Source organism: Shewanella sp. S1-58-MNA-CIBAN-0166 (assembly GCF_040310085.1).
In the GTDB taxonomy this organism is placed as follows: domain Bacteria; phylum Pseudomonadota; class Gammaproteobacteria; order Enterobacterales; family Shewanellaceae; genus Shewanella.
On the sequence record NZ_JBEOPN010000005.1, the window covers coordinates 57,672 to 162,975 of the forward strand.

Here is a 105,304-nt window from a genome sequence, read left to right on the forward strand (position 1 = left end):
AGTATATTGAAGAGGGTTAACTCCCCAATTTATGTTTCCTTCAAGTAATACCACTTCAGTATCGGTAATAACCACATCCCACCCGACAGTATGAACATCTGCACATAAACTGTGAGCAAGTGTTATTTCATCAACTACAGACGGCCAAAATGGTATTGTCACCCGGGTAGTTAAATCAACTCTCATGACTTTGGCACAATAGTCTTGGTCCAATATCACACTGCCATTTAATACATCAATTGCAAACACATTAAACCGTCGATGAGAATCATCATTTAGCTCAAGATTACCGATGACTAAGTGACATTTACCCTGTTCTAGGCAACTTACAACCCTCAACGTGATGGTTTTATCACTATCCTGCCAAGTACTCATTTCAGAATGATGACTCAATAAAGGTTGAACTATATATTTGCATGCTGGCAATAATGCTTTAACAGCATTAAGCCCTTCATCTCCGTAATACTGTTTGCCTAAATAATCAAATTGCCAATCGGTATCATGTCTCGTTAGGCTAACGCAGCCTATACTTCTGGATGCTGATTCCGGTTTAATAAAAACGTTATCAGACAACTTTAACCACGCTTCTATAGCCCAATTATCGTGTAGGTTAACACTATCAAGGGTAGCAACGGTTTGACCGCCAGCTTTAGACAAGCGCTGAGCAAAGGTTAATTTATTACTCAAAAAAGTCTGTGAGGTTGGACTAATAGCATTAAATTGATATGTGGAATGAAAAAAAGGTAATTGAAAATCAAATACGTATTGCCACCATAGCATTGAAGAAGTCTGATAAAGTTTAAAGCGATAATAGTCAAAACCAGAAATACCTTGACCTAATCCTGCCCTCAACAAACCGAATATTTGTAAAGGTATGGATACTCCATCATCAATGGCTTGCTGATTAAATTGAAGAAACGATCGATACGCAGCGACCCAAAACCAACAAATATACCAGCTAATCAATGAGTAAATAAAACTAACCAACAAAAATGGTTTTTTTTGTAAAGACCGCAACATTACCCATCGGTGTAATTTAATATAGTCGTCACACGGTAAACCATATCGCCAACTTAATCGGAATAATGGACGCTTCCTTAATAATAAAGCCCTAATTTTGTTTTTAATCGACATTGGCATTTAAGCACTAACCTTAGTTGCAAAATCACATTGTGAACAACAATAACAACCAACCACTGAGTGATGTTTAAAACCATTATCACCCGTGATAAACAGCTGATTACAGCACACCCATGCATGCGCTTTCAAACTGGTATTTTCACGCCGTAAACCAAAATACAAACGATAGGGTAAACCAAACATCCCAAGTAAAACACGCGCAACAATTGCTTGCGCAAAACAGTTTGCATGCCAAGGACAATATCGAGCAGTATTAACCACTAAACGAGAAATTTGACGAGCACGCTTCAGTTGTAGTTCACTTAGCTTTGTGATGACTAGAGGCTGGGTATCCAAACCAGCAACTGACACACCTAAATAGGGGGCGACACGTGCAAATGGGAAAATTAGCACTATTGCTCTGGCAATTCCAAGTGATGTCCAGGCAAAAATAAAACCAATTTTAAAAAACAATTCATGCTTTTTAAAAGCTCGTAATTTTTGATATAAGAATTTCATTGTTAGTTACTTCATCGCTCATTGATAAGTCTTAACCATTTATTTTTCGTGTAACGAAACATTTTTATAAAAGGTAACAGTAGCTTAATATATCGACCATCACTTTTTGCATAATGATCTATAAATGCTTTATCGCTATCGTTTGGACAAAACAACAAAAAGTTAAAAGCTTTGCATCTATGCTCAAATTTGCTGTTAATAAGCACCGGATATATAACCCGTTTAATTGAAGCGATAGAGCGATATTCACACAGCCATGAATCACTAATCCAACTACAATAACTTTTTAAGCCAACAAAACCTTTAGGTGTAACAGCAATATCAAGATACTTTGCCATTAAGTATTCACACGCAATAACCTGACGAGTAATCCCAAACTTATGTGCTTCCGCCCACTTTACCTTATCCCAACCAGGAATATGCTGATTAAGTTTTTCATAATAAAATGCTAAATCAATTAGCCATTTAATTCGATGGCAATTTGACTTCATAGCATGAACACACAAGTAAAGGTATTCAATAATCGACACGCCTACCAACCCATCTAATAAGGATGAAGTAACCGCCTTAGAAAACTGCGTATCCTCATTATTTACTCGAGTATGAAGCTCAATGACTGGTAAGCCGAAAGCTTGATATCCTTTGTCCTTGCTAAAAGCCCCACGAATAACACTGCCTGGCGCAATATCAGTAAAGGCATCATTGATGGGCTTATAACCATATTTTAGTAATACTTGCTCTGCTTTTATAGCGTCTTGTTCTGAAATCAATAAATCAATATCTCTAGAGAAACGACAATTAAGATCACCATAAAGACGTAAACTTAAATCTATGCCCTTAAAAAACTGATAATTAACCTCAACGTCATTCAACTGCTTAGATAACTCTGACTGCACTTTAAATTGTTGTAATGTTTTTTGCTTACAATCAGCTGCAGCAGCACTTAACCATAGACGGAAGTTTAGTGAAAAATTGTCTGCATCAAGCTTTTTTACCGCAGCAGCAGCAGCAGCCAAGTTCCACACTCTATGGCGCTCAATAAGCCACTTGAGTTGTTCTTCATTAGAAAAGTCTAACAAAGCCAGCTTGAGTACCGAAACTGGAGTTTTTGAATTGCACAAGCACAAAAATGTTTTTAATAACGACTCATCTGACGGGGTCATAGATTTCTTTTTAGTTTAAAACTTATTGTTAACACAGAATACACAATACTTTCACCAAAGTCCTTCCCACCTCCAACTTGCGCTGAAAAAAATGCCACTCATTAAAAATGAATGGCATTTTTTAAATGTTAAAACGTAAGCGGTCAATTAATGCCAATAGCGGGATCATTCCAGCCAATACTCACTTCAGATTCAGGGCAATAGTAATCAGTACATTTATAAATAAATTCCGCCTGATCGCTTGTGACATAAAAACCATGCGCAAAGCCTTCAGGGATCCACAATTGACGTTTGTTGTCGGCAGACAAATAAACACCGATCCATTGACCAAAGGTAGGTGAGCCTTTACGAATATCGACACTCACATCAAACACTTCACCGCTCACGACACGTACCAGCTTTGCTTGAGTGTGTTTTGTTTGGTAATGTAAACCGCGTAATATTCCCTTGTTTGACTTTGAATGTTTATCCTGAACAAAAATGGTAGGCTTGCCTGTCACGAGTGCTTCAAACTGTTGCTAATTCCAAGTCTCCATAAAAAAACCACGATCATCACCAAACACGGTTGGCTCTATTATCTTCACATCAGGAATTTTCGTAGCGATGACTTTCATCGTGAATACTCTTCAATTCTGACTAACGCTGCTTGCCAATCACTTTGAACGATACCAAATTCTTGCTTAATTTTATGACAATTCAATCGTGAATTTGCTGGACGCTTTGCGGGAGTTGGATAATCTGGAGTTGTTATCGGGTTAACTTGAATTGATTGCTTCAACACACCTTGCGCTAACGCCAGTTCGAATATCTTTTCAGCAAAAGCATGCCAGCTTACATAAGGAAAACCTGAATAATGATATAGCCCATAAGCTTGATTACCATCAGCCAGCTGTTTCGTGATAATCATAATAGCGTTGGCAATATCCCCCGCATAGGTAGGGCCGCCAAACTGATCAGCAACAACATCTAAGGTATCTCTGGTTTTACTAAGGCGCAGCATGGTGTTGACAAAATTATGCCCATGCTCAGCAAATGCCCACCCGGTCCTTAATATAATATGCTGCAAACACGCTCGTTTAACGGCTTGTTCACCAGCGAGTTTACTACGGCCATACTCACTTTGAGGTTCGGTGTTATCAGACTCTACATACGCGGCAAGACTGTCACCAGCAAAAACGTAATCGGTCGAAATATGAATAATAGTGGCATTGATATTATTCGCGGCAACGGCAAGGTTAAATGGTCCATCACGGTTAACTGCATAAGCCAATTCGCGCTCTTGTTCGGCTTTATCAACCGCAGTATAGGCTGCAGCATTGATAATGATATCCGGAATGAACTCAGCAACAACGTTATTGACATTAATAAGGTCTGTAATATCAAGCTGAACACGATCTAATGCCAACAAGGTGACATCAGGCATAGTGCTAAGTTGCTTAACTAAGCACCTACCCACTTGGCCATTTTTACCTGTGACCAATATTTTCATATTTAAGCCTCGTTAATTAAACGATCTAAATATTGACCATAATGATTATTCATAATCATTATCTTTATAGGTAAAAGTAACGCTATTTCAGTAGGTTGATCTTAATTTAACCAAGCATTACGGTTAAATTAAGATCAACAAGATAAATTTAGGTTCGCCACTTTTTAGAAAGTGGCGAACAAGCTAGTCTTCAGGTTTTTACCTAAATGTTATGCACGAACCGCTTTAGCTATATGCTCTGCTTGTGCTTGTGACATTTCAGGATCTGTTGATTCAACCATTACGCGGATTAGCGGTTCAGTACCGGATTTGCGTAATAACACACGACCTTTATCACCTAGAACCGCTTCTGCTTCAAACACTGCTTTTTTTACAGCAGCAGAGGCTAGGATCTCATTAGCATTGTTAGCGATTAAACGCACATTAAGCAGTACTTGAGGTAACTTTTTCATACCCGATACTATTTCAGCTAATGACTCGCCAGATTGTAATACCGCTTGTAATACTAATAGTGAGGCCACAACAGCATCGCCAGTAGAGGCATGGTCAAGGTGTAAAATATGGCCAGAACCTTCGCCGCCTATGCGCCAGCCAGTCTGTTTTAATTGTTCAACCACATAACGGTCGCCCACTTTGGCGCGTTTAAACGGAATATCCATTTCTTTTAACGCCATCTCAAGGCCGAGGTTAGACATTAACGTGCCGACTACACCGCCTGTCATTGTACCTTGCTGTTTGGCCGACTTAGCTAAAATATACAAAATTTGATCGCCGTCTACTACATGGCCATTATGGTCAACAAACATCACCCGATCTGCATCACCGTCCATCGCAATGCCTAAATCAGCTTCATGTACCATAACTGCTGTTTGCAAACTGTCTAAATGGGTCGCACCGCAATGGTCATTAATATTGGTACCATTAGGTTTATCATTAATGCTAATAACCTCAGCACCTAGCTCACGGTACACATTGGGCGCAATATGATACGCCGCACCGTTAGCACTATCGACGACAATTTTAAGGCCTGCTAAGGTTAAATCTTTAGCAAATACGCCTTTACAGAACTCAATGTAACGACCAGCAGCATCAGTAATACGACGGACTTTTCCTAACAATTCAGATGAAACACATTCCATCGCATTATGATTTAACGCCTGGTCAAGTAACGCTTCAATTTCAAGCTCTTGCTGATCATTAAGCTTAGTGCCCGAATTTGAGAAAAACTTAATGCCGTTATCATAAAAAGGATTATGTGACGCACTAATCACTACACCTGCATCGGCACGGAATGTAGAGGCTAAATAGGCCACTGCTGGAGTTGGCATAGGGCCAATTAATGCTACGTTCACACCAGCAGCAGATAAACCTGCTTCAATAGCTGATTCGAGCATATAACCGCTACTACGAGTATCTTTACCAATCAACACTTCCTGGGTACCGGTTGAGGCTAATACTTTGCCCGCAGCCCAACCTAACTTCATAGCAAAATCAGGCGTAATAGGAAACGTCCCCACCTTCCCACGCACACCATCGGTGCCAAAATACTTACGAGACATAAAAATACTCCAATATAAAAAAAGGTTCTAGGCCCCCGTCCCTAAACGCTTTTATTGGGGAGCCAGGTATTGCCGTAGATTTTAGGTTCTAGGTACTCGCCCGTCATCCTCAAATGCTTGTATTGGGGATTTAGGTGTGCCCTTGAGTTTGGCTTTGTTGATACCTTAAAGCGTAAAGCAAACACCTGGATTCCGGCTTAAAAAGCTTCACCGGAATGACAGAGGCTTTCGTCATCCCCTAATGCTTGTATTGGGGATCCGGGTGTAGCCCTTGATTTTGGCTTTATTGATACCTTAAAGCGTAAAAACAAACACCTGGATTCCGGCTTTAAAAGCCTCACCGGAATGACAGAGGCTTTCGCTATCCCCAAATGCTTTTATTGGGGATTCAAGAGTTGCCTTAAATGTTAGCTTTAGGTTCTATCCGCTTAGTATCCTAGCAGCGAAGCTGCTCTAGGCTTTTGGCTAATTCCAAAAAACAAAAAACAAAAAACCAACTACGTAGAGTTGGTTTTGGTATTAACAATAAATCAATGTTTACTGTTCAAGCATAATTTTTTCAATACTTTTTTTGAAATCTGCGCCTAACTTAGCATCACGTAAACCATATTCAACAAAAGCATTCATGTAGCCTAACTTGTCACCACAATCATGCGACTTACCGGTCATGTTAAATGCTTCAACAGTATCTTGTTCAATCAACATATCAATAGCATCGGTTAACTGAATTTCATCACCTGCACCTGCTGGTGTTTTTGCAAGCAATCGCCATATCTTTTCAGATAACACATAACGACCTACTACAGCTAGATTAGACGGGGCTTCACCCACTTCAGGTTTCTCAACCATTGCGTTAATTTTAGCAGAATCACCTGGTGTTATCTCAACACCATTACAATCGGCAATTCCGTATTTATTGACGTCACTGTCTGGCACTGGTGCAACCATAATTTGGCTAGCAAATGTCGCTTTGTAACGCGCGATCATCGCAGCTAAGTTTTCTGTTTTTTGATTAGCTGTATATTCATCTAGAATAACGTCCGGTAATACCACTGCAAACGGGTTATTGCCAATACACGGATAAGCACACAATACCGCATGACCTAAACCTTTAGCTTCGCCTTGACGGACATGCATGATGGTAACATCTTTAGGACAAATCGCTTGGACTTCTTCAAGTAGCTGACGTTTTACACGTTTTTCTAATGTGGATTCAAGCTCGTAGGATTTATCGAAGTGGTTTTCAATCGCATTTTTACTGGCATGAGTGACTAAGACAATTTCTTTAACACCGGCAGCCACACACTCATTAACAATGTATTGAATTAACGGTTTATCAACTAAAGGCAACATCTCTTTAGGAATCGCTTTGGTTGCAGGCAACATGCGTGTACCAAGACCCGCCACGGGGATAACAACTTTCATCTTAAATCCTTTTTATAATTAATCAGAACCAAATAAATCACGTGTATAGACTTTATCAGCTACATCAAGGATCTCATCAACCATACGGTTAGATACAATCACGTCAGAGAGAGACTTAAATTCATTAAGATCTTTAATCACTTTAGAGTGAAAAAACTCATACTCGTTCAACACTGGTTCATAAACAACCACTTCAACGCCTTTTGCTTTAATACGCTTCATAATCCCTTGAATACTTGAAGCTCTAAAGTTATCAGAACCAGCCTTCATAATTAAACGGTAAATCCCCACACGTTTAGGATTGTGTTTTAAAATTGATTCAGCAATAAAGTCTTTGCGAGTAGAGTTAGAGTCAACAATAGCACCAATTATACTGTTAGGTACATCTGCATAGTTCGCTCTTAGTTGCTTGGTATCTTTAGGTAGACAGTAACCACCATAACCGAATGAGGGGTTATTATAATGATTACCTATACGAGGATCTAAACACACGCCTTCAATAATTTGCTTTGCATCTAAACCATGGGACTCAGCATAGGTATCAAGCTCATTAAAGTATGCTACACGCATTGCAAGATAGGTGTTTGAGAATAATTTCACTGCTTCAGCTTCGGTAGAATCAGTAAATAACACTTCGATATCTTTTTTTACTGCACCTTGCACCAACAAATCAGCAAATACTTTAGCACGCTCACTTCGTTCTCCCACAATAATGCGCGACGGATATAAGTTGTCATGTAATGCTTTGCCTTCACGTAAAAACTCAGGCGAAAACAAGATATTATTGGTGTTAAATTTCTCGCGTACGCTTTTGGTATAACCCACAGGAACTGTAGACTTAATAACTATGACAGCACTAGGATTAATTGCTAAAACATCACGAATGACGGCTTCAACTGAATTTGTATTAAAATAATTAGTTTGCGGATCATAATCAGTTGGTGTCGCAATAATAACAAAATCTGCATTTGTATAAGCTAACTCTTTATTTAAAGTTGCAGTAAAGTTTAATAATTTATTTGATAGAAAATCGGATATTTCAGTATCTACAATAGGAGATTGCCCTTTGTTGAGTAACTCAACTTTATCCTCAACAATATCAACCGCAATAACTTCATTATGCTGAGCGAGTAACATCGCATTAGATAGGCCAACGTAACCAGTCCCTGCTATAGTAATTTTCATATATGAACCTAATTTATTTTAAAATGCGTTTTAAAAATTTACTTGGAACACCACCATAAATACCTTCTTCAGTATGTTGCCCCGTGAAACAAGAATTTGCCGCAACCAACGAGCAAGACGGGACATTTGCCCCAGCAACGACTGTACAATTTGCTCCAATCCATGAACCTGAACCGATCATAATAGGCGAAGATATAGAAGTTCCAAACCTAAAAGAATTATCAAGGAAAGAATGATTACCAGACACAATAACTGAATTAAACCCAACCATAACCTCGTGAGAAAAAAACACATCTGTAACAGCATTAACAATAACATTAGGTGCTAAATAGACATTATTTCCAACGCTAATTTTCTCTAAATTTCTAAGAATAACAGAAGATGAAACTTGAAAATTCCTTCCACACTTTTTCATGCCGAAAGAGTAAAAAAAACCTCGGATTCTCATAATTATTGGTTGGTCAGGAAAAAAAATAAAACATAATCTAACAAACCATGTATAAATCAATAAAAATTTATGCTTCATTTAACATCCTATTAATTCGATTTAACTATATTCAATAATAATTTTATCCAATAGTCTTGATTTGATATATTTGCCATATTTTGTACGTTAATATGAACATTAGATAGCAAACTAGGTGATGAAACAAAAGATGCAAGCTGTCTAGATAAAGCATTAACATCACCTGGGGGAAAGATAAACCCATTCTCGCCATGACGAACAAAAGCGTTAATGCCTCCAACATCAGAAACAATTACAGGTTTATGGTGTGACCAAGCCTCCATTATCACTCGCGGAAAGCCTTCATAGTTATTGTTTGACGGTACAACCACAATATCGGCACCAGCATACAATTGATTCAATTCAGAATGGGGTAACTGACCAGTAAAAGAAATTAGTTCATGCAACTGTTTGTCATTTACTACTTTTTTTGCATCAACTAAATCGGGTCCATCACCAACAAAGATAGCCATAACACGTTTATTTTGGCGTGAAATAGCCTCAATCAAATCAAAAACACCTTTATCAGCAACGATTCGGCCAACAAACAATATATTAATAGTATTGCCATTCAAATGTTTAATATTAACCTGTTCTGATATAACACAAGAAGGTTTTATCATCAGGTCAACAAACTGGTATGTATTCTTTGAGTATTTTTTACTAAAATTCTCAAGAACATCTCCAGTGCAAAGATTAATTGAGTTTTTGTGGCTACATATGTTTTTTAGCTTAAATCTAATCAGCTTAGAAAAACAAAAAGCCATAACTTTGTTAAAACCAGAATATTTTTTATCCTTCCACGTGTTTGATGCATCAGCACACATGTGATGTAATACTTTTTGATTTAAGCGCAAAGCCGTTAAACCAAAAATAATGCTACCAATTGAGGGGGTTCTTATCCAAAAAAAATCACCAGAATGTTGATTAATAATATGTTCTGATCGCTGAACATACCCCCGATAAAACCCTCTTTTAAACAACGACTTAACAACAAAATCCTTTGTTGACTGATAACGAGGAAAGGGATAAAAATGATCAGCAACAACGGTAGTGCTTGTCCCTGTGGGTTTATTACCACTAGAAGGAATAGCGGAAGATGCTACATAAACATTTTCACAACCGATCGCATCCTGTATAAAAACTGCAGAGGTTGGTTTTGCATAATAATAACCTTCAAACTCTTCGTAGGTTTCACCAACAAAAGCAATAATTTTCATAACTTACAATTACCTTTTGAAAACTTATAATTTAAAAATACGGCTAAATCAATAATAAAACACGTTGCTACTGCAAATGTATGAGTTAAAGTTAAAAGTGGATGAGCACCCGCTGTACCAAAAATAATAAAACTTAAAACAATTACAAATGTGAACAAAAATCTACCAGAAACACAAATAGCTAATAAAATAAAACAATATAAACCTTTTAAAATAATACCAAAAGAACCGAACGCTCCATAAAACCAACTCCACCATGGATACAATACATTAGCCAAAAAAGGGCGTCCAGTGACTTCACTATGTCCTAAAACATGCAGATATGAAACAAAATCCGAATCAATTGGATTACTTAGTGGGGATAATAAACGACTAAAATATTCCGCTATGTAACCGAAAAATGGAAATAAAACCTTTTCTCCTCCTACAGAAGCATCAATAGAATACTCTGCTAGATAATAAGAGTAAGCACGATATTGAAAAACAGTTCTTAACATATCAGAAAATGCACCGAAACCGTCTGTTATTGGCCTATTTTGCAAAAAAACAGTAGATAGAATTGCAATAAAGATCATTAGGATAGTTAAAAACAATAGCCAAAAAACTTTCTTATAACTCTTACTAAAAATTAGTAAAATCAAATAAAAACCAATTACATACATTAACTCCGATCTAGAAGCTGTTAAAACGATAGTAAACAACAGTCCAATAGTAGCAATTAATTTCAAATAAAGATTTGAATTAAAGAAAAAAACGAACGGAAAAAGCATTTTAAAAAAACCACTGATAAGCATGTAAGAAATACCACCAGTACCGTATTCTTGTAAAAGCTCATGCCTTGGGATACCTAACAAAATTAATTGAAAGGATTGACTAGCCAAGTACCCTGTATAAATAAGAACCAAAAGAAAAACAATTCTATACTTATTAAAAAAACTTACATAGTCATTTTGAAAATGAGAGTTTGCATTCATAAAAAAAGAAGGAAATCTTATTTTTATAAAAAAAACAACAAGAATACTAACGAATAAATCTAAAGTACTATTTATAATAACAAATTCAGGAATTTCGACAGTAAACCCACCAACCGTCGAGTAATATATAGATAATACGTGATAAAGAATGGCAACAGAAACTATAGTTAACATAATTATTTGATGCTCTTATTACGTAATACCCTAATCAAAAAATTAGGCAATATATATTTCAGCAACCTTAAAATCAAAATAGTAAAGAATTCTCTTAAAATACTGTTTATGAATGAGTACTTTAAACTCAAGAGTAAATGTTTGTGAGCTATCATAGAACGAATTATAACTAATGATTTAAAATTTAAAATGGCTGTTGAAGACAAATAACCGTTATACAAAACCAACCAATTTATTGAAAAATCATAATCATTTAATTTAGGTATTTGGATAAAGTCATAAGTGATATCATGAAGCAAAATAAACTTAACACCAACAGACTCAAGAGATAAACAATACTGATAATCCTGATGACGTTTTAAATCATCGAACTGAACTAACTTCGCAGTATCTCGATGCAAAAATATTCCACTGGTTTGAATAATCTCTTTTTCTATAAATAAGTAATCACCAACACGCTCATTAGGTTTAATTTCTCTTCGCGGTCGAATAAACGTTGAATCACCTTCAATAATTTTACATCTTGAATAAATTACAGGATGAGAAACAGTGTGACGAGAATCTTCATATAAAGAAAGTTGTTTAATCAGCTTATCTTTATACCATACATCGTCATAATCTAAAAAGGCAATAAAATTACCTAATGACGCATCTACGCCAGTATTTCGAGCTATACCACCGTTGCTGTTTTTAGAATGTCTAATAATTTTTATTCGAGGATCATTCAATGAAGACAATTCAGATGAAGCACTCAATGGGGAGCAATCATCGACAACAATAATCTCAATATTTACGTTTATTTGCTCTAGAGCACTTTTCACAGACGTTATTAGTAGACCAGATTTATTTGAATAAAAAGGAATGACAACTGAAACTAAGTTATGAACACGCATATATATCATCGTTTATTTTTATAATGTTTGCCTGTCACAAAGGCTAAACAAACATATTGGAATTGATAGGTACGTTTCCGACTAATGATTAACTTTAAAATATCTTTAATCACAAATGAAAAAAGCTTAATTATGGCGTTTAAAAATGGGTAATAATGACGTAATTGCAGTCCTATATCATAGGATCTTTCTTTCAACTTAAATGTAGAGTACCCATTCGACTCAAGCCTAGACAATGAATGACTAAATCCATTTAAAATACAAAGAGGTGTTTCAACCTTAAGATTACATAATCTAAAGAAAAAAGATGTGTCAACGCCATACAGATAAAATCGCTCGTCAAAAACAGAGTTGAATTGACCTCTGAAGCGGTTAACTACACTCCGCCCAACGACCAAACCACTTGCTATGCCCATTACAGAACTATAATTATTAATTATGATATTTGGAGTTAAATCCAAATTATCGATTGTCGGACTAACAATATAATTGTATGTTTTTATTATTGGCACTCCAACACTTTTTGAATCAACATATTTTAAAGATTCAAAATAGTCAACAGACAAATCGCTATCATCATCTAAGAAAATATATTTATCAGCATTATTAAAGTTAATTGCATGATTATATATTACGGAAAGTGCTGAATTGTCTAAAGTTTCAAAAAATTCAACTTCACAATCAGATTTAAATTCAAAACATTCTTTATTAAAATCAATACTACAAGGACCATTATTCCAAACAATTATCTTAGAACCTGAGAAATCAAAACCTGACTTCAATAAAGCATTAAGAGTTTTTGATTCCGATAATATTTTATTATAAACAACGACTAATATTACGTAATTATACATTTAAACGTCACCGTCTTTATCTGAATAAAAAAAAGACAGACACTCTTTGACAAACAAACGCACGTTATCTTCTGATTTCGCATGTTCATTATGTACATGTTCAAAAACTTTATTTTTAGTTTCAGCAGCCCAAGATAGTTCGCTTTTTGATATTCCGTAAGCAATACCATATCTATCTTTTTCATCTGGATACCATTGGTTTTTAGTTACACCATAACCAGGAATTACTATTGATTCACAGCCGGATAGGATTGCGAAAATAGAATAAGCAGTATAATCATCATATGACAAAAACCGTTTAGACTGTCTAAATATATCACCGATTTCTTTATGGGACTTACCATCCAATAAAATAGAGCTATCTTCGTGACAAAAAGACTTACATTTACCTTTACGAATTATATGACAATCAGTACTTTTATTTATATTGGGATCTTCATAATAATAATCTAAAGGATAATAAATCACTTTAAGTTCCAAAGATGAAACTTTCGAATAGCAATAATCAAAGTCCTTTATTGCTGTATTAAACTTAAAATATAATTCATTCTTACCAAAACAAAATTCATTATTAAAGTGCCCCGGTTGATGTAGAAACCACCTGACTACATTTTTTGCTCTGAGTGGATTACCGTGTGTAACTTCAGGATAAACAGTAATTGCCGATGTATCACACCTAACATCATTTAAGATACCAATTGGAGTATTCCAATTATTGTTTGTATTAAACAAAGTGAACCTGTTAATTAAAGCGTATTTAACACTAACTAAAAAAGACCTTAATGAATAAACATTTAATCTCTCTAAAACCCTAGGGATTAAAAAAGCCTCAACACCATCAATTTCATTTAATAAATGACATAATCTATGAAGAACAACAGAACCACCACTATTTTCATTATAACTTGGAGCATAAACATAAAATTTTGTATTTTTCATCATAATTTAACCAATATTTCTATAACTAATTCTCAGCCTACCTTGGAAGATATTTGGAATAAACTTAAAACACCACAAGTAAAGTACCAAAACACATAAGACTGAAGTACCTAACGCTAAATAAACATCTAAGTACAACCTTTTAAATCTAAAAAAATTTGCAACATAAAAAAACAAATATGAGATTAATATTGAAGGTATTAACTTATAAAAAAATACTATGTGAAAGCGGTTAAAGTATTTAAAGAAATTAAGGTTAGCCCAAAACAAAAACAAAAATAGACAACTAAAAAAATAAAAAACAACTATACCATTTGCTTTGTACTCTTTAGCAATATAAATATTAAAAACAATAACAATAATACTAAAAAAAGTATAAAAAATAGTATGCCATTTTAATCTCCCATGGCTAAACAAAAGCAAAAAGCAAAAGTTTGATAACACAGTTAATACAGCTCCAGTGAATAACAATGGAACATAAGACATAACAACATCTGCCTTATGCTCACTCCCAAGCCATATAGAGATAAAATTATTACCAAAATAAAACACGATAAAACATGCTGGTATTAAAAAGATTGATAGATATAAAAAAGAATTTTCAAAAACCCTTGTATAACCTGAAAAATCCTTAGCAGCATAAAGGGATGTTAATCTAGGTTGAAGAAATTGATTTATTGGAGAAGAGAATATATTTACAACTGACACAACAGAAATAGCAAGAGTATAAAATGCATAATCAGATAAAGGCATAACACTTGTTAAAGTTAATTTGTCAGTTTGAGTCACTAAAACCCATAAAATAGATATAAAAGATAACTGAAAGCCAAATTTTATAATACTAGAAAAATCAGACTTTACTACATCAACAACATTTCTAGTGTTATTTAGTAAGAATTTCCTCGTATTAACCAATAAGAAAGATGAAAAACAACCTAAAACAACTAATCGAAAAGCCGATGAAACTGTTTGAAATAAAAAATATGAAATAATTTTATCATCGGCATAATATACATAAACAAGAGCAAGAGGGTTACTTATTGTTACAAATACAATGTCGATGACTGAAAGGAGTATATGCTTCTCATTTGCTAAAAGTATACTCCTAAACGGGCCTTGTAAATATCTGAATGAAAATATAACAAACATTAACGCAATACAATTTGATGTTAAACTCATATCTAATGTAGTATCAAGCCAATTAACGGCTAGATAATCAGAAAATAAATAACCAAAAATACTTATTAAAAAACCAACTAAAAAGAATATTAAAAATAATTTCTTAAACAATTCTGAAAAACCATCAAATGATTCGGCATCATTTTTTGTCAAAATACATTGACGCGTCATTACCCCACCAATACCAGCATCTAAAACTTGCAAACATGCTTGTAAAACAACAAAAACGCCTATAAGCCCATATGCTTCAGTACCTAATGTATTTAAGAAAAATGGTACAAGAATTATTGATACAATAGCCATATAAAATCGGCTAATATATATCAATATTAAATTTAACTTAGTTTTCATTAAAAAACAATTTAATTAAATTTATTACTACTTTTTGCTCTTCATTTGTAATACCGTAATAAATAGGTAATCTTAATAATCTTTCGCTCTCACAAGTTGTATTTAAGTCATCACCAACAAACTCGCTGAATTTCTCTCCAGCCAATGATGAATGCAAAGGTATGTAATGAAAAACAGCCATGACATTATTGTCTTTTAAAAAATTAATCAATTCAGTTCTTAATTTAATACTTTTCACTTTTATATAAAACATATGACCATTATGAATGCAATCTTTAGGAACTATTGGTAAATCTATAGCTTCGATGCAAGATAACTCATCAGAATAATAATTCCACGCATTTAACCTTTCAGATAAAATATTTTCGGCGTGTTCTAATTGCGCGAAAAGATAAGCCGCTTGAATATCAGAAGGTAAATAAGAGCTTCCTAAATCAACCCAACTATATTTATCAACCATTCCTCTAAAGAAAAGACTTCTATTAGTACCTTTTTCTCTTATTATTTCAGCCCTTTTCACATAATAAGGATCATTAATAATTAATAAACCACCTTCTCCACCACTAGTATAGTTTTTAGTTTCATGGAAGCTATATGTTCCAAAATGCCCAATAGTACCAAGATGCTTACCTTTATATGAAGACATCATACCTTGTGCAGCATCTTCAATAACAAACAAATTATGTTTTTTTGCAATAGCCATTATTGAGTCCATTTCACATGGCACGCCAGCATAATGTACAGGTACTATAGCTTTTGTTTTTGATGTTATAGCTTTTTCAATTAAAGTCTCGTCAATATTCATAGTATCCTTACGAATATCAACAAACTTAATTTTTGCTCCTCTAATTACAAATGCATTTGCAGTACTTACAAATGTATAACTAGGCATAATAACTTCATCGCCAGGTTTAATATCTATCAGAATAGCGGCCATTTCTAGTGCTTGAGTACAATTTGGTGTAAGCAATGATTTTGAACCAATAAATTTATGATCAAACCAATTATGACATTTTATAGTAAATGGTCCATCACCAGAGATCTTTCCACTCTTAAGCGATTCATGGATATACTTTTCTTCATAGCCTGTAAAAGGTGGTTTATTAAAATTTATCACTTAAAGTATCCTTAATAAAAACATTTTCTAGTTCTAACATTTTTTTGCTGCGTTCTTTAATTCTCTTACATGGGCTACCAACATATATTCCCCATGCTGCCGTTGACTTATTGATTAAAGTCATAGCACCGAATGAGCAGCCCTCACCGATTTCAACTCCCGGCATAACTACAGAGTTTGTACCCACAATAACTTGTCGATTCATTTTTACAGATGAAAATGTTTCATTTTTAAAATTTTTAGGTATAAGTGAGCCAACCATTGTATTTCCACTATAGTCATCTGACTGAGCAAAAATTTTAACGCCATAAGCTAAAGTACAAAAGTCAGAAATAATGACTCCAGGGATACCGCCTGCAATTAAACACATTGGCGTTATATGTACAAACCTACCGATTGATACTTCACCTGATACTATGCAAAAGTCATCTATCCTAGAATAATCACCAATAGATATTTTTTCACAATCATAAAAACTAGCTTTATTACTAATTTTAACGTCAGTACCAAGACTTCTAAAATTAAGTTCTTTTAACTCATCAGAGGAATAGTAAGCCACATTGACTCCATTATTTTTTATTGTTAAACAAATCGATTTTAGTTATAAATTCTTTAAAGCTATGTCCATGAGAATCTTTATTAGAAAGTAATGGTGAACTACATATAGGCCAATCAATGTTTACGGATTTGTCATCCCATGCCAAAGTAAGCTCACTTTGAGGGTGATAGTAATCAGTGCATTTATAAACAAATTCTGCACTTTCACTACATACATAAAAACCATGAGCAAAACCTTCTGGTATCCATAATTGTCTTTTGTTTTCGGCAGATAAATATATACCAACCCATTGACCAAACGTTTCAGATTCAGTCCTGATATCAACCGCCACGTCAAAAACTTCACCAGATATTACTCTTACTAATTTCCCCTGAGTATTTAGAGCTTGATAATGAAGCCCTCTTAATATTCCTTTTTTTGACTTTGAATGATTATCTTGCACGAATTGAGTTGACTTAAGAGTTACTAAATCTTCAAACTGTTTTTGATTCCAAGTTTCCATAAAAAAACCACGTTGATCACCAAAAGTAGCAGGCTCGATGATTTTAACGTCCGCAATGGTTGTATCAATGACTTTCATTTATGAATACTCTTTAATTCGCATCAACGCAGCTTGCCAGTCACTCTGTTTAATACCAAATACTTTAAGTATCTTGTCACAACTTAACCGTGAGTTGGCCGGTCGCTTAGCTGGGGTTGGATAGTCTAGCGTTGTTATTGGATTAACTCGAATAGGCTGGATAAGTACGTCTTGGTCCAATGCTTTTTCAAATATTTTGATTGCAAAACTATGCCAACTTACATAAGGAAAGCCAGAAAAATGATAGACGCCATAAGCATGATTACCAAGCGCAATCTGCTTAGAGATTGTAAGTATGGCCTTTGCTATATCGCCCGCATACGTAGGACCACCAAATTGATCAGCAACGACACCTACCGACTCTCTAGTTTTAGCAAGGTGAAGCATAGTTTTAACGAAGTTATTACCATGCTCACCAAAGACCCATGCAGTTCTTAATATAATATGTTTACAACAAGCCTGAACAACAGCTTGTTCGCCTGCTAACTTACTACGACCATATTCACCTTGAGGAGCGGTCACCTCTGACTCAGTATAGCTCTCAGGGCTATCGCCATCAAAAACATAATCGGTCGAAATATGAATAATAGCGGCATTGACTTTGTTTGCTGCATGCGCAAGATTTTGTGGCCCCTCTTTATTGATAGCGTGGGCTAACTCAGATTCTTGTTCTGCTTTATCTACAGCAGTATAAGCGGCTGCATTAATTATTATATTAGGCTGAAACACGCTAACTATTTTATCAACTTGTATTGGGTCTGTTATATCAAGCTCTTCACGGTCTAATGCTAAAAATGTTAGCTCAGTGTGTGCTTCTAGCAGATCCACTAAACATCTACCCACTTGACCATTTTTACCCGCTATTAATATTTTCATACTTAAGCTCCGCGAGCTAAGCGCTCCAAGTATTGGCCATAATGATTTTTCATCATCGGTTTGGCTAATTCGGATAGCTGTTCAGAACTCAACCAACCATTACGCCAAGCAATCTCTTCTAAGCACGCCACTTTTAACCCTTGAACATGCTCTATCGTTTGCACAAAAGAAGATGCTTCATGTAAACTTTCGTGTGTACCTGTATCTAGCCAAGCAAATCCTCGCCCTAGCAATTCCACATTTAAATTGCCTTTATTTAAATACATTTCATTTAACGTGGTAATTTCTAACTCGCCGCGATGTGACGGTCTAACTTGCTTTGCCATTTCGACGACACTGTTATCGTAGAAATATAAACCCGTTACAGCGTAATTTGATTTAGCCTTGCTTGGTTTTTCTTCTATTGATACTGCTTTCATATTTTTGTCGAATTCAACCACACCAAATCGTTCTGGGTCTTTTACTTGATAACCAAATACAGTAGCACCTTCTTCTCTATTAGCTGCACTTTTCAAGGTTTTACTAAACGATTGACCATAAAAAATATTATCACCCAGAACTAAGCACACACTATCTTTACCAATAAATTCTTCACCAATTAAAAATGCTTGCGCTAGACCATCAGGTGAAGGTTGTACTGCGTAAGTTATATTGATCCCAAAATCAGAACCATCAGCTAATAAACGTTTAAAACCTTCTTTGTCTTCTGGCGTAGTAATAATCAATATATCTCTAATGCCTGCAAGCATTAATGTTGATAGCGGATAGTAGATCATAGGTTTGTCATATACTGGCAATAACTGTTTAGATACACCTCTTGTGAGTGGATATAAACGAGTTCCTGAACCGCCGGCTAAAATGATGCCTTTCATAATTAAAAAAGTTCCTAGGTAAAAATTGGGCCCTAGGAAAAACTAGGACACGATAACAAAATACTAAATCCCTAAACGCTCTCGTTGGTAGCTACCATCTTGTACATGCTGACACCAGGTTTGATTAGCCAGATACCATTCGATGGTTTTGCGAAGGCCCGTTTCAAATGTTTCCTGTGGTTGCCAGTTTAACTCTTGGCTCATTTTACTTGAGTCAATAGCATAACGACGGTCGTGACCAGGGCGGTCGGTCACATAAGTGATTTGATCTGCGTATAATGTATCTTTAGGCACTAAGGCATCTAAAATATTGCAAATGGTTTTGACCACTTCAATATTTTGTTTCTCGTTATGGCCGCCGATATTATAAGTTTCACCAACCTCACCTTGGGTAACAACTTTGTAAAGTGCTAGAGCATGATCTTCTACATATAACCAATCTCTGATTTGGTCACCCTTTCCGTATATAGGCAATGGCTTTCCTTCCAATGCATTGAGTATCACTAAAGGTATTAATTTTTCAGGAAAATGATAAGGACCATAATTATTAGAACAATTTGTCACTATTGTCGGTAAACCATACGTGCGAAGCCAAGAACGGACTAAATGGTCACTTGAAGCTTTTGATGCCGAATAAGGACTACTTGGTGCATATGACGTTGTTTCAGTAAAGAGCGTTAGTTCCTCCGAACTACTCACTTCGTCTGGGTGAGGTAAATCACCGTAAACTTCATCGGTCGATATATGATGAAAGCGGAATGAACTTTTATCTTTATCGTCAAGTTTATTCCAATAAGCACGAGCAGCTTCAAGTAACGTATATGTACCAACGATATTAGTTTGTATGAAATCAGATGGCCCAGTAATTGAACGATCTACATGAGATTCTGCAGCAAGATGCATAACAGCATCAGGCTGATGAGTGTTAAATACTCTATCTAGCTCTGTTCGGTCACAAATATCGACTTGTTCAAAAATGTATCTATCGTTTGAGTCAACACTTAATAACGATTCCAAATTACCTGCATAAGTCAGCTTATCTAGGTTAACAACATTGTCATTTGTACTATTGATTATATGACGGATGACTGCTGAGCCGATAAAACCAGCACCGCCTGTGACTAAAATTTTCATAAACATACTCTTTTAAATACGGCTTTTAATAAAACCTTTATATGCATAGATAACAAAACACTTAATACATTGTAAAAGATTTAATCCTACAACATCACGGTAAAAAGCCCATTGCCATTTCAATACATTGAACTTATTTTGAGTCATACCAGAATCAACTCGATATTTAGCTAAAACTTGAGGAATACCGACAGCTTTATCGACATTCTTTAAAATATTTAACCATAACCCCATATCCTGGCGCTTACGAATTAGAGGCATGTAACGTTTACCAAGCTTTTCCACGTCATAAATTGCCGTTAAACAACCAATCACATTGCTATACAATAATTCTCGATAACTTACCGTTAATTGCGATTTAACGACCCCCCCATCACCTGCATCACTAAACTTTTGATACCAGGAGTACGACAAACTCACGTTGTTTGCTAACATAAAGTTAATTTGAATATCTAACTTGTTGCTATACCAAAGATCATCAGAATCTAAAAATGCAATGTACCTTCCGCGCGCTTCTTTTATCGATCTATTTCTTGAACCGCCAGCACCGAGGTTCACATCATTTTGAAAAAATTTTATCCTTCGATCTTTAGCAGCGAATTGGACAATAATATCTACTGAGCCATCTGTTGACTTATCATCTGTAATCAGTAATTCCCAATTCTTGTATGTTTGAGACAATATAGTGTCTATGCTTTCAGCTATTGTTCTAGCAGAATTATAGCTTGGCATAATAATAGAGACTAAGGGTTGCATTTATCTTCCCATGCCAAACAGGACTACTTTAATTGTTTTAAATAATATTTTGATATCGAGTAAAGTACTGTGGTGTTTAATATAATAAATATCATATTTGTGCTTCCAGACAGCATCTTCCACTGATGCTCCATATGGATAACATACTTGTGCTAATCCTGTTACACCAGGCTTAACAGCATGTCTGAAACGATAATAAGCTATTTCTTTTTCTAGCTCTTCAATAAACACTTCACGCTCTGGTCTTGGACCTACTATTGACATTTCACCTTTAAATATATTTATTATCTGTGGCAACTCATCAATTCGTGTTCTACGAATAAAGTTACCAATTTTGGTTACACGGGCATCATTTTTAGACGCCCACTGAGCTCCTGACTTTTCAGCATCATTTCTCATTGATCTAAATTTGATGACTTCGAATACTTCGTTGTATTGACCGGTTCGCTTTTGTCTGTAGAAAACATCACCGGATGATTCTAATTTAATTGCGAGAGCAGTAAATAAACCAACAGGTAAAGCAATAACAGATAATAATAAAGCTGCAAAAATATCTAATGCTCGTTTTGCATACTGAGTACGCTTTGTAGATAAAATTGAGAATGCTTTTTGATGAAGGAAGTAACTACTGTGTAATAACTTAACTTCCGTATAGCCAAGCCTAGAATCGAGATAACTTACAAGTGGCTCAACCCAGGCACCTAATTCAGTCGCTACGACTAAATAATGCCGCTGTTCCTTCGTTAAATCGCTCGCATTATAGTGGCAAATAACTTTTCTATTCAAATCGATTATTGAATAATCATTTATGACCATATCGAAAGAGTAATCATCAACAATTTGCCCTATGGTATGCTCCATACCTATAGGGCAATAAACGTAAATTATTCTTTGCTTTAATGCTTCACTTCTAGATTTAAAACGATTACTTACTTTGATCGTATTAAATTTACCATTGTTATAGAACATTTAATCTCTCATGAACAAAATTATTTTCATTTTACTGAATTTTCAGTAGTTGAAAATATAGTTATCACTAAAAATCGGATATTATCTATAATAAATAGAAAATAAAGGATTACTAATATATCTAAACTTTTTTAAATTTGTACAATTTAATATCCGCACATTAAAGCTTGCTGGAAAATAAATTACTGAATAGGTGCAAAATAACTGGACGCAACTCTAGAAATTTCAATAAAAGATATGCGTTTTAAACTATAATAAAGCCTTGTAGATAAAAGTCGGCTTTTTTATTCCTTCAGTTGTAAATATTCAAAATTTTATTAATAAACCTATTAGTTAAAATTATGAATTCTGATAACATCTAGTACTCTGTTTTATAAAAATCCTGAGACATTTTATATTCATTTTGAACAGATCCATTTTCGCTATAGCTTGTAGTATCTAGATTGTCTGCCTTTCTTTAAACCAGTCTCATAGACCTTAATAGATTAGGTCCCGGTTCAAGTTTTTGGATAAATGAGTAGAAATTAACTTTATTTTTTAATAAAAAATCTAATTAATACTAGTAAGGAACCTAATATACTGCCTAGCATTGTGCCTAAAACACAGATTAATGCTCGCTTAGGTTTTGATTTCTCTTCTGGTGTTAATGCTGGGTCGATGGTTTTAAATACGTACTCGTCGCGAACTTCCGCAAACATAATTGTTTTCGCTTGCTCTTCGATTAACTTGTATAAAATTGAGCGAATATCGGCTACGTTGGTTTGATCAATTTGAGATTCTAAAAAAGCAATACTTCGTTTGGCTTCTGTGACATCGCGGTCTTTCATCACTTTATTGATGTCTTGTACTAACCAGTTAACCCATTGCTGTGCGATGCTTGGTGATAAATGTTCTACTGAAATTGTTACCATTCTGGTTTCTTTATCAGTATTAACTGCAATCACTTTGCTGAATTTTTTAAATGCTTCTTGCATTGATGGTTCTGGTTTAAAAGGGGCATTAACTTCACGCAGCCATTGGTTGTCGGCTTGGTTATATAATTCGTCATTGTAGCTGATGGTGTTGTCAGCCATATTCCATTTTTTTGCCGCCATTAAGTCAGGCAAAATATTATGCTGCTGAATAAAGTCACTGGTAAATTGCCGAGACTTCATCACCTCGATAGCCATTTTGGTTTTATCAACACCACGGCCACCGCCTAAGTTGATGCCTGCCATACTTGCCAGACCACCAAACTGTCCTGCAAGCGCTGCCAATCCACCACCACCTTGCTCTGAATCTGCAGGCGCTAACAACGCTTCTGACTTATAGATATTGGGTTGGTTGATGGCAAACATAACGGCGCCAACTGCAAACACTGCAGTAATAGCAATAATGAACCATTTACCTTGCCAGATAACAGCAAATAGCTCACGTAAATCGATCTCGTCGTTTTCAATGCTACCCATTGGTTGTAGGGATGCAAAATTTGCGTCATTCGTAGGTTGTTGGTTTTGTTTAGTCATAAGTCTTTTTGTCTTGAAAGTTGATAGCTACGCTTCTAGAGTTTAGGGCGTCAAACAGCTAGTTTGCTTCGCTGGAGTACAAGCAAAGCAAACTAACATTAATTTCAGCATTGCTTAAATTATTAGCCTTAAACGATTAGCCTTAAACTTTTAATCTTAAACGTCTTGGATTAACCGTCTAACCTTATGGCTCTAAATAGCTGTTCTGATAAAAGGTATAAAACGTCAGAAAATAAATAATACTGTTTATTTATCGGATATCATGTCGCGTTTAAATCTTAATGCTTTATAACGATGCGATTGCGGCTGCAGCAATTGCACTGTTGTAGAAGATATTGGTAACTTGTGACCAAAGCGTTAAATTATCCTTATATTCAGTATCAAGCGGTACAATAATCGTATCGCCTGCTGCAACCATGCTGCCACTGTTAAACCAATATGATTCGGTTGGCATTACTACTGAACCATCGGCTTTTATAATATAAATTCTGTCTTCATCGGCACGCTTGCGTGGTCCACCAGCAAGCAACAAATACTGGTTATAGGTAGTGCCATCTTTGAATCGATGAGTACTTGGGTGTTGCACTTGCCCCATAATGGATACTGTTTGGTTATTTTGTGGGAGATACAATATGTCTCCATCTTCTAAAGTCAAATTAGCTTCATCAATCCCTAATTCTAGAGCCGTTAAATCTATAGTTAATCGCCCAACAACTTGTATATTTTCAAGTTCTTTAAGCATTAACTGGGCATCGGCATAGCCTACTGTAGGAGTATCTTTGGTTAATGCTTTCGAGGCGATTTCACGGCGCAGCTCATCTGATAACTTTGCTAGCTCTAATTGCTCTTTCTCTTTAACTGATTGGCGCAGGAATACAGCACTTTTTAATGACGCATCAGTTGTGTAACTGCCTGCTCGAGCAATGACGTCTTTAAGTGTTTCGCCTCGTTGAATCGAGTAGGTTCCAGGGAACTTAACTTCACCTTTAATCGTAATCCAGCGGGTGTCTTGCCAAGAGGGTAACGTTCTAACAGTTAAAGTATCTCGACTTTGCAATGGGATATTTTTCGCTTCATTATTCATCACATCAGAAAGACTGAGCTGCTTATGCTCAATAGTAACACCGTCGGTTTCAGAAATATTTTGACGAGTTAATTCAGCTGATAATGTGTATGAACCTTCTTCTAACCCACCCGCTGCAATCAGTAATTCTTTCACATTGGCATTCATTGTTAAAGGATACTGTCCAGGAAAGCGAACATTACCATTAATATTAACCAGTTTGATTGCATCGCCAAAACGACTCTGATTTTTAAGCTTGGTAATGATAGGGGTTAAAAGTGCTTCTCGGTCTCCGTAATCGAATACAACAATAGTATCACGCGGTTTTAATAATAAATTATATGGTGAAAGGGGATCTGTTATTGCTTTGCCTAAGGCTAGACGTTGAATTTCAATATCACCACGTTGATTTATTTCACGGATTAATAAAGAATAATCTAGGTCTGCGGTAATGGTTAAGTTACCCCAAATTGATGGTAGCAAATCAGCAACTTTTATTTGGTTTGTCCATTGATATTTACCGGGACGAATAACCGCGCCAGCTATTGTGATGGCATTTTCTACCCTTGTTGAGGCAGATTTTACATTTAATACATCACCATTTTTAGCAAAAGTAGAAAGTCCACTTGATGCCGTTAAGTCTACGTTAACAACGGTTTTAACGGCCTTATCGCTATAGCGTTCTATCACACTGGCTTTAGGGTAAGCACCAGGATTTAAGCCGCTGGCCATTCTCAGTACATCTGCCATGGTTTCGCTATTTTTTAACTCATAAATAGCGGGACGTCTAACCTCGCCCATCACGCTTACACTGGCACCAGCCGTTGGTATAAATACCACATCACCAGACTGTAATCGTTTATCTCCTGATGAATCACCACGCATAAGCAGGTCGTATAAATCTAAGGTGCCCACAGCTTTGCCCGCACGTTTTAATTGGATATTACGTAATGAGCCGATTTCGTTTATACCACCAGATACAAATAAGGCTTGGGTAATAGTCGATAAACTTGAAACAGTATATGAGCCTGGTTGATATGCATCACCAGCAACAAAAATACGAATAGAGCGAAGCTCACCCATAGTGATACTTGAATTTATACCTATCATGCTTTGGGCGATTTTGTCTTGCAGTAGTACTCTTGCTTCTGAAAATGACAATCCTACTAATGATATTGGCCCTAAGTCTGGAAACTGTACTGCACCATCACGACCTACTATCAATTGATAATTATTATTTTCTTTACCGTATAACTGAACATTAATATTGTCGCCAGGGCCTACCATGTATTCATTTGGAACCGGTACGTCGCTTACTGGTGCAAACGTCGTCGGGGAGCCAGCAAACAGGTCGTAACCGAAACGTTTTAATTGAGATTGTTTTTGGTCATCTGTAGCTTCAGTTTTTGCTATGGTTTTAGTTGCTTGGTTAGTTTGTTCGTCTTCTGACTGATCAACAACTGGGTCGTGATTTGATTCCGATTTTGAATTTACATCACGAGGAGTAACAATTTGTGGGTTACTAACCTGGGCCTGGCCACTTGTTGAACCTGAAAGCATTGATGGATCGATACCATATTGTTTGGCAATGCGTTCTTGTTCTGATTTTGGCAACTGCTTAAATTGCTCGATCATTTGCGGAGAAGGAGTAACAGCTTGCGCTTGTGTGGTTAAAATAATAAAGGCCGATAAGCCAGCTAGTAACACGTTTTTGGTTTTATGTAGCACCAGATATCTCCAATATTATTTTTATGAATAAGTAAAAAAAAGTGACAAGCGGTGGAAAGCGATAACGAGCGATGGCCATAACGTAAAGAGTGATAACAAGTGAGTTAAGAACGATAAAAACACATAATGCGCGATTGCAATCGAACGCTTCGCTCTAGGAGCTTTAGCTTTTATGACCTTGATCGCTTTCTATCTTTTTATCGACCTTTTCCGTTTGTTATCGATTTTAAGACACGCTACCGCCCATGGATTACGGCTTCCAATATGCCCTTCGCTACGCGAATCTTTAATTTTTTATTAGCTTTAAACTGTAACAATCACTAATCGAGCGCGGAATTATACTCAAAAATCAGCTTAGATGCTTGAGTAAAATCCCCAGAACGTTTCAAAATAGTTACTAAATAGCAAAAACATCATTTAAACGTACAATATTCAACCTTTTTACGTCAAAATAGCCCTTTAACTCAGCTCCATTCAGTTTATAAATGGACAATATCCTACAAGAAGCATCGCTATAATCTGACAGATCATTTATTTAGTTATATTCGCTATTTATGTTGTTTGATCATTTTTTGGTACAGCTTGTAAATTTGTCAACTCGACTAGAATCCGTTTCTGTTGTCCCATGATGTTAAATAATACATGGCAACGTTTATCTGGATTACTCTCGTCGAATATAGCTTGGAGGTCTTTAAACGGTCCGTCGACAAATTTGACTTTATCGCCTTTGCCTAACGGTTTTACCTCTTCAGGCACATAACCTTGAACACGCCTTTTAAGCGCTGAAATTATTCTGTCGTCAATAGGGGTCATATCTTCTCGGCAGCCAACAATGCGATTAGCACCACGTGTGTTGTGAATTTTGCTGACGCTGGTGATGAGAGGATCAAAATAGATAAACAGGTAGCTTGGGAAAAGTGGTGCTGTAACCATTTTTGGTTTGTTGCGGACCATTTTTTGCTGGGTGATAACAGGTAAATAACTCTCGACTTCTTGTAAAGCCAAATTTTGCTGTGCACGTACTTCATGACGTGGTTTGCAATACAGTAAATACCAAGATTTCATTATTACTCGCTTGTTTAAATTTGCTCATCAATCTGAGCAAGTGACATCCCATTCACGGTTTACGATATTAACAAACTTACTTATCTATTTGAATGGGTTTTTAAGCCGCACTGCCTATAAATACAGCGTTTACGTTATCAACTGGTTTTATATTAAACAATAACGACAATAATTATAATCTAAACCGAGAAGTAACTAATTGATTTATCATTCGAGATTTATCTTACAACGTTAACGCACGCGAATCGGTTAATGTTATTTTAAGTACAATAAAAAGTCTTGGTAATGCCGACCTGCATATGTTGCTATTGCCAAATGAAAATACGCTGCCTCAACACGTGTCTTTATCTTCTATATCTCAAAAGGTTTAACAACAAATTGACAGTGTTTTATATCATGCTATTTCACTTCACATTACGACGATCAAAATCTGACTTTATCGATTATTCAATTGATTACTCAATCGTTACCTTACTGATAAGTTCTCCTTAAATGAGTCATTAATATCAGTTTTAGGCGATATAGGTATTGATCTCCAACAACAAAAAACCTCGATAAACGAGGCTTTCATTTTACCTTTTTTGTAGTCGTAAAGACTACTTATTTGGCTTGGGTGGATAATTCATCATTACTGAACCAATTGCTTGATTAATTGTATTAATTCGCTCTTCTGGGGTGCTTTGTTCACGTACAGTATCGGCTACTGTTCCACGCCAAATTAACTTTCCCGTTTTGTTATCCACTAAGTCGACCATTAATGTGCCAACATCGTATTCACGCACGGTGGTTTCACTATGAATACTGCCGCCTAATCCCCAACGTGGACCGTAATATGGGTTGTAGCCAAAGTTACTATTGAAGGTGTCAATATTGATTTTCTTATCGACTTTGGTGATGTAATTAACTAGTAAATCGGCATTTTGTTTTTCTGTTTTGCTAATGCCTTTTTGGCTTAATTGAGTTTCGATTGCAACACGGATACGTTGATCCATGAGGCCGTCTAAATGATAGCCCGCATCTTCATTTTTTTTCTCTACCCATGAATAGGTTTTATATTGATCAAATGATACCGATGGATCGAAGTCTGAAGTAGATTTCAAGGTACTACATGCGCTCAATGCTAACACTGCCGCAGCGATAAATAGGGTTTTCATACAGGCTCCAAAAACAAGATGTCAATTATTACTAGCTTATCGTGAGCAAAGGCGTTGTCAAGTTAACAAGATTTTATAACAAATGATAACAAGCGGAAATAGTGTTAAAGAGCGATGACATGCAAAAACGACAACGAACGGTATAAGCGGAATAACGATGGCAAGCGAGACCAGCTTGTCATCGCCTGATATCGCTTGTCATCTATTACCATCGCCTGTCACCGCTCTTTTACATTGCTTATCCATACTGTTTGATAGGGTTGCAGTTGCATGGTTTGGGTGGTGTCTTCTACTGGTTGTCCGCTTAATAGATCAACCCAGTGTTCTGCAATAATAAGATTAAGTTCATTAATGGGAAGATCGGTGATTTGGTCTGATACATTACTGATGCAAAAGATACTTTGTTTACGGTTACGGCTTTGACGCCAAAAACCAAACAGCTGTAACCCAAGGTGTAAGGTGAATTGAGTAGCATTGGGATGAAATGCTATTTGCTGAGTGCGAATATTGATTAAATTGGTTAGCTCGGTTAGCACTTGGTTATGAGCGCTGTTGGCATCATTCAGTTGCTCGGTTAATTGATTGAGATCCCAACGATGACGGTTAATGGCACGATTATGGGAAGTATTGGCCAGTTTTTCATAGTCGTTGCGGGTTCCCAGTAAACTGTGAATATAAATACCTGGAATGCCTTCGAGCGCTAACATGATGGTATGAGCACACACAAAACGTTGCATTCCCCATAAGTCTTTACCTTTAGTGGTTCCTTGTAACGCATCAAACAAGGCTATGTTCATTTCGTATGGTTTTTGCAAGCCATCTTCTGTGGTTCTTGATGAAATTTGGCCACCGAACTGCTTCATGGTGTCAACCAGAGTTTCAATCTCATCTTCATCGAGTAAGCCCTCTGCCGGGCGTAAACCAATGCCATCGTGGGAAGCAATAAAATTAAAGTAAGTTGTGCCGTCTTGTGCGGGCGGCATACTCATAAGCCAACGCTTTAAGTACAAGCAACTGCCGGTAATAAGACTGTTGATTAATAAAGGCGGCAACGAGAAGTTATATATGCAATGTGCTTCGTTAGCATTTCCAAAGTAAGTTAAATTTTGAGTGTTGGGAATGTTGGTTTCGGTAATGATGATGGCATCTTGTTGTGCGTGTTCAATTAATGTCCGTAATAAACGTACCACCCCATGAGTTTGCGGTAAGTTAATTGATTTATTGCCGACGATTTTCCATAAAAAAGCCACTGCATCGAGACGAAATATACTCACCCCCGCATCTAAATACTGACGAATGATGCGAACAAACTCGATTAATACCTGTGGATTACGAAAATCGAAATCAACTTGATCATGACTAAAGGTACACCACACATGTTGAGTGCCGTTAGGTGTCTCTGTTGGTCTTAATAGTGCTGACGTTCGCGGCCGAACCACCGCACTTAAGTCATCATCTGGCTCGGCAGTAAAGAAGTAGTCATGTCCTACGCCCTCACCTTTGCAAAAATTATCAAACCATAGGCTCCGACTAGAGCAATGATTGATCACTAAATCTGACATCAATCGCCGTTTACTGGCAATAGCACTGATATCTGCCCACGACCCAAGGCCTTCGTTAACACTTGAATAGTCGATAACCGAGAAACCATCGTCTGAACTGTAAGGGAAAAACGGTAAAATGTGCACAGCATTGATGCAACTTAAATAGCTGTCGATAAATTGTGCCAGCGTGGTGAGAGGCCGCTCACCTTGTTGGATCACACTGTCACCATAAGTGATCATAATGATGTCTTTTTCAGACCAATGATTCATAAAGGGTTCGGGCACTTGGCAATACTCGGTGATACGCATGATATCGATGAGCTGATCAGCCAATGCTGGCACACTTATACCAATGTCGACATCGTTGTAAATACAGCTAAGTTGTTGCTGCAGCTTTTGCTGTAATCCATCCATTACTGACATAGGGTGTCCTCTTGGTCGATTTTGATATTAGCTAAACTCGGCATTATCGGCTTCAACAGCAGCTTTAAGCTGTTCGAGTACGTCGGGCATGGCACTCACGACTCGGCTCCATGTTGGCATAAACGGAGTTTCCATTGGATTATCTAAAAAGCGTTGCCCTGCTGTAACAATATTTTGGGCAAACATTTCAACCGCTTTTTCTTCTAAGTGGATATCCGTAGTCAAACCATTCATTAATGCATCATTATGATAGGTTTCGACATAATCGAGGGCGACACGGTAATAAGTGGCCTTAAGTGTTCGGAATGATTCAGTACTAAAAGTATGCCCTTGAGTGGCTAATTTGCGGAAAAAGGCTTTAGTGATATCAATCGACATTTTAGACAAACCCGCGTCTTCATTATCCAATGATAAGTCTTGATGTTTATGATCGTAATTGTCGGCTATATCGACCTGGCAAATGCGATTATGGGCATAGTTACGCTGCATTTCTGATAGCACGCCAATTTCTAAGCCCCAGTCACTTGGAATGCGTAGGTCATTAAGCACGTCTCGTCTAAATGAAAACTCACCCGCTAATGGATAACGAAAACTGTCCATGTATTCTAAATATTCGTTGTAACCGACTACTTTTTTAAGCGCTTTAATCAACGGCGTAACTAAAAGACGTGACACTCGACCATTAATTTGCCCATTAGAAATACGCGCATAATACCCTTTACTAAATTCATAGTTAAACTGCGGGTTAGCGACCGGATAAAGTAGCCTAGCGAGTAATGATTTTTCATAGGTGACAATGTCACAATCATGCAGTGCAACCGATTCTGTTTTGCCTGAAGCCAGAATATAACCCATGCAGTACCAGACATTTCGACCTTTACCCAACTCTTTAGGGGCTAAGCCTAACGCTTGCAGCTTTGCATCCAGCGCTTGCAAGCGTGGGCCGTCATTCCACAAAATACGGTGATGCTGAGGTAACTCACCAAAAAAGCTTAGCGCGTGTTTGTACTGTTGTAGATCTGCTCTATCTAATCCGATCACAATTTCGGATAAATACGGCACCTGTTTTAATTTACTGACAATATCTTTAAGTGCAGTGCCTTCTAGCTCTGAATACAGAGATGGCAAAATTAATCCTAGCGGACGTGTTTTTGAAAACTTAATTAAGTCTTGCTCAAGCTCTTCATGGCTACGTCGGGTTAAATTATGCATTGTGGTGACAATGCCATTTTGATAAAAGTCGGCCATATTACGCCCCTCCAAATGGTAGTTTGTTTAGCTGTGATTCAGCCGATGAAGATAATAGAGTTTGCTTAATGCATTCAGCCCAACCTTTAGGGCCGCACTCGCTGCTTTTAATACTTTGCTTTGGGGTCGTTAAGATAGGGAATGGATGAACGGGTGACTTAATTTGTATCGCAAGATCAGCGGCTTCGAGCATGGCATTGTCATTACCACTGTCACCGAGTGCAATGGTAGTCACAGGAGCGCTGTATTGTTTGGAATAGACCTCGGCTAACCATTTCATTGCCTTGCCTTTATCGGTATCTCCGCCAACATGTAAAAAGCGTCCACCCTGCAGGATATTTGCACCAGCGCGTGTCATCAGCTCAATAAAGGCTTGTTTATTGGCTTCATTGCCTTGCCATAGTACTGGCTCTGCATAATGCCTAATCAAAGCCAACTTGGCATTATCGGGTGACAAATCGGTGATTTCACATAACGCTTCAACTGATAAAGATGAAAAACCAATAAAGTCATCGTTAAATGCTTGTGCATGTTGGTTTAACAATTCAAGCCAGTATTTTCGCGGCTGACAAAACTCTTTTACCCAATAATATCCTTCGGTAAATGTATCCTTAGGCTGTTGGTCAAAGTACCCGATTGGGATATAAACAACTGCGCCATTTTCAGATATAAACGGTGAGTTAAAACCGATGGTTTGTTGTAGTTTTTCCATTTCAGCAAAGGTTTTACTGGTATTGGCGATAATAGGAATAAGGCGTTCATTCAATGCTTCAATCACTTCAATTGCATGACTAAAGCTATAGTCAAAATGGTCCAGCAAAGTGCCATCGATGTCGGTAAAGATAAGTGGTCGTGTTGTCATATCGTATCCCTTTTCAATCATTGAATGCTGACTATCAAGAACGGTTATCTAGCGGTATAAACGATAACGAGCGGTGACGAGCTTAAAGCCTAGAAGCTAATTCGCTGCGCGGCTAGATTCTATAAAAGCTAAATGCCAACGTTCACCCGTTTCCACACCATCCGTTTGTTATCGCCCTCACTTGTTATCGCCTCTCATGGCTCTATTCGTAAGCGCAGCGTTCGCTTGTTATCGCCCGTCATAGCTCCATCAGTAAGCGCAGCGTTCGCTCGTTATCGCCTGTCATAGCTCTATCAGTAAGCGCAGCGTTCGCTTGTTATCGCCTGTCATGGCTCTATCAGTAAGCGCAACGTCCGCTAGTTATCGTCTGTCATAACTCTACCAGTAAGCGCAGCGTTCGCTTGTTATCACCCGTCATAGCTCTATCAGTAAGCGCAGCGTTTGCTTGTTATCGCCTGTCATCACTCTATCAGTAAGCGCAGCGTCCGCTAGTTATCGTCTGTCATAGTTCTATCAGTAAGCGCAACGTCCGCTAGTTATCGTCTGTCATAGTTCTATCAATAAGCGCAGTATTCGCTTGTTATCGCTCGTCATAGTTCTATCAGTAAGCGCAGCGTTCGCTTGTTATCACCTGTCATAGCTATTTCTGTTGTCGCTGTAACTCAATTAACTGATTAGGTAGATTCAGGATATGTGCCAAACGTAATAACTTTGCACCTTAATGGCACAAATAGACTTTACCCATTGATATATTTGATATTATTTTCAGAATAAAAACGATGATGTGAAAAGGTGTATTGACCAGGATAAGAAGATATGTGCAACAATGAATAAAAATTGCACCATTTTGGGGCAAAAAGAAAAGATGATGAGCGGTAAAGAGTGGTAACGAGCGGTAACAAGCGATAGAAAGAGATGGCGAGTGATGAAAAGCGATAGAGCCTAGATGCTAGAACGCTACGCTGCTAGATGCTATAAAAGCTAAAAGACCTAGTAACTCGAACGGTACTGGAATCTGGTGATTAAATCTTAGCAGCGAAGCTGTTCCTAGAAGCGCAGCGCTCTATCCGCGTGGCGGCCTAGCACTTAGCATCTAGATTAATACTGGAATCTGGTGACTAAATCTTAGCAGCGAAGCTGTCCCTAGAAGCGCAGCGCTCTATCCGCGTAGCAGCCTAGCATCTAGCATCTAGCATCTAGATTAATACTGGTTTTCGAAATAGCTTTCAATAATTAACACCGCTGACACCGCATCAATTTGACCTTTGGTTAACGCTTTAAAACCACCCAATTCAAATAAGCGGGCTTTAGCATCTGCAGTGGTTAAACGTTCGTCTTGGGTGGCAATTTTAACGCCAAAACGACCGTTAATTCGATTAGCAAATTTTCGAGCCCGTTGAGTCATCTCTTGCTCGGTGCCGTCCATATTTAACGGTAAGCCGACGACAACGAGATCTGGTTGCCATTCTTTCAATAATTTATCGATATCATCCCAATTAGGGATCCCATCAACCGCTTTAATTGATAATAAAGGTGTGGCGCTAGCTGTAATGGCTTGACCTATAGCGACACCAATACTTTTGGTGCCGTAGTCGAACCCTAAAACGGTTTGTGGTTGCATGTTTATCTCTTTAATCGAGCGAGAATAATTTAATAAGGGCAAAGAGCCTACGCTTCGTACGTAGAAAGGGCAGTGACAAACGGTATCGAGCGATATCAAGCGATATCAAGCGATTACGAGCGATTACGAGCGAAAAGCCTAAGTTCTAGAGTCATTGTGTTCGTAAGCAAGCATGCGCTTTTCATCTCGTTCGGATTTCATCGTTTTAATCGCTGTTCCTGCTGATTATCACTTATCATCGTCTGTGATCTAATAACCGCTTGTTATCGCTTGTCATCATCTGTGATCTAATAACCGCTTATTATCACTTGTCACCGTCTATGATCTAATAACCGCTTGTTATCGCTTGTCACCGTCTGTGATCTAATAACCGCTTGTTATCGCTTGTCACCGTCTGTGATCTAATAACCGCTTATTATCACTTGTCACCGTCTATGATCTAATAACCGCTTGTCATCGTCTGTGATCTTTTAACCGCTTGTTATCTCTCTACCCGCTTGTTACCTTGCTTTAAGCATGACCGACTTGGCTCGACATTTGCCAAATATCAAATCCGAGCTGTTGGGTTGCCATTAGCCACATTTGTTCAGGCTCAACGTTAAATAATAACTCTGGTGTCGCTTTAATCGTTAACCAGGTGTTGTCGGCAATTTCTTGTTCAAGCTGGTCTTTACTCCAACCGGCATAACCTAGCGCAACAATAAAATTTTCGGGTGATTTATCAGAACCAATCGAGGCTAATATATCTCGCGAGGAGGTTAACATAGTCTCTTCGCTAATTTCAGTGCTGTTAACCCAGTGCTTTTGAGGCGTGTGTAACACAAAACCACGTTCGGGGGCGACAGGGCCGCCAATGAGCACTTGACTGTCTAAGGAGAATAAAAACTCTGGCGATAGATAGAGTTCCATTTGTTCAAGCAGATCTTCAACCTCAACACCGATTGGACGGTTAACCATTAAGCCCATGGCACCTTTTTTATCATGCTCACAAATGTATATCACCGAGCGCTCGAAAAATGTGTCATCTAACGATGGCATTGCAATTAAAAAGTGGTCTTTGAAATTATCCATATGCTATCCCCAATAGTGTTTTAGCGTTTTGTATTATCCACCCGCTAATTTCACAGTGAAATTTAACTTTTCTAATATGGATTTTATTTGTTCGCGATTGTCAGTTTGTACTTCAATGCAGAAGTCTTTCACTGTACCACCGCAGCCACATTGTTTCTTCAATTTTTGCGCAAGGTCTTTTAAGGCTTTTTCATCTAATTCGAGCCCTTTGATCACACTTACACCCTTACCTTTACGCCCTTTACTGTCTTTATGGATCCGCACTATACCGTCGCCAGTGGGTACTTCAGCTTGTGGCTTTGGCTGATCAATACGACCTTTATCAGTGCTATAAACTAATGCGATATTGGGATCTATTCTCATATTATTTCTTTAGCAGTAAAACATTATTTGAGTTTAACAAATCATAAAAGCAGAGGCGAGCAGTGAAAGGCGATTAAAAGAATGATAACTGGCGGTGAAGAGCGGTGGAAAACGATAACGAGCGATATAGCGAGGTCGAAGGATAACAAGCGGTGAAGAGCGCACATTAACATTCGAGAAATAACATCGCTGCTAGATTCTAAAGATCTTAACAGCGAAGCTTGTCATCGTCTGTTCGCTTGTTATCGCCTTTATCGCTTGTTACCGCTTGTTACCCTCATTTCATCGTAGTTTCTTTTCGATGAAATTATAAGAAAGGTTTTACCAGATTTGCCATCATATTGATGTGGTCGTCGTTGTCATTTAAACATTCAATGTATCTGAAGTTTTTGCCGCCGGCATCTTCAAATACATGACGATTTTCGCCTTTAATTTCTTCTAGGGTTTCTAGGCAATCGGCGCTAAATGCTGGGCAGATGACGGCGATGTCGGTGATGCCTTTGGCTGGTAGGCTGGCTATTGTTGCGTCGGTATAAGGTTGTAACCATTTAGCCTTGCCAAAGCGAGACTGGAATGTTGCAACGTAATCGTCTTCACTTAAGCCTAATTTTTCGACCACTAAACGAGTCGTTTTCAAGCAGAAACAGTAATAGGGATCGCCTAAATGCAAATTACGCTCAGGCATACCATGGTAAGACATCACTAGTTTTTGCGGTTTACCGTGCTGATCAAAATCTTTTTGGATAGATGCTGCAAGCGCATCAATAAGATCAGGGTTGTCATGGTAGGTGTTTATAAAATGCAGTGCCGGGATATATCGCCATTTCATTAATTCTTTAGCTAAAGCATCAAATGCTGAACCTGTTGTTGGCGCAGCATACTGCGGATATAAAGGCAGAACAACTAGGTTATCTACGCCTTGTTTATGCATAGCTTGTAAGGTGCTCGACGTTGATGGCGAACCATAACGCATCGCTAAATGTACACTTGCATCGTACCCTTGCGCGTGTAGATGTTTGGCTAGTTTGGCTTGTTGACGTTGGCTGATAGCCAGTAAAGGAGAGCCCTCGTCGGTCCAGACTTGTTTGTATAAGGCTGCTGATTTAGCAGGACGAATACGTAAAATAATCCCATGAAGAATAATCATCCATATCAGCTTTGGAATTTCGACTACTCGAGGATCCGCCAAAAACTCAGCTAAATAGATGCGAACAGCTGATGCAGTAGGTGCATCTGGTGTACCTAGATTCAATAATAATACACCAGTTTTGCCACGAGCTTTGTGGCCGGTGTCTTTATCTAACCCTGAAAATCTAGCCAAAGTATCTTCTCCGTTATTGATATGGTTTTATAAATACAGCTCACTTTGGATATCTCATGAGCTTAAATCAAAATTGTATCGCATTCATTTAAAACAAAAAGAGCGCTAGGTATCGATTTTATCATCAAATTAACCCGCACTCGGCAAATATTTATTTACGCTAGTTAACTCGCTTAGGTCATTCTATTAAGCCGCTCTATTTAGTCACTGTATTTAGTCACTGTATTTAGTCGCTTTATTTAGCCGCTAAGCTAAACGGTTCTGTTTAGCTAACGATTACAAAACTGATTCAATCGCTTTTTTCAATTCTTCGCTGTCAGGTTTCACACGAGAACTGAATTGTTGTACGGTTTGGCCATCAGCGGAAACTACGTATTTATAGAAATTCCATTTAGGTTCGCCAGTTTTGTCGCCTAAGTATTTAAATACTGAGTTAGCCTCACCACCTCTAACAGGTGATGTTGCCACCATGGTAAACGTAACACCATAATTAATGAAACAAACATCGGCAGTTTTAGCTTCGTCTTTTTCTTCTTGGAAAAAATCATCTGATGGAAAGCCAATCACCACTAAACCTTTGTCGGCATATTGTTTGTGTAATGCTTCAAGTGCTTCAAACTGAGGGGTAAATCCACAATGGGATGCAGTATTAACGATTAATACGGCTTTGCCTTGGGTGAGTTCACATAAATTGACGTTTTCTGTTGAGTGTAATTTACGAGCGTCAACATTGAGATAATCAGGACAATTTGCAGCCACGGAGCCAAAACTTAATCCCAATAAGCCAATTGCCGTTAGGTATTTAATCATTGTTAGTTTGTCCTTTACTCAAAGTTTATAAGAATAGATAGAAATAGGCACCGATAAACGAATTTATCGATGCCTATTAGGTATCACAGGACTGTACGAAGTACTGCTTTTTTCAGATCATAAATGATTAGAAATAAAAACCAATATTAATATTTAAACGTGAATGCCATGATGTATCACCGTTATCGATACCAACACCTGCACCATCAACAAACCACATATTTTTACCGGCAATCCAATCTACATAAGAATAAAATTTACCTGCAGTGATGGCAACACCAGTCACATTCTGGATAGAATCATCAAGTCCTTGACCCGATGCCATTACCTGGCTGTAATCGTTGTAAAAATTTAAATTAGTGATTGGTCCCCAATCAACGTCAAACGATTTAGCAATGTTAACGGTAGCAACATCGGCTTCAGCAGCAATTTCAAATGGATATTGAAATGCACTCAACGCAATACGTTCACTGTTGTCTATATCATAGTCATAATGAATATATTGTAATTGTAATTGCCATTTTTTCCAGTCAAGTTGCCAATGCGCTGCAGCGGCAAGGCCATTGGTGTCTTCACCCACTACGGTAGCTGCATCAGCCATAAAATCTAATTGGCTGTATTGTAATGAACCACCTAACTTATGAGTGACTTCACCAGAAGTAAATTCACGTTCAACTCGAGCGTTGATTTGTCCTGCCTCTTCATATGGTGAATCGGCTGTTGTGGCCGCATCAAATGAGTAACGATCATAATTAGAACCGTCGCCAATTTCGTCATTAACAAAATAAGCTAAATCATAGCGCCAACCATCTTGTTCATTTTTGTAATGGATACCAGCATCGTAATCATCTTCAAAACCAAGATAATAGGTTGCGCCGAACCAAAATGAATGAGCAGCATAAGGCAATAAACCAAATGGGACTTGGGTTACACCCACTTGTACTGATTGGGCGTCATCAAATTGATAACCCATGTAGGCATGATGCACTACGTCCATGTTTTCATACCAACGATACTGAGCTGAGGCGAATAAGCCATCTTTGCTCTTGTAATTAACGTCAGCACGGAACAATTCAAACTCAAGCTTGGCGTTGTCGTCGTAATCTTTCCAACCGTAGTTCACCCGAACTGCACCGCCAATATCAACTTCATCGGTGACAGGTACAGCCGATGCCGAAAGCGGGAGTAAGATTAACGAAGAAAAGACGGTGATTTTTTGCCATAACTGCATGAAACATCCTTGAAAGAACAATGTTATAAAGCGTGATAAAAATGAGTAACGTATAATGTGTTTATACGGATAAGGTTACTAAATAAAGGTTTTAATGTACTTTTGTCATCGAAATGTCCACGACAACAGGAGTAATTATAACAATGATAACGACCATGATAACAAAAAAAGGCCGTAAGATGTTACTTACGACCTCTCATAACCAATGGTTCGATTGATAATCCACTCATTTATTGGCTCAAAACATCACTAATTCACTCATTTATTGGCTCAAAACATCACTAATCCATGTCGAGAGTAATGCCTTCCATTGATCCTGAAGAAGCCGCTTCATTATTTCGCAATTTAATCATTAAACGTAAATCGTTTGGCGAGTCGGCATGATGTAATGCATCGGCGTAACTAATCTCACCCTCTACATATAAATCTAGCAATGCCTGGTCAAAAGTCTGCATGCCTTGTTCGCGTGACTTACCCATGGTTTCTTTCAGTAAATGCAACTCATTTTTAGCAATCAAACTGGCCACTCGAGGGGTATTAATTAACACCTCAATGGCGGCGCGGCGCCCGGTGCCGTCTGATTTAGGAATAAGCTGTTGCGCTACGATGCCACGTAAATTTAACGACAAATCAAACAACAGTTGATTGTGCTTACTTTCCGGTACTAAATGCATAATGCGATCGAGTGCTTGGTTAGCGTTGTTTGCATGCAAGGTTGCCATGCATAAATGACCCGTTTCAGCAAATGACAACGCAAACTCCATGGTTTCTTGAGTACGGATTTCACCAATCAGAATGACATCTGGCGCTTGACGCAAAGAGCTTTTAAGCGCGGCATCAAATGAGTCGGTATCAATACCCACTTCACGCTGAGTAATAATACTTTTACGATGGTTATGCACAAACTCAACTGGGTCTTCAATGGTCAGAATATGTCCGCGAGCATGAGCATTTCGATATCCCACTAGCGCAGCCAACGAAGTCGACTTACCAGTACCGGTACCACCCACCATAATGATAAGACCACGCTTACTCATGACCAAGTCTTTCAAAATAGGAGGGAGTTTTAGGTCATCAACTTCAGGTATTTGGGTTTCGATACGGCGCATAACACAACCGGCTGATTCGCGTTGCCAAAAGGCACTGACACGAAAACGACCTAAATCTTTGGCTGCAAATGCAAAGTTACACTCACTAGTGTCGTGAAATTCTTTCTTTTGAACGTCACTCATCAACGACTCAACAAACACTAATGATTGCTCTGGTGTTAATCGATTATCGGATAGTTGACGTAGCTCACCGTCGATTTTGGCACTGGGTGGAAAACCAGCAGTGATAAATAAATCAGACGCCTTTTTTTCCACCATCATATTTAAAAACGGACGAACATCCATGATCCCAGTTCCTTAGAAATTAGCTTGTTTATTCGAACTCTTCTGCATCGCATCTTCACGGGTAATTAACCCACGATTAACTAAGTTTTGCAGACATTGATCAAGGGTTTGCATACCGTGAGACATACCCGTTTGAATAGCTGAATACATTTGTGCGACTTTATCTTCACGAATAAGATTTCGAATCGCTGGGGTGCCCATCATGATTTCATGAGCCGCCACTCGCCCACCACCAATTTTCTTGATCAATGTTTGTGAAATAACCGCCTGAAGTGACTCTGACAACATGGTACGAACCATGCTCTTTTCACCTTCAGGGAATACATCGACTATACGGTCAATAGTTTTGGCAGCTGAAGTGGTATGCAAAGTACCAAATACTAAGTGACCCGTTTCAGCGGCGGTCATAGCTAAGCGAATGGTTTCGAGGTCGCGCATTTCTCCCACAAGAATAACATCCGGATCTTCACGTAATGCACTTCTTAGGGCTGCATTAAAGCTATGTGTGTGTTTGTGTACTTCACGCTGGTTGATTAGGCATTGCTTGTTTTGGTGTACGAATTCTATCGGGTCTTCAATGGTTAAAATATGGTCATGTCGGTTTTCATTTACATAATCGACCATCGCAGCCAATGTGGTTGATTTACCCGAACCAGTAGGCCCGGTTACTAATACTAAGCCACGTGGGAAACTGGCGATTTTCTTAAAAATTTCTGGCGCGCCCAATTGCTCAAGCGACAAAATGTCAGACGGAATGGTACGGAATACCGCGCCAGCGCCACGCGACTGATTAAATGCGTTCACACGAAAACGCGCTAGATTAGGCACTTCGAATGAAAAATCGATTTCTAGATGTTCTTCATAGTCTTTACGTTGTTTATCATTCATGATGTCATAGACAAGACTATGAACGCCTTGATGATCTAACGCAGGTAAATTAATTTTTCTTACCTCACCGTCAACGCGGATCATAGGAGAAACGCCTGCTGAAAGATGTAGATCTGATGCTTTGTGTTTTACACTAAAGGCGAGTAATTCAGTGATTTCCATTGTAGAGACATCCATTTAACCAACATTATGACAACAATAGCAGACAGAATATCAATCGCCCAGAGTAGAATTAGTCAAGCGGCGCAAAAGTGTTCACGTTCATCGGCCGAAATAAGCCTATTAGCAGTGAGTAAAACCAAACCGATCAGCGACATCATTGCCGCTTATCAAGCGGGGCAACGTCTATTTGGTGAAAACTATGTCCAAGAAGGCGAAACTAAAATTACTGCCTTGCAGGCTGATTACCCTGATATCGAGTGGCATTTTATTGGCCCGTTGCAATCGAATAAAAGCAAAATTGTTGCCGAAAATTTTGATTGGATGCATACCTTAAGTCGCGCCAAAATTGCTCAACGTTTGCATGAGCAACGTCCAAATAACAAGCCGCCATTAAACGTGTGCATTCAAGTCAATATAAGCCAGGAACAATCAAAGTCGGGCGTTAATCCTGAGGATGTCGCCACGTTAGCACTTACTATCGCCTCCTTAAGCAATCTTAAGCTGCGCGGATTAATGGCTATCCCAACCGCGACTGATGACGTACAACTTCAACAACAAGAATTTAGCCAATTAAAACAACTTTTTGACCAACTTAAGCAGCAATATCCTAGCGTCGACACCTTATCAATGGGTATGAGCGGCGACATGGACATCGCCATCGCCAACGGATCAACCATGGTACGCATTGGCAGTGCGATCTTTGGTGAAAGATAATCAAAAGAACGATGATGATCGGTGACAAGCGGTAGCAAGCGGTAGCAAGCGATAGCAAGCGGTAGCAAGCGATAGCAAGCGGTAGCAAGCGATAGCAAGCGGTAGCAAGCGATAGCAAGCGGTGACAAGCAAAAAGCGCAGCGTTATCTCGTTATCGCCCTATATCGTTGGTCATCGCTTGTTATCATCTTTATCCCTCTTCACCGCTTGTTATCGCTTGTCGTCTGTTTTACCGACCGTAGCGTCCTAGGGCTGAATTAGGTAACATACACTGCAGTTGGACATAAATTCACTCTTTAATTGGATACAGACTTAATGACTCAAGCAAAAGTATGTTTTATCGGTGCGGGCAATATGACTCGTAGCATTATTAGTGGCTTAGTTAAGCATGGCTATCCTAGTGACCTTATTCATGCAACCAATCCAAGCAAGGGTAAATTGGATGCGTTGCAGCACGATTTTGCGATTCAAGTTTCCCACGATAATCATGCAGCGGCACAAACTGCCGATGTCATCGTGTTAAGCGTAAAACCTCAATTAATGGCAACGGTTTGTGAAGACTTAAGTTCACTGGATTTAACCAATAAGTTAATCATCACTATCGCTGCAGGTATTCCAGCGTCTCGTTATCAAGTCTACTTTAAACAACCTATTAAACTTATTCGCACCATGCCTAATACTCCGACTCAAATTGGCTATGGTATGACAGGTATTTATGCCGATGACAGTATTTCTGCCGAGCACAAAGGGATTTGTGAAACTTTAATGCAAAGCGGCGGTAAAGTGGTTTGGGTTGATAAAGAAGCGGAATTAGATCAAGTGATAGCCCTTGCAGGCAGCTCTCCGGCTTATTTCTTCTTGTTTATCGAGTCAATGATCGCCTCTGGCGTCAACATGGGCATGGCTGAAGACAAAGCAAGACTCCTTGCCGAGCAAGCCGCTTTGGGGGCCGCGCAGATGGTGATACAAAACCAACAGTTATCGGTAACCGAACTGCGTCAAAATGTTATGTCAAAAGGCGGTACTACGGCTAGAGCTGTAGAAACATTCCAACAAGGCGGTTTAGTCGAATTGGTCGATAAAGCCATGACAAACTGCGTTGCTAGAGCCCAAGAAATGGCTAAAACATTCTAACGTTATGAGATGAACGATTATTTAACTTACGGTTAACCTCTTTGGTGTAAAATAGTTGCGTAAAACTAAGCTTATAAACACCAAATCTGAGTGATAATCCGTTATATTGTTAACTCAGTTAGTCGTACAGTTAAATATTGACGCAGTTAATTTCAGTGCTAATTCACACTCTAATCTGCGATCTAATGTAATTACAAGATTAAGCACTAAATCACATCAACGTAAGGCAACATACATGAATGCAATGAGTTTTTTAGTCAACACTCTGTTTGACTTATACCTAATGATCGTCATTCTTCGTTTTTGGCTACAGCTTGCAAGAGCGGATTTTTATAATCCATTTAGCCAATTTGTGGTTAAAGCGACACAACCGATTATCGCACCAATGCGTCGACTATTACCGTCTGTAGGACGTTTTGATACTTCATCAATGGTACTGGCACTGATTGTCGTGTTGGTCAAAATGTTAGTGCTTACTTTCATTGCAGGGGCAACTGTAGATATTGTTACCTTGTTATTATTCTCAGTGATCTCTGTCGTAAAACAAGCTGGCGTGTTACTTTTTTGGATGTTACTTATCCGCGCAGTATTGAGTTGGTTCAACCAAGGTTATAACCCAATTGTGATGGTGATGACCCAATTAACAGAACCTATTTTAGCGCCAGTACGCAAAGTGCTACCCGCTATTGGTGGCTTAGATCTATCTGTATTAGTGGTATTTATTGCGATGAATTTCATTAATATGTTGTGCGCGCAATATATCCCGTTTTGGTCAATTATTTAGATGTCGAACAAATCTAACTAATGAATCCAGTCAGCTATATTAACGATGAGCAGCAAGGTGACTTGCTGCTTTTTGTGTATGTACAACCCAAAGCCAGCCGCGATCAAATTGTCGGTTTGCACGGTAACGAATTAAAAATAGCTATCACAGCGCCACCGATTGACGGTAAAGCAAATGCTTATCTGTCTAAATACCTTGCAAAAGCCTGTAAAGTGGCTAAAAGTCAGGTTCATATCCTTAAGGGTGAACAAGGTCGTCATAAGCAAATTAAAATATGCCAACCGCAGATTATTCCGCCTGAAATAGCCGCCCTTTTGTGACTGTTTCTCCTATAATAACGTTATAGCTCATGCCCGCTAAGGACTAAATTATGTTCCAATCATTGCGTTTATGTCGCCCATTATTACAAATATTATTGTTGTCACTGATAACGATGACCAGTATCGGCTACGCTCAAGCAGAACAAAAACAACAAGTTGGTAATTTTGATATTCATTACATGGCGCTTAGTAGCACCTTTATTACCCCAGAAATAGCAAAAACCTACGGAATAGAACGGAGTAGTTACAATGGATTGGTGAACATTACCGTGCTCAATACGAATCTAGAAGGACACCCAGCTGTCCCAGTTGAAATTTCAGGAATCGCCAATAACTTAATTGATGCCCGCGTAACTCTGGATTTTAAAGAAATTCGCGAAGGGAAATCCATCTATTACATCGCAGAAGTGCCTTATCGTGATGATCAAGATGTTAATTTTACCATTGCCATTAAGCACGGCAACCAGCTAAACACCTCATTGAAATTCAAACAAAAATTCTATGTAGATTAAATCATCGATAAAAAGCCTAGAGCGCTGCGCTGCTAGGACGCTTCGCGGCGAGATCCTATAAAATCAACAGCCTAGTCGCCCAGCGACTCAATCTTAGCAGTGACGAAGTCACGTCCTAGAAGCGAAGCGCACTATCCGCGTAGCGGCCTAGGATCTTAGCACCAAAGCTGTCCTTAGCAGTGACGAAGTCACGTACTAGAAGCGCAGCGCACTATCCGCGTAGCGGCCTAGGATCTTAGCAGCGAAGCTGTCCTTAGCAGTGACGAAGTCATGCTCTAGAAGCGAAGCGCACTATCCGCGTAGCGGCCTAGGATCTTAGCAGCGAAGCTATCCTTAGCAGTGACGAAGTCACGTCCTAGAAGCGAAGCGCACTATCCGCGTAGCGGCCTAGGGGGTAGTTAGAGTATAATGACGGCAAATTTACCCTCATCTAAAAACTTATGCATACCTTAGTTAAACAACAAATTGTTCTTGCCAGTGGCAACAAAGGCAAACTTGCCGAATTTGATCAAATGCTGACAGCATTTAATATTGAAGTATTACCACAGAATCAATTTAACGTGACAGAGGTTGCAGAGACAGGCACTACATTTGTAGAGAACGCCATTATTAAAGCTCGTCATGCCGCTGAAATAACAGGTAAAGCTGCAATTGCAGATGACTCAGGTATTGAAGTTGATGCGCTACAAGGTCAACCAGGGATTTACTCTGCCCGTTATTCTGGCGCCAATGCAACTGAAACCAGCAATTACCTCAAGCTACTTGATGCATTGCAAGGTGAAACTCTTCGAAGTGCCCGTTTCCAATGTGTACTGGTTTATATGCGTCATACAAAAGATCCTACGCCTATTATTTGCCAGGCTTCATGGGAAGGGACAATCAACCATGCTCCACAAGGCGAGCAAGGTCATGGTTATGATCCCGTATTTATTCCGCAAGGTTTTGAGTGCTCGGCAGCAGAGCTAACTCGTGAACAGAAAAATGCCCATAGCCATCGAGGCAAAGCACTTGAGTTATTAGTGAGTGCCATGAAAGCTCAAGGTATCATTTTATCGAACAGTACATCGAACAATACTTCTGGCGGCCACCAATAAATGATATTGCAATTACCCCCCCTTAGCTTGTATATCCATATTCCTTGGTGCGTGCAAAAATGCCCTTATTGCGATTTTAACTCTCATGGCCAAAACGGTGAGTTACCACAGCAACAATATGTCGACGCATTATTAGAAGATTTAAAACAAGACTTGGCGTATGTTCAAGGTCGAAAGGTGCATACCATTTTTATCGGCGGTGGCACGCCATCGTTATTTGATGCTAGTCAAATTCAACGCATACTTGAAGGCGCGCAAGCGTTAATCCCTTTTGAAGATAATATTGAAATCACCATGGAAGCCAATCCTGGCACATTAGAGCACGACGACTTTAGTGCTTACCGCGCAGCGGGTGTCACGCGCTTATCTATTGGGGTGCAAAGTTTTTCAAAAGAAAAACTTAATCTGTTGGGACGCATCCATAATGAGGATGAAGCCAAAGTGGCGGCAGAAAAAGCCAAGCAAGCAGATTATTTAAGTTTTAATCTCGACTTAATGCACGGTTTACCAAACCAAAGCTTTGACGAGGCCATGCATGATATCGACACAGCAACGGCTTTAGCTCCACCGCATCTTTCTTGGTATCAACTCACCATTGAACCCAACACCTTGTTTCATTCAAAACCGCCACAATTACCAGACGATGAAAACCTGTGGCAAATATACGAGCAAGGTCAGCAGCGCTTAGCGGCATTAGGTTATGAGCAATACGAAATATCAGCCTATGCAAAACCTGGATTCCAATGTCGCCATAATCTTAATTATTGGCAATTTGGCGATTACCTTGGCATCGGTTGCGGCGCCCACGGTAAAATCACCCTGCCCGGCTCAAATCGGATTGTACGTACGGTAAAAATAAAGCACCCTAAAGGCTACCTCGCTGCGGATAAATATACCTTTGAAACCACAGATGTCGTTGAAGAAGACCGCCCATTAGAATACTTAATGAACCGTCTAAGGTTGATGACTCCAATCCCTAAAACCGAATTTGAGCAGCGTACAGGCCAATCAGCTGAGGTAGTAAAACAAGGAATGCAAAAATCAATTGAACGGGGATTATTGACAGAAACCACAACGCATTGGCAATTGACGTCCAAAGGCCACATGTTTGTAAATGATTTGCTGTCTCAGTTTATTTAATTTACCAGTCGATTGAATAAAATAATATGACTCGCGGTTTTCTTTTTAAACCGTTAACTGTGAGTCAATAATCAAAAATCTGCTTCTAGCGCCACAATTTACTTACCTTAAATACACACTTTCTAACATTTCTATTCACACATTTAGGCAAAGCTTGATTAGGATATGCGCTTATAACTTAGGTACTTTGGGAAGATATCAATGTCTATTAAAACTAAAACAACTCTCGTTGCTGTCGCGTTATCAAGCTTATTAAGCGCATCAGCCATTGCGAACTTGCACAACATGCCGCAATTGAGCCAACAAGAAAGTACAGCGACATCAAGCCAACAAACTGAATCAGAAAAAGCCAACGTATTGTTTGAAGCCATTTTTATGGAAAATGTAATGGCAAATCCGGTTAACCAAACTTACCTGGGCATCAAACAAGATTACGGCAAGTGGAATGACTTGTCTGATGCTGCTGCAGATGCTGATTTAGCCCGCAGTAAACAGCAACTAATAAGATTAACTCGCCTTGATGCCAATAAACTAAATGAACAAGCTGCGCTCAGTTATGAACTGTTGAAGGCCAGCTTAGAGCACAGTATTAGCGACGATAAATGGCGTTATCACACCTATCCGATTAACCAAATGTATGGCGTCCATTCTGTGGTGGCTTCATTATTGATTAACCAACATCAAATAACCGATGAAAGTGATGCTAAAGCTTATATTAGCCGTTTGAACGGCATACCAACACTACTGGCACAATTAGAGACCTCATTAGAAATTCGCGCTAAAAAGCATATTATCGCGCCAAAATTTGTTTTCCCATATGTAATTTCCGATAGTAAAAACATTATCACTGGCGCCCCATTTACAGAGACGGGAAAAGACAGCGCGTTATGGGCTGACGCGAACCGTAAGATAAATAAACTCGATATAACCGATGGCAATAAACAAGCCTTATTAGTCGAAGTAAAACAAGCTCTACTGACTAAGGTAAAACCTGCATATGAGCAGTTAATCACCTATACCAAGTCACTTGAAGCTCGAGCCGATACTCAAGATGGAGCCTGGAAACTGCCTGACGGAGAAGCGTTTTACAATAACGCCCTCGCCCGCACCACTACAACCGATATGACCGCAGACACTATCCATGATCTTGGCTTATCTGAAGTTAAGCGTATTCATGATGAAATGCGGGTCATTATGAAAAAGGTACACTTTGCCGGCAGCTTACAAGAGTTTTTTGTGTTCATGCGCGATGATAAGCAATTTTATTACCCAGAAACTGATGAAGGCAAAACGGCATATCTCGCCCAAGCAAAATCGCTGATCGATACTATGGAGTCTCGTTTAGACGAAGTGTTCACGATTAAGCCTAAAGCCGAATTAGTGGTACGAAAGGTAGAAGCGTTTAGAGAAAAATCAGCAGGTAAAGCATTTTACGATCAACCTGCACCAGATGGCTCTCGCCCTGGAAGCTATTACGCTAATTTATACAAAATGGAAGCGATGCCAAAGTATCAGATGGAAGCGCTTGCTTACCATGAAGGGATCCCAGGACATCACATGCAAATTGCTATTGCCCAAGAACTGCAAGGCATTCCAAAATTCCGTAAATTTGGCGGTTACACTGCTTATATTGAAGGTTGGGGACTTTACTCAGAATATTTCCCGAAGGAAATGGGCTTATATGCCGACCCATACTCTGACTTTGGTCGTTTATCGATGGAGCTATGGCGCGCATGCCGTTTAGTGGTTGATACTGGGATACACGCTAAAAAGTGGACTCGTGAGCAGGCTATTGCCTATTACGTTGAGAATACTCCAAACGCTGAGTCTGATGCGATAAAAATGGTCGAACGCCATATTGTTATGCCATCACAAGCTACTGCGTATAAAGTAGGTATGATTAAAATATTACAACTACGTGAGCAGGCTAAAAAGGCGCTAGGAGCCAAGTTTGATATTCGCGAATTTCATACTGTAATCCTTAAAAATGGACCATTGCCATTAGACATACTTGAAGAGCAAGTAAATAAGTGGATTAAGCAGGTTCAATCGCTGTAATTTTTAATCATTAATCCACTCGAAACATAAAACGGCAACCTGAGGTTGCCGTTTTGCTTTATCAATTTCCACAAAAAAATAACCCCAGAACAAAGTCTGGGGTAAACCAAATAAATTAGGATGATGGTTTTAAGGTTGGCATTATTTTAGTTCGAAAACCATTGCCAACACTGACTCAAAATTTGCTACCTTGCCGATTTGTACATCTCACTGAAAAGGGGTCATTTCTCAGAAAAACGTAGGGTTCAAATCATTTCGAATCAACTGAGTACTATTGTATTGATATCAGAACAGAGTTCAACTAGTTAACAAATGTAAATTGCTAAACCCTTGATTAGCAACTTACTAATAAACTAATCAATCAACACCTTAAGCACTTTAAAATCATCCACTTAATACAAAGCCGCAAGGTGAGTTGCGGCTTTGTTCTAAATTTGAAATAATGTTTCCACTTTTACTTACGAAGTTTATACAAATGATCGAACTTAGCATCCCAATAAGGTGGGCTGCTGATGTGCGTTTTAATAAAATCAATGAACGCACTGACTTTTGGAGCTAGATGTTTACGACGAGGATACACAGCTTGTAATGGAAGATTGTGAGTCAACTGCCAATCAGGTAACAAAGGAATCAATGTTCCTTGAGCGATTTCATCTTCCATTAAGTAACTGGCTAAATAGACAATGCCTAAACCACTTACTGCGGCCGATTTCAATGCTGGCGCATTATCGACACGAAAATTGCCTGATACACCTATTTCGCAATAATCTTCACCCTTTTTAAATTGCCACATGCTGTGCTCATGCCACTCGCCTTGATACACCAAACAATTGTGTTCAACCAATTGTTCTGGGCGGCTAATGTTACCATGTTGAGCAATATAACCCGGTGATGCGACTAACAAGAACTGACATTTCATTAACGGTCTTGCCACCATACCCAGCGGCAATTGCTCAGACATGGTTAACAATAGGTCTAAGCCTTCACTAACAACATCGACTTTATGATCAAGTAAGCTCACTTGCAGTTCAAGCTCTGGATGCCTTGCCATAAATGCTGGTAAAGCTGGAATAATGTGCATGGTGCCAAATGATTGTGATATCCCAACTTTTAATACACCACGAGTTGCATCATTTAAGTTGTGAACACTTGAAACGGCCTGCTCTGCATCACGAAGAAGTTCTTCGCCTTGTAGATACAATAAATTGCCGGCTTCAGTAAGGCTTAAACTGCGGGTTGTACGCTGAATAAGTTGCACACCAAGTTTATGTTCAAGATCTGCAACTTGAGTACTTACTTTAGATTTAGAAATGCCAAGACGTCTGGCTGCAGCACTAAAACTTCCTGCACGTGCAACATGAGTAAAAATTGCGATAGGTTCTAACAGTTCTAACATGAAAGTCGCCTTAAGCTGGTTACGACATTAATAAAAATTTCAGATATCTGTTAGCCATTGCTGGTAACTAAACCTTGCTTAGCATCAATATCGACACTCAGATATTATGATTGTTGCTGCCAAATGAGCATCAAAACAAACTAATATCTTTAATCAACACTAACAAATGAAGATTCTGAAATATAACCACATCTAAAGTAGAGTGTAATTTTGTAATAATTCTCAAGAGTATAACAAAAAAAGCCTCTATGGCTCTATATTTATAATTGACAATTTTTTTATCAGAACAAAGCAACACGAGCTATAGCGGTAAAACAGCTAGAATTGGCCCCAAAAAAAAGCCCCTGTGTCTTCAAAAAGAGCACAGGGGAAGGTCAGGTGTCCGGGAAGACAGGTTGAACAAAATAAATTTACTCTTTTAGCTCGCCTAGCTTGGCCAATGTATAAGGTGCAAGTTCTGGTATGGATTTACGCACTTGGCTTTCTAACACTAATAATCCTTCAAAATTATCACAAATTTTATCGGCTCGTTGTTCAAGGCCTTGTGATTGCGACTCAAGTTGTTGCTCGATGTCTTTACCGACATTGTCCATTTTTTGTGAAAAGGTATTCATTTTTTCTTCAAATGAACCGCCTTCAGAAGACATGATCTGGCTACCTAATGTCATCATTAATGATCCCATTGAGTTGGTGACCATTTGTTCTATCTCTTGTTCAAACTCTTCATTAAATGCATGTTCAATTGAAGACTCTGTTGAACCTAAATAAAATTTATCGCCTTGCTGATACGCCATGGTGTCAATGCGTGTTTGAATCCCTGTCATTAGCTTATCAATTTGGCTACCAGTGGCGTCGCCAAATATTGGGGTTAATGCCATATTGACTGCTTGAGATGCCATTACGACAACATCACCAACCAAATCAATTACCTCAGGTACTTGACGAGATAGCTCATCAGAATATTGAGTGAGTAACGTTTGTTGTTTAGCGGTTAAGGTGACTTTTTTACCGTCTACATATAGTTGATCGAGTTCAACGCGATATTTCTCGGATCCATTATCACTAATCTGCAATTTTTTTGGTTCAACAGTAACGTCATAGTTTAATGTCACATTGCACTTTTCATCATTAATGGACATTTTTGCCATGGCGGGAGTTAGCGCCCCTACTGTGAATAACATGCTGGTTAACGCTACACTACAAATCAACTTCTGTTTGGTCATGATAAAAATCCTTTTGCTATACATATATCAATAATTAGCTCGTATATGAGCTTTATAAAGCACAAGCTATGCCAACAACTATAACTACATGACTTTTAATAGGTTAATGATAAAATAAGGCAATATATAAGCTAATGAATAAACAATAGCGGAAGTGTATTCGTAAAATAAACCAATAAATAGTCTATTTTACCAATCTCAATAATAATTAATCTATCTAGGGCCTGCTGAGCTTCAGGATGAATTTTACTGCAGTTTGTATTTTGCTAGACAAGTAAGCGTATGCGACGTGTGGTTGTTCTAGATAAGTAAGCAATAACCTAGGCGAAAAGAAGCCACTAAAACTGCCCAAGTGGGCAGTAAAATGACTTTTAAAAGTTTTGAGTCAATATTATAGATTCAGATTTGATATACAAAGAGTGAGTACGTTAAGGTCGAACAACGTTAACCGCGAAAGATTAGCCCTTGTATAAACTAAAAAATTGAACGGCCTAACTGTTGGCTTAAATGTTCTAACATGGCTGTGCCCGCAAGCGAGTTACCATTATTGTCTAGCTCAGGTGACCACACACAAATAGACATATCACCAGGAATAACCGCAATAATGCCGCCCCCCACGCCACTTTTACCGGGCATACCTACTCGATAAGCAAACTCTCCTGCGCCATCGTATAATCCAGATGTCGCCAGTAATGCATTGAGTTGCCGAGTTTGCACCGGCGAAACTAAGCTGTCACCATCGAGTGTCTTACCGCGATTGGCCAAATAGAACATCGCGCGGGACAAATCAGCGCAATTCATTCTTAATGCACAATAATGAAAATAGCTTTTAAGTACGGTATTGACGTCGCCTTCAAAATTACCAAATGACTTCATTAAATAGGCAATAGATGCATTACGTGCACTAAACTGGAACTCAGAATCCGCCACAACTTTATCGTAGGCTAACGTCGGGTTCTGGCTCAATTGACGCACAACCTCAAGCATACGATGCTTAGGCGCCCCTAAACGGGCTTGCAACAAGTCAGCAATAACTAGCGCACCGGCATTAATAAAAGGGTTGCGAGGTTTACCGCGTTCTAATTCGACCTGTACCAGCGAGTTAAATGAATGCCCTGAGGGTTCTTTACCCACACGACTCCAAATTTCATCTTCAGTATATAAATTAAGTGCCTGAGTAAGGCTAAAGACTTTAGAAATACTTTGAATTGAAAAAGGCTCAAGGTAATCACCGGCACCAATTGTTTGGCCATCAAGGGTAGTAACGGCAATCCCTATTTTGTTAGGGTCAACGCAGGCAAGCGCAGGAATATATCCTGCAACCTTGCCTTTACCCAATAGCGATCTTACTTTATCGACGGCTTGTTGAAGTAATAATTGCTCAGGCAATTTAGCTTAACCCCACCAGATATCGTATAAATCACTCACTTCGAGGTTAGAAACTGGCTTGTCTTTCCAGAACGCATTCACTGCTGCGGTATCTTCATCAGTACATTTACCGATAGCTTGGGTAGCAATAATACCTTCCCATTGCTTGTGTCCACCACCGTGGAAACCTAATTGACGAGGTTCAATGACTTCAACAAGAAACTGATCAACTAAGTTATCAATATCTTCTTCAGATACCGACTCATCAAAAGTCCAGTTGATTTCAAAGCCTAATTCTTGAAACTCATCAACTCGTAATTTTTTACGTAAACGACGACTACGATTTTGCGCCATGGTGTATTCTCCGATTGCTGAAAGTGTAGTTGTGATTAAGCAGTACGCTCAAACATGATATCCCATACGCCGTGACCGAGTCTGTGGCCTCTTGCTTCAAACTTGGTAAGCGGACGATGCTCTGGACGTTCGACAACTGTACCAGTTGTTGATTGATTTTTATAACCTTCTGCTGCATTCATTATTTCTAACATATGCTCGCTGTAATTTTCCCAATCGGTTGCCATATGAAATACACCACCGATTTTAAGCTTACGGCGGATAAGTTGTACAAATTCAGCTTGTACAATCCGGCGCTTATGATGACGTTTTTTATGCCATGGGTCAGGGAAAAACAATTGTACGCGCTCGAGTGAACCATCAACAATGCTGTGCTCTAGCACTTCCATTGCATCATGATGATATACACGTAAGTTAGTCACTTCAGCTGCACCGGCATCAGAAAGACACGTACCAATACCAGGTTTATGAACTTCTATGCCAATAAAGTTTTGCTCTGGGGCAGCTTTTGCCATTTGGACTAATGATGCCCCCATACCAAAACCGATTTCTAACACGGTATCAGCATCGCGACCAAACACTTGAGTTAACTCCAATGCGTGTGGAGTATAATCAAGTCCCATTGCTGGCCAATGTGCTTCAATTGCTTGAGATTGGCCTTTGGTTAAACGGCCTTCGCGTAAAACAAAACTTCTGATTTTACGAATATACTTACCGTCTTCGTTAAATTCAGCTGTGGTAACGTCGCTCATCTTTGCCTCATTGTCTGCGTACTTTGTTGTGCTGTGTTACTAAATGTCTAACCGTTAAGCAGCCACTCTTTATCAACACATTACGCATTTGCTATCTGTGATAGATCAATTTTAAAATCAGTTGGGCATTATACCTAAACTCATTGCACATGTTTACGCTAATTTAGTGCAAACGTGTGATTTAAAATAGCAGTGCCACTTGTGTAATAAAATGGCTATGGCTACACTGCGCCCATGAAAAATCTGACTCCATTTTCTGAGCGTATCATCGCTTGGTATGACCTACATGGTCGTAAATCACTGCCTTGGCAGATCAATAAAACGCCTTACCGTGTTTGGGTGTCGGAGATCATGCTCCAGCAAACCCAAGTCGCGACGGTTATTCCCTATTATGAAAAATTTATGGCGCGTTTCCCCAGCGTGGTAGATCTTGCTAATGCTCATCAAGATGAGGTGCTGCATTTGTGGACTGGCCTAGGTTATTACGCCAGAGCACGCAATTTACATAAAGCAGCCCAACATATTCGTGATGCTTTTAATGGCGAGTTTCCTACTCAGTTTGATGATGTGCTCGCGTTATCTGGAATCGGTAAATCAACTGCTGGCGCAGTATTATCCTTGTCGCTCGGTCAACACCACCCTATTTTAGACGGTAATGTAAAACGAGTATTGGCCCGACATGGTGCTATTGAAGGTTGGCCAGGGCAAAAAAACGTTGAACAACAATTGTGGCAATTAACCGATACGTTCACACCTGCCAAAAACGTTGAAAAGTTTAACCAGGCAATGATGGATATTGGTTCAAGTGTTTGTACTCGCAGTAAACCTAATTGTGCAGCCTGCCCTGTAGCAATTGATTGTGTGGCTCAACAGACGGGTCATCAAAGTCTATATCCCGGTAAAAAACCTAAAAAAGTGACGCCAGAAAAATCAGCTTTTATGCTGGTATTAGTCGACAACAGCGGAGATTCTGTAAAAGTTCAGCTTATCCAACGCCCACCTGCAGGTATTTGGGGGGGGTTATGGTGTTTTCCGCAATTTGAACAGCAAGCAGAATTAGAAGATTATTTAACGCTGCATAATTTGACAGAGTCAGAACAAGGGCTTGCTGGGTTTAGGCATACATTCAGTCATTTCCATCTTGATATTCAACCAGTATTAGTTGAACTATCTGTCGATCAAGCAACAGGCATCATGGAACAAACCTCGGCTCTCTGGTATAACATAGAGCAACCTGCGAAAGTCGGGTTGGCAGCCGCCACAGAACGTATTTTGGCTAATTTAGCCGTACTTTTCGCGACATATTAGTTTTTAGTGTAATTAAAGTTAGTAAGGAATCATCATGGCTCGCACAGTTCACTGTCAACACCTAAACAAATCAGCTGACGGCTTAGATTTTCAGCTTTACCCAGGCGAATTAGGTAAGCGTATTTTTGACAATATCAGTAAAGAAGCTTGGGGCTTATGGCAAAAGAAACAAACCATGCTCATTAATGAGAAAAAGCTCAATATGATGAATGTTGATGACCGCAAATTTCTTGAAGAGCAAATGACTCACTTTTTATTTGAAGGTAAAGACGTTGAAATTGAAGGCTATGTTCCACCTGCTGAAGATGAATAACCTAGTAATATAATAGATAACTATATTAAACAACAAAGCCGCTTAACTTAGCGGCTTTGTTTTTGGTTATCAATGACTAAATCCGATAGATTATTGTTTAACGCCTTCCACTACCAATGCTAATTCAACGTTAGCAGAAGCTGGACCTAAATCCATTTTGACCCCAAAATCTTTCATCGCAAAAGTGGTTGTGCCGCTAAAACCAGCACGATATCCACCCCATGGATCTTTACCTTCACCAATAGCAACGGCATCAATGGTTAACGGCTTTGTCACACCATTTAAGGTAAAGTCACCATTAATCACAAACTGGTTATTGCCTTTATCAACAATCGAGGTTGATGAAAAAGAGGCTTCAGGGAATTTACTGGTATTTAAAAAGTCTTCGCTGCGTAAATGCTTGTCACGCTCGGCATGATTAGAATCAACACTGTTAGTATTAATTTTAACATTCACTTTGCCATCTGCGACTTTGTCAGCATCGAAACTGAAGTCGCCAGAAAACTCATTAAAGCGCCCAACCACAAAGCTATAACCCAAATGGCTTACACTAAATTGAATTGATGCATGCGCACCTTGAGTGTCGATAACATAGTCGGCAGCATTAACAGCAACAGGTAACATAAACGTTGCACTGATAAGTGCTGCTATAAGGTGTTTTTTCATGGTTTTTTATTCCTTTAAGTTAATAACAAGTAGATATATAAAGAGGTATTGATATATTCATCAAACATAACGGTTAATATATTCAACGGTTAAACAATTCAACGGTTAAACAATTCGATTATTTGCTAATACGATTTGGCATCAGCATTCTTTTAAGGGTGTTATCTTTATCAATAAAATGATGCTTAATCGCACCAGCTGCATGCAACACAACCAAGCCAATTAAGCTATAGGCAAGGTATTGATGTATTAACCCCGCTATATCAGCTTGATCATCAATAAAAGCATTAGGAAATGGCACGGCAAACCAGTCAAAAATCCAAATATCTCGACCATCGGCTGTCGAAATCATAATTCCTGAACTCATAATGAGTAACATTAGCGTATAAAGAACAGTATGAGCCCACTTTGCCAAGCGTTTTTCCCAAGGCTGATGATTCGATAATGGGCTCGGAGTGTGTGATATCCCTCGCCAAACTAACCTTAATAGCGTTAACCCAAGTAAAAGCAAACCGACACTTTTATGCAGATGCGGCGCAGTTTGGTACCAACTACTGTAGTAGGTAAGATCTACCATCCAATAACCAGCACTAAATAGACCAATAACTGCGATGGCGGACAACCAATGGAAAAAAATGGTTACTAAGCCATAGCCAGCTGAAGTGTTTTTTAACATATCTTACTTTCCTCTAAAAAAGTCACAACATTTTAACGTTAATTTTAGGAAAGAAAATCAGTAAAAATAGCCGAAATCGTTCTATAAAATAGAAGTAACAGGTATTAAAATAGCGAACAACCAAATAATTAAGCAACTACTTATTAAACATGTCTCAATTGTAGTCACTAATTATCAAATAGCATCTAGGATGTATTGATCTTTCTTGGCTAAATATTTTCAAGATAAACGGCTTAGTTTTTTATATTAAAAGACAGCGCAGTGTTAGACATTAAGTCTCTAACTACGCTTATGCACTGTAACAAACATATTCTATAAAGATTAAACTGAACTCTTCGGGCAGCGTTTGTGGCTTCTTTCTACTGCGTTATCGCTTACTGTTTACTGCTTAATGCTTACTGCTTACTGAATAACGAATAACGAATAACGACATACCATAGCTCTGTCTGGTATCAATAGTCACCACAGTTAACGGTAAAATTGAGCTTGAAAGATCGTATGGCCTTAAATAACCATATCCGAAGCACCTCTATCCCGTTGAGTAAATGCCCTAGCATTTCAGCTCACATAAATTAAGATAAACGACGCTACAAAAAGTTCACTCATTTACATGTAAATAAGTTATTCATCAGCCTAACAACTCAAACTTACCGTTCTTGAACTTGCAATTAAAGCGAGGACACTAACCATAAGTTAAAAATCAAACGGGTCTAGTGCTGAGCAAAAAACAAATGACGAATTCAATTTTCTGGTTTCTCTTTCGTTATTTTATTTAATCGTCAGCAAACTTCTACGACTTTATTCTTACCGATTAACACTTACAAACTACTTTTAGCGTTAAAAATCGATAAAAAACCACCAGTTTGCACATTAACTAGCCGAACGAGTAAAAACATTTGAAAAACCACTTGCACGATAAAAACCATCACTATACTATGTGCGCACTCCAGACGAGACGGGCATTGATTACCAAGTTAATACCTAGTCTGCAGTGATTAACTAACGCTTAGTTAGTTGCCCGAATAGCTCAGTCGGTAGAGCAGAGGATTGAAAATCCTCGTGTCCCTGGTTCGATTCCGGGTTCGGGCACCATATTTAGCCGGCATAGCTCAGTTGGTAGAGCAACTGACTTGTAATCAGTAGGTCCCGAGTTCGACTCTTGGTGCCGGCACCATAAAAACAAAAAAGCCACTCAATGAGTGGCTTTTTTGCATCTGCTATTTAGTCAAATCTAAACATCTTAATTCAGATATTGTATTTAACTTCCCCCAAACAAAACAGGCACTCAATTGAGTGCCTGTTTTGTTTGGGGAGGCCCGAAGATTATCTACCGAGTACTTCAACACGGGCTAAACGATTAACTTGGTTTAAAGAACCCAAATGACCATAAATTGGGCCTAGTAGACCGCGCTTTTTAAGCTCGATAAACTCTTCGTCGCTTAGTGCATTTAATTTAGCTTCATCAATAAGGTATAAACCATTGATATTACGCTTCTCACCCGCTACATCAACAGTGAGAGTCTGATTAATCAACAGCCCTTTTTCATCTAGAAACCCTAAAATACCGCGAGTAGCTTGATCTTGTTCATAGTGGCTAATCAAAGCTTGCTTACGCGCTTCTAAAAATGGAGTTTCTTTACCATCTTCAAATAATGCTTGGCCGTCTGTTTTAGTCACTTCTTTGGCATCTTCACGTATACCAATCCATACTTTATCTTTAACGTCTGGATTAACCACTAAACCAAGGGGATAGTCACGAACAACAGCTGGAATATACAAACCTTGCCACTTACCATCTTTCACACTTAGATTTTGACCTGGTTTTAGGCCTAACATCGCAACTGACTGAAATTCGTTAGTGTCACTGTTTTTAACAAATACGATTGGATACTCAGTGGCAGCACGGTTAATTTCATGCAAGGTAACCGGCACGATGTGCTGCTCCGCCACGTGAGAAAAATCACTTGGAGTCAGTTTTAAATCACCATGCTTGGTTTGTTCTAATAATGTAATCTGGTTAGGCATCTTGGCTCCTTGAAGCACTGATTATCTTTTATGGTATAAGTACAACATCATTGTCATACGTTGTGTTAACAAATAATTAATAACTGAAACTACCAAGTTAAATCTTAAATTCAAGTAGATTTAAGTTAAATTGCGTCAATAAACGTCAAATGGCCAATTCTTGTGCAAAATAGGCTTTGTGTTTAACAAAGCCTATTCGTTTATATTGATAGTAGCTCAACTCTCTATGTGATTACTCGCCTAGTGTAACTTGAGCTTAGGACGTTGCCAGCGCAGTAGCTTTTGGGCAATACGATATACAGAAGCCGAGAACCAGCCATACAAGCTGGCTAAATGACGCTGATACAGAGAGATGTACATCAAACGAGCAATGTGTCCTTCAACAAAAAAATCTCCTGAGCGGAGGCTTCCCATTAAGTTCCCAACCGCCGAAAAACGACTCAGTGATACTAGTGATCCATAGTCTTTATAAACGAAAGGCTTTTCTGGCTGCTGTTTCATCTTCAAACAAATATTGGCATAGAGACGATCTGCCATTTGAGCCGCTGCTTGGGCTCTTGGTGGTACCGGCTTACCTGATGGTAAGATTAATTGAGCACAGTCGCCTAAAGCATAAATATCATCAATGCCTTTTACACGCATGCAATCATCTACATCAATTTGATTACGTGGAGTGACGGGAAGTTGAGTGAAATTTTCAAATACTTTGGGACCTTTTACACCTGCCGCCCACACTTTGATATTGGCTTTTATCGTCTCCCCTGTCGCAGTAACAAAGCCTTCTTTGGTTACTTCTTTAACCTGCACACCTAAATGCAATTTAACCCCTAATTTTGACAGTACAGTTTGCGCTCTGGTACTGACTTGCTCTGGCAATTGAGGGAGTATTTTTGGGGATGCTTCTATTAAATTTATATCTAAATGATCTTTGGAGATGTTTTGATAACCGTACTCTCTTACTGATTCAATAACATGATGGAGCTCAGCGGCAAGCTCGACACCTGTAGCACCCGCACCAACAATGCCGATACCTAATTGATCTTGGGTTTCATTAAGCTGTAACAGTGCATCCATCAGCTTATGATGAAACAGATTAGCACTGTCTAGACTGTCTAAAAAAATACAGTGTTTTTCGGCTCCTGGTGTATTAAAGCTATTTGATACGCCCCCTAAAGCTAGAACAAGAGTATCGTATTCAATATTACGCGCGGCAATGATCATCTCGCCTTCATCGTTATACACAGGAGCAAGTTGAATTTTCTTAGTAGTCGGATCGCATTGCTCAATGGCACCTCGAATATAACGGTAACCATTCTTTAATCCGTGATCTCGATATTGTAGGCCTTCGATTGATTGATCAATTACACCAACAGCGACTTCATGTAATTTAGGTTTCCATATGTGGACGGTATTTTTATCAATCAAACTAATATCGATTAACGGATTTTTACCAAATTTCCGGCCCAATTTTGAAGCCAATGCTAGCCCTGCAGCCCCACCACCCACGATAACAATTCGTTGCACCATACACTACCTCGGAATTACCTTATACCAACAACATAATCACACAATATTTACAGTTATAAAAAAAGGCCCTTATGGGCCTTATACTGCTTCTTCATTTTCTTCGCCAGTGCGAATACGAATCACGCGTTCGATATCAGTTACAAATATTTTACCGTCACCAATTTTACCTGTTCTGGCTATATCAACGATAACATCAATCGCACGTTCCAGAATGTCATCTTGGATCACTAATTCAATTTTTACCTTAGGTAAAAAATCAACCATATATTCTGCACCACGATAAAGCTCTGTGTGGCCTTTCTGACGCCCAAAGCCTTTAACCTCTGATACCGTCATACCCGTAATGCCAATTTCAGCAAGTGCCTCACGCACGTCATCAAGTTTAAACGGTTTAATAATCGCTTCGACTTTTTTCATTAAATACTCCTGTCATCGGCTAAGTTTTTGATTAACCTCAACTCGGGATAAGAGATGGGATAAATCGATAAGAAAATGGTTTATTTCAAATCTGCAATATCGAATTTGCCATTTGTTTTACTAACAAGTCACATTTGCACGTCAATATGGTGCCTATTGCAAGTCAATCCACGACAATAAACAGGACAAAAGCAATTTAATAACCATTGATAACCCCATACTGAAGTTGATTAAGCACATGTCCTCATTGCAATTTATATACTCGCTAACATCGTCCAAATATCTTACTTGAAAGCGAAGCTAATTGTCGCGGCTATTTTACGTATTTATGAAAAGATATTTCTCAGCAAAGCTGCTGGTTATTTTCTATACTAATTTAATCTTACTGCAGGACGCAGCTAACGACGTTTAAGGATGAACAACAGTGAAATTTCCTATCCAAGCAAAAGGCTTTAGCCTGATTGAAGTTATAGTCACCACATTGATTGCCGCAATAATGTCACTCATCGCAATCCCCTCTTTTTCTGGAGTAATTGAACAAGTACGAGCAAAGAGTAATATTCAAGTTATCCAACAGACGATACAGTTAGGTCGAAACATGGCCATAAGTTATGGCTCTAGGGTAACGGTTTGCCCTTTAATCGATAATCTGTGTTCAGCAGATTGGAGTATTGGATTAAGCGTATTTATTGATCATGGGCAAAAAAATCAACTTGATGCCAACGATCGCTTACTTCAACAAACGGCTCCTTTTCATGAAAATGACTATATTGATTACAATCGTGCAGCGATTAGATTCCAACCCGATGGATTAGCTTCTGGTACTAATGGCACATTAACGTACTGCCCAGGAAAATTTGACAGTAAATACTCAAAAGCCGTCATTGTAAATCAAGCAGGAAGGGTAAGAATGTCGAAAAAGAAAAATATTAAATGTAAGCTTTAACAAAGTAGGAATTAAATAGGGTATTTGAATAAATATCAAATCAGTAGTTCGGTCAAAATGGTCAATAAAACACTGTAATTCATGCTGCGCTTAGTTATACTCTGCTTTATATAGCAGAGGATTTATGCATGAAAAAATTAACGTTTGGGTTTACTTTAATAGAGGTGATGGTCACTGTTGTGATAGCAGCAATACTCATGACCGTTGCAGTTCCCGCATTTAAGTCGCTTTATGAAGGCATTAGAGCGAGAAGTGTGATAAGCACTATTGATTCATCGTTTGTCTTTGCCCGCAGCCAAGCGGTTAGTTACGGTAGCAGAGTTTCTATTTGCCCTATGACATCTACAACTTGTGGCAGTAATTGGGCCCAGGGTTTTAGTATATTCATCGATAATGGCGTTACTGGAACAATGGATACAACCAATGGAATTGCTGATGTGATCTTACGTAAAGTGGATGCATTTAATAGTAACGATATTATAAAGTCAGATCTAACGCGGTATACTTTTAATCCTGATGGAATGATGGCTAATGGTCTCAATGGCATTTTTCGATATTGCCCTGGCAGCGCGGACAGTAGTTCATCTGAGGCCGTAAATATAAATTCGTCAGGCAGAATGTCTAAAGTTAGCACCACCGTTACTTGCAGTTAGTAAAAAGACTTACATTGGTAATATCTTTTTATTTGATGTGTCGTGGTCAAGTTAAATTAGCCACGGTTTTAGAGCCATTCCGATATAAACATTTTGACTCATTTGGCGTTAACCCATCATTACAAAGGAGTCTAGTTTCACTGTAATATCCAGTGATGTAATTTGTGATCGTTTTGTCTGCTTCGGTAAAATCCCCATAACCACTGGCGGGTAGCCATTCATATTTCAAACTTCAAAAAGAAACGCTCCATTGATGCGTTATCCCAGCAATGCCCGCGACGGCTCATACTTTACTCAATTTGAAGACGCCATAATAATTGTCTGAATTTCAAGCTTGTGTAATGTGAACCTTAGTCGCTGTGATAGATCACATTATCAGGTTTACCCCTTAACTCAAACGCCAAATTCAAGGCTTTGCACGTCAGCTCGCTATTTGGCGATAATGACAACGCCCATCCCACAGGTTCACGATAAAATAAGTCTAGCTTTTCCGTTAGATTACGCACTCGATAACGACTGAGACCAATCCCTTTATTAGTCACTAATTGCGCTATCGTTCGAGCACCGGCAGAGCCATTACTAATACGATGCGCGGCCTTCACCTCACTGTAAAAAATGGCAAAGTCCGCATTAATATGTTCTTTCCTTTTTAGCCTATATTTATAGCTACTTAGATGCACTTTGAATGCACTTTGAATGCATTACAAATTGTGAGAATAGAGTGGCTCTGCTTGAGTGCGCTGATTAGCGAAAATTGTTCATCGAGTCTGACATCAAGAGAGCTGTAGCCTTTTTTAGGATAAGATTATGCTCCTCAAGACGAGCTATTTGTTTTTTAAGCTGACGAATTTCAATTTGTTCAGGGGTTATGGGAGAGGCTTTTGGAGTGCCACCCTGGCGTTCTAGTGTTAACTGTCTGGCCAATTATCCATGGTGGATTTACCCACGATCATCGCCTTTGCAGCTTCGATGATGCTATGTTTTTATCGAGGACTAATTGGGCTGTTTCAAGTTTGAATTCAGCACTAAATGTTTTTCTGGTTGTCGATCTTATGTGTTCACCTGAAGTCATCTACGAGGTAATAATATCACCTCTACTTAGGTGGCCAAAATAACTATGCCACTACAAAGACAACTGATAGATACAAGATTGGCAATATTTTGAGGCGAGTTCATTATTTTAGGCAATAAAAAAAGGAGGCTTATGGCCTCCCTCTTTACGGTTAAACTACTTACAAAAGTAAGCAGATGTCGAATTAACGACGTAAACCTAACTTCTGGATCATAGCAGTATAACGAGCTACGTCAGTACGCTTTAAGTAAGCAGAAAGCTTACGGCGTGCACTAACCATACGTAATAAACCACGACGAGAGTGGTGATCATGGATGTGCTCTTTAAAGTGACCTTGAAGGTGATTAATTTGAGCAGTTAACAAAGCTACTTGAACTTCAGTTGAACCAGTATCGTTTTCGCAGCGACCAAAATCAGCCAAAATTTTTGCTTTTGTTTCAGCACTTAGTGACATGTGTATCTCCAAAAAAAGTAAATGTATCTCTAGCCGATCACTAACTCAGCCAGAGTGAGCGCGATATTCTAACCAGATTGTTAGTTAACCGCAATAAAATTCGATTATTTATCTGAAAAAGCCAACGACGAAACCGACTCGACTACTCAGCAGTATCATTATCGTGGATTACAATCAAACGTTTTGGCGCTAATAAACCATCATCATTCATGATACCCATACCAACAAATCGACGTTCATCGCCAATAGTGATACGAACTAACTCATCAGGCTTAAGTCCCGCAGCTTGAATTGCTTGTCCTTGCATGACGTAATATAACATCGCCTCAGGCAAGTTAATTTCAGCAAATTTAGCCACTGCAGTGTCCATTGGTAACAATAACGGATCCATTAGGGTCTGAGGAGCAACATCTTGTCTATGAGCTTGTTCAAGTAGTGCTTCTAATTGCGCTAAGGTAACCATTTTTTCATAAGGATATTCGGCAACTTGAGTACGACGCAACATAATAACATGTGCTCCACATCCAAGCATTTCACCTAAATCATCAATAATGGTACGTATGTAAGTCCCTTTAGAACAATGAATGTCTAGGGTTAGTTCATCACCTTCAAGCTTAATAAAATTTAGCTCAAATACGGTAATTGGCCGTGACTCACGTGGAACTTCAATCCCCTCACGGGCATATTTATACAAAGGTTGACCTTGGTATTTTAATGCCGAATACATTGACGGTATTTGCTGAGTGGTTCCTCGAAAAAACGCGAGCTTTTCATCTAGTAATGCTTGAGTCACATTCACAGGGCGCGTTTGCACGACTTCCCCATCAGAGTCACTCGTATCAGTACGTTGACCCAATTTAGCGGTCACCAGGTAGCGCTTATCCGAATCTAATAGATGCTGAGAGAACTTAGTCGCTTCTCCGAGGCAAATAGGCAACATACCTGTTGCTAACGGGTCTAAAGCACCTGTATGGCCAGCTTTATTGGCATTAAAAAAACGCTTCACTCTTTGCAGGGCAAAATTAGAGCTCATGCCAGTATCTTTATCGAGTAATACGATTCCGTCGATGAAGCGACCTTTAGGGCGACGAGCCATTAATCTTGCTCCTTTTCACCATCAACAGACTCGCTGTTATCAGGTGCGTCAGGCGTAAATTGCTGCTGTTTGGCTTTATCTTTATTTATGACTTGTGTGACTAGGTTAGACATACGCATGCCTTCTACTAGCGAACTATCATAAATAAAACGTAATTCAGGCATAACACGTAATTTCATACGTCCAGCAACTAAAGTACGTACATAAGGCGCGGCTACAGTCAGCGCATCAATTTTTTGTTGAACAAGTTCAGTGTCTTCTTCAAAAAAAGTCACATAAACTTTTGCATAACTTAAATCACGAGAGACGTCGACGTCATTTACTGTGACAAAACCAATGCGAGGATCTTTCATATCGCGTTGCAACACCATTGCCAGTTCTTGCTGGAGTTGTTGTGCAATACGGCGGGTACGACTAAATTCTTTTGCCATGATGATATGCCATATCGTTAGGTCTACAATCAAAAAGGGCGGCTAAAGCCGCCCTTCCATTGGTACTTATAAGCTGCGAGCAATTTCGACTATTTCGAAGACTTCAATTTGATCGCCCACTCGGACGTCATTGTAATTCTTCACACCGATACCACATTCCATGCCATTGCGGACTTCTTGTGCATCGTCTTTAAAGCGGCGTAATGACTCAAGTTCACCTTCGAAGATAACCACGTTATCACGTAGTACACGAATTGGTGCGCTACGTTTAACAATACCTTCGGTAACCATACAACCAGCGATAGCGCCGATTTTAGGTGACTTAAACACATCACGAACTTCTGCAAGGCCGATAATTTCTTGTCTAAATTCAGGCGCTAACATACCTGTCATTGCAGCACGAACTTCATCAATTAGATTGTAGATGATGCTGTAATAACGTAAATCAACACTTTCTGAATCAATGGTCTTACGAGCCTGTGCATCAGCACGGACGTTGAAACCAACAAGAATCGCATTTGAAGCTGCTGCTAATGTTGCGTCGGTTTCGGTTAATGCACCTACACCACGAGCAATAATATTCACTTTAACTTCATCTGTAGACAGTTTAGCTAAAGATTCACAAATCGCTTCAAGAGAACCTTGAACATCAGCTTTAAGTACGATATTCAGCTCTTGTACTTCGCCTTCTTCCATGTTCGCAAACATGTTTTCTAGCTTAGACTTCTGCTGACGCGCTAACTTAATGTCACGGAATTTACCTTGGCGATACAATGCAACTTCACGAGCTTTACGTTCATCACGTACAACTGTCGCTTCATCACCAGCTAAAGGCACACCAGAAAGACCTAAAATCTCTACTGGAATAGATGGACCAGCTTCGGTAATAGCGTGACCGTTTTCGTCTTTCATCGCACGGATTTTACCGTACTCTAAACCACATAAAACGATATCACCTTGGCGTAACGTACCTTCTTGAACCAAGACAGTAGCCACTGGGCCACGACCTTTATCAAGTTTTGATTCGATAACAACACCCGCTGCCATACCATCACGTATTGCTTTAAGTTCTAATACTTCAGATTGAAGTAAGATACCTTCTAACAATTCGTCAACGCCCATACCCGTTTTGGCTGAAACGTGAACGAACATGTTATCTCCGCCCCAATCATCTGACATGATGCCATGTTGAGACAGTTCGCTCTTAACGCGCTCTGGATCAGCATCTGGCTTATCCATTTTGTTAACAGCTACGATTAACGGTACGTTACCCGCTTTAGCATGTTGAATCGCTTCAATCGTTTGTGGCATTACGCCATCATCGGCAGCAACAACCAAAATAACAATATCAGTCGCCTTAGCACCACGAGCACGCATTGACGTAAACGCCGCGTGACCAGGAGTATCAAGGAAAGTGATCATGCCGTTTTCAGTTTCAACGTGGTATGCACCAATATGCTGAGTAATACCACCGGCTTCGCCAGCAGCAACTTTCGCACGACGGATATAATCAAGTAATGACGTTTTACCATGGTCAACGTGACCCATGATAGTCACAACTGGAGCACGAGACTCTAGTTGGATATTGTCATCGCGATCTTTCAGTACTTGATGCTCAAGTTCGTTTTCACGAATAAGCACCACTTTATGACCTAATTCTTCAGCAACCATTTGGGCTGTTTCTTGGTCAAGTACTTGGTTAATCGTTACCATAGTGCCCATTTTCATCATTTGCTTGATGATAACAGTGGCTTTAATTGCCATTAAATGCGCTAATTCTGATACGGTTACGGTTTCACCGATACGCACATCACGACTAACAGCTGCAGCAGGTTTATTAAAACCGTGTGCCATAGATTCAGGTGCTGTACTGCGGTTACGCATGTGTTTTTCACGACCGTCACGAGCATCTTTTCCGCCACGTTTTTTGTTGGCGTTTTTGTTGCGCGCACGACGACCACGTTTTTCATCATCAGCATCTGAACTGTCTTCTGCTGCACGAGCAACTTTAGAGGTTGTGATGTGGTGATCGCCATTCTTTTCAGCATCTAAACGTTGGCGTTCTTCTTCAGCCCAACGCTTTGAGTTTACTTCAGCAAGGAGGCGTGCAGTTTCAGCTGCTTTAGCGGCTTCATCTTTTTGCTTTTGAGTAAGCACTGCTTCTTGAGTCGCTTTTAAACGATCTGCTTCAACTTTTGCTGCTGCAGTTTCTGGGTCAGCAACTTTAGTTACTTTAGGTTCAGACTTTACTTTTTCTGATTTCAATTTGGCTTCTGCTTCCGCTTTTTTCTTCGCTTCTGCATTAGCTTTCGCTTCTGCAGCTGCTTTTGCTTCAGCTTCCACTTTTGCTTGGGCTTCAGCTTCTGCTTTGGCTTTTGCTTGAGTTTCTAATTCAGCTTGTTTTGCTAATTCTGCATCATCGCGCTTAACAAAAGTACGTTTTTTACGTACTTCTACCTTCACGTCTTTCGACTGACCGCCAGTGCTTGCAACACTTAACGTAGACACCGTTTTACGTTGCAATGTCATTTTAGTCGGAACTGAATCTGCACCATGCTGTTTTTTTAGATAATCAAGAAGTTGTTGCTTCTCTTTTTCTGAAACAGTATCGAGTTGTTTTTTGTTCATACCAGCTTGTGAGAATTGCTCGATTAATCGGTCAACCGATTTTCCCACTTCCGCTGCTAATTTTTCTACGCTTGTATCTGCCATCAATTAGATCCCCCTGTTGATCGACTTATGCTTCTTCGCCAAACCAACAGATATTGCGGGCAGCCATGATGAGCTCGCCTGCTTTTTCTTCTGTTAATTCTTCAATATCAATTAAATCGTCAATACCTTGCTCGGCCAAGTCTTCTAAAGTCACTACGCCTTTGCTCGCAAGAACATAAGCTAAATGTCTTTCTAATCCTTCCAATGCTAGTAAATCATCACTTGGCTCTGCACCATCTAACGCTTCTTCCGACGCTAATGCTCTTGTAGAGATTGCCGCCTTTGCACGTTCACGTAATGCTTCAACGATTCCTTCGTCGAAACCTTCTACTGCTAATAGTTCAGATTCTGGGACATAAGCAATCTCTTCTAGCGAAGTGAATCCCTCATCAGCCAATACGGCTGCAAAATCTTTATCTACATCCAGATAAGCTACAAACAAATCAATCACTTTTGCACTTTCGGCTTGGTGTTTTTTGTTCATGTCTTCAACTGTCATTACGTTTAGTTCCCAACCAGTAAGTTGAGTGGCTAAACGTACGTTTTGGCCATTACGACCAATAGCCTGTGCCAAACTGTCAGCTTCTACAGCAATATCCATCGAGTGGTTGTCTTCATCCACAATGATAGATGCAACATCAGCTGGCGCCATGGCATTGATCACATATTGTGCAGGATTATCATCCCACAACACGATATCTACTCGCTCGCCACCTAATTCGTTTGATACGGCTTGTACACGTGCGCCACGCATACCAACACAAGCACCAATAGGGTCAATGCGACGATCATTTGATTTCACAGCGATTTTAGCACGAGCGCCTGGATCACGAGCGGCACCCATTACTTCGATTAATTCGTCGTAAATTTCTGGTACTTCAACCCGAAACAGTTCAATTAACATTTCAGATTTACTGCGGGTTAAAAATAACTGCGCACCACGTGCCTCTGGACGTACTGAGTACAATAATGCACGCACACGGTCACCAGGACGGAAAGATTCACGGCTGATTAAATCTTCTTTAAATAACACGCCATCAGCATTGTTACCTAAATCAACAACTACACTTTCACGGGTGCTTTTCTTAACAACACCAGTAACAATCTCACCTTCACGTTCAATAAATTGTTCAACAATTTGTGCACGTTCAGCTTCACGTACTTTTTGTACGATAACTTGTTTCGCGGTTTGTGTGGTGATACGGTCAAATGCAACTGAGTCGATTTGATCTTCAATAAACTCACCCACTTGAATCTCTGGTTCTTCATAACGAGCGGCTTCAAACGTAATTTCGCTGTATGGATTTTCCAGAGCTTCGCCTTTATCGTCAACTACCATCCAACGACGGAAAGTGTCGTAATGGCCTGTTTTACGATCAATAGCAACGCGAACTTCGATATCGCCTTCATATTTTTTCTTTGTTGCGGTAGCCAGTGCAATTTCTAGCGCTTCGAAAATTTTCTCGCGCGGAAGGCCTTTCTCATTGGAAACCGCTTCTGCGACTAGCAGGATCTCTTTATTCATTTGGTCTTGCCTCGTTCTTCACCTGAAACTATCAAAACTTAGCTATAACGTTGCCTTTACGGATATTATCCAAAGCAACAATCAAGTCTTTACCATCAACGGTGATAGTGAGCATTTGCCCATCAACACTACTGATGACGCCTTTTAAATTACGACTACCGGCAACAGGCATAGTCAATTGTACTTTTGTTTCTTCACCTATATAAGCTCTATATTGCTCGGCGGTAAATAACGGTCTATCTACGCCAGGTGAAGATACTTCTAATGTGTATTCTGTAGAAATAGGGTCTTCAACATCCATAACTGCGCTAACTTGACGACTGGCTTCTGCACAATCTTCAATATTGATGCCATTCTCGTGATCAATAAACACACGAAGAATTGAGTGACGACCAGCTTGAATATACTCAATGCCCCATAGTTTAAAGCCTAGAGCTTCAACAGGTACTGTTAACATTTCAACTAGCTTGGATTCTATTGTTGCCAAAAATGACCCCCAAAAAAACAAAAAAAGGGCTAATAGCCCCATTGCAACCCGCATCTAACACGGATATTTAAAAGTTCATATAACAAAAAACCCCGTAATCACGAGGTTATTTTATTATAAAACCTGTAAATTGTGATTTATTTTCTTACGAAATTAAATCACAAGGAGCTGGTTGCGGGGGCCGGATTTGAACCGACGACCTTCGGGTTATGAGCCCGACGAGCTACCAACTGCTCCACCCCGCGTCAACTGATGCAAGTATATTGATTTACACTATATCTTGCAATAACTAATCAAACTCAATCCATGATTTGTTAGTTTAAATCTGGTGCCGAGAGCGGGACTTGAACCCGCACGTCCGTTAAGACACAGCCACCTCAAGGCTGCGCGTCTACCAATTCCACCACCTCGGCGACACCTGGTATACTAGTCAGGAATTTTCGTTTCTGACTGTTCGGTCTGAACAGGCGCATCATCAATGATTTGCTCTGCTGCTGGACCTAAATCTTTCCACTGATCATTTTGCTCAGTGTGATTAGCACTTAAATTACCAATCACTAAACTTAATGCAAAAAAGCCAATGGCTAATACTGCAGTACTGCGAGTCAGGAAATTACCTGAACCACTTGAGCCAAATAAAGTGCCTGAGGCACCGGCTCCGAAAGATGCGCCCATATCGGCACCCTTTCCTTGTTGAATTAAAATTAAGCCAATAAGACCTAAAGCTACCACCAAGTATACAACTATCAGAACTTCGTACATATAATTACGCGCTCATTGCTATGGTACATAAACTTAAAAACTCACTTGAGTTCAAACTTGCACCGCCAATCAGACCACCATCAACATCAGGCTGGGCAAATATATCTGCCGCATTGCTTGGGGTGACGCTACCACCGTATAGAATTCTGATATTCTCACCAATAAAGGGAGATACTTCAGAGAGGCGACTGCGAATAAACGCATGTACTTCTTGTGCCTGTTCTGGTGTTGCGCTTTTACCTGTCCCTACAGCCCATAAAGGTTCGTAGGCGATAATTGCGTTATCAAAAGCCATGGTACCGTTTTTTTCAATTACTATATCAAGCTCTTCCGCAATCACCTCAAAGGTACGTCTTGCTTCACGAGCTGGCCCTGATTCACCTACGCATAAAATCGGTGTCAGACCATATTTTTGTGCTGCGGCAAACTTCTCTGCCACGATATTACTCGTCTCTCCGTACATACGGCGACGTTCGGAATGGCCGATAATAACATATCGACATCCAGAATCTTTTAGCATCTGCCCGGATATTTCGCCGGTATATGCACCAAAATCATGTTGACTAAGATTTTGTGCACCCATTCTAACAAGCGCACCATCTAAGGTTTGCTTATTGGCTTCAAGCAGCTGCCTAACACTTTCAAGATAAATTGAAGGCGGGCATAAAACCACTTCAGCGGAATCATTTTGGAGCTTTGTAGCAAACTTCTTAAATAGTTCTTCAGCTAGTGCTGAATTACCATTCATTTTCCAGTTGCCAGCGACCATAGGACGTCTGAGTGCCATTCACTGTCTCCTCTGAAAGCGGCGTGAATAATAGCGAACCACTTATCAAGTTACAAGAGCTAAAAGGGGAATATTTCACATAAAGTGTCGAAGCGTCTACTTTTTAAGCGAGCAACAACATATCTGAATATTCAAATGATTAACATGCTGCCTTTACCGCGTCAGCAATACGATTTGCATGTGCAAGCACTTGCGGATGATCATCACCTTCAACCATCACTCTGATTAACGGTTCGGTACCCGACTTTCGTAATAAAACCCGTCCGCGAGCACCTAATTGCAACTCAACATCGGCTTGCGCAGATTTCACCGCATCGGTATCTAACGGATTAGAGTCCCCTTCAAAGCGGACATTAACCAATACTTGAGGCAACATCTTCATCGGCTCTGTTAATTGTTCAAGCGACGCATTTTGACGGCGCATCGCTGCTAACACTAAAATACCAGCAACAATACCATCACCGGTAGTACCATGATCTAGGTTGAGAATATGACCAGAGTTTTCACCACCTATACGCCATTCATTCTCCCTCAGCATTTCCATGACATATCTGTCACCGACTTTAGAGCGAACAAAAGGAATATCAAGTGCTTGCAACGCTAAATCTAAACCTAAATTAGACATTAAGGTGCCGACCACTCCACCTTTTAAAATACCACGTTTTTGAGCATCTACCGCTAAAATATACAGGATCTGATCGCCATCGACTACTTCACCATGACGATTAACCATCATAATACGATCACCGTCACCATCTAATGCAATCCCTAAATCAGCTTTTTCAGCCAATACAGTCTCACAAATCTTAGCCATTGACGTTGCGCCAACTTTATCATTGATATTGAGTCCATCGGGTTTATCGCCAATAGCAATCACGTCAGCACCTAATTCACGGAATACATTAGGGGCAATATGATACGTTGCACCATGAGCACAATCGACGACAATTTTTAAGCCCTCAAGAGTTTGGTCGGCAGGAAAGTTCCCTTTACAATATTCGATGTAACGCCCTGCAGCATCTTCAATTCGACGAGCTTTGCCTAATAAGTGGGACTCTACACACACTAACGGCTTTTCAAGTTCAGCCTCAATTTCTAATTCAATTGCATCATCAAGCTTACTGCCATCGGTAGAGAAGAACTTGATACCGTTGTCATAGTAAGGATTATGCGAAGCACTAATTACCACACCAGCTTCTGCACGAAAAGTACGAGTTAAATAAGCCACTGCAGGGGTCGGCATTGGGCCAAGTAATAACACGTTTAATCCAGCAGCTGATAATCCAGCTTCTAACGCCGATTCAAATAGGTAACCTGAAATACGGGTATCCTTACCAATAATCACTTTTTGAGTGCCATTTCGAGACAATACTCGTCCAGCAGCCCAACCGAGCTTCAATGCCAGTTCAGGGGTCATTTTACCCGCCCCGACTCTGCCGCGAATACCATCGGTTCCAAAAAATTTTCTTTGTTTCACAGATCCCTACTTAAGTGATTTCACTGTACTTATAACGTTATTGTGCCGCTGCCACTACAAGTAGGCCATTGTTTCTGACATCACTTTAAGTACATCGACAGTTTCGGGTACATCATGGACACGTATAATATGCGCACCTTGCTGAGCAGCAATCAATGCCCCTGCGAGACTCCCCGCAAGACGTTGATCGGTATCACGCGCTAACAGGTCACCCATCATGCTTTTACGTGATAAGCCCACCAGTAAAGGTAAGTGAAACTCATGCAATTTTGGCAACGCAGCTAACAGGCGGTAATTATGCGCTAAAGTTTTGCCAAAGCCAAAACCTGGATCAAGAATTAAGCGTTCGCGCTCAATTCCGGCTGCTTCGCAGTAAGCTATACGCAATTCAAAAAAAGCGGCAACCTCATCAATCACATCCTGATACTCAGGTTTATCTTGCATTGTTTTTGGCTCGCCCTGCATGTGCATCAAGCAAATTGGCACATCTAACGTGGCAGCCATTGCTAAAGCCCCAGGCATTTGTAATGCGCGCACATCATTAATCAAATTAGCACCGGCATTTACCGCCAGTTCCATCACTTCAGGTTTGCTAGTGTCTATGGAAATCCATACGTCGTGTGTTTTTGCAGTATATTCAATAATAGGAATAACCCGTGCAAGCTCTTGCTCAACAGAAACCTCTGCTGCTCCAGGGCGAGTAGACTCACCGCCGACGTCTATAATTAATGCACCTTGTTCAACCATATAATCAACATGTCGACAAGCTTGTTCGAAATCGATGTATTCGCCACCATCAGAAAACGAATCTGGTGTCACGTTTACAATTCCCATTACTACAGGGGCTGACAAGTCGAGCGTTTTATTGGCATGAGTTAATTGAAACAATGGTATTTTCCTACAGTAGATTAAAAACAAGAAAACCCCTTGCGGGGTTTTCTTTATTCACTAAATTATTTATTTAGCTGGTGATTCATCCGCATCATTAGTATCAGCTTTATTATCGACTTTAGCGTCGGTTTTAGCGTCATCCACTGGCGTTTCAATTTCAGATTTAGGCGTGGTATTGCCATTATCTTTATCGTCAGATGATTCATCTTTTTGCCATTCAGCTGGCATACGCACTTCACGGCGATGCATTAAATCGTCAATTTGCAACGAATCAATCGTTTCGTACTTCATCAGTGCGTCTTTCATCGCATGTAAGATATCCATATTTTCTGTCAACATGGTTTGTGCACGTTGATAGTTTTTATCGATAAACATTTTGATTTCTGAATCAATTAATGACGCAGTATCACCTGACATAGCCTTTGATTTACCCATACTGCGACCTAAGAAAACTTCGTTTTCTTCTTCTGCATAGAGTAAAGGACCCAACTTGTCAGAGAAACCCCATTGCGTAACCATGTTACGTGCAATTGATGTCGCGTATTTAATGTCTTGCGAAGCGCCTGTAGAGACTTGTTCGCTTCCGTAAATAAGCTCTTCGGCTAAACGTCCACCGTAAGCAACTGAAATCTGTGATTCCAATTTGCGACGGCTTTGACTAACAGCATCAGCTTCAGGTAAGAAGAACGTCACACCTAATGCACGACCGCGCGGAATAATGGTTACTTTATGTACAGGATCGTGCTCTGGCACTAAGCAACCAACAATAGCATGTCCGGCTTCATGATAAGCCGTCATCTCTTTATCCGATTCAGACATCACCATAGAACGGCGCTCAGCACCCATCATGATTTTATCTTTAGCACGCTCGAACTCTTCCATACCGACTACACGACGATTACCACGAGCAGCAAACAACGCAGCTTCGTTAACAAGGTTTGCTAAGTCTGCACCAGAAAATCCTGGGGTACCACGGGCAATAACACTTGCTTTAACATCGTCTGACAAAGGTACTTTACGCATGTGTACTTTAAGGATTTGTTCACGACCACGCACGTCTGGTAAACCGACGACGACTTGGCGGTCAAATCGACCTGGACGAAGTAATGCAGAATCGAGTACGTCTGGACGGTTAGTTGCCGCAATGACAATAACGCCTTCATTACCTTCGAAACCATCCATCTCAACCAGTAACTGGTTTAATGTTTGCTCACGCTCATCGTGACCACCACCAACACCTGCGCCACGTTGGCGGCCTACAGCATCAATTTCATCGATAAAGATGATACAAGGAGAAGATTTTTTAGCTTGTTCAAACATGTCACGCACACGAGATGCACCAACACCGACAAACATTTCCACAAAATCAGAACCTGAAATAGTAAAGAATGGCACCTTAGATTCACCAGCAATAGCCTTCGCTAGCAAGGTTTTACCTGTACCTGGTTGCCCAACCATTAACACGCCCGTAGGAATACGGCCGCCTAATTTTTGGAACTTAGTTGGGTCACGCAAATAATCAACCAGTTCTTTCACTTCTTCTTTTGCTTCATCACAACCAGCGACGTCTGCAAAAGTGGTTTTAATTTGATCTTCGCTCATCAATTTGGCTTTACTCTTACCAAATGACATTGCGCCCTTACCGCCACCACCTTGCATTTGACGCATGAAGAATATCCATACTCCAATTAGCAGTAACATTGGGAACCATGAAATAAAGATTTGAGTTAAGAAACCAGATTCTTCAGCTTCTTGGCCTTTATAGTCAATACCTTTAGTTTGAAGATCATTGATTAAATCTTGATCATATATAGGCATAATTGTGGTGAACTTCTCGCCGGTACGTTTAGTCCCTTCAATAGTTCGTTGATCGCTTTTTATTTCGACCTTGTTAACTTGACCATTTCGAACATTGTCCAAAAAGGCGGAATAATCCATCTTCTGCGAATTCGAAGAAGAGGGGGAATAACCCTGGAAAACTGACATCAGCACAACAGCGATGACAACCCAGAGTATTAAATTTTTAGCCATGTCACTCAAATTACTCGACCTCTTAACAGTCCTGCGATTATTAACTTTAGACTACTACAACTTGTAACCAGTCGCCACTAGATAGACTTCTCGAGAGCGCGCTCTAGAGGAGTCTGGTTTACGGGTTTTTACTACTTTGAATGCCTGTTTGACTGTTTTTATGTAGTCGTCAAAGCCCTCCCCCTGAAAGACTTTAACAGCAAAACAGCCGTTAGGCGTCAACACTTGATGACACATATCTAGCGCCAATTCAACTAAATACATAGCTCTTGGCTGATCTACAGCACCCGAACCACTCATGTTCGGAGCCATATCTGATAGTACCACATCCACTTTATCTTGACCTACTCGCTCAAGCAATGCCTGCAGCACTTTATCCTCTCTAAAATCACCTTGAAGAAAATCAACGCCAACAATAGGATCCATCGGTAAAATGTCACAAGCAATCACTTTACCTTTGTCGCCAGTAAGTTTAACAGCCACTTGTGACCAACCACCAGGAGCAGCACCTAAGTCAACTACTGTCATACCCTGTTTTATTAAGTGATCTTTTTGTTGGATCTCTTCTAACTTGAATGCTGCTCGTGAACGTAAGCCTCGTTTTTGGGCTAATTTCACATAGTGATCATCAAAGTGTTCTTGCATCCAGCGAGTTGAGCTCGCCGTACGTTTTTTGGTTGTCATTTAAATTCCGCAACGATTCAGAGTTACATAAGCTCTATATAAGGGTAGAATACCCGTTTTTCAACAGTAACTCAGCAAAAGTTGGTACAAATGAACTTAACAACCAAACAAAAACAGCATTTAAAAGGTCTGGCGCACAGTCTAAAACCAGTGGTGCTGCTTGGTGGCAATGGACTAACTGAAGGTGTTCTGGCTGAAATTGATAGCGCTCTTACACATCATGAATTGATTAAAGTGAAAGTAGCCTCTGCAGACAGAGAGCTAAAAAATGCCATCGTTGACGCCATTGTACGTGAAACCCAGTCTACGAAAGTGCAACTTATCGGTCATGTGTTAGTTATTTTCCGTCATTCGGCTGAAATGAAAATTGCTTTGCCTAAAGCCAAATAATTTCGCACCCTTTTATAAAAAGCCGCTGAATACAGCGGCTTTTTTATTGGAGATGAATTATCGTTAATCAGGGATGATCAGGTATTGGGATAACTTGATAATGCTCTGCCTTTAAGCCTAGAAACTCAGGCAAGGTAGCACCAATTGAAATCGATGACCAAGTACCGGTTAAAATACCAATAAACATCGCGATAGAAAAACCTTCAAGCGGTGCCCCACCCAGAATCCATAAAGCCACTACCGTTATCAATGTAGTTCCTGAAGTGACCATAGTTCTGGAAAAGGTTGATTTAATTGCTAAGTTGTTAATGTCAGTTATATTCCACTGTGGTTTAGCCACTAACTGCTCCCGGATCCTGTCCGCAATAATAATTGAATCATTGAGTGAATACCCCAAAATCGCCATTATTGCAGCTAATACAGTTAAATTAAATTCCATTTGGCTTAACGCAAAAAAAGCCAACACAAATACCACATCATGTACCAAAGCAAACAGTGCACCTGACGCTAAACGCCATTCAAAGCGAAAACTTAGATACCCCATAATACATAGCATGGCGACTAATAAAGCTAAACTGCCTTGTTCAACCAACTCTTGGCCTACTTGTGGTCCGACAATACTGCTATTTAACACGTTGATGTCAGTATTTAATGGCGCCAATACTTCAGCCAGTTCTGGGCGTTGATTCTCATCAGGTATATTGGCATATCGTAATACCCAACGGCCTGGTTCACTGGCTGAAATAACACTGACCTCTTGTTGATATGCTGCAGTCATTAATGGCTGTATTTCACTGGCAGTGATGTGATGCTCCACTTGAATCTCTGTGACCACACCGCCGGTAAAATCTAAGCCCCAATTAAACCCTTTTATTCCTATCGCGGTTAACGATAACAGCATTAATACAATCGAAATCAGACTCGATGCATAACGCCACTTAGTTAAGTATTTGAGCTTGTCTGTTGAATAATTTGTTTGAGTTGAGTTCATAAAATTACACCTTAATAGCGCGACGAGTGTCACGACCATAAACTAAGTTGATTAATGCGCGTGAAGCAAAAATACCGGTAAACATACTGGTTAATAACCCCAAACCTAAGGTCAACGCAAAGCCTTGAATAGGGCCATTACCAATCGAAAATAACACCACTGCGGTGATCATCGTGGTGAAGTTAGCATCAAAAATGGTTGAAAACGCACTATCAAATCCCACATCAATCGCATTGGCAAAGCTACGACCTTCCGCAAGCTTTTCTTTTATTCGCTCAAAAATAAGTACGTTAGTATCGACTGCCATACCGACAGTAAGCACTAACCCGGCAATACCTGGTAAGGTCAATACCGCTCCAGGAATGAGCGCTAACAATCCAAATAACATCACCAAATTGGCGATTAACGCTACATTTGCAACCCAACCTAAACGGCGATACCAACAAGCCATAAACAGTAATGTAGCCGATAAACCTAAGGCTAGAGCAGCAAAACCATTAACAATATTCTCGGCCCCTAAACTAGGCCCAATAGTACGTTCTTCCACTATGGTTACAGGTGCAGTCATAGAGCCAGCTCTTAATAACAAAGCTAATTGCTGCGCCTCTTGATGGCTACCTGCTCCAGTGATTTCAAAGCGGTTACCGAGTTGACTCTGAATGGTTGCAACACTGATAATTTTAGTGGTTTGTTTGGCTTTACCTTGTTCATCACGGCTGTATTCGCTATAAGCTGTTGCCATAGGTTTACCGATATTATCTCGCGAAAAATCTGACATTAACTTGCCACCTGCCGCATCAAGACTGATATTGACTTTCGCCATACCAAAATCGCCAGTAGTGGCTCGAGCATCAATAATGTGATCACCACCAAGTACTGGTTTTTTTGACACATAGACAGGCTTATTCTGCTCATCATTCATCACAACAGCATAAAGAGAGTCAGCTTGCACCACTGGATAAAATGCCAAACTAGCGGTTGCACCGATAACATTTTTAGCGGTGGCAGGATCTTGCACTCCTGGTAACTCAATCCTAATCCGGTTCTCTCCTTGACGTTGAACTAGCGCTTCGGTAATACCAAGTTCTTCAATACGGCTGCGCATAATTTGCAAGTTTTGCTGTACAGTTAAGTTGGTTAATTTGAGCTGTTCACTTTGGGAAAGATTGATACTCAAAGTTTGTTGATGGCCTGTGACTTGCCATTGAGGGTACTGCTGACCAATAAATTGTCTTATTTGACCACGAGCATCATCACTGGCGCTGTTAACCGTCAGTTCCGCTCCAGTGCCAAAACGCACCATTACACCGCTGATATGCTGCTCTCTGACAAATTGCTTTACAGCATCACTCACTAATACTGCTTGGTTTTGAAACACTAAATCAAGATCCACATCCAGTAGAAACTGCACTCCACCGCGTAAATCTAAACCAAGTTTAATCGGTATAACGCCTAAATTTAATAACCAATCTGGGGCCGCTGGAGCTAACGCTAAGGTCACTTGAGCCTGATGTTCAAACTGTTGTGCTAAGGTCTTTTTAGCTTGGGTTTGCATATCGGGATCATCTAACACCACAAGTAAATTATCTTGTTGCTGCTCGATACGCTTACTGTTTATGCCCGCTTGTTGTAACACATGGTGGATTTGTTCCACTGTTAATGATTGGGTCGGTTTAACGGCAAGTTGTACGGCAGGATCTTCACCATACCAAGATGGCAATGCACTCATAAATAAGATGATGAGTGTGCAAATTAATAGCCAGTATTTCCACTGAGCATATTGATTTAACGGTTTGGTATTCGATTTTGATTTCATAACACTTGATCTCACTACATCGGGGTAAAACCTCGATAAAAATGTATGTGAGTGATGATAGGCATTGACCTAATTCATCTACCCACAGCAAAACTCATTAGCAAGGCTAATGACATTTTTAATCAATATAATGTAGTTAACAGGTGTGAGCGTGAACGAAAAGTAAATTAGACTCTTTCCAAGCGGAAAGTCTTGAAGGGGCTGAAGCTGTTGATAATACCCAGTCCAATTGCGGACTAAAGTTAATTTGATAACCTATGGTTAAACTCGGTATTGGCGGAGAAATAAATTCATAGGCCAATAGATAATTAGGTTTTGATTCATCCGATTGATATTGAACAATACTGAGGTAACGCGCTGAATAGGTAGGAACAAAATGAATATCGTTTGAACTAGAATTCTCAGAAACCGAACGTTCAGAGACAGATTTTTCAGAGACTGGGTTGGTTGATGAAGGTTCGCCAACGTAGCCCAACAATGTGCTATTAACATCAATAAGCGTATTGGTTAACGCAGTTAGTTGATTTGAATCTACTGGACTGTTAACTAATGTGTCTTTTGAGCTGTCTACTGATTTAACTGACGCCAAGGTGATATCAATAGGGGTTGAACTTATTGGTTGTTCACAAATTCGATCATCTGTCAGCGAATCCACATTATATGAACAAGAATAAGAAGTAGACGAAGCAAATGGCATCGATGCTAAAACTAACACACGGCTATTGAGGAGGAAGATTGAACACAACCCCACAATTACCAGCATTAGTAGTATACGAGCCCATGGAAACGTCATAATGACCTTATTTAATCAAGCTACACAATTTCTAAAATTCAAAATTCTAAAATTAACATGTCAAAAACACTATCTAATAAAATCATCTAACAACACTGTCTAATAAAATCATCTAACAAATTAGTTTTTAAACGATTTTCTAACAGATTGTTCAAAGAATATTGTTGCTCATACGGTAAAATGTAACAACAATGTAAACTTAAACGATAATATCTATTGCACCTTTAATCTGCAAATGAATTTTTTTACATGTTCTATCATATCTAGCACATGCATTAACTCTACGATGGATATAAAAAAGCACTAAACAGTATTCTATTTAGTGCTATGTCTGGCTAGTGGCCATTATATCGGTATTGGGTTGTGCATAAAAGTATGATAAATGCTTAAGCAGTTAGTTTAATACAATAACTAAAACAAATGGTTAAGAAAAAGACACACTCGATTATTCACAATACTTAAAGATATTTAACCGTTATGATTTCATAATCAGTCAATCCACCTGGAGTGGTAATCGATACTTCATCGCCTTCACTTTTACCAATTAATCCACGTGCAATAGGTGAATTAACAGAAATTAAATTTTGCTTAATATCCGCCTCGTCATCACCGACTATGCGATACGTCACTTCAGCATCAGTATCTATGTTCAAAATAGTTACTGTTGTACCAAAAATGACTCGGCCAGTATTTTCTAACTTTGTGACGTCAATAATTTGAGCGTTAGATAACTTGCCTTCGATGTCACGAATACGTGCTTCACAAATTCCTTGATCTTCACGGGCTGCATGATATTCAGCATTTTCTTTTAAATCGCCTAATTCGCGTGCTGAAGCAATTGCTTCAGTAATTTTTGGACGGCGATCGAACTTTAACAATTCAAGTTCTTTACGTAATTGATCAGCGCCAACTACAGTCATTGGGACCTTACTCATAATGTCTTTGTCTCCTTTAAAAACAAAAGCATCCCGTGCTGACGATAAGTCAACACAGTAAAAATTCAGTTGGAAGTACGCAATCGACTTAGCGTGCGTATCTAGGATGCATCTTTTCGATGATGGCAGACAGCTTACCTAAGCTTTTACAGACTTGCTAGTCATCCATCATCAAAATGTCATAAAAAAGGTCGCCAAAAGGCGACCTTAATCGTTAACGCACCATAAAATTAGCTTTTGATGCGTTTGTGTAACTCTTGTAAAGACGTCACCTTGATACGATCATCTGCAGAATGCGCTAAACACGTCGCAAAGGCAGCATTTAATGTCGTAGTGTAATTCACTTTATAGCGCAATGCTCCACGACGGATCTGACGTGAGTCTTCAATTGCTTGACGACCTTCAGTGGTGTTAACAATGTAGGTATATTCACCATTTTTAATACGATCAAGAATGTGTGGACGACCTTCATGCACTTTGTTAACTAAGCGAGGATTAATCCCTGCTTCACCTAAAATAATCGCGGTACCATGAGTGGCATCAATTTCATAACCTAGCTCAATCAGCTTAGAAGCTAAATCGGCAACGCGTTTTTTATCACTGTTACGCACAGATAATAACGCACGGCCCGATTTAGGCACTTCAGATGTAGCACCAAGCTGTGCTTTGGCATAAGCTTCAGCAAAAGTATCACCCACGCCCATGACTTCACCGGTTGAGCGCATTTCTGGGCCTAATAGCGGGTCAACACCTGGGAACTTATTAAACGGTAATACCACTTCTTTTACCGAGAAATATGGTGGAATCACTTCTTTAGTAAAGTTTTGCGAAATTAAGCTTTGGCCAGCCATCACTCGAGCTGCAATTTTAGCTAACGGCACGCCTGTCGCTTTAGACACAAATGGTACTGTACGAGCGGCACGCGGGTTAACTTCAATCATATAGATTTCGTTATCTTTTACCGCAAACTGCACGTTCATTAAACCGATCACGCCTAATTCAAAAGCCAGTTTAGACACTTGGTCACGCATTCTGGCCTGAATATCAGCACTCAAGGTGTAAGGTGGTAATGAACAACCTGAGTCACCAGAGTGAACTCCTGCTTGTTCAATATGCTCCATAATGGCGCCAACCACCACAGTTTCACCGTCACACACTGCATCGATATCCACTTCAATCGCATCATCTAAGAAGTGATCAAGTAATACTGGTGATGCATTAGATACTTTAACCGCTTCATTGAAGTAGCGTAGTAAATCTTGCTTGTCGTATACGATTTCCATCGCACGTCCACCCAACACATAAGACGGACGTACAACCAACGGATAACCTATTTTTTCCGCTTCTATCACAGCACTTTCAACTGTTGTCACTGTCGCATTTTCTGGCTGCTTCATGTTCAAACGTTGAATGGCTTGTTGGAAACGTTCGCGGTCTTCTGCACGGTCAATCGCATCTGGGCTGGTACCAATAATCGGTACGCCTGCGGCTTCTAATTCGCGCGCGAGTTTAAGCGGAGTTTGGCCACCGTATTGGACGATTACACCTTTTGGCTTTTCGATACGCACAATCTCGAGTACGTCTTCTAGCGTTACAGGTTCAAAGTATAAGCGGTCAGATGTATCGTAGTCGGTTGATACCGTTTCAGGGTTACAGTTAACCATGATGGTTTCATAACCGTCTTCACGTAATGCTAATGCAGCATGGACACAGCAATAATCGAACTCAATACCTTGGCCAATTCGGTTAGGGCCGCCACCCAAAATCATGATTTTGTCACGGTTCGATGGGTTAGATTCACATTCTTCTTCGTACGTTGAGTACATGTAAGCCGTGTCAGTTGAGAATTCAGCAGCACATGTATCTACACGCTTGTATACCGGATGAATTTCATGGCGATGACGTAGTTTACGAATTTCGCCTTCACTCACACCTAACACATCAGCTAAACGTAAATCAGAGAAACCTTTACGCTTTAATTGACGTAAGTAGTTTTGCTCTAAACCTGACATACCAAGCTCAGCGACTTTCGCTTCTTGGGTAACCAAATCTTCGATTTGAACGAGGAACCAGTGATCAACGTTAGTCAGAGTGAAGATATCATCACGACTTAAACCAGCACGGAATGCATCGGCTATATACCAAATACGGTCACAACCTGGCTCTTTTAATTCATGACGGATACGTTGCATCGCTTCTGGTGATTGTAAATCAACCAGAGAATCAAAACCGTTACGACCCACTTCAAGGCCACGTAACGCTTTTTGTAATGACTCTTGGAAAGTACGGCCAATGGCCATTACTTCACCCACAGATTTCATTTGGGTTGTTAGACGGTCATTTGCACCGGCAAACTTTTCAAAGTTAAAACGGGGGATTTTAGTCACAACGTAATCGATTGCAGGCTCGAACGACGCTGGTGTTTTACCGCCAGTAATGTCGTTGCTAAGCTCATCAAGGGTAAAACCAACCGCTAACTTAGCAGCAATTTTAGCTATCGGGAAACCGGTTGCTTTAGAGGCTAAAGCAGATGAACGTGATACACGTGGGTTCATCTCAATAATAACCATACGGCCAGTATTAGGACAAATACCAAATTGTACGTTTGAGCCACCGGTTTCAACGCCAATTTCACGCAGTACCGCTAAAGAAGCGTTACGCATTAATTGATATTCTTTATCGGTTAGCGTTTGTGCCGGTGCAACGGTAATTGAGTCACCGGTGTGAACACCCATCGCATCGAAGTTTTCGATAGTACACACGATAATACAGTTATCGTTGCGATCACGAACCACTTCCATTTCATATTCTTTCCAACCAATTAATGATTCATCGATCAATAATTCGTTAGTTGGCGACAAGTCCAAGCCTTGAGAACAAATCTCTTCAAACTCTTCTTTGTTGTAGGCAATACCACCGCCGCTGCCACCCATGGTGAAAGACGGACGAATGATACAGGGAAAGCCCACCATATCTAATACGCCATACGCTTCATCCATGTTATGAGCAATACCCGCACGCGGGCAGTCTAAACCAATGGATTTCATCGCTTTGTCGAAACGACTACGGTCTTCAGCTTTATCAATCGCATCCGCTGTCGCACCAATCATTTCAACATTAAACTCTTTTAGTACGCCTTGTGCTTCAAGCTGAAGCGCGCAGTTTAGTGCAGTTTGTCCACCCATCGTCGGTAGAATTGCATCAGGACGTTCTTTGGCGATGATGTTGCGAACCACTTCCCAATGAATAGGCTCGATATAGGTTGCATCGGCCATTTCAGGGTCGGTCATAATCGTTGCTGGATTAGAGTTGACCAGAATAACGCGATAGCCTTCTTCACGAAGTGCTTTACAAGCTTGCGCACCTGAATAATCAAACTCACACGCCTGACCAATAACAATTGGACCGGCACCTAGGATAAGAATACTTTTTATATCTGTACGTTTTGGCATTGCTTCTGTCTTCTCCCAGATAACTACTTGGCGTGCTGACGGTATTGTTCAATTAGCTCGATGAAATGATCGAACAGCGGTGCTGCATCGGTTGGCCCAGGACTCGCTTCAGGGTGTCCCTGGAAGCTAAATGCTGGCTTATCCGTTAGGTGAATACCTTGTAACGAACCATCAAATAACGACTTATGCGTCACCTTGATGTTTGCTGGCAATGTGGTTTCATCAGCAGCAAAACCGTGGTTTTGACTGGTGATCATCACGCGACCATTTTCAACATTGCTCACTGGATGGTTTGCACCATGGTGACCAAACTTCATTTTTAAGGTTTTCGCACCAGAGGCTAATGCAAGTAACTGGTGACCTAAACAAATACCAAACACTGGAATATCAGTTGTTAATATTTGCTGAATAGCAGTAATAGCATAATCACATGGCTCAGGGTCGCCAGGACCATTTGATAGGAAGACCCCATCAGGGTTCATGGCAAGGACATCTGCAGCAGATGTTTGAGCAGGCACTACCGTCACATCACAACCACGGTCAACCAACATACGTAAAATATTACGTTTCACACCGTAATCGTACGCGACAATTTTATATTTGAGTTCCGCTGCTGGTGTTTCAGACGGTAAACCACCGACTAATTTCCAGCTACCGTTACGCCATGTATAAGCTTTATCGGTGGTCACTTCTTTGGCTAAATCCATGCCTTTTAGACCTGGGAACGCTTTCGCAGCTGCCAGAGCTTTCGCTTCATCTAGGTCGCCGACCATAATACAACCGGCTTGGGCGCCTTTTTCACGCAAAATTCGAGTTAGTTTGCGGGTATCAATATCAGCAATACCAACCACATTATTCGCTTTTAAATAATCGCTTAATGATTGTTGGTTGCGGAAATTACTCGCCATAAGCGGTAAGTCACGAATAATTAAGCCACATGCATGAACCGAATCCGATTCTGTGTCTTCATCATTAGTACCTGTGTTACCGATGTGAGGATAGGTTAATGTTACTATTTGGCGTGAATATGAAGGATCTGTAAGGATCTCTTGATAACCTGTCATTGAAGTATTAAATACCACTTCACCAACAGAGATACCGGTAGCACCAATTGCGGTGCCAGAGAATACTGATCCATCTTCGAGTACGAGTAAGGCAGACTGTGTCAACGCGACCTCCAGAAAAGAGCCAAGCCACTTAAAATTATGTGTTTTTATTTTGCACTAAAATACCAATTTTCGATAAATTACGAAATTTTGACAAATTCTAGCGATTGTATAATAAATCCGTTTTTACGTCTATATTTTGTAGGATTGTTTTCAAAAAAAAACACCAACGAATGGTGTTTTTATTATCTAGTTCAATCCTAATACTTGTTGCATGTCATACAGACCTGCATTTTGATCGGAGAGCCAAAAAGCCGCCCTCATAGCCCCATTAGCAAAGGTCATTCTACTCGATGCTTTATGGGTTATTTCCAGCCGTTCGCCTATGTCAGCGAACATTGCGGTGTGTTCACCGACAATGTCACCAGCACGAACCGTTGCAAAACCTATGGTATTAGGATCACGTTCACCGGTAATACCTTCACGCCCAAATACCGCACATTGGTCTAAATCACGACCTAATGTTTGGGCAATAATTTCACCCATTTTAAGTGCAGTACCTGACGGTGCATCCTTTTTATGCCGATGATGCGCTTCGATTATTTCGATATCGGTATAATCACCCATCACCTCTGTAGCCAGTGCGAGCAACTTCCACATCACGTTGACACCGACAGACATATTAGGCGCTAATACCACTGGCACTTGTTCCGAATAGGCACCAATTTGCTCTTTTTGAGCATGATTAAAACCTGTGGTACCAATGACAATAGCTTTGTGATTTTTTGCGCACCAATCGAGATGAATAATGGAAGATTCAGGTGACGTAAAATCAATTAATACGTCAAAGTCGTCAACCACTTTATCCAGTGAATCGGTAATGGCAACATTCATCGCCCCAACACCAGCAAGTACACCAGCATCAATACCGATTAAACTTGAACCTGTACGTTCAATAGCTGCGCCAAGTATTATGACTTGTTGCTGTTTAGCAGATTCAATCAGTGTACGGCCCATACGGCCACTGGCACCAACTACAGCAATTCTCACTTTTGCAGTCATTTATTTCTCCCAGTGTTAACTAAAGGTAAACACACAAACAGCATATACAAAAACGCCTAAGTTAACTTAGGCGTTTTTAACAACTAGATAATTTCTAACAATTCAACTTCGAAGACCAAAGCTGAATAAGGCGGGATTGAAGCACCCGCGCCACGCTCACCGTAAGCCAAGTGATGCGGGACATATAATTTTAGCTTAGTGCCAACTGGCATTAACTGTAATGCTTCAGTCCAACCGGCGATAACACCAGATACTGGGAATTCAGCAGGTTGGCCACGAGCAACAGAGCTGTCGAACACATCACCACTGATGAAAGTACCATGGTAATGAGTACGTACAGTTGAATCATACGTTGGTGTTTCACCGTCGCCTTGTACAAGCACTTCGTATTGAAGACCAGACTCAGTTATCGTAATACCGTCACGCTTAGCGTTTTCAGCTAGGAATGTATCACCTTCAGCGGCAGCAGCTTCTGCAGCAGCTTCTTGTGCTTCTTGTAAACGACGACTAATTTCAGTAAATGCAACTTGAAGCTCTTCCATTGATACTGCGCTTTCTTTACCGGCAAATGCATCAGCAAGACCAGCTTGAACAGCAGGGATATCAATACCTTCAAAAGAGTTTGCTGCTAGTTGCTCGCCCATTTGACGACCTACACCGTAGCTAGCATGCTGTTCCATAGTGCTGAACAAATCTGACATAATAATTTTCTCTCAATAAACATAAAAAATTCGCACAAGAGTTTATCACAATAAACCCCGTAAATGTTGGCAAAAAACGCTATTTAACTTGAGCAATTTTACACTCAGCCAAAGACTGTTTTCTTGCCTGTGTATAAAGCGGCATCACTTGATTCTGTGCCGCTTGCAAGTCTTCAATTCGGTGACTGTGTGACGGGTGAGTCGATAGCAGTTCAGGGCCTTGGGCTCCGCCCGCTTTAGCCATGTTTTGCCACAAATTAACACTTTGAGCTGGATTAAAACCTGCTTTGGCCATTAGCTCAAGACCAACAATATCAGCTTCAGATTCCTGACTGCGGCCAAAAGGTAAAATAATGCCCACATTCGCCCCTAGCCCCAGTCCGGCCATGTACAAATCTTTATTGGCAATACCCGATGCTCCTAATGCGGCATCCGCAGCTTGCATGCCAAGACCCGTTATCTGCGCTCGAGATACTTGCTCGTTTCCATGTTGTGCTAAAACGTGCGCCACTTCATGTCCCATAACTGTAGCCAACTGATCTTGATTCGTCGCCACATTTAGTAAACCGGTATAAACACCAATATGGCCACCAGGTAGCGCAAACGCATTGACTTGATCTGATTCAAACAACACGACATCCCATTGCTGCGATTGGTCGGGTAACACCGCAGTGATACGTTTGGCAACACAGTTCACATATTGAGTTTGCGCTTGGTTTTGACTTATTTTTTCACTTTGCTTCATGGTCTCAAACGACTGAGCACCCATTTGCTGCATCTGGGTATCAGAAAACAACAAGGTTTGCCCTCGCCCTGTTGGCGATTGACTATTAACACAGCCAACTAATAAAGCAGAAACGAGTAGGGTTAGCGCGAGAGGTTTCATGTTGTCATCCCTTAAAATTCATTTAGCCAAAAAGCTAATCGATCATTCATTTATTTTATACCAATCAACTGGACCAATGCACCATTTGCGATATTAAACATCAGCCAGCATTCATGTGTTGATTAACGTGTTGATTTACGTTTAGCGAAATCACTAATACTGCGTTTATTGGCGGTACGACGATTGGCTTGCTTATCACGCGGCGCTCGCTTACTGTTTTCGCTAATCGGTTTGTCTGTTACCGCAAAACCAGCTAATTCATCTAATGGTAATGCCTGTCCGGTTAATTCTCGAATAGCCTCTAAACTGAGTAATTCAGAATGACCGACTAATGATAATGCCACGCCGCTTAATCCCGCCCGTGCAGTACGTCCAATACGATGAACATATACTGCTGCTTGGGCAGGCAAATCAACATTAATGACTACTGGCAATGCGTCGACATGAATACCGCGCGCTAATACATCGGTTGCGACTAATACAGTAAGTTGTGCCGTTTTGAATTGCTCTAAGGTCTTACTTCGCAGCGCTTGTTCTTTATCGCCATGAAGCGCCGCAGCGTTAATACCCGCTTTAATTAACTTTTTACACAATGCATCAGCATCATCTTTAGCATTCACAAACACCAATACTTGCGACCATTGATGTAAAGCAATTAAATGAATCAGCGCTTTGGCTTTGCTGCCTTTATTGACGTGATAGAGAGTTTGATCAATATCAGCCACGGTACTATTTAAAGCATGCGCTTCAATTCGTACGCAAGATGCAGACTGTACTTTTTGAGCTAATGCGACCAAAGATTCGGGTAACGTCGCCGAAAATAATAACCGTTGGCCACCTGGCATTAATGTAATCAACGCATTAATATCGGCGATAAATCCCATGTCCAGTAATCGGTCTGCTTCATCAAGGACCAAACTCTGCAGATGTTCAAAATCAATAACACCTTGTTGTGCTAATGCGAGTAAGCGGCCCGGTGTAGCAACGACGATGTTAACCGGTTGAGCTAAGCGCTCAATTTGAAGCTCTATTGCTTCACCGCCACACAGTACCTCTACGCGCAAATTAAGCGATTGTGCCAGCGGCACTAAGTTTTGCGATACTTGTGATGCTAACTCTCTGGTCGGTACGATGATCACGGCAGACAAATGAGCCGTTGGAAGCAGACTAATGCGTTGCAATACAGGCAAACCATAAGCATAGGTTTTACCGCTGCCGGTTTGGGCTAATGCCAACACATCTTGCCCCGCCAATATAGTTGGAATAGCCAGTTGCTGAATACGACTCGGCTGATTCACTGTCGGCGGTAATGCGGCTAATAAACTTGAATCGAGTGATAACGCTGAAAATGACATGTTAACGCCTAATGTTAATAGGATAAATTGACGATATTCGCCAATAAAAAAGGCTGCTTACCCAAAGTAAACAGCCTTTAACGAGGTCGCTAGATCATCGCGATTAACTGTTTAAATCCTGAAAGAACTTTTTAACGCCATCAAAGAAGCCTTCAGCTTTAGGGCTGTGCTTTTTTGATTCGCCAGTTAACGTTGCTTCAAACTCACGCAATAACTCTTTTTGTTTTTCATTCAAGTTAACCGGTGTTTCCATTACCACTTTACACAGTAAGTCACCTACTGCATGGCTACGGACCGACTTAACCCCTTTGCCGCGTAGGCGGAACATGCGCCCTGTTTGGGTTTCTGTTGGGATTTTAAGGCTAACTTTACCGTCTAATGTCGGTACTTCAATCTCGCCGCCTAATGCTGCTTTACTGAATGAAATAGGTACTTCACAGTAAAGGTTATTGGCGTCACGGGTAAAGATAGCGTGTTCTCGCACACTAACTTGAACGTATAAATCACCTGGTGGAGCACCAAACTCGCCCGCTTCACCTTCACCAGTAAGACGAATACGATCGCCTGTATCGACACCAGCAGGAATTTTAACTGATAAGGTTTTGCTTTTCTCAACTCGACCTTCACCATGGCACTTGCCGCAAGGATCTTTAATGATTTTACCGCGACCATGACAAGTAGGACACGCTTGCTGAACAGCAAAGAAACCTTGGCGCATTTGCACTTGGCCTTGGCCATGACACGTACCACATGTGGTTGCAGATGTGCCTTTTTTAGCGCCACTCCCGTCACATAAATCACAGGCTGCTAAAGTAGGAATTCGCAGTTCTTTGGTTAAGCCGCGTACGGCTTCTTCTAAAGACAATTCAAGGTTGTATCGTAAGTCACTACCGCGCGCAGCTTGACGTTGACCACCACCACGGCGACCACCACCAAAAATATCACCGAATACATCACCAAAGATATCGCCAAAATCACCTTGGCCACCACCGTGCCCACCACGATTAGGGTCGACGCCAGCATGACCAAATTGATCGTAAGCCGCTTTTTTGTCGCTGTCGGTTAAAATTTCGTACGCTTCTTTAATTTCTTTAAAGCTAGCTTCTGCGGCTTTGTCACCCGGATTACGGTCTGGGTGAAACTTCATCGCTAAGCGTTTGTACGCTTTTTTAATTTCGCGTTCACTGGTGTCACGTCCAACACCGAGAACTTCGTAATAATCACGCTTTGACATAGTGTTCTGTTTCTCGAAGGTGTGAGTAAATTGTTAAACTTAAATTATACAAACGGGCGTTTGAGGATAACCCCAACGCCCGCTTTAACGGTAACTAGCTGAAATTGCTAATTACTTTTTGTCGTCTTTAACTTCTTCGAACTCAGCATCAACAACATCATCAGCAGGCTTTTCTTGGCCAGCATCGTGCGCTTGACCTTCTGCTTCACCTTGAGCTTTAGCTTGAGCAATTTCCATTAACTTAGCAGACGCTTCGATTAGCGCTTGAGTTGCTGTATCAATGGCTTCTTTATCTTTGCCTTTTATGGCAGTTTCTAAAGTTGCGATTGCTGCTTCAATCTTTTCTTTTTCGTCACTAGCTAGTGCATCGCCAGCTTCTTCAACTTGTTTTTTAGTTGAATGAGCTAAACCATCTGCTTGATTACGCGCTTTAACTAACTCTTCAAATTTAGCATCTTCATCAGCATGAGCTTCAGCATCACGTACCATTTGTTCAACTTCTTCATCAGATAAACCTGAAGAGGCTTTGATAGTAATGTTTTGTTTCTTACCTGTTTTCTTGTCTGTTGCAGACACATGTAAGATACCATCAGCATCAATGTCGAACATCACTTCAACCTGTGGTTGGCCACGTGGTGCTGGCTCAATACCTTCAAGGTTAAATTGACCTAATGACTTGTTAGCACTCGCTTGCTTACGCTCACCCTGAAGTACGTGAATAGTCACGGCACTTTGGTTGTCGTCAGCTGTTGAGAATACTTGCTGAGCTTTAGTTGGGATAGTGGTGTTCTTCTCGATAAGCTTTGTCATCACACTGCCCATGGTTTCAATACCAAGAGATAGTGGGGTAACGTCAAGTAGAAGTACGTCTTTCACTTCACCAGAAAGTACGCCAGCCTGAATCGCCGCGCCAACAGCAACCGCTTCATCAGGGTTAACATCTTTACGAGGCTCTTTGCCAAAGAAGTTAGTGACTGCTTCTTGTACTTTAGGCATACGAGTCTGGCCACCAACAAGAATCACTTCATTGATATCTGATATTGATAAATCAGCATCAGCTAGTGCAACTTTAAGCGGCTCTAGAGTACGTTGAATTAAATCTTCAACTAATGACTCTAACTTAGCACGAGTAATTTTAACCACTAAATGCTTAGGACCTGATGCATCAGCAGTGATGTAAGGCAAGTTAACTTCAGTGTGGTTAGTGCTTGAAAGCTCGATTTTTGCTTTTTCAGCTGCTTCTTTCAAACGTTGCATTGCTAAAGGATCTCTACGAAGATCTAAGCCTTGGTCTTTTTTGAATTCATCAGCTAAATAGTTAATCATACGGTTATCAAAGTCTTCACCACCTAAGTGAGTATCACCATTGGTTGCTAGTACTTCAAATGTTTGGTCGCCATCGTTGCTGTCAATTTCGATGATAGAGATATCGAATGTACCACCACCTAAATCGTATACAGCAACAATGTTGTCGCCTTGTTTCTTGTCGATACCGTATGCAAGTGCAGCAGCAGTAGGTTCGTTGATAATACGCTTAACATCAAGACCTGCGATACGACCAGCATCTTTAGTGGCTTGACGTTGTGAATCGTTAAAGTAAGCAGGAACGGTAATAACCGCTTCAGTCACTTCTTCACCTAAAAAGTCTTCAGCAGTCTTTTTCATCTTTTTCAAGATTTCAGCTGAAACTTGTGGTGGTGCCATTTTGTTACCACGTGACTCAACCCATGCATCGCCATTATCAGCTGCGATAATTTTGAATGGCATGATGTTCACATCACGTTGAACTTCGTCATCTTTAAAACGACGACCGATTAAACGCTTGATGGCAAAGAATGTGTTTGTTGGGTTGGTTACAGCCTGACGCTTTGCTGGCTGGCCTACAATAATTTCATCATCGGTATAAGCGATAATTGATGGGGTTGTGCGATCACCCTCTGCGTTTTCAATTACGCGTGCTTTGCCGCCATCAAGGACTGCTACACACGAGTTTGTTGTGCCTAAATCGATACCAATAATTTTGCCCATGGGGTCCTCCGAAATTGACGTTAGTCGTCACAAATATGTTATTTGATGTTGATATGGGGATGAACAACAAGTATTTCAAGCATTTTGTTGCTTAACTTGAGATTCAAAATTAACCACTCATATCAGCCTTGATACCTATATTGGGACAACAAAGTGAATTACAAGGGGATAAGTAAATATTTATCCTGTTTTATGGATTTTTTTATGCGGGCCATACCAATAAGGTAAGGTGGGTGAACAATAAATCACAACCACTGCCAAAATAAGCGAAATAGTGAAAAAAACAGTAAAACCAGCCGGAATAGTGAAGTAACAAAGCGTAGACACGTTAATACTTTACCGAAAGCCACCCACTCTAATGATGAGTTAGATTGTAATAGCGATATAATCGTTACTCATACCAGTATTGAGCTTATTAAGCACATCGTTCATTTTCAATCGACATTGGTTTATATCATATTAACCTGCTTGGCATTTCAGCGGTGTTAGTCGTATTTTGCTGTCACACTGCAAACAAAAGCATTAAATAACGCTAATCATTTGATAAAAAATACAACTAGCGTTATAAAAGTATATATAGATGTTTAAAAAAGTACTAAAAATTCAAATGATTGTAGAGGAAGTAAGGCAATGGGACTGCCAAGATGGAATTTCAGTGATAATACCGAACGTAAGATACGCATTGTTACCTTAGCAATTGTTATGGTAATTCTAGTTTATGAAAAGTTTTATGGCGTAAGTACCACACAATATCCAGCTATGTATTTGTGTGTATTTTCACTTATCGCCACTTTTATGACCAATGCAGTACAACGTCGATATTTCACTTATGTGATGGAATACGCGCAAGCATTTAGAATTGTGGCGATATTAATGACTTGTGCCTTTTTTGCAATTTGGTTATTAACCACCTATGAACGTTTGGTTGAGCCAGTAACGCCCAGTCATCTTATTTATAATTTATAGCGCTCTGTTATAGCGTCTCTCAGCACAAACAATAAAGGGCGCTTATTTGCGCCCTTTATTATTATAAGTACAACAAAATGCATTATTGCCTACAGGTGTAATCCCCCCAAGCTAGCCACTTGTATGTGGTCAGTGCATCTAACGCCATTGGACCACGGGCATGTAATTTCTGGGTGCTCACGGCCACTTCAGCGCCAAGACCAAATTGTGAACCATCGGTGAAACGAGTACTGGCATTCACATACACTGCGGCGGAATCAACTTGATTCATAAAGTCACTCGCTGTGTGAATGTTATCCGTTAAAATGGCTTCAGAATGCCCTGTAGAATAATGACGGATATGCTCCACGGCTTCGTCAATATCGTTAACCACTTTGATCCCTAACGTGAGCGATAACCACTCTGTTGAAAACGATTCATCATGTGCAGGTGTAACATCAAAACCTAACCCATCAAGATAAGGTAAAGTCATTGCACAAGCATGGAAATGAACCCCAAGTGAGTGTAAATGTGAGGCAATATTAGGAATAAATTCTGCAGCAACCTGTTGATGTATTAATAATGTATCTAAGGCATTACACACAGTCGGGCGTTGAACTTTAGCGTTGGCAATCACATCGATTGCACGCACTAAATCAGCTTGTTTATCGACAAATAAATGACAGATGCCAATGCCGCCTAAAATGACAGGAATACTCGATTGCTCAGCACACAATCGCTGCAGGTTTTGTCCACCACGAGGGATAATCATATCAACATATTTGTCGAGTCTTAGTAAGCCACTGACAAGACTCCGCTCTGGTGAATCAATCAGCTGCACGGCATCTTTAGGTAAATCTAAACTCACCAGTGCATCACGGATAACTTCACTTAGCACTTTATTTGAGGTTAGGGTTTCTTTACCGCCACGCAAAATCACTGCATTACCGGTCTTTAACGCCAACACGGCAATATCAACGGTGACATTTGGCCGAGCCTCATAAATAACCCCCACCACACCTAATGGGACACTGCGACGAGTTAAGCGTAAGCCGTTATCCAATACCCGACTGTCAGCTTCTTTGCCGACAGGGTCGGCTAGTGCGATGACATTATCAATGTCAGCTATAATTCCGCCTAGCCGCCCTTCGTCCAGCATCAACCTATCGATCATGGCTTCGGTTAAACCACTTTGCTTCGCTGCAATGATATCTTGTGCATTCGCTTGTAAAATATCATTTTTCCGCTGCGCTAAGTGGTCTGCAATCGTAGCTAATAACACGTTTTTTTGTTTCGCTGTTAAACTCGCTAAAATAAAACTTGCAGCCTTAGCACGTTGCCCTAATTGAGTTAAATATTCTGTTTCTGTGGCTGACATATGTTTATCCTTAATTATCAAGTACGACCATATCATTGCGATGAACCACGGCATCGCCGTAGTTATAGCCTAGTAGACTTTCTATATCATCAGAATGTTTACCGCTAATTTTGGTTAAATCATTGGCGCAATATCGGCTAATGCCTTTAGCCAAAATCTTACCGGTTTGATTCACAATCAGTAAGGTCGCCCCGCGCTCAAAATTGCCTTCAACATCGACAATGCCTTTAGATAATAAACTACGACCATTAGCAACAACGGCAACCGATGCTCCAGCATCTACAACTAATTTACCTTGTGAAGCAGGACCAGCCAAGATCCATTGTTTGCGACTTTCTAATGGATTTTCGATTGCACTAAAATGAGTGCCGACAGACTCCCTCGCCGCCACTTTGGCAATAACATCAGGGTGATGACCGGAAGCGATGACAACTTCTATGCCCGCTCGTCGAGCCACATCCGCCGCTTCAAGTTTAGTCGCCATTCCGCCCGTTCCAAGTCCTGACACTGAACCGCCAGCCAATAAACGTAAACTGTCGTCAATATTGACAACTTGTTTAATTAACTGTGCGTCGGGATGGGTGCGTGGGTCGGCATCAAATAAGCCTTTTTGGTCGGTCAGTAAGATAAGTAAATCAGCATCGCAAAGTAAGGCTGCACGGGCTGATAAATTATCATTATCACCCACTTTAATCTCATTGGTTGCAACTGCATCATTTTCATTAATTATCGGGATAATATTATGAGCTAATAATGCATTTAAGGTGTCGCGCGCATTAAGGTAACGTTCACGATCTTGTAAATCAGCACGAGTTAACAATAACTGGCCAACATGTAACCCGTAAATACTGAACAATTGTGACCAAGCCAAAATTAACTGACTTTGACCCACAGCTGCAAGTAACTGTTTATTGGCCATAGTGTCTGGCAACACTGGATATTGTAAATGCTCTCGCCCAGCAGCTATAGCGCCTGATGTACACAATACGACTTCAACGCCTGAACGCATAAGCGAGGCCATTTGCCTGGCTAATTCAACCATATGTGCTTTATCAAGCTTTTTACTGCCCGATGTCAGCACGCTGGTGCCTAACTTAACTACTACGCGGCGATAACCCATTTGTATTACTCAGCTTACAAAAAATATTCAGTTCATTTTTATACCCAATTCACTCGATAATTCATAGTGAAAGCCGCTAATACTGGAATATTTGTCTAGATTAACCATTTTCAGGTTAATAAATAGTTATCAAACAGTCCTTAATTCTGCTAACTCAGTTGCATTGAGCTGCAATAGGGTAGTTATTGGCGCCTTATTAGAAAAACAAAAAAAGGGCTAATAGCCCTTTTTTATATTGGCTTTAGCCAATTTATTAACTCACTGTACTCATGGACAGCTAATTAACCGTAAATAAACTTGGCAATAAACAATGCGGCCACCACTAAAATACCTGGATTTAAATCTTTAAAACGCCCTGTCATCAATTTGATCGCAGCATAAGAAATAAACCCAAGCCCAATAGCATTGGCAATAGAAAAGGTTAACGGCATTAATAAGCAAGTCACGACAACAGGAGCGGCTTCAGTTAAGTCTTCCCAATCAACATTGACTAGGCCAGACATCATTAAAATAGCAACATAAAACAAGGTTCCAGTTGTGGCATAGGCTGGCACCATACCCGCTAATGGCGACACAAATAATGCCGCTAAAAACAGTAATCCAACCACAACTGCTGTTAAACCAGTACGACCGCCCGCACTCACCCCAGCAATACTTTCAATATAGCTAGTGGTAGTTGATGTACCCAATGCAGCACCAGTAATAGTGGCGACGCTGTCTGCGGTTAAGGCACGTTTTACTCGAGGTAAACGGCCTTTTTCATCAAGCAGTCCGCCACGTTGAGCAACAGCGACTAAGGTACCTGATGTATCAAATAAATCGACAAACAAGAAGGCAAAAACCACCGATAACATGCTCACTTCTAATACACTAGACAAGTCCATCTTCATAAATGTCGGTGCAATAGACGGTGGCATTGAAATTAAGCCTTGGTATTGCACATCGCCAAATATCATTCCCAGAACAGTCACAATTAGGATACTGAAAATAACAGCACCCTTTAAGCCACGTTGAACCATAGCAATAATTAAGAAGAAACCTAACGCAGCCATCAATGCAGGAAATGAGGTGATATCGCCCATAGTCACTAATGTTGCAGGGCTAGCCACTACAATACCGGCATTTTTTAAGCCAATTAAGGCTAAAAATAATCCAATACCAGCTGCGATACCAAAACGTAACGACATTGGAATACTGTTGACTATCCACTCTCGGATCCTAACTAAGGATAAAATTAAGAAACACACTCCTGACATAAAGACCGCGCCAAGTGCTGTTTCCCAGCTATAACCCATTTCACCAACAACGGTGTAAGTAAAAAAAGCATTCAGTCCCATACCCGGAGCCAATGCAATCGGGTAATTAGCTAATAACCCCATAACTAAGCAACCGATGGCAGCAGCTAAACATGTGGCAACAAATACTGCACCATGATCCATCCCTGCATCAGCAAGCATCATAGGGTTAACAAAAATGATGTAGGCCATCGTTAAAAAAGTAGTCAGACCGGCCACAGCCTCTTGCTTAAGACTGGTGTTGTTCTGTTTAAGTTTAAATAGTTTTTCTAACATGGAACGGGGTTCCTTGGGCAAAGGTTAACATTGGATTAATGGTTAAATTGCTACAGATGAGGATGCGGTAAGCCTTGTGCTACTGACCATACTCGCTGAGTCGACATCATTACAGAGGGCTTACTTTATTGCGGGGAATTATAAATACTTACGACCTTGATAGCTATCAATAGCCTTTTTGTTGAAAGATTTCAGTTTTTTAAATAGCGCACTAACCAATTAGCTACTAACCAATTAGCTTGAATCTAACTAAAAGCTTGCTGAATTTAAGACAAAAAAAAGCCTACTCAATAGAGTAGGCAGACATGTTACAAGCATCCCATATGGGGAAAGGAAAGCTAGCACCACTTAACGTGATGTGGCGATAAATTAATTAATTTACCACCCTGTCTAAAACCGTCAAACGAGACGAACAAAAGGTTGATGGATATTAACACTACGTAAAGAGGGTCAATTCTTAACGTTTCATGGCGAATATACCGCCACGTAAAACTGTTACGTCGGCAAACCAAGTGTTTTGCCAATAAAATTTGCTGTTACCTGTATAAGACATAGTCATGCTCCTGATTAAAGTAAAGTTGTATAAACCTAGTAAAGCTTGGCTCGGTTCCCTGGAACGTACATTTCTCAAATCCATTGAGACAACTTGTCACTCAGATCCTTGGAGGTTATATCCATCCTGGATTAACTAGAGTCGACAAACACATTGCTTGTCGACGAAGTGAATTATACAAAACTGTAATTTAATTACAAGTATTATTTGCTTTAATTCACAAAAACATCATTAAAAGTGATTTAATTACAATTACTTCGTATTAAAACTATGTATAACTATTGTTATCAACATGTGAGCTATAAATAAAACCATTATAAAACAAATAATTAGATACAATATCACTACAGCTTTGAAAACTGTAATAAAGCAACCAAAGGGCTTGCAGTTGGCTTTCCATACAGAGGATCGCCCTCCACCGCACTGCCTGCAATATCAATATGGGTAAATGCCAGCTCTGTTTGAGCTAATCCAGAGGCTTTTATCAAGAAAGCGGCAGGATATTGATGCCCACGAGCCGTAATTGAAGACGGACCATTATTCGATGACACCACATCTGCAGCGCCATTTTTATCGGCAACTTTATCAAAGTCTTCTGGACGTAATCGTGAAACCTCAAATGGTTCACCCCATAACTGACCCACTTCAGCGAGAGTTGCTGCAACCCCTTGTTTTTTAGCCGCGCTATTTTCAACTAATGCAGGGTAACCACCGTAGGCTCGCACAACATGACCGGTTAACGTCGCCACCGAAAATAATTGTGGATTCACTGCGGTTTGAGCCTGTATTCGCAAATGCGATAATAAGTCAGCCAATACTAAGCGACCTTCTGCATCAGTATTACCAATACGGACTCGCACACCTGCGTGGCTAGTAATGATCTCATCGGTGACAAATGCATCACTGCCAATACTGTTTCTTACTAATCCGAGTTCAGCAATGACTTTAATACCTTTAGGTTTCAGTATTGATAGTGCTTTCATTAAACCGGCAACTGCTGCCGCGCCACCTTTATCACGGCTCATTCCAGCCATAGAACCTGCAACTTTAATATCAGCGCCACCAGTGTCGTAAACCACACCTTTGCCAGCAAAGAATAAGGTTTTTGTAATAGGGCCTTCACCAACATATTCAAGCTTTACCACTCGAGGATGATGACGTGCAACATCAAAAGAGCTTCTACCCACTGCGCTGAGTAATGGGTATTGCGCTTTTAACTGCTCGACTTGATCAACCACAGATACAGCCAAACCGCTATCAGCAAAAGCATCAACACAATATTGTGCAAACCCAATAGCCGACATACGCTCAGGTTCTGTACCACAAAGATCGCGCGCCAATACTCGTCCAGATTCTGCCGCATTAATTAACCTACTGTGCGCGGCGGTATTCAATAATCCAATAGCCTCTAAACTCGGTTGCAAAGACTTTGCTTCTCGCGCCTCTAACGGTTGCCAAAGCTCTTGTCCACACGCCAGTGCGGCAACTTGTTCTGCATTGGCAAAGCGATTGTCAGTTACCCTTGGAACAACAAGTAAAGGTTTAGTGGCACCTGCGGCTTTAGCAATGGCAATACCTTCTCGAGCGGCTTTGGCAAAAATCCTGACATCGCTATACTCATTGTCGCTATCTGTCACTGGGGAGATAATCAAACGACCACCGGCTAACCCTGGCGCAAAAAGGAGCGTGGCACTTTTACCGACACGGAAATCTATTTGACTAGCGTGTGCAGCAAGCAAACTCACTTCATCTTGTTTGATCTCAGCTAAACTCGTCGCTATCACAACAACAGCGTCCCAACCTTCGCCTTCAAAAATAGCCTCATCACTTGTGACATCAATAATTGGCACTTGGAACGCGGTAACCGCTTTATTCACTTGGGTCATACAAGATCCTTACTCTTTAGGAATATAGATAAATTAGTGGGTTCATAATTATTTACAGATTTGTGGACTAAACCTTGGCAAATCGCTATCGCAATATCAAGTAACTGCGCAGAATATGTTAAAATAGTGGCAGTAATATTTTGTGTCGTATATCGACTTGATTTCATCTTAGAGGGCGTTTCGTGACTGCATTAACTCAATTATATCCTCAGCCTCTATGGCAATGGTTTGAACAAATTTGTGCTATTCCACATCCATCAAAACATGAACATGCGTTATCACAACATATTCAACAATGGGCAAAAGCTCAAGGCCTTGCGGTTGTTGAAGACAAAGTGGGTAATTTAATCATCCGTAAGCCTGCTACTGCAGGAATGGAAAACTGCAAAATAGTGGTGTTACAAGCGCACATTGATATGGTGCCGCAAAAAAATGCCGACAAAGTACATAACTTTGAAACCGATCCGATAGAAGCCTATGTAGACGGTGATTGGGTTAAAGCAAAAGGCACTACCTTAGGTTCAGATAACGGAATTGGTATGTCTTCGGCGCTGGCCGTTTTAGGCAGTAAAGACATTAAGCACGGGCCACTCGAAGTGCTGCTCACCATTGATGAAGAAGCCGGCATGACGGGCGCTTTTGGTTTAGAAGCCGGTTACCTTGATGCTGAAATTTTAATTAATACTGATTCAGAGCAAGAAGGTGAAATCTACATGGGTTGCGCCGGCGGTGTTGATGCACAGATAAGTATACCAATGTCTTGGCAAGCACCAGAACAAAGCAACGCCAGCTTTTCACTGACTATGTCGGGTTTAAAAGGCGGCCATTCTGGTGTCAATATTCATCTTGGTCGTGGTAACGCTAACAAGTTATTAGCGCGATTTTTGTTTAAATACAGTGACGAATTAGCCTTAGAGCTAGTCAGCTTTAGTGGTGGTTCGCTGCGTAATGCGATTCCACGTGAAGCTAACGTTCAATTGATGTTGCCAGCTGAAAATGTTGAAGCATTAAAACAAGCTATTGAGTCATTCCAAGCGTTAGTGCGTGAAGAGTTAGCCGTAGCTGACCCATCGATGTTACTCACATTAGCCGCTATTGATGCACCAACAAAAGTCATGGGCGAAGAAGCGCAAAATACCTTAATCGACTTATTACATGCTTGCCCTAACGGCGTAATGCGCATGAGTGATGAAGTGGAGGGGGTGACTGAAACATCACTAAATATAGGCGTGATCAGTACTGAAGATGAAAGCGTAGAAATATTATGCCTTATTCGTTCATTAATCGATTCGGGGCGTGAAGAAGTCACCGGTATGCTAACCGCACTATCAAATCTATCGGGTGCTAGCATTGATTTAAGCGGTGCTTATCCAGGTTGGAAACCAGACACTAGCTCATCTGTTATGGCAATTGTGCGTGACACCTATAACGATATTTATAAAAAAGATCCTACTGTGATGGTTATTCATGCGGGTCTTGAATGTGGTTTATTTAAAGAACCTTATCCACATATGGACATGGTATCGATTGGTCCGACGATTCGCTATCCGCACAGCCCAGATGAAATGGTTAACATCACCACGGTTGGTCAATATTGGGAATTACTGCTAGCTGTATTAGAGCGTATTCCTGCTAAAGAGGCGTAATCAATCAAGTGATTATGGCCAAGATTATAATTGGCGGATAAGCTATAAATCAAAGGCGACAGCAATGTCGCCTTTTTGCTCTCTATGATTTCCGTTATAAAATGGGCGCCTAAAATTGTAAATCGAGTTGAGTAATTTGATCGGCACTATTCTCGGAAGAAACCAACGTCACATCCGCTAGGCCAACGCTCACACCGAGTAACCGAATCCCTCGCCCTTGGCTTCGTTGTAATGCTTGCAGTAATAATTCATGAAACAGGTTAATTGAAATCTCATCACTGCGATGCTCGATGGTGGTCTGCTTAAAATCATTAAATTTCAGTTTTACAACCTGCTTATGGATCTGTCTATCTTTCGCACTCCGATGAACCCGAGCACTCAGCTCTTGAATAAGCTGTGGTAATACTTGATGACATTGCTCTAACGTAAAAATGTCTTTGGCTAACGTGGTTTCAACCCCTACGGACTTACGCACTCGGTGCGGGCTAATTTGCCTTGAATCGATACCTTGTGCACGCTCAGCCAACACATGGCCAAACTTACCAAAGGCCTCAATTAATTGCACTTTAGGGTATTGTTGCACGTCATAACAAGTGGTTAAGCCAATATCGGCTAACTTTTTTGAAGTGACTTTACCGACGCCAGGAATTTTACTCAGAGGTAGGTCTTTTACAAAATCAGCAATTTGATTTGGGGTGATAACATATTGTCCATTAGGCTTATTTAAATCGGATGCAATTTTGGCTAAAAACTTAATGGGTGCAATACCTGCTGAAGCCGTTAATCCAGTGACCTCATAAATGTCATCACGTATCGCTTTGGCAATTAATGTCGCACTGCCTTGATGAGCATCGCAATCTGTGACATCAAGATAAGCTTCGTCTAAAGACAATGGTTCGACAAGATCAGTGTATCGATGAAAAATCTCACGTATTTGGAGTGACACAGATTTATACACCTCCATGCGTCCAGGCACTAAAATTAACTGCGGACACAACTGTAACGCATGATAACTGGACATAGCACTTCGCACCCCAAATTTGCGGGCCTCATAACTGCAAGTACTTATCACACCACGGCGATCACTTCTACCGCCAACAGCAATGGGCTTTCCTCTTAACTCAGGAAAATCACGCATTTCTACCGCAGCAAAATAACAATCCATATCAATGTGAATGATTTTACGCATTCTATAGCCATTATCATTAACTCAATTACCATGATGGTACTGTATATATAAACAGTATTCAATCGTTGCTTATTATTAATATAATGAATAAATGTGACTCAAGATATTTTTAAATGTCAAAAGCTAGCTTCAAGCCATCCTAAAACGCAATAAAATATTATTCTGAAAAAAGCTAAATCATCTCGCAAATTATTCAATTTATAAATTGATTGTAGACAACATTCTTATGACTTCAATTCGATTTATTGAGTCATTCTTTCTTTTCAAAAGCAGTACAAAATCATAAGCATTTAACCGTAATTGACTATCTAGCAGTTGAGGGTCACTGCCTTTGCTCAGTAAGTATTCAACTAATTTTTTATCATTGAGTAAGATTGCGGCATGAAGAGGCGGTAGTCCATCAATCTTACTTTTAGTATTAACGGAGGCACCATTGTCGATAAATTTATCTAAATAAACATATCTTTTTTTCTGATTAGAAATGCCAAATAAAAATGCTATACCACCTACAGACTGAAGATCTTCTAAGTCTTGTTTCCCCCTGTGTCAGGATAGTTGTCGCCTCAATTAATTTACAAATAAACAGGGAGCGGTAAGTTACAGCAAGTGAATTA

92 protein-coding genes, 4 tRNA genes and 2 pseudogenes (1 of these 98 running past the window's edge) are annotated in these 105,304 nt (G+C 40.0%); 17 read left to right on the top strand and 81 right to left on the bottom strand.

The genetic code is table 11. The features are described 5' to 3' along the window. From AAEY99_RS04910 to AAEY99_RS05095, 38 genes and pseudogenes are all read right to left on the bottom strand, one after another. On the bottom strand, positions 1-1,020 hold the 5' portion of the coding sequence (locus AAEY99_RS04910) for a sugar-transfer associated ATP-grasp domain-containing protein (RefSeq protein WP_351009458.1). 90 nt of this gene lie to the left of the window's left edge; 1,020 of the gene's 1,110 nt are visible here — the first part of the coding sequence; the start codon lies at positions 1,018-1,020; the stop codon falls past the left edge of the window. A 120-nt stretch (positions 1,021-1,140) separates the two neighbouring features. Next, a complete protein-coding gene (locus AAEY99_RS04915) occupies positions 1,141-1,638 on the bottom strand; it encodes a lasso peptide biosynthesis B2 protein (protein ID WP_351009461.1) in 498 nt (165 codons plus the stop codon). A gap of 11 nt (positions 1,639-1,649) precedes the next feature. After that, positions 1,650-2,801, bottom strand: coding sequence for a nucleotidyltransferase family protein (locus AAEY99_RS04920; RefSeq protein ID WP_351009463.1), 1,152 nt, complete (start codon positions 2,799-2,801; stop codon positions 1,650-1,652). Between the two features lie 149 nt (positions 2,802-2,950). Next, positions 2,951-3,415 (bottom strand): annotated as a pseudogene (gene rfbC / locus AAEY99_RS04925) (dTDP-4-dehydrorhamnose 3,5-epimerase); the annotation flags it as partial. Beyond that, positions 3,412-4,290: a dTDP-4-dehydrorhamnose reductase gene (gene rfbD, locus AAEY99_RS04930; protein WP_351009464.1), complete on the bottom strand. Its 879-nt coding sequence runs from the start codon at positions 4,288-4,290 to the stop codon at positions 3,412-3,414. The gene rfbD (AAEY99_RS04930) and the pseudogene rfbC (AAEY99_RS04925), both read right to left, overlap by 4 nt. A gap of 209 nt (positions 4,291-4,499) precedes the next feature. Then, positions 4,500-5,849: a phosphoglucosamine mutase gene (gene glmM / locus AAEY99_RS04935; RefSeq protein WP_351009466.1), complete on the bottom strand. Its 1,350-nt coding sequence runs from the start codon at positions 5,847-5,849 to the stop codon at positions 4,500-4,502. 537 nt (positions 5,850-6,386) lie between these two features. Continuing rightward, positions 6,387-7,274, bottom strand: a complete 888-nt coding sequence (galU, locus tag AAEY99_RS04940; RefSeq protein WP_351009469.1) for a UTP--glucose-1-phosphate uridylyltransferase GalU — start codon at positions 7,272-7,274, stop codon at positions 6,387-6,389. 18 nt (positions 7,275-7,292) lie between these two features. Beyond that, entirely contained in the window at positions 7,293-8,459 is a 1,167-nt protein-coding gene (locus AAEY99_RS04945) for a nucleotide sugar dehydrogenase (protein ID WP_351009471.1), read from the bottom strand. 13 nt (positions 8,460-8,472) lie between these two features. Continuing rightward, complete coding sequence (locus AAEY99_RS04950) at positions 8,473-8,985, bottom strand: acyltransferase (RefSeq protein ID WP_351009474.1); 513 nt, start codon at positions 8,983-8,985, stop codon at positions 8,473-8,475. A gap of 11 nt (positions 8,986-8,996) precedes the next feature. Next, positions 8,997-10,184, bottom strand: a complete 1,188-nt coding sequence (locus AAEY99_RS04955; RefSeq protein ID WP_351009477.1) for a glycosyltransferase family 4 protein — start codon at positions 10,182-10,184, stop codon at positions 8,997-8,999. Beyond that, positions 10,181-11,332 carry a hypothetical protein gene (locus tag AAEY99_RS04960; protein ID WP_351009479.1) on the bottom strand — a complete coding sequence of 384 codons (1,152 nt, stop codon included), beginning with the start codon at positions 11,330-11,332 and terminating at the stop codon, positions 10,181-10,183. Before AAEY99_RS04960 ends, AAEY99_RS04955 begins: the two co-directional genes overlap by 4 nt. Before the next feature lie 2 nt (positions 11,333-11,334). After that, a complete protein-coding gene (locus tag AAEY99_RS04965) occupies positions 11,335-12,225 on the bottom strand; it encodes a glycosyltransferase family 2 protein (protein WP_351009482.1) in 891 nt (296 codons plus the stop codon). A 5-nt stretch (positions 12,226-12,230) separates the two neighbouring features. Continuing rightward, complete coding sequence (locus AAEY99_RS04970; RefSeq protein ID WP_351009484.1) at positions 12,231-13,079, bottom strand: hypothetical protein; 849 nt, start codon at positions 13,077-13,079, stop codon at positions 12,231-12,233. Further along, the gene (locus tag AAEY99_RS04975) at positions 13,080-14,021 is read right to left on the bottom strand and encodes a WavQ (RefSeq protein WP_351009486.1); all 942 of its coding nucleotides are present in this window, start codon (positions 14,019-14,021) and stop codon (positions 13,080-13,082) included. A gap of 3 nt (positions 14,022-14,024) precedes the next feature. After that, positions 14,025-15,548: a lipopolysaccharide biosynthesis protein gene (locus AAEY99_RS04980; RefSeq protein ID WP_351009489.1), complete on the bottom strand. Its 1,524-nt coding sequence runs from the start codon at positions 15,546-15,548 to the stop codon at positions 14,025-14,027. Continuing rightward, a complete protein-coding gene (rffA, locus tag AAEY99_RS04985; protein WP_351009492.1) occupies positions 15,538-16,665 on the bottom strand; it encodes a dTDP-4-amino-4,6-dideoxygalactose transaminase in 1,128 nt (375 codons plus the stop codon). Before rffA ends, AAEY99_RS04980 begins: the two co-directional genes overlap by 11 nt. Then, entirely contained in the window at positions 16,652-17,224 is a 573-nt protein-coding gene (locus tag AAEY99_RS04990) for an acyltransferase (RefSeq protein ID WP_351009494.1), read from the bottom strand. The genes rffA and AAEY99_RS04990 overlap by 14 nt, the downstream gene beginning before the upstream one ends. A gap of 10 nt (positions 17,225-17,234) precedes the next feature. After that, complete coding sequence (gene rfbC / locus AAEY99_RS04995) at positions 17,235-17,804, bottom strand: dTDP-4-dehydrorhamnose 3,5-epimerase (protein WP_351009497.1); 570 nt, start codon at positions 17,802-17,804, stop codon at positions 17,235-17,237. Then, complete coding sequence (rfbD, locus tag AAEY99_RS05000) at positions 17,805-18,680, bottom strand: dTDP-4-dehydrorhamnose reductase (RefSeq protein WP_351009499.1); 876 nt, start codon at positions 18,678-18,680, stop codon at positions 17,805-17,807. It lies immediately after the preceding gene. A gap of 2 nt (positions 18,681-18,682) precedes the next feature. Further along, positions 18,683-19,552, bottom strand: coding sequence for a glucose-1-phosphate thymidylyltransferase RfbA (gene rfbA, locus AAEY99_RS05005; RefSeq protein WP_351009502.1), 870 nt, complete (start codon positions 19,550-19,552; stop codon positions 18,683-18,685). Between the two features lie 63 nt (positions 19,553-19,615). Next, positions 19,616-20,686, bottom strand: a complete 1,071-nt coding sequence (gene rfbB, locus AAEY99_RS05010) for a dTDP-glucose 4,6-dehydratase (protein WP_351009505.1) — start codon at positions 20,684-20,686, stop codon at positions 19,616-19,618. A 12-nt stretch (positions 20,687-20,698) separates the two neighbouring features. After that, on the bottom strand, positions 20,699-21,442 hold the full coding sequence (locus AAEY99_RS05015; RefSeq protein ID WP_351009508.1) for a glycosyltransferase family 2 protein: 744 nt from the start codon (positions 21,440-21,442) through the stop codon (positions 20,699-20,701). Then, positions 21,443-22,411, bottom strand: a complete 969-nt coding sequence (locus tag AAEY99_RS05020) for an exopolysaccharide biosynthesis polyprenyl glycosylphosphotransferase (protein WP_351009511.1) — start codon at positions 22,409-22,411, stop codon at positions 21,443-21,445. It lies immediately after the preceding gene. 530 nt (positions 22,412-22,941) lie between these two features. Then, positions 22,942-23,916, bottom strand: coding sequence for a Wzz/FepE/Etk N-terminal domain-containing protein (locus tag AAEY99_RS05025; protein ID WP_351009514.1), 975 nt, complete (start codon positions 23,914-23,916; stop codon positions 22,942-22,944). 286 nt (positions 23,917-24,202) lie between these two features. Further along, positions 24,203-26,707 carry an SLBB domain-containing protein gene (locus tag AAEY99_RS05030; protein ID WP_351009517.1) on the bottom strand — a complete coding sequence of 835 codons (2,505 nt, stop codon included), beginning with the start codon at positions 26,705-26,707 and terminating at the stop codon, positions 24,203-24,205. Positions 26,708-27,259: 552 nt separating this feature from the next. Continuing rightward, positions 27,260-27,772, bottom strand: coding sequence for a transcription/translation regulatory transformer protein RfaH (gene rfaH, locus AAEY99_RS05035; protein ID WP_351009519.1), 513 nt, complete (start codon positions 27,770-27,772; stop codon positions 27,260-27,262). Positions 27,773-28,368: 596 nt separating this feature from the next. Then, positions 28,369-28,926 (bottom strand): DUF4136 domain-containing protein, encoded by a 558-nt coding sequence (locus AAEY99_RS05040; RefSeq protein WP_351009522.1) that lies wholly within the window; start codon positions 28,924-28,926, stop codon positions 28,369-28,371. 218 nt (positions 28,927-29,144) lie between these two features. Continuing rightward, positions 29,145-30,893: a sugar phosphorylase gene (locus AAEY99_RS05045; protein WP_351009525.1), complete on the bottom strand. Its 1,749-nt coding sequence runs from the start codon at positions 30,891-30,893 to the stop codon at positions 29,145-29,147. A 27-nt stretch (positions 30,894-30,920) separates the two neighbouring features. Continuing rightward, positions 30,921-32,141 (bottom strand): glycosyltransferase family protein, encoded by a 1,221-nt coding sequence (locus tag AAEY99_RS05050; RefSeq protein ID WP_059744135.1) that lies wholly within the window; start codon positions 32,139-32,141, stop codon positions 30,921-30,923. Between the two features lies 1 nt (position 32,142). Continuing rightward, a complete protein-coding gene (locus AAEY99_RS05055; RefSeq protein ID WP_351009529.1) occupies positions 32,143-33,003 on the bottom strand; it encodes an HAD-IIB family hydrolase in 861 nt (286 codons plus the stop codon). Between the two features lie 1,201 nt (positions 33,004-34,204). Beyond that, positions 34,205-34,624 carry a Holliday junction resolvase RuvX gene (ruvX, locus tag AAEY99_RS05060; protein WP_182772352.1) on the bottom strand — a complete coding sequence of 140 codons (420 nt, stop codon included), beginning with the start codon at positions 34,622-34,624 and terminating at the stop codon, positions 34,205-34,207. A 510-nt stretch (positions 34,625-35,134) separates the two neighbouring features. Next, the gene (locus tag AAEY99_RS05065) at positions 35,135-35,695 is read right to left on the bottom strand and encodes a YqgE/AlgH family protein (protein WP_101086414.1); all 561 of its coding nucleotides are present in this window, start codon (positions 35,693-35,695) and stop codon (positions 35,135-35,137) included. A gap of 33 nt (positions 35,696-35,728) precedes the next feature. Then, positions 35,729-36,058, bottom strand: coding sequence for a stress response translation initiation inhibitor YciH (yciH, locus tag AAEY99_RS05070; protein WP_059744130.1), 330 nt, complete (start codon positions 36,056-36,058; stop codon positions 35,729-35,731). A gap of 307 nt (positions 36,059-36,365) precedes the next feature. Continuing rightward, positions 36,366-37,379 carry a ferrochelatase gene (hemH, locus tag AAEY99_RS05075; RefSeq protein WP_192115840.1) on the bottom strand — a complete coding sequence of 338 codons (1,014 nt, stop codon included), beginning with the start codon at positions 37,377-37,379 and terminating at the stop codon, positions 36,366-36,368. Positions 37,380-37,655: 276 nt separating this feature from the next. Beyond that, the gene (locus AAEY99_RS05080) at positions 37,656-38,189 is read right to left on the bottom strand and encodes a glutathione peroxidase (RefSeq protein ID WP_101086412.1); all 534 of its coding nucleotides are present in this window, start codon (positions 38,187-38,189) and stop codon (positions 37,656-37,658) included. Positions 38,190-38,316: 127 nt separating this feature from the next. Further along, complete coding sequence (locus tag AAEY99_RS05085) at positions 38,317-39,420, bottom strand: putative porin (protein WP_162023653.1); 1,104 nt, start codon at positions 39,418-39,420, stop codon at positions 38,317-38,319. A gap of 281 nt (positions 39,421-39,701) precedes the next feature. Next, positions 39,702-40,814, bottom strand: coding sequence for a PilT/PilU family type 4a pilus ATPase (locus tag AAEY99_RS05090; RefSeq protein WP_192115838.1), 1,113 nt, complete (start codon positions 40,812-40,814; stop codon positions 39,702-39,704). Positions 40,815-40,826: 12 nt separating this feature from the next. Further along, positions 40,827-41,864 (bottom strand): type IV pilus twitching motility protein PilT, encoded by a 1,038-nt coding sequence (locus AAEY99_RS05095; protein WP_059744125.1) that lies wholly within the window; start codon positions 41,862-41,864, stop codon positions 40,827-40,829. A gap of 27 nt (positions 41,865-41,891) precedes the next feature. On the opposite strand from AAEY99_RS05095, the gene AAEY99_RS05100 reads away from it, so the two are divergent. The 8 genes from AAEY99_RS05100 to AAEY99_RS05135 all read left to right on the top strand — a co-directional run bounded on the left by AAEY99_RS05100 (position 41,892) and on the right by AAEY99_RS05135 (position 49,620). Beyond that, positions 41,892-42,578 (top strand): YggS family pyridoxal phosphate-dependent enzyme, encoded by a 687-nt coding sequence (locus tag AAEY99_RS05100; RefSeq protein ID WP_351009534.1) that lies wholly within the window; start codon positions 41,892-41,894, stop codon positions 42,576-42,578. 315 nt (positions 42,579-42,893) lie between these two features. Then, positions 42,894-43,712, top strand: a complete 819-nt coding sequence (gene proC / locus AAEY99_RS05105) for a pyrroline-5-carboxylate reductase (protein ID WP_351009537.1) — start codon at positions 42,894-42,896, stop codon at positions 43,710-43,712. Between the two features lie 235 nt (positions 43,713-43,947). Beyond that, positions 43,948-44,496 (top strand): YggT family protein, encoded by a 549-nt coding sequence (locus AAEY99_RS05110; protein WP_101086407.1) that lies wholly within the window; start codon positions 43,948-43,950, stop codon positions 44,494-44,496. Positions 44,497-44,516: 20 nt separating this feature from the next. After that, positions 44,517-44,816 carry a DUF167 family protein YggU gene (gene yggU / locus AAEY99_RS05115; protein WP_101086406.1) on the top strand — a complete coding sequence of 100 codons (300 nt, stop codon included), beginning with the start codon at positions 44,517-44,519 and terminating at the stop codon, positions 44,814-44,816. Between the two features lie 113 nt (positions 44,817-44,929). After that, on the top strand, positions 44,930-45,328 hold the full coding sequence (locus tag AAEY99_RS05120) for a DUF4426 domain-containing protein (protein ID WP_242445147.1): 399 nt from the start codon (positions 44,930-44,932) through the stop codon (positions 45,326-45,328). 440 nt (positions 45,329-45,768) lie between these two features. After that, the gene (gene rdgB / locus AAEY99_RS05125) at positions 45,769-46,422 is read left to right on the top strand and encodes an RdgB/HAM1 family non-canonical purine NTP pyrophosphatase (protein ID WP_351009539.1); all 654 of its coding nucleotides are present in this window, start codon (positions 45,769-45,771) and stop codon (positions 46,420-46,422) included. After that, a complete protein-coding gene (gene hemW, locus AAEY99_RS05130) occupies positions 46,423-47,562 on the top strand; it encodes a radical SAM family heme chaperone HemW (protein WP_101086403.1) in 1,140 nt (379 codons plus the stop codon). A gap of 201 nt (positions 47,563-47,763) precedes the next feature. Further along, complete coding sequence (locus tag AAEY99_RS05135; RefSeq protein WP_351009542.1) at positions 47,764-49,620, top strand: DUF885 domain-containing protein; 1,857 nt, start codon at positions 47,764-47,766, stop codon at positions 49,618-49,620. 454 nt (positions 49,621-50,074) lie between these two features. Here the strand turns inward: AAEY99_RS05135 and AAEY99_RS05140 are convergent, their stop codons facing one another. The 5 genes from AAEY99_RS05140 to trmB form a co-directional block, all read right to left on the bottom strand. Further along, on the bottom strand, positions 50,075-51,016 hold the full coding sequence (locus AAEY99_RS05140; RefSeq protein WP_101086401.1) for a LysR family transcriptional regulator: 942 nt from the start codon (positions 51,014-51,016) through the stop codon (positions 50,075-50,077). A 410-nt stretch (positions 51,017-51,426) separates the two neighbouring features. Further along, complete coding sequence (locus AAEY99_RS05145) at positions 51,427-52,239, bottom strand: YggN family protein (RefSeq protein WP_351009543.1); 813 nt, start codon at positions 52,237-52,239, stop codon at positions 51,427-51,429. 474 nt (positions 52,240-52,713) lie between these two features. Then, on the bottom strand, positions 52,714-53,628 hold the full coding sequence (gene glsB / locus AAEY99_RS05150) for a glutaminase B (protein WP_101086399.1): 915 nt from the start codon (positions 53,626-53,628) through the stop codon (positions 52,714-52,716). 6 nt (positions 53,629-53,634) lie between these two features. Then, complete coding sequence (locus tag AAEY99_RS05155) at positions 53,635-53,961, bottom strand: YggL family protein (protein ID WP_101086398.1); 327 nt, start codon at positions 53,959-53,961, stop codon at positions 53,635-53,637. 35 nt (positions 53,962-53,996) lie between these two features. After that, positions 53,997-54,713 (bottom strand): tRNA (guanosine(46)-N7)-methyltransferase TrmB, encoded by a 717-nt coding sequence (gene trmB, locus AAEY99_RS05160; protein ID WP_351009546.1) that lies wholly within the window; start codon positions 54,711-54,713, stop codon positions 53,997-53,999. 234 nt (positions 54,714-54,947) lie between these two features. Here trmB and mutY point away from each other — a divergent pair, with 234 nt between their 5' ends. Both mutY and AAEY99_RS05170 read left to right on the top strand, forming a co-directional pair. After that, entirely contained in the window at positions 54,948-56,021 is a 1,074-nt protein-coding gene (mutY, locus tag AAEY99_RS05165) for an A/G-specific adenine glycosylase (protein ID WP_350978658.1), read from the top strand. 34 nt (positions 56,022-56,055) lie between these two features. Beyond that, positions 56,056-56,334: an oxidative damage protection protein gene (locus AAEY99_RS05170; RefSeq protein ID WP_101086395.1), complete on the top strand. Its 279-nt coding sequence runs from the start codon at positions 56,056-56,058 to the stop codon at positions 56,332-56,334. A 90-nt stretch (positions 56,335-56,424) separates the two neighbouring features. Here the strand turns inward: AAEY99_RS05170 and AAEY99_RS05175 are convergent, their stop codons facing one another. Next, a complete protein-coding gene (locus tag AAEY99_RS05175; RefSeq protein WP_101086394.1) occupies positions 56,425-57,000 on the bottom strand; it encodes a YceI family protein in 576 nt (191 codons plus the stop codon). A gap of 118 nt (positions 57,001-57,118) precedes the next feature. Further along, positions 57,119-57,676: a cytochrome b gene (locus AAEY99_RS05180; RefSeq protein WP_182745080.1), complete on the bottom strand. Its 558-nt coding sequence runs from the start codon at positions 57,674-57,676 to the stop codon at positions 57,119-57,121. A gap of 1,016 nt (positions 57,677-58,692) precedes the next feature. Here AAEY99_RS05180 and AAEY99_RS05185 point away from each other — a divergent pair. Then, a tRNA-Phe gene (locus tag AAEY99_RS05185) sits at positions 58,693-58,768 on the top strand. A gap of 6 nt (positions 58,769-58,774) precedes the next feature. Then, positions 58,775-58,850, top strand: a tRNA-Thr gene (locus AAEY99_RS05190). Between the two features lie 149 nt (positions 58,851-58,999). Here the strand turns inward: AAEY99_RS05190 and AAEY99_RS05195 are convergent. The 3 genes from AAEY99_RS05195 to glnB all read right to left on the bottom strand — a co-directional run bounded on the left by AAEY99_RS05195 (position 59,000) and on the right by glnB (position 61,645). Continuing rightward, positions 59,000-59,701 (bottom strand): SapC family protein, encoded by a 702-nt coding sequence (locus AAEY99_RS05195; protein WP_011638325.1) that lies wholly within the window; start codon positions 59,699-59,701, stop codon positions 59,000-59,002. A gap of 240 nt (positions 59,702-59,941) precedes the next feature. Continuing rightward, positions 59,942-61,228 carry an NAD(P)/FAD-dependent oxidoreductase gene (locus AAEY99_RS05200; protein WP_101086391.1) on the bottom strand — a complete coding sequence of 429 codons (1,287 nt, stop codon included), beginning with the start codon at positions 61,226-61,228 and terminating at the stop codon, positions 59,942-59,944. 78 nt (positions 61,229-61,306) lie between these two features. Next, the gene (gene glnB / locus AAEY99_RS05205) at positions 61,307-61,645 is read right to left on the bottom strand and encodes a nitrogen regulatory protein P-II (protein ID WP_101086390.1); all 339 of its coding nucleotides are present in this window, start codon (positions 61,643-61,645) and stop codon (positions 61,307-61,309) included. A 424-nt stretch (positions 61,646-62,069) separates the two neighbouring features. On the opposite strand from glnB, the gene AAEY99_RS05210 reads away from it, so the two are divergent. Beyond that, positions 62,070-62,591 carry a GspH/FimT family pseudopilin gene (locus tag AAEY99_RS05210; RefSeq protein WP_244212477.1) on the top strand — a complete coding sequence of 174 codons (522 nt, stop codon included), beginning with the start codon at positions 62,070-62,072 and terminating at the stop codon, positions 62,589-62,591. Between the two features lie 128 nt (positions 62,592-62,719). Further along, positions 62,720-63,244, top strand: coding sequence for a GspH/FimT family pseudopilin (locus AAEY99_RS05215; protein ID WP_192115827.1), 525 nt, complete (start codon positions 62,720-62,722; stop codon positions 63,242-63,244). A 46-nt stretch (positions 63,245-63,290) separates the two neighbouring features. Here the strand turns inward: AAEY99_RS05215 and AAEY99_RS05220 are convergent. The 15 genes and pseudogenes from AAEY99_RS05220 to rlmE form a co-directional block, all read right to left on the bottom strand. Continuing rightward, positions 63,291-64,298 (bottom strand): annotated as a pseudogene (locus AAEY99_RS05220) (DDE-type integrase/transposase/recombinase). 202 nt (positions 64,299-64,500) lie between these two features. After that, entirely contained in the window at positions 64,501-64,770 is a 270-nt protein-coding gene (gene rpsO, locus AAEY99_RS05225; protein WP_011636467.1) for a 30S ribosomal protein S15, read from the bottom strand. A gap of 142 nt (positions 64,771-64,912) precedes the next feature. Beyond that, on the bottom strand, positions 64,913-65,866 hold the full coding sequence (truB, locus tag AAEY99_RS05230; protein ID WP_101085740.1) for a tRNA pseudouridine(55) synthase TruB: 954 nt from the start codon (positions 65,864-65,866) through the stop codon (positions 64,913-64,915). Next, entirely contained in the window at positions 65,866-66,297 is a 432-nt protein-coding gene (gene rbfA, locus AAEY99_RS05235; protein WP_101085742.1) for a 30S ribosome-binding factor RbfA, read from the bottom strand. Before rbfA ends, truB begins: the two co-directional genes overlap by 1 nt. Before the next feature lie 66 nt (positions 66,298-66,363). Next, positions 66,364-69,009, bottom strand: coding sequence for a translation initiation factor IF-2 (gene infB / locus AAEY99_RS05240; protein WP_162022527.1), 2,646 nt, complete (start codon positions 69,007-69,009; stop codon positions 66,364-66,366). Positions 69,010-69,034: 25 nt separating this feature from the next. Next, entirely contained in the window at positions 69,035-70,534 is a 1,500-nt protein-coding gene (nusA, locus tag AAEY99_RS05245; protein ID WP_101085745.1) for a transcription termination factor NusA, read from the bottom strand. Positions 70,535-70,565: 31 nt separating this feature from the next. Continuing rightward, a complete protein-coding gene (gene rimP / locus AAEY99_RS05250) occupies positions 70,566-71,021 on the bottom strand; it encodes a ribosome maturation factor RimP (protein WP_041413431.1) in 456 nt (151 codons plus the stop codon). Positions 71,022-71,190: 169 nt separating this feature from the next. Then, positions 71,191-71,266: transfer RNA gene (locus tag AAEY99_RS05255), tRNA-Met, on the bottom strand. Between the two features lie 81 nt (positions 71,267-71,347). Continuing rightward, positions 71,348-71,434, bottom strand: a tRNA-Leu gene (locus tag AAEY99_RS05260). Between the two features lie 13 nt (positions 71,435-71,447). After that, complete coding sequence (gene secG / locus AAEY99_RS05265; protein WP_059746473.1) at positions 71,448-71,783, bottom strand: preprotein translocase subunit SecG; 336 nt, start codon at positions 71,781-71,783, stop codon at positions 71,448-71,450. Positions 71,784-71,787: 4 nt separating this feature from the next. Next, the gene (gene tpiA / locus AAEY99_RS05270; protein WP_011636460.1) at positions 71,788-72,570 is read right to left on the bottom strand and encodes a triose-phosphate isomerase; all 783 of its coding nucleotides are present in this window, start codon (positions 72,568-72,570) and stop codon (positions 71,788-71,790) included. A 139-nt stretch (positions 72,571-72,709) separates the two neighbouring features. Beyond that, the gene (glmM, locus tag AAEY99_RS05275) at positions 72,710-74,047 is read right to left on the bottom strand and encodes a phosphoglucosamine mutase (RefSeq protein WP_011636459.1); all 1,338 of its coding nucleotides are present in this window, start codon (positions 74,045-74,047) and stop codon (positions 72,710-72,712) included. A gap of 54 nt (positions 74,048-74,101) precedes the next feature. After that, positions 74,102-74,881 (bottom strand): dihydropteroate synthase, encoded by a 780-nt coding sequence (gene folP / locus AAEY99_RS05280; RefSeq protein WP_392343409.1) that lies wholly within the window; start codon positions 74,879-74,881, stop codon positions 74,102-74,104. Positions 74,882-75,004: 123 nt separating this feature from the next. Continuing rightward, the gene (ftsH, locus tag AAEY99_RS05285) at positions 75,005-76,978 is read right to left on the bottom strand and encodes an ATP-dependent zinc metalloprotease FtsH (protein WP_101085752.1); all 1,974 of its coding nucleotides are present in this window, start codon (positions 76,976-76,978) and stop codon (positions 75,005-75,007) included. A 45-nt stretch (positions 76,979-77,023) separates the two neighbouring features. Continuing rightward, positions 77,024-77,653, bottom strand: a complete 630-nt coding sequence (rlmE, locus tag AAEY99_RS05290; RefSeq protein WP_101085754.1) for a 23S rRNA (uridine(2552)-2'-O)-methyltransferase RlmE — start codon at positions 77,651-77,653, stop codon at positions 77,024-77,026. Between the two features lie 90 nt (positions 77,654-77,743). On the opposite strand from rlmE, the gene yhbY reads away from it, so the two are divergent. Further along, positions 77,744-78,043, top strand: a complete 300-nt coding sequence (gene yhbY / locus AAEY99_RS05295; protein WP_011636455.1) for a ribosome assembly RNA-binding protein YhbY — start codon at positions 77,744-77,746, stop codon at positions 78,041-78,043. Positions 78,044-78,110: 67 nt separating this feature from the next. Here the strand turns inward: yhbY and secF are convergent, their stop codons facing one another. The 12 genes from secF to dnaK form a co-directional block, all read right to left on the bottom strand. After that, positions 78,111-79,034, bottom strand: a complete 924-nt coding sequence (secF, locus tag AAEY99_RS05300) for a protein translocase subunit SecF (protein ID WP_182743604.1) — start codon at positions 79,032-79,034, stop codon at positions 78,111-78,113. Between the two features lie 4 nt (positions 79,035-79,038). Then, on the bottom strand, positions 79,039-80,850 hold the full coding sequence (secD, locus tag AAEY99_RS05305) for a protein translocase subunit SecD (RefSeq protein ID WP_351009550.1): 1,812 nt from the start codon (positions 80,848-80,850) through the stop codon (positions 79,039-79,041). 136 nt (positions 80,851-80,986) lie between these two features. Next, a complete protein-coding gene (locus AAEY99_RS05310; RefSeq protein WP_351009553.1) occupies positions 80,987-81,643 on the bottom strand; it encodes a hypothetical protein in 657 nt (218 codons plus the stop codon). A gap of 458 nt (positions 81,644-82,101) precedes the next feature. Further along, a complete protein-coding gene (greA, locus tag AAEY99_RS05315) occupies positions 82,102-82,578 on the bottom strand; it encodes a transcription elongation factor GreA (RefSeq protein WP_101085763.1) in 477 nt (158 codons plus the stop codon). 230 nt (positions 82,579-82,808) lie between these two features. Beyond that, positions 82,809-86,030, bottom strand: coding sequence for a carbamoyl-phosphate synthase large subunit (gene carB, locus AAEY99_RS05320; protein WP_059746481.1), 3,222 nt, complete (start codon positions 86,028-86,030; stop codon positions 82,809-82,811). A 23-nt stretch (positions 86,031-86,053) separates the two neighbouring features. After that, positions 86,054-87,211, bottom strand: a complete 1,158-nt coding sequence (gene carA / locus AAEY99_RS05325; RefSeq protein ID WP_101085765.1) for a glutamine-hydrolyzing carbamoyl-phosphate synthase small subunit — start codon at positions 87,209-87,211, stop codon at positions 86,054-86,056. A 174-nt stretch (positions 87,212-87,385) separates the two neighbouring features. After that, complete coding sequence (gene dapB / locus AAEY99_RS05330) at positions 87,386-88,198, bottom strand: 4-hydroxy-tetrahydrodipicolinate reductase (RefSeq protein WP_101085767.1); 813 nt, start codon at positions 88,196-88,198, stop codon at positions 87,386-87,388. An 83-nt stretch (positions 88,199-88,281) separates the two neighbouring features. Continuing rightward, the gene (gene bamJ, locus AAEY99_RS05335; RefSeq protein ID WP_101085769.1) at positions 88,282-88,899 is read right to left on the bottom strand and encodes a BamJ family beta-barrel-assembly machinery protein; all 618 of its coding nucleotides are present in this window, start codon (positions 88,897-88,899) and stop codon (positions 88,282-88,284) included. Positions 88,900-88,978: 79 nt separating this feature from the next. Then, on the bottom strand, positions 88,979-89,785 hold the full coding sequence (locus AAEY99_RS05340; protein WP_162022520.1) for a M48 family metallopeptidase: 807 nt from the start codon (positions 89,783-89,785) through the stop codon (positions 88,979-88,981). A 122-nt stretch (positions 89,786-89,907) separates the two neighbouring features. Then, positions 89,908-91,140, bottom strand: a complete 1,233-nt coding sequence (locus AAEY99_RS05345; protein WP_351009555.1) for a DEAD/DEAH box helicase — start codon at positions 91,138-91,140, stop codon at positions 89,908-89,910. A gap of 103 nt (positions 91,141-91,243) precedes the next feature. Further along, a complete protein-coding gene (dnaJ, locus tag AAEY99_RS05350; protein ID WP_011636444.1) occupies positions 91,244-92,374 on the bottom strand; it encodes a molecular chaperone DnaJ in 1,131 nt (376 codons plus the stop codon). 111 nt (positions 92,375-92,485) lie between these two features. Continuing rightward, complete coding sequence (gene dnaK / locus AAEY99_RS05355; RefSeq protein WP_101085774.1) at positions 92,486-94,402, bottom strand: molecular chaperone DnaK; 1,917 nt, start codon at positions 94,400-94,402, stop codon at positions 92,486-92,488. Between the two features lie 630 nt (positions 94,403-95,032). Between dnaK and AAEY99_RS05360 the strand changes: the two genes are divergently transcribed. Then, positions 95,033-95,368: a hypothetical protein gene (locus AAEY99_RS05360; protein WP_101085776.1), complete on the top strand. Its 336-nt coding sequence runs from the start codon at positions 95,033-95,035 to the stop codon at positions 95,366-95,368. 82 nt (positions 95,369-95,450) lie between these two features. On the opposite strand, the gene AAEY99_RS05365 is transcribed toward AAEY99_RS05360, so the two are convergent. The 4 genes from AAEY99_RS05365 to AAEY99_RS05380 all read right to left on the bottom strand — a co-directional run bounded on the left by AAEY99_RS05365 (position 95,451) and on the right by AAEY99_RS05380 (position 101,855). After that, positions 95,451-96,725, bottom strand: a complete 1,275-nt coding sequence (locus tag AAEY99_RS05365; RefSeq protein ID WP_162022518.1) for a glutamate-5-semialdehyde dehydrogenase — start codon at positions 96,723-96,725, stop codon at positions 95,451-95,453. 10 nt (positions 96,726-96,735) lie between these two features. Continuing rightward, the gene (proB, locus tag AAEY99_RS05370; RefSeq protein WP_162022517.1) at positions 96,736-97,845 is read right to left on the bottom strand and encodes a glutamate 5-kinase; all 1,110 of its coding nucleotides are present in this window, start codon (positions 97,843-97,845) and stop codon (positions 96,736-96,738) included. 281 nt (positions 97,846-98,126) lie between these two features. Beyond that, entirely contained in the window at positions 98,127-99,416 is a 1,290-nt protein-coding gene (locus tag AAEY99_RS05375; protein WP_101085784.1) for an NCS2 family permease, read from the bottom strand. A gap of 897 nt (positions 99,417-100,313) precedes the next feature. Beyond that, positions 100,314-101,855: a M17 family metallopeptidase gene (locus tag AAEY99_RS05380; protein ID WP_351009557.1), complete on the bottom strand. Its 1,542-nt coding sequence runs from the start codon at positions 101,853-101,855 to the stop codon at positions 100,314-100,316. Positions 101,856-102,037: 182 nt separating this feature from the next. Between AAEY99_RS05380 and AAEY99_RS05385 the strand changes: the two genes are divergently transcribed. Further along, positions 102,038-103,501: an aminoacyl-histidine dipeptidase gene (locus tag AAEY99_RS05385; RefSeq protein WP_101085788.1), complete on the top strand. Its 1,464-nt coding sequence runs from the start codon at positions 102,038-102,040 to the stop codon at positions 103,499-103,501. Positions 103,502-103,610: 109 nt separating this feature from the next. Here the strand turns inward: AAEY99_RS05385 and dinB are convergent, their stop codons facing one another. Continuing rightward, positions 103,611-104,690 (bottom strand): DNA polymerase IV, encoded by a 1,080-nt coding sequence (gene dinB / locus AAEY99_RS05390; RefSeq protein WP_101085789.1) that lies wholly within the window; start codon positions 104,688-104,690, stop codon positions 103,611-103,613. 198 nt (positions 104,691-104,888) lie between these two features. Beyond that, positions 104,889-105,191, bottom strand: coding sequence for a hypothetical protein (locus AAEY99_RS05395; RefSeq protein WP_351009559.1), 303 nt, complete (start codon positions 105,189-105,191; stop codon positions 104,889-104,891). Positions 105,192-105,304: the final 113 nt, after the last annotated feature.

Bases quoted from the DNA above. Each gene is read 5' to 3' on its own strand.
- AAEY99_RS04915 (WP_351009461.1), bottom strand. From the start codon at position 1,638: ATGAAATTCTTATATCAAAAATTACGAGCTTTTAAAAAGCATGAATTG.
- AAEY99_RS04920 (WP_351009463.1), bottom strand. From the start codon at position 2,801: ATGACCCCGTCAGATGAGTCGTTATTAAAAACATTTTTGTGCTTGTGC.
- rfbD (WP_351009464.1), bottom strand. From the start codon at position 4,290: ATGAAAATATTGGTCACAGGTAAAAATGGCCAAGTGGGTAGGTGCTTA.
- glmM (WP_351009466.1), bottom strand. From the start codon at position 5,849: ATGTCTCGTAAGTATTTTGGCACCGATGGTGTGCGTGGGAAGGTGGGG.
- galU (WP_351009469.1), bottom strand. From the start codon at position 7,274: ATGAAAGTTGTTATCCCCGTGGCGGGTCTTGGTACACGCATGTTGCCT.
- AAEY99_RS04945 (WP_351009471.1), bottom strand. From the start codon at position 8,459: ATGAAAATTACTATAGCAGGGACTGGTTACGTTGGCCTATCTAATGCG.
- AAEY99_RS04950 (WP_351009474.1), bottom strand. From the start codon at position 8,985: ATGAAGCATAAATTTTTATTGATTTATACATGGTTTGTTAGATTATGT.
- AAEY99_RS04955 (WP_351009477.1), bottom strand. From the start codon at position 10,184: ATGAAAATTATTGCTTTTGTTGGTGAAACCTACGAAGAGTTTGAAGGT.
- AAEY99_RS04960 (WP_351009479.1), bottom strand. From the start codon at position 11,332: ATGTTAACTATAGTTTCTGTTGCCATTCTTTATCACGTATTATCTATA.
- AAEY99_RS04965 (WP_351009482.1), bottom strand. From the start codon at position 12,225: ATGCGTGTTCATAACTTAGTTTCAGTTGTCATTCCTTTTTATTCAAAT.
- AAEY99_RS04970 (WP_351009484.1), bottom strand. From the start codon at position 13,079: ATGTATAATTACGTAATATTAGTCGTTGTTTATAATAAAATATTATCG.
- AAEY99_RS04975 (WP_351009486.1), bottom strand. From the start codon at position 14,021: ATGATGAAAAATACAAAATTTTATGTTTATGCTCCAAGTTATAATGAA.
- AAEY99_RS04980 (WP_351009489.1), bottom strand. From the start codon at position 15,548: ATGAAAACTAAGTTAAATTTAATATTGATATATATTAGCCGATTTTAT.
- rfbC (WP_351009497.1), bottom strand. From the start codon at position 17,804: ATGAAAGTCATTGATACAACCATTGCGGACGTTAAAATCATCGAGCCT.
- rfbD (WP_351009499.1), bottom strand. From the start codon at position 18,680: ATGAAAATATTAATAGCGGGTAAAAATGGTCAAGTGGGTAGATGTTTA.
- rfbA (WP_351009502.1), bottom strand. From the start codon at position 19,552: ATGAAAGGCATCATTTTAGCCGGCGGTTCAGGAACTCGTTTATATCCA.
- rfbB (WP_351009505.1), bottom strand. From the start codon at position 20,686: ATGAAAATTTTAGTCACAGGCGGTGCTGGTTTTATCGGCTCAGCAGTC.
- AAEY99_RS05015 (WP_351009508.1), bottom strand. From the start codon at position 21,442: ATGCAACCCTTAGTCTCTATTATTATGCCAAGCTATAATTCTGCTAGA.
- AAEY99_RS05020 (WP_351009511.1), bottom strand. From the start codon at position 22,411: ATGTTCTATAACAATGGTAAATTTAATACGATCAAAGTAAGTAATCGT.
- AAEY99_RS05025 (WP_351009514.1), bottom strand. From the start codon at position 23,916: ATGACTAAACAAAACCAACAACCTACGAATGACGCAAATTTTGCATCC.
- rfaH (WP_351009519.1), bottom strand. From the start codon at position 27,772: ATGAAATCTTGGTATTTACTGTATTGCAAACCACGTCATGAAGTACGT.
- AAEY99_RS05040 (WP_351009522.1), bottom strand. From the start codon at position 28,926: ATGAAAACCCTATTTATCGCTGCGGCAGTGTTAGCATTGAGCGCATGT.
- AAEY99_RS05045 (WP_351009525.1), bottom strand. From the start codon at position 30,893: ATGTCAGTAATGGATGGATTACAGCAAAAGCTGCAGCAACAACTTAGC.
- AAEY99_RS05050 (WP_059744135.1), bottom strand. From the start codon at position 32,141: ATGGCCGACTTTTATCAAAATGGCATTGTCACCACAATGCATAATTTA.
- AAEY99_RS05055 (WP_351009529.1), bottom strand. From the start codon at position 33,003: ATGACAACACGACCACTTATCTTTACCGACATCGATGGCACTTTGCTG.
- ruvX (WP_182772352.1), bottom strand. From the start codon at position 34,624: ATGCAACCACAAACCGTTTTAGGGTTCGACTACGGCACCAAAAGTATT.
- AAEY99_RS05065 (WP_101086414.1), bottom strand. From the start codon at position 35,695: ATGGATAATTTCAAAGACCACTTTTTAATTGCAATGCCATCGTTAGAT.
- yciH (WP_059744130.1), bottom strand. From the start codon at position 36,058: ATGAGAATAGATCCCAATATCGCATTAGTTTATAGCACTGATAAAGGT.
- AAEY99_RS05080 (WP_101086412.1), bottom strand. From the start codon at position 38,189: ATGATTAAATACCTAACGGCAATTGGCTTATTGGGATTAAGTTTTGGC.
- AAEY99_RS05085 (WP_162023653.1), bottom strand. From the start codon at position 39,420: ATGCAGTTATGGCAAAAAATCACCGTCTTTTCTTCGTTAATCTTACTC.
- AAEY99_RS05090 (WP_192115838.1), bottom strand. From the start codon at position 40,814: ATGGATGTTCGTCCGTTTTTAAATATGATGGTGGAAAAAAAGGCGTCT.
- AAEY99_RS05095 (WP_059744125.1), bottom strand. From the start codon at position 41,864: ATGGAAATCACTGAATTACTCGCCTTTAGTGTAAAACACAAAGCATCA.
- AAEY99_RS05100 (WP_351009534.1), top strand. From the start codon at position 41,892: ATGACAACAATAGCAGACAGAATATCAATCGCCCAGAGTAGAATTAGT.
- proC (WP_351009537.1), top strand. From the start codon at position 42,894: ATGACTCAAGCAAAAGTATGTTTTATCGGTGCGGGCAATATGACTCGT.
- AAEY99_RS05110 (WP_101086407.1), top strand. From the start codon at position 43,948: ATGAATGCAATGAGTTTTTTAGTCAACACTCTGTTTGACTTATACCTA.
- yggU (WP_101086406.1), top strand. From the start codon at position 44,517: ATGAATCCAGTCAGCTATATTAACGATGAGCAGCAAGGTGACTTGCTG.
- AAEY99_RS05120 (WP_242445147.1), top strand. From the start codon at position 44,930: ATGACCAGTATCGGCTACGCTCAAGCAGAACAAAAACAACAAGTTGGT.
- rdgB (WP_351009539.1), top strand. From the start codon at position 45,769: ATGCATACCTTAGTTAAACAACAAATTGTTCTTGCCAGTGGCAACAAA.
- hemW (WP_101086403.1), top strand. From the start codon at position 46,423: ATGATATTGCAATTACCCCCCCTTAGCTTGTATATCCATATTCCTTGG.
- AAEY99_RS05135 (WP_351009542.1), top strand. From the start codon at position 47,764: ATGTCTATTAAAACTAAAACAACTCTCGTTGCTGTCGCGTTATCAAGC.
- AAEY99_RS05140 (WP_101086401.1), bottom strand. From the start codon at position 51,016: ATGTTAGAACTGTTAGAACCTATCGCAATTTTTACTCATGTTGCACGT.
- AAEY99_RS05145 (WP_351009543.1), bottom strand. From the start codon at position 52,239: ATGACCAAACAGAAGTTGATTTGTAGTGTAGCGTTAACCAGCATGTTA.
- AAEY99_RS05155 (WP_101086398.1), bottom strand. From the start codon at position 53,961: ATGGCGCAAAATCGTAGTCGTCGTTTACGTAAAAAATTACGAGTTGAT.
- trmB (WP_351009546.1), bottom strand. From the start codon at position 54,713: ATGAGCGACGTTACCACAGCTGAATTTAACGAAGACGGTAAGTATATT.
- mutY (WP_350978658.1), top strand. From the start codon at position 54,948: ATGAAAAATCTGACTCCATTTTCTGAGCGTATCATCGCTTGGTATGAC.
- AAEY99_RS05170 (WP_101086395.1), top strand. From the start codon at position 56,056: ATGGCTCGCACAGTTCACTGTCAACACCTAAACAAATCAGCTGACGGC.
- AAEY99_RS05175 (WP_101086394.1), bottom strand. From the start codon at position 57,000: ATGAAAAAACACCTTATAGCAGCACTTATCAGTGCAACGTTTATGTTA.
- AAEY99_RS05180 (WP_182745080.1), bottom strand. From the start codon at position 57,676: ATGTTAAAAAACACTTCAGCTGGCTATGGCTTAGTAACCATTTTTTTC.
- AAEY99_RS05195 (WP_011638325.1), bottom strand. From the start codon at position 59,701: ATGCCTAACCAGATTACATTATTAGAACAAACCAAGCATGGTGATTTA.
- AAEY99_RS05200 (WP_101086391.1), bottom strand. From the start codon at position 61,228: ATGGTGCAACGAATTGTTATCGTGGGTGGTGGGGCTGCAGGGCTAGCA.
- glnB (WP_101086390.1), bottom strand. From the start codon at position 61,645: ATGAAAAAAGTCGAAGCGATTATTAAACCGTTTAAACTTGATGACGTG.
- AAEY99_RS05215 (WP_192115827.1), top strand. From the start codon at position 62,720: ATGAAAAAATTAACGTTTGGGTTTACTTTAATAGAGGTGATGGTCACT.
- rpsO (WP_011636467.1), bottom strand. From the start codon at position 64,770: ATGTCACTAAGTGCTGAAACAAAAGCAAAAATTTTGGCTGATTTTGGT.
- truB (WP_101085740.1), bottom strand. From the start codon at position 65,866: ATGGCTCGTCGCCCTAAAGGTCGCTTCATCGACGGAATCGTATTACTC.
- rbfA (WP_101085742.1), bottom strand. From the start codon at position 66,297: ATGGCAAAAGAATTTAGTCGTACCCGCCGTATTGCACAACAACTCCAG.
- infB (WP_162022527.1), bottom strand. From the start codon at position 69,009: ATGGCAGATACAAGCGTAGAAAAATTAGCAGCGGAAGTGGGAAAATCG.
- nusA (WP_101085745.1), bottom strand. From the start codon at position 70,534: ATGAATAAAGAGATCCTGCTAGTCGCAGAAGCGGTTTCCAATGAGAAA.
- secG (WP_059746473.1), bottom strand. From the start codon at position 71,783: ATGTACGAAGTTCTGATAGTTGTATACTTGGTGGTAGCTTTAGGTCTT.
- tpiA (WP_011636460.1), bottom strand. From the start codon at position 72,570: ATGGCACTCAGACGTCCTATGGTCGCTGGCAACTGGAAAATGAATGGT.
- folP (WP_392343409.1), bottom strand. From the start codon at position 74,881: ATGGGAATTGTAAACGTGACACCAGATTCGTTTTCTGATGGTGGCGAA.
- rlmE (WP_101085754.1), bottom strand. From the start codon at position 77,653: ATGACAACCAAAAAACGTACGGCGAGCTCAACTCGCTGGATGCAAGAA.
- yhbY (WP_011636455.1), top strand. From the start codon at position 77,744: ATGAACTTAACAACCAAACAAAAACAGCATTTAAAAGGTCTGGCGCAC.
- secF (WP_182743604.1), bottom strand. From the start codon at position 79,034: ATGAACTCAACTCAAACAAATTATTCAACAGACAAGCTCAAATACTTA.
- secD (WP_351009550.1), bottom strand. From the start codon at position 80,850: ATGAAATCAAAATCGAATACCAAACCGTTAAATCAATATGCTCAGTGG.
- AAEY99_RS05310 (WP_351009553.1), bottom strand. From the start codon at position 81,643: ATGACGTTTCCATGGGCTCGTATACTACTAATGCTGGTAATTGTGGGG.
- greA (WP_101085763.1), bottom strand. From the start codon at position 82,578: ATGAGTAAGGTCCCAATGACTGTAGTTGGCGCTGATCAATTACGTAAA.
- carB (WP_059746481.1), bottom strand. From the start codon at position 86,030: ATGCCAAAACGTACAGATATAAAAAGTATTCTTATCCTAGGTGCCGGT.
- dapB (WP_101085767.1), bottom strand. From the start codon at position 88,198: ATGACTGCAAAAGTGAGAATTGCTGTAGTTGGTGCCAGTGGCCGTATG.
- bamJ (WP_101085769.1), bottom strand. From the start codon at position 88,899: ATGTCAGATTTGTTCAGCACTATGGAACAGCATGCTAGCTACGGTGTA.
- AAEY99_RS05340 (WP_162022520.1), bottom strand. From the start codon at position 89,785: ATGAAACCTCTCGCGCTAACCCTACTCGTTTCTGCTTTATTAGTTGGC.
- AAEY99_RS05345 (WP_351009555.1), bottom strand. From the start codon at position 91,140: ATGTCATTTTCAGCGTTATCACTCGATTCAAGTTTATTAGCCGCATTA.
- dnaJ (WP_011636444.1), bottom strand. From the start codon at position 92,374: ATGTCAAAGCGTGATTATTACGAAGTTCTCGGTGTTGGACGTGACACC.
- dnaK (WP_101085774.1), bottom strand. From the start codon at position 94,402: ATGGGCAAAATTATTGGTATCGATTTAGGCACAACAAACTCGTGTGTA.
- AAEY99_RS05360 (WP_101085776.1), top strand. From the start codon at position 95,033: ATGGGACTGCCAAGATGGAATTTCAGTGATAATACCGAACGTAAGATA.
- AAEY99_RS05365 (WP_162022518.1), bottom strand. From the start codon at position 96,725: ATGTCAGCCACAGAAACAGAATATTTAACTCAATTAGGGCAACGTGCT.
- proB (WP_162022517.1), bottom strand. From the start codon at position 97,845: ATGGGTTATCGCCGCGTAGTAGTTAAGTTAGGCACCAGCGTGCTGACA.
- AAEY99_RS05375 (WP_101085784.1), bottom strand. From the start codon at position 99,416: ATGTTAGAAAAACTATTTAAACTTAAACAGAACAACACCAGTCTTAAG.
- AAEY99_RS05380 (WP_351009557.1), bottom strand. From the start codon at position 101,855: ATGACCCAAGTGAATAAAGCGGTTACCGCGTTCCAAGTGCCAATTATT.
- dinB (WP_101085789.1), bottom strand. From the start codon at position 104,690: ATGCGTAAAATCATTCACATTGATATGGATTGTTATTTTGCTGCGGTA.